Annotated in this window: 99 protein-coding genes (2 of these 99 cut by a window edge); 26 read left to right on the forward strand and 73 right to left on the reverse strand. The window is 75.5% G+C overall.

The genetic code is table 11. The features are described from left to right. Positions 1 to 165: the 3' end of a Cys-tRNA(Pro) deacylase gene (gene ybaK / locus ACOACO_RS13465; protein ID WP_420296784.1), read on the forward strand. The gene continues 345 nt to the left of window position 1, outside the view; the window shows 165 of its 510 coding nt (coding positions 346-510); the start codon falls outside the window, past its left edge; the stop codon is at positions 163 to 165. Here the strand turns inward: ybaK and ACOACO_RS13470 are convergent. The 24 genes from ACOACO_RS13470 to mraZ all read right to left on the reverse strand — a co-directional run bounded on the left by ACOACO_RS13470 (position 149) and on the right by mraZ (position 27,832). Continuing rightward, positions 149 to 1,864, reverse strand: coding sequence for a hypothetical protein (locus ACOACO_RS13470; RefSeq protein ID WP_420296785.1), 1,716 nt, complete (start codon positions 1,862 to 1,864; stop codon positions 149 to 151). The genes ybaK and ACOACO_RS13470 overlap by 17 nt on opposite strands. A gap of 59 nt (positions 1,865 to 1,923) precedes the next feature. Next, the gene (locus ACOACO_RS13475) at positions 1,924 to 2,394 is read right to left on the reverse strand and encodes a hypothetical protein (protein ID WP_420296786.1); all 471 of its coding nucleotides are present in this window, start codon (positions 2,392 to 2,394) and stop codon (positions 1,924 to 1,926) included. Positions 2,395 to 2,488: 94 nt separating this feature from the next. Further along, positions 2,489 to 6,070 (reverse strand): DNA polymerase III subunit alpha, encoded by a 3,582-nt coding sequence (gene dnaE / locus ACOACO_RS13480; RefSeq protein ID WP_420296787.1) that lies wholly within the window; start codon positions 6,068 to 6,070, stop codon positions 2,489 to 2,491. A 166-nt stretch (positions 6,071 to 6,236) separates the two neighbouring features. After that, complete coding sequence (locus tag ACOACO_RS13485) at positions 6,237 to 7,157, reverse strand: RluA family pseudouridine synthase (protein WP_420297238.1); 921 nt, start codon at positions 7,155 to 7,157, stop codon at positions 6,237 to 6,239. An 8-nt stretch (positions 7,158 to 7,165) separates the two neighbouring features. Further along, the gene (gene lspA / locus ACOACO_RS13490) at positions 7,166 to 7,837 is read right to left on the reverse strand and encodes a signal peptidase II (RefSeq protein ID WP_420296788.1); all 672 of its coding nucleotides are present in this window, start codon (positions 7,835 to 7,837) and stop codon (positions 7,166 to 7,168) included. Beyond that, positions 7,810 to 8,250, reverse strand: coding sequence for a TraR/DksA family transcriptional regulator (locus ACOACO_RS13495; RefSeq protein ID WP_420296789.1), 441 nt, complete (start codon positions 8,248 to 8,250; stop codon positions 7,810 to 7,812). The genes lspA and ACOACO_RS13495 overlap by 28 nt, the downstream gene beginning before the upstream one ends. A gap of 189 nt (positions 8,251 to 8,439) precedes the next feature. Beyond that, a complete protein-coding gene (locus ACOACO_RS13500) occupies positions 8,440 to 9,195 on the reverse strand; it encodes a DivIVA domain-containing protein (protein ID WP_420296790.1) in 756 nt (251 codons plus the stop codon). Between the two features lie 94 nt (positions 9,196 to 9,289). Further along, positions 9,290 to 9,592, reverse strand: a complete 303-nt coding sequence (locus ACOACO_RS13505) for a YggT family protein (RefSeq protein WP_420296791.1) — start codon at positions 9,590 to 9,592, stop codon at positions 9,290 to 9,292. Positions 9,593 to 9,601: 9 nt separating this feature from the next. Next, positions 9,602 to 10,147: a cell division protein SepF gene (locus tag ACOACO_RS13510; protein ID WP_420296792.1), complete on the reverse strand. Its 546-nt coding sequence runs from the start codon at positions 10,145 to 10,147 to the stop codon at positions 9,602 to 9,604. 57 nt (positions 10,148 to 10,204) lie between these two features. Then, the gene (locus ACOACO_RS13515) at positions 10,205 to 10,930 is read right to left on the reverse strand and encodes a YggS family pyridoxal phosphate-dependent enzyme (protein ID WP_420296793.1); all 726 of its coding nucleotides are present in this window, start codon (positions 10,928 to 10,930) and stop codon (positions 10,205 to 10,207) included. After that, a complete protein-coding gene (gene pgeF, locus ACOACO_RS13520) occupies positions 10,927 to 11,661 on the reverse strand; it encodes a peptidoglycan editing factor PgeF (protein ID WP_420296794.1) in 735 nt (244 codons plus the stop codon). The genes ACOACO_RS13515 and pgeF overlap by 4 nt, the downstream gene beginning before the upstream one ends. 18 nt (positions 11,662 to 11,679) lie before the next feature. Then, positions 11,680 to 12,945 carry a cell division protein FtsZ gene (ftsZ, locus tag ACOACO_RS13525; protein WP_420296795.1) on the reverse strand — a complete coding sequence of 422 codons (1,266 nt, stop codon included), beginning with the start codon at positions 12,943 to 12,945 and terminating at the stop codon, positions 11,680 to 11,682. A gap of 216 nt (positions 12,946 to 13,161) precedes the next feature. After that, a complete protein-coding gene (locus ACOACO_RS13530) occupies positions 13,162 to 13,878 on the reverse strand; it encodes a cell division protein FtsQ/DivIB (protein ID WP_420296796.1) in 717 nt (238 codons plus the stop codon). Beyond that, positions 13,875 to 15,350 carry a UDP-N-acetylmuramate--L-alanine ligase gene (murC, locus tag ACOACO_RS13535; protein ID WP_420296797.1) on the reverse strand — a complete coding sequence of 492 codons (1,476 nt, stop codon included), beginning with the start codon at positions 15,348 to 15,350 and terminating at the stop codon, positions 13,875 to 13,877. Before murC ends, ACOACO_RS13530 begins: the two co-directional genes overlap by 4 nt. After that, complete coding sequence (gene murG / locus ACOACO_RS13540; RefSeq protein WP_420296798.1) at positions 15,347 to 16,474, reverse strand: undecaprenyldiphospho-muramoylpentapeptide beta-N-acetylglucosaminyltransferase; 1,128 nt, start codon at positions 16,472 to 16,474, stop codon at positions 15,347 to 15,349. The genes murC and murG overlap by 4 nt, the downstream gene beginning before the upstream one ends. A gap of 66 nt (positions 16,475 to 16,540) precedes the next feature. Beyond that, entirely contained in the window at positions 16,541 to 17,791 is a 1,251-nt protein-coding gene (gene ftsW, locus ACOACO_RS13545; RefSeq protein ID WP_420296799.1) for a putative lipid II flippase FtsW, read from the reverse strand. A gap of 20 nt (positions 17,792 to 17,811) precedes the next feature. After that, positions 17,812 to 19,317, reverse strand: a complete 1,506-nt coding sequence (gene murD / locus ACOACO_RS13550; RefSeq protein WP_420296800.1) for a UDP-N-acetylmuramoyl-L-alanine--D-glutamate ligase — start codon at positions 19,315 to 19,317, stop codon at positions 17,812 to 17,814. Continuing rightward, positions 19,314 to 20,390, reverse strand: coding sequence for a phospho-N-acetylmuramoyl-pentapeptide-transferase (gene mraY, locus ACOACO_RS13555; protein WP_420296801.1), 1,077 nt, complete (start codon positions 20,388 to 20,390; stop codon positions 19,314 to 19,316). The genes murD and mraY overlap by 4 nt, the downstream gene beginning before the upstream one ends. Next, positions 20,387 to 21,829 carry a UDP-N-acetylmuramoyl-tripeptide--D-alanyl-D-alanine ligase gene (locus ACOACO_RS13560; RefSeq protein WP_420296802.1) on the reverse strand — a complete coding sequence of 481 codons (1,443 nt, stop codon included), beginning with the start codon at positions 21,827 to 21,829 and terminating at the stop codon, positions 20,387 to 20,389. The genes mraY and ACOACO_RS13560 overlap by 4 nt, the downstream gene beginning before the upstream one ends. Next, a complete protein-coding gene (locus tag ACOACO_RS13565; protein ID WP_420296803.1) occupies positions 21,826 to 23,451 on the reverse strand; it encodes a UDP-N-acetylmuramoyl-L-alanyl-D-glutamate--2,6-diaminopimelate ligase in 1,626 nt (541 codons plus the stop codon). The genes ACOACO_RS13560 and ACOACO_RS13565 overlap by 4 nt, the downstream gene beginning before the upstream one ends. Before the next feature lie 47 nt (positions 23,452 to 23,498). After that, positions 23,499 to 25,268 carry a peptidoglycan D,D-transpeptidase FtsI family protein gene (locus tag ACOACO_RS13570; RefSeq protein ID WP_420296804.1) on the reverse strand — a complete coding sequence of 590 codons (1,770 nt, stop codon included), beginning with the start codon at positions 25,266 to 25,268 and terminating at the stop codon, positions 23,499 to 23,501. A gap of 154 nt (positions 25,269 to 25,422) precedes the next feature. After that, positions 25,423 to 26,034 carry a hypothetical protein gene (locus tag ACOACO_RS13575; RefSeq protein WP_420296805.1) on the reverse strand — a complete coding sequence of 204 codons (612 nt, stop codon included), beginning with the start codon at positions 26,032 to 26,034 and terminating at the stop codon, positions 25,423 to 25,425. Beyond that, positions 26,031 to 27,125 (reverse strand): 16S rRNA (cytosine(1402)-N(4))-methyltransferase RsmH, encoded by a 1,095-nt coding sequence (rsmH, locus tag ACOACO_RS13580; RefSeq protein WP_420296806.1) that lies wholly within the window; start codon positions 27,123 to 27,125, stop codon positions 26,031 to 26,033. The genes ACOACO_RS13575 and rsmH overlap by 4 nt, the downstream gene beginning before the upstream one ends. 278 nt (positions 27,126 to 27,403) lie before the next feature. After that, positions 27,404 to 27,832 carry a division/cell wall cluster transcriptional repressor MraZ gene (gene mraZ, locus ACOACO_RS13585; RefSeq protein WP_277499969.1) on the reverse strand — a complete coding sequence of 143 codons (429 nt, stop codon included), beginning with the start codon at positions 27,830 to 27,832 and terminating at the stop codon, positions 27,404 to 27,406. A gap of 418 nt (positions 27,833 to 28,250) precedes the next feature. Here mraZ and ACOACO_RS13590 point away from each other — a divergent pair, with 418 nt between their 5' ends. From ACOACO_RS13590 to ACOACO_RS13600, 3 genes are read left to right on the forward strand one after another with little or no spacing between them, the layout of a single operon-like run. Beyond that, positions 28,251 to 29,237, forward strand: a complete 987-nt coding sequence (locus ACOACO_RS13590; protein WP_420296807.1) for an AAA family ATPase — start codon at positions 28,251 to 28,253, stop codon at positions 29,235 to 29,237. 10 nt (positions 29,238 to 29,247) lie between these two features. Beyond that, positions 29,248 to 30,609 carry a DUF58 domain-containing protein gene (locus ACOACO_RS13595; protein WP_420296808.1) on the forward strand — a complete coding sequence of 454 codons (1,362 nt, stop codon included), beginning with the start codon at positions 29,248 to 29,250 and terminating at the stop codon, positions 30,607 to 30,609. Next, the gene (locus ACOACO_RS13600) at positions 30,606 to 32,978 is read left to right on the forward strand and encodes a transglutaminaseTgpA domain-containing protein (protein ID WP_420296809.1); all 2,373 of its coding nucleotides are present in this window, start codon (positions 30,606 to 30,608) and stop codon (positions 32,976 to 32,978) included. Before ACOACO_RS13595 ends, ACOACO_RS13600 begins: the two co-directional genes overlap by 4 nt. 129 nt (positions 32,979 to 33,107) lie before the next feature. Here ACOACO_RS13600 and ACOACO_RS13605 read toward each other — a convergent pair whose 3' ends face one another. The 6 genes from ACOACO_RS13605 to ACOACO_RS13630 all read right to left on the reverse strand — a co-directional run bounded on the left by ACOACO_RS13605 (position 33,108) and on the right by ACOACO_RS13630 (position 38,491). Beyond that, complete coding sequence (locus ACOACO_RS13605; protein WP_420296810.1) at positions 33,108 to 33,542, reverse strand: DUF3040 domain-containing protein; 435 nt, start codon at positions 33,540 to 33,542, stop codon at positions 33,108 to 33,110. A 103-nt stretch (positions 33,543 to 33,645) separates the two neighbouring features. Continuing rightward, positions 33,646 to 34,935, reverse strand: a complete 1,290-nt coding sequence (gene dinB / locus ACOACO_RS13610) for a DNA polymerase IV (RefSeq protein ID WP_420296811.1) — start codon at positions 34,933 to 34,935, stop codon at positions 33,646 to 33,648. 24 nt (positions 34,936 to 34,959) lie between these two features. Next, positions 34,960 to 35,700, reverse strand: a complete 741-nt coding sequence (locus tag ACOACO_RS13615) for a methyltransferase domain-containing protein (protein WP_420296812.1) — start codon at positions 35,698 to 35,700, stop codon at positions 34,960 to 34,962. 167 nt (positions 35,701 to 35,867) lie between these two features. Then, a complete protein-coding gene (locus ACOACO_RS13620) occupies positions 35,868 to 37,118 on the reverse strand; it encodes an endonuclease (protein ID WP_420296813.1) in 1,251 nt (416 codons plus the stop codon). 185 nt (positions 37,119 to 37,303) lie between these two features. Beyond that, positions 37,304 to 37,777 carry an SAV_6107 family HEPN domain-containing protein gene (locus ACOACO_RS13625; RefSeq protein WP_420296814.1) on the reverse strand — a complete coding sequence of 158 codons (474 nt, stop codon included), beginning with the start codon at positions 37,775 to 37,777 and terminating at the stop codon, positions 37,304 to 37,306. 153 nt (positions 37,778 to 37,930) lie between these two features. Next, the gene (locus tag ACOACO_RS13630; protein WP_420296815.1) at positions 37,931 to 38,491 is read right to left on the reverse strand and encodes a hypothetical protein; all 561 of its coding nucleotides are present in this window, start codon (positions 38,489 to 38,491) and stop codon (positions 37,931 to 37,933) included. Positions 38,492 to 38,713: 222 nt separating this feature from the next. Here ACOACO_RS13630 and ACOACO_RS13635 point away from each other — a divergent pair, with 222 nt between their 5' ends. Continuing rightward, a complete protein-coding gene (locus tag ACOACO_RS13635; protein ID WP_420296816.1) occupies positions 38,714 to 39,319 on the forward strand; it encodes a GNAT family N-acetyltransferase in 606 nt (201 codons plus the stop codon). Between the two features lie 55 nt (positions 39,320 to 39,374). Continuing rightward, a complete protein-coding gene (locus tag ACOACO_RS13640; protein ID WP_420296817.1) occupies positions 39,375 to 40,691 on the forward strand; it encodes a phytoene desaturase family protein in 1,317 nt (438 codons plus the stop codon). Between the two features lie 31 nt (positions 40,692 to 40,722). On the opposite strand, the gene metF is transcribed toward ACOACO_RS13640, so the two are convergent. Beyond that, the gene (gene metF, locus ACOACO_RS13645; RefSeq protein WP_420296818.1) at positions 40,723 to 41,658 is read right to left on the reverse strand and encodes a methylenetetrahydrofolate reductase [NAD(P)H]; all 936 of its coding nucleotides are present in this window, start codon (positions 41,656 to 41,658) and stop codon (positions 40,723 to 40,725) included. Between the two features lie 123 nt (positions 41,659 to 41,781). Here metF and ACOACO_RS13650 point away from each other — a divergent pair, with 123 nt between their 5' ends. Both ACOACO_RS13650 and ACOACO_RS13655 read left to right on the forward strand, forming a co-directional pair. After that, complete coding sequence (locus ACOACO_RS13650) at positions 41,782 to 43,422, forward strand: ABC-F family ATP-binding cassette domain-containing protein (protein WP_420296819.1); 1,641 nt, start codon at positions 41,782 to 41,784, stop codon at positions 43,420 to 43,422. A gap of 57 nt (positions 43,423 to 43,479) precedes the next feature. Next, complete coding sequence (locus tag ACOACO_RS13655; protein ID WP_420296820.1) at positions 43,480 to 44,583, forward strand: polyprenyl synthetase family protein; 1,104 nt, start codon at positions 43,480 to 43,482, stop codon at positions 44,581 to 44,583. A gap of 48 nt (positions 44,584 to 44,631) precedes the next feature. On the opposite strand, the gene ACOACO_RS13660 is transcribed toward ACOACO_RS13655, so the two are convergent. Next, a complete protein-coding gene (locus ACOACO_RS13660; protein ID WP_420296821.1) occupies positions 44,632 to 45,027 on the reverse strand; it encodes an Rv2175c family DNA-binding protein in 396 nt (131 codons plus the stop codon). Positions 45,028 to 45,165: 138 nt separating this feature from the next. On the opposite strand from ACOACO_RS13660, the gene ACOACO_RS13665 reads away from it, so the two are divergent. The 3 genes from ACOACO_RS13665 (at position 45,166) to ACOACO_RS13675 (ending at position 49,430) form a co-directional block, all read left to right on the forward strand. Further along, a complete protein-coding gene (locus ACOACO_RS13665; protein WP_420296822.1) occupies positions 45,166 to 47,424 on the forward strand; it encodes a PASTA domain-containing protein in 2,259 nt (752 codons plus the stop codon). A gap of 81 nt (positions 47,425 to 47,505) precedes the next feature. Beyond that, entirely contained in the window at positions 47,506 to 48,408 is a 903-nt protein-coding gene (locus ACOACO_RS13670) for a deoxyribonuclease IV (RefSeq protein ID WP_420296823.1), read from the forward strand. Beyond that, the gene (locus ACOACO_RS13675; protein ID WP_420296824.1) at positions 48,405 to 49,430 is read left to right on the forward strand and encodes a discoidin domain-containing protein; all 1,026 of its coding nucleotides are present in this window, start codon (positions 48,405 to 48,407) and stop codon (positions 49,428 to 49,430) included. The genes ACOACO_RS13670 and ACOACO_RS13675 overlap by 4 nt, the downstream gene beginning before the upstream one ends. A gap of 47 nt (positions 49,431 to 49,477) precedes the next feature. Here ACOACO_RS13675 and ACOACO_RS13680 read toward each other — a convergent pair whose 3' ends face one another. The 8 genes from ACOACO_RS13680 to moeZ all read right to left on the reverse strand — a co-directional run bounded on the left by ACOACO_RS13680 (position 49,478) and on the right by moeZ (position 58,011). Continuing rightward, the gene (locus ACOACO_RS13680) at positions 49,478 to 50,512 is read right to left on the reverse strand and encodes a threonine aldolase family protein (RefSeq protein ID WP_420296825.1); all 1,035 of its coding nucleotides are present in this window, start codon (positions 50,510 to 50,512) and stop codon (positions 49,478 to 49,480) included. Next, positions 50,512 to 51,855, reverse strand: a complete 1,344-nt coding sequence (locus tag ACOACO_RS13685) for a class II 3-deoxy-7-phosphoheptulonate synthase (protein ID WP_420296826.1) — start codon at positions 51,853 to 51,855, stop codon at positions 50,512 to 50,514. The genes ACOACO_RS13680 and ACOACO_RS13685 overlap by 1 nt, the downstream gene beginning before the upstream one ends. A 110-nt stretch (positions 51,856 to 51,965) precedes the next feature. Next, positions 51,966 to 53,447, reverse strand: coding sequence for an APC family permease (locus ACOACO_RS13690; protein ID WP_420296827.1), 1,482 nt, complete (start codon positions 53,445 to 53,447; stop codon positions 51,966 to 51,968). Positions 53,448 to 53,594: 147 nt separating this feature from the next. Continuing rightward, positions 53,595 to 54,527 carry a hypothetical protein gene (locus ACOACO_RS13695; RefSeq protein WP_420296828.1) on the reverse strand — a complete coding sequence of 311 codons (933 nt, stop codon included), beginning with the start codon at positions 54,525 to 54,527 and terminating at the stop codon, positions 53,595 to 53,597. Between the two features lie 2 nt (positions 54,528 to 54,529). After that, positions 54,530 to 55,219, reverse strand: coding sequence for a response regulator (locus tag ACOACO_RS13700; RefSeq protein ID WP_420296829.1), 690 nt, complete (start codon positions 55,217 to 55,219; stop codon positions 54,530 to 54,532). Next, positions 55,219 to 55,644 carry an MGMT family protein gene (locus ACOACO_RS13705; RefSeq protein ID WP_420296830.1) on the reverse strand — a complete coding sequence of 142 codons (426 nt, stop codon included), beginning with the start codon at positions 55,642 to 55,644 and terminating at the stop codon, positions 55,219 to 55,221. The genes ACOACO_RS13700 and ACOACO_RS13705 overlap by 1 nt, the downstream gene beginning before the upstream one ends. 107 nt (positions 55,645 to 55,751) lie before the next feature. Further along, complete coding sequence (locus ACOACO_RS13710) at positions 55,752 to 56,636, reverse strand: hypothetical protein (protein ID WP_420296831.1); 885 nt, start codon at positions 56,634 to 56,636, stop codon at positions 55,752 to 55,754. A 148-nt stretch (positions 56,637 to 56,784) separates the two neighbouring features. After that, entirely contained in the window at positions 56,785 to 58,011 is a 1,227-nt protein-coding gene (moeZ, locus tag ACOACO_RS13715) for an adenylyltransferase/sulfurtransferase MoeZ (protein ID WP_420296832.1), read from the reverse strand. A gap of 175 nt (positions 58,012 to 58,186) precedes the next feature. On the opposite strand from moeZ, the gene ACOACO_RS13720 reads away from it, so the two are divergent. Next, a complete protein-coding gene (locus ACOACO_RS13720) occupies positions 58,187 to 58,846 on the forward strand; it encodes a TetR/AcrR family transcriptional regulator (protein WP_420296833.1) in 660 nt (219 codons plus the stop codon). 104 nt (positions 58,847 to 58,950) lie between these two features. Beyond that, positions 58,951 to 59,163 (forward strand): DUF3107 domain-containing protein, encoded by a 213-nt coding sequence (locus tag ACOACO_RS13725; RefSeq protein ID WP_420296834.1) that lies wholly within the window; start codon positions 58,951 to 58,953, stop codon positions 59,161 to 59,163. Here ACOACO_RS13725 and ACOACO_RS13730 read toward each other — a convergent pair. Together ACOACO_RS13730 and ACOACO_RS13735 are read right to left on the reverse strand one after the other, a co-directional pair. Continuing rightward, the gene (locus ACOACO_RS13730) at positions 59,112 to 59,942 is read right to left on the reverse strand and encodes a serine aminopeptidase domain-containing protein (protein ID WP_420296835.1); all 831 of its coding nucleotides are present in this window, start codon (positions 59,940 to 59,942) and stop codon (positions 59,112 to 59,114) included. The two genes, ACOACO_RS13725 and ACOACO_RS13730, sit on opposite strands and share 52 nt — an antisense overlap. Before the next feature lie 32 nt (positions 59,943 to 59,974). Next, positions 59,975 to 60,676, reverse strand: a complete 702-nt coding sequence (locus ACOACO_RS13735) for a ferritin-like fold-containing protein (RefSeq protein WP_420296836.1) — start codon at positions 60,674 to 60,676, stop codon at positions 59,975 to 59,977. A gap of 264 nt (positions 60,677 to 60,940) precedes the next feature. Between ACOACO_RS13735 and ACOACO_RS13740 the strand changes: the two genes are divergently transcribed. Next, positions 60,941 to 62,473 carry a DEAD/DEAH box helicase gene (locus ACOACO_RS13740; protein WP_420296837.1) on the forward strand — a complete coding sequence of 511 codons (1,533 nt, stop codon included), beginning with the start codon at positions 60,941 to 60,943 and terminating at the stop codon, positions 62,471 to 62,473. Positions 62,474 to 62,596: 123 nt separating this feature from the next. On the opposite strand, the gene ACOACO_RS13745 is transcribed toward ACOACO_RS13740, so the two are convergent. Further along, a complete protein-coding gene (locus ACOACO_RS13745) occupies positions 62,597 to 63,376 on the reverse strand; it encodes a ParA family protein (protein WP_420296838.1) in 780 nt (259 codons plus the stop codon). A gap of 67 nt (positions 63,377 to 63,443) precedes the next feature. On the opposite strand from ACOACO_RS13745, the gene ACOACO_RS13750 reads away from it, so the two are divergent. Next, the gene (locus ACOACO_RS13750; protein WP_420296839.1) at positions 63,444 to 64,319 is read left to right on the forward strand and encodes an SDR family NAD(P)-dependent oxidoreductase; all 876 of its coding nucleotides are present in this window, start codon (positions 63,444 to 63,446) and stop codon (positions 64,317 to 64,319) included. A 59-nt stretch (positions 64,320 to 64,378) separates the two neighbouring features. On the opposite strand, the gene ACOACO_RS13755 is transcribed toward ACOACO_RS13750, so the two are convergent. The 3 genes from ACOACO_RS13755 to ACOACO_RS13765 all read right to left on the reverse strand — a co-directional run bounded on the left by ACOACO_RS13755 (position 64,379) and on the right by ACOACO_RS13765 (position 66,579). Beyond that, positions 64,379 to 65,272: a PHP domain-containing protein gene (locus tag ACOACO_RS13755; protein ID WP_420296840.1), complete on the reverse strand. Its 894-nt coding sequence runs from the start codon at positions 65,270 to 65,272 to the stop codon at positions 64,379 to 64,381. A gap of 61 nt (positions 65,273 to 65,333) precedes the next feature. Further along, positions 65,334 to 65,966 carry a DUF6758 family protein gene (locus tag ACOACO_RS13760; protein WP_420296841.1) on the reverse strand — a complete coding sequence of 211 codons (633 nt, stop codon included), beginning with the start codon at positions 65,964 to 65,966 and terminating at the stop codon, positions 65,334 to 65,336. Between the two features lie 46 nt (positions 65,967 to 66,012). Then, entirely contained in the window at positions 66,013 to 66,579 is a 567-nt protein-coding gene (locus ACOACO_RS13765) for a histidine phosphatase family protein (RefSeq protein ID WP_420296842.1), read from the reverse strand. A gap of 63 nt (positions 66,580 to 66,642) precedes the next feature. Here ACOACO_RS13765 and ACOACO_RS13770 point away from each other — a divergent pair, with 63 nt between their 5' ends. Beyond that, entirely contained in the window at positions 66,643 to 68,343 is a 1,701-nt protein-coding gene (locus tag ACOACO_RS13770) for a DUF885 domain-containing protein (protein ID WP_420296843.1), read from the forward strand. Positions 68,344 to 68,419: 76 nt separating this feature from the next. Here the strand turns inward: ACOACO_RS13770 and ACOACO_RS13775 are convergent, their stop codons facing one another. Continuing rightward, on the reverse strand, positions 68,420 to 69,454 hold the full coding sequence (locus tag ACOACO_RS13775; protein ID WP_420296844.1) for a MaoC family dehydratase: 1,035 nt from the start codon (positions 69,452 to 69,454) through the stop codon (positions 68,420 to 68,422). Positions 69,455 to 69,512: 58 nt separating this feature from the next. On the opposite strand from ACOACO_RS13775, the gene ACOACO_RS13780 reads away from it, so the two are divergent. Together ACOACO_RS13780 and ACOACO_RS13785 are read left to right on the forward strand one after the other, a co-directional pair. After that, positions 69,513 to 71,366 carry a serine/threonine-protein kinase gene (locus ACOACO_RS13780; RefSeq protein ID WP_420296845.1) on the forward strand — a complete coding sequence of 618 codons (1,854 nt, stop codon included), beginning with the start codon at positions 69,513 to 69,515 and terminating at the stop codon, positions 71,364 to 71,366. 154 nt (positions 71,367 to 71,520) lie between these two features. After that, positions 71,521 to 73,053 carry a protein kinase domain-containing protein gene (locus ACOACO_RS13785; protein ID WP_420296846.1) on the forward strand — a complete coding sequence of 511 codons (1,533 nt, stop codon included), beginning with the start codon at positions 71,521 to 71,523 and terminating at the stop codon, positions 73,051 to 73,053. A 140-nt stretch (positions 73,054 to 73,193) separates the two neighbouring features. On the opposite strand, the gene ACOACO_RS13790 is transcribed toward ACOACO_RS13785, so the two are convergent. Continuing rightward, a complete protein-coding gene (locus ACOACO_RS13790) occupies positions 73,194 to 74,393 on the reverse strand; it encodes an acyl-CoA dehydrogenase family protein (protein WP_420296847.1) in 1,200 nt (399 codons plus the stop codon). Positions 74,394 to 74,592: 199 nt separating this feature from the next. On the opposite strand from ACOACO_RS13790, the gene ACOACO_RS13795 reads away from it, so the two are divergent. The 4 genes from ACOACO_RS13795 to ACOACO_RS13810 are packed head-to-tail and all read left to right on the forward strand — an operon-like array spanning position 74,593 to position 77,974. Next, positions 74,593 to 75,849 (forward strand): magnesium transporter MgtE N-terminal domain-containing protein, encoded by a 1,257-nt coding sequence (locus ACOACO_RS13795; RefSeq protein WP_420296848.1) that lies wholly within the window; start codon positions 74,593 to 74,595, stop codon positions 75,847 to 75,849. Beyond that, complete coding sequence (locus ACOACO_RS13800; RefSeq protein WP_420296849.1) at positions 75,846 to 76,466, forward strand: DUF1003 domain-containing protein; 621 nt, start codon at positions 75,846 to 75,848, stop codon at positions 76,464 to 76,466. Before ACOACO_RS13795 ends, ACOACO_RS13800 begins: the two co-directional genes overlap by 4 nt. Before the next feature lie 10 nt (positions 76,467 to 76,476). Then, positions 76,477 to 77,640, forward strand: a complete 1,164-nt coding sequence (locus ACOACO_RS13805; RefSeq protein ID WP_420296850.1) for an Mrp/NBP35 family ATP-binding protein — start codon at positions 76,477 to 76,479, stop codon at positions 77,638 to 77,640. Positions 77,641 to 77,644: 4 nt separating this feature from the next. Beyond that, positions 77,645 to 77,974, forward strand: coding sequence for a sec-independent translocase (locus ACOACO_RS13810; RefSeq protein ID WP_420296851.1), 330 nt, complete (start codon positions 77,645 to 77,647; stop codon positions 77,972 to 77,974). 53 nt (positions 77,975 to 78,027) lie between these two features. On the opposite strand, the gene ACOACO_RS13815 is transcribed toward ACOACO_RS13810, so the two are convergent. Next, the gene (locus ACOACO_RS13815) at positions 78,028 to 78,591 is read right to left on the reverse strand and encodes a hypothetical protein (RefSeq protein ID WP_420296852.1); all 564 of its coding nucleotides are present in this window, start codon (positions 78,589 to 78,591) and stop codon (positions 78,028 to 78,030) included. A 113-nt stretch (positions 78,592 to 78,704) separates the two neighbouring features. On the opposite strand from ACOACO_RS13815, the gene ACOACO_RS13820 reads away from it, so the two are divergent. Then, positions 78,705 to 79,478, forward strand: a complete 774-nt coding sequence (locus ACOACO_RS13820; protein WP_420296853.1) for a hypothetical protein — start codon at positions 78,705 to 78,707, stop codon at positions 79,476 to 79,478. Positions 79,479 to 79,489: 11 nt separating this feature from the next. After that, positions 79,490 to 80,059: an Rv3235 family protein gene (locus ACOACO_RS13825; RefSeq protein ID WP_420296854.1), complete on the forward strand. Its 570-nt coding sequence runs from the start codon at positions 79,490 to 79,492 to the stop codon at positions 80,057 to 80,059. Between the two features lie 72 nt (positions 80,060 to 80,131). On the opposite strand, the gene secA is transcribed toward ACOACO_RS13825, so the two are convergent. The 14 genes from secA to ACOACO_RS13895 all read right to left on the reverse strand — a co-directional run bounded on the left by secA (position 80,132) and on the right by ACOACO_RS13895 (position 97,138). After that, positions 80,132 to 82,948, reverse strand: a complete 2,817-nt coding sequence (gene secA, locus ACOACO_RS13830) for a preprotein translocase subunit SecA (protein ID WP_420296855.1) — start codon at positions 82,946 to 82,948, stop codon at positions 80,132 to 80,134. A gap of 74 nt (positions 82,949 to 83,022) precedes the next feature. Beyond that, positions 83,023 to 84,267 (reverse strand): winged helix-turn-helix domain-containing protein, encoded by a 1,245-nt coding sequence (locus tag ACOACO_RS13835; protein ID WP_420296856.1) that lies wholly within the window; start codon positions 84,265 to 84,267, stop codon positions 83,023 to 83,025. Next, positions 84,264 to 84,950, reverse strand: coding sequence for a response regulator (locus ACOACO_RS13840; RefSeq protein ID WP_420296857.1), 687 nt, complete (start codon positions 84,948 to 84,950; stop codon positions 84,264 to 84,266). The genes ACOACO_RS13835 and ACOACO_RS13840 overlap by 4 nt, the downstream gene beginning before the upstream one ends. A gap of 28 nt (positions 84,951 to 84,978) precedes the next feature. Beyond that, the gene (gene hpf, locus ACOACO_RS13845; protein ID WP_420296858.1) at positions 84,979 to 85,665 is read right to left on the reverse strand and encodes a ribosome hibernation-promoting factor, HPF/YfiA family; all 687 of its coding nucleotides are present in this window, start codon (positions 85,663 to 85,665) and stop codon (positions 84,979 to 84,981) included. A 286-nt stretch (positions 85,666 to 85,951) separates the two neighbouring features. Further along, positions 85,952 to 86,815, reverse strand: coding sequence for a ComF family protein (locus tag ACOACO_RS13850; protein ID WP_420296859.1), 864 nt, complete (start codon positions 86,813 to 86,815; stop codon positions 85,952 to 85,954). A 76-nt stretch (positions 86,816 to 86,891) separates the two neighbouring features. Further along, positions 86,892 to 88,769, reverse strand: coding sequence for a hypothetical protein (locus tag ACOACO_RS13855; RefSeq protein WP_420296860.1), 1,878 nt, complete (start codon positions 88,767 to 88,769; stop codon positions 86,892 to 86,894). Next, on the reverse strand, positions 88,766 to 90,295 hold the full coding sequence (gene mtrB / locus ACOACO_RS13860; RefSeq protein ID WP_420296861.1) for an MtrAB system histidine kinase MtrB: 1,530 nt from the start codon (positions 90,293 to 90,295) through the stop codon (positions 88,766 to 88,768). The genes ACOACO_RS13855 and mtrB overlap by 4 nt, the downstream gene beginning before the upstream one ends. A 130-nt stretch (positions 90,296 to 90,425) precedes the next feature. Then, positions 90,426 to 91,133, reverse strand: coding sequence for an MtrAB system response regulator MtrA (gene mtrA / locus ACOACO_RS13865; protein WP_420297239.1), 708 nt, complete (start codon positions 91,131 to 91,133; stop codon positions 90,426 to 90,428). 145 nt (positions 91,134 to 91,278) lie between these two features. Next, positions 91,279 to 92,718 (reverse strand): adenosylhomocysteinase, encoded by a 1,440-nt coding sequence (gene ahcY, locus ACOACO_RS13870; protein ID WP_420296862.1) that lies wholly within the window; start codon positions 92,716 to 92,718, stop codon positions 91,279 to 91,281. An 83-nt stretch (positions 92,719 to 92,801) separates the two neighbouring features. After that, positions 92,802 to 93,785, reverse strand: coding sequence for a DUF808 domain-containing protein (locus tag ACOACO_RS13875; RefSeq protein WP_420296863.1), 984 nt, complete (start codon positions 93,783 to 93,785; stop codon positions 92,802 to 92,804). A 135-nt stretch (positions 93,786 to 93,920) separates the two neighbouring features. Then, complete coding sequence (locus ACOACO_RS13880; protein ID WP_420296864.1) at positions 93,921 to 94,946, reverse strand: SIS domain-containing protein; 1,026 nt, start codon at positions 94,944 to 94,946, stop codon at positions 93,921 to 93,923. 28 nt (positions 94,947 to 94,974) lie between these two features. Then, positions 94,975 to 95,190, reverse strand: a complete 216-nt coding sequence (locus tag ACOACO_RS13885; protein ID WP_420296865.1) for a Trm112 family protein — start codon at positions 95,188 to 95,190, stop codon at positions 94,975 to 94,977. After that, positions 95,187 to 96,563: a phosphomannomutase/phosphoglucomutase gene (locus ACOACO_RS13890; RefSeq protein ID WP_420296866.1), complete on the reverse strand. Its 1,377-nt coding sequence runs from the start codon at positions 96,561 to 96,563 to the stop codon at positions 95,187 to 95,189. Before ACOACO_RS13890 ends, ACOACO_RS13885 begins: the two co-directional genes overlap by 4 nt. A gap of 74 nt (positions 96,564 to 96,637) precedes the next feature. Next, complete coding sequence (locus tag ACOACO_RS13895; protein ID WP_420296867.1) at positions 96,638 to 97,138, reverse strand: DUF3499 domain-containing protein; 501 nt, start codon at positions 97,136 to 97,138, stop codon at positions 96,638 to 96,640. 151 nt (positions 97,139 to 97,289) lie between these two features. Between ACOACO_RS13895 and ACOACO_RS13900 the strand changes: the two genes are divergently transcribed. Next, entirely contained in the window at positions 97,290 to 97,649 is a 360-nt protein-coding gene (locus ACOACO_RS13900) for a metallopeptidase family protein (protein ID WP_420296868.1), read from the forward strand. 31 nt (positions 97,650 to 97,680) lie between these two features. Here the strand turns inward: ACOACO_RS13900 and ACOACO_RS13905 are convergent, their stop codons facing one another. From ACOACO_RS13905 to ACOACO_RS13950, 10 genes are all read right to left on the reverse strand, one after another. Continuing rightward, on the reverse strand, positions 97,681 to 99,243 hold the full coding sequence (locus ACOACO_RS13905; protein WP_420296869.1) for a DUF5719 family protein: 1,563 nt from the start codon (positions 99,241 to 99,243) through the stop codon (positions 97,681 to 97,683). Next, on the reverse strand, positions 99,240 to 102,326 hold the full coding sequence (locus ACOACO_RS13910; protein ID WP_420296870.1) for a glycosyltransferase: 3,087 nt from the start codon (positions 102,324 to 102,326) through the stop codon (positions 99,240 to 99,242). Before ACOACO_RS13910 ends, ACOACO_RS13905 begins: the two co-directional genes overlap by 4 nt. An 85-nt stretch (positions 102,327 to 102,411) precedes the next feature. Further along, the gene (locus tag ACOACO_RS13915) at positions 102,412 to 103,611 is read right to left on the reverse strand and encodes a SpoIIE family protein phosphatase (protein WP_420296871.1); all 1,200 of its coding nucleotides are present in this window, start codon (positions 103,609 to 103,611) and stop codon (positions 102,412 to 102,414) included. Beyond that, positions 103,608 to 104,420, reverse strand: coding sequence for an alpha/beta fold hydrolase (locus ACOACO_RS13920; protein WP_420296872.1), 813 nt, complete (start codon positions 104,418 to 104,420; stop codon positions 103,608 to 103,610). The genes ACOACO_RS13915 and ACOACO_RS13920 overlap by 4 nt, the downstream gene beginning before the upstream one ends. Positions 104,421 to 104,501: 81 nt before the next feature. Further along, positions 104,502 to 107,495 carry a DEAD/DEAH box helicase family protein gene (locus ACOACO_RS13925; RefSeq protein WP_420296873.1) on the reverse strand — a complete coding sequence of 998 codons (2,994 nt, stop codon included), beginning with the start codon at positions 107,493 to 107,495 and terminating at the stop codon, positions 104,502 to 104,504. Next, positions 107,479 to 110,505: a bifunctional [glutamine synthetase] adenylyltransferase/[glutamine synthetase]-adenylyl-L-tyrosine phosphorylase gene (locus ACOACO_RS13930; RefSeq protein ID WP_420296874.1), complete on the reverse strand. Its 3,027-nt coding sequence runs from the start codon at positions 110,503 to 110,505 to the stop codon at positions 107,479 to 107,481. Before ACOACO_RS13930 ends, ACOACO_RS13925 begins: the two co-directional genes overlap by 17 nt. Next, positions 110,506 to 111,270, reverse strand: coding sequence for a type 1 glutamine amidotransferase (locus tag ACOACO_RS13935; protein ID WP_420296875.1), 765 nt, complete (start codon positions 111,268 to 111,270; stop codon positions 110,506 to 110,508). Between the two features lie 17 nt (positions 111,271 to 111,287). Next, complete coding sequence (locus tag ACOACO_RS13940; RefSeq protein ID WP_420296876.1) at positions 111,288 to 112,625, reverse strand: glutamine synthetase family protein; 1,338 nt, start codon at positions 112,623 to 112,625, stop codon at positions 111,288 to 111,290. Between the two features lie 55 nt (positions 112,626 to 112,680). Beyond that, on the reverse strand, positions 112,681 to 114,723 hold the full coding sequence (locus ACOACO_RS13945; protein ID WP_420296877.1) for an NAD(+) synthase: 2,043 nt from the start codon (positions 114,721 to 114,723) through the stop codon (positions 112,681 to 112,683). Between the two features lie 120 nt (positions 114,724 to 114,843). Beyond that, positions 114,844 to 115,125, reverse strand: a complete 282-nt coding sequence (locus tag ACOACO_RS13950; RefSeq protein WP_420296878.1) for a hypothetical protein — start codon at positions 115,123 to 115,125, stop codon at positions 114,844 to 114,846. Between the two features lie 26 nt (positions 115,126 to 115,151). Between ACOACO_RS13950 and ACOACO_RS13955 the strand changes: the two genes are divergently transcribed. After that, positions 115,152 to 115,343 carry the 5' portion of an antibiotic biosynthesis monooxygenase family protein gene (locus ACOACO_RS13955; RefSeq protein ID WP_420296879.1) on the forward strand. 165 nt of this gene lie beyond the right edge of the window, so the window shows 192 of its 357 coding nt (coding positions 1-192); it begins with the start codon at positions 115,152 to 115,154; its stop codon lies off the right edge, out of view.

Consider the following 115,343-nt stretch of genomic DNA (forward strand, 5'->3'; position numbering starts at 1 on the left):
CTCGGCCAGCGGCGGGCCCTGCGCACCGTCGTCGACGCCTCCGCGCTGACCCACGAGACGGTGTACTGCTCCGCGGGCCGCCGCGGCGTCGACGTCGAGCTGCGCCCCGCCGACCTGGTCGCCCTCGCCGGCGCGGTGGTGGCGCCCGTCAGTCGACCGTCGTGATCCGCAGGACGGTGCGGGTCACGTCGTCGTCGACGCGCACCGACAGCCCCAGCGCCGACAGCGGCGCCACGTTGTCGGCCAGCTCCTCGTCGCCCAGCTCGCGCGCGAGGTCCTCGAGCCAGCCGTCACCGGCCTGCAGGTCGAGGAACAGCAGGGCGTGCACGTCGTCGGTCTCGGGCACGACGGCCTCGAAGGCGTCGGTGCCGCCGAGACCGCCCTCCTCCGCGACCTCCGCGACCGCGTCCTCGTCGAAGCCGAGCGCGACGCTCCCGCCGTCGCTGCCCTCGACGGCCACGTCGAGGTCGTCGGGCGCGCCCGTGGCGTCGAGGAACGCGTCCACGACGTCCCGGACCTCGTCGGCGTCGGTGCCCAGCACCTTCGCGGCGAGCGGCAGGTCCTGGGGTCCCTCGGAGCGCTCGAGGGCGTCGAGGTCGGCCCGCTCGCCGTCCACCGCGAAGGCGAAGCCCTCACCGAGCAGCGTGCGCAGGTCGTCGGGCAGCCGCAGCCCGGTCTCGTCCTCGACCGCGGCGATGCCCGCGTCGACGTCGTCCTCCGCGAGGCCGCCGTCGAGCACGTTCGCGAGCAGCGCCTCGTACCAGTAGGGCACCAGGCCGACCGCGATCGCCGCCCCCGTGGTCTCGGGCAGCGACGCCGCCAGGTCGCCCGCGGTGCCGGCGGTGACCGCCGGGCGCTCGCCGTCCTCAGCGCCGAGCCGCGCCTGCGTGGCGCCCACCACCTCGAGCCCCCCGTCGGCGAAGCGCGCGGCGAGCGCGGCGCCCTCGAAGTCCTCCGCCGCGGTGCGGAACGCCTCGCGGTCGGCCTCGCCGATCGCCAGCCCGAGCTCGTCGCCGATCGCGTCGTCGAGCTCGCCGTCGAGGGCCTCGATGACCTGGTCGGCGGCGCCCGGACCCACGAACACGTTGAGGATGCCGGCGCCGCCGGCCGCGTCGGTCCACCGGCCGTAGGCCTCGTCGTCCGCGAGCGACGCCTCCGCCGCCCCGTCGAGCACCCGCTCGGCGGCGTCGGAGGTGTCGCTGATGACGAGCCACGAGCCCTCGGCGGCCCAGCCGAGCTCCTCCTCGCCGCCGCAGTCCGAGATCCGCTCCATGCCCTCCGACGCCGCGGCGGCGTCGGAGACCTCGGCGACGAAGACCACGTCGCCCCCGAGCTCCGGCACGTTCGGGGAGTCCTCGTCGGGCACGACGGCGGTCGCGAAGCGCCCGCCCAGCCACGAGTCGATGTCCTCGTCGAAGTCGAGCTCCTCGCACGGCGTCGCGTCGACGACCTGGTCGAAGAGCGTGCGCCGCACGTCGTCGCGGTCGAGGCCGACCTCGTCGGAGAAGTCGCCGAAGCCGGGGAACCGCTCGAGCACCTCGAGCGCCTCCAGCTTCTGCTGGCCACTCGGGTCGAGGTCCACGCTGACGTACGCCAGCGTGTCGGCCGGCAGCGCCTGCGCCGGCTGGTCGCCGGTCGCGTAGTAGGCCTGGTACGCCGCCGCTCCCCCGCCGACCGCGACCACCGCGAGCACGCCCGCGGCGCCGAGGACCACCGCCCGGCGCGCCCGGCGCCGCTCCCCACGCCGGCGGGGCTGCGACGCCCCCTCCTGCGCGGACGGCGGCAGCTCGTACGGCTGCGGCTGCTGGTCCCCCTGCGGCGGCTGGTACCGCGGCGGCTGCTGGTCCCCCGGTGGCTGCGTCACGTCCGCGTCCCCTCGTCTCGGTGGTGCGGTGGCCCCCTCGCCACCGCCCGGCCAGGAGACTAGTCGCCCCGGCGGGGCCAGAGCAGCAGCACCAGCGCCACGGCGCTCAGCGCGGCGGCCGGCATCGCGGCGTACGCACCCAGGCCCTCCACCTGCAGGTCGATGGCGACCCGGGACCCGTCGGCGCTGCGGGCGGCCACGTCCACCGGGTCCTCGGGGCCGAGCAGGTGGCCGAGCCACGCCGTCAGCACGCCCGCGGCGGCCGCGGCGAGGGCCGTCGTACCCAGGGCGAGCCAGGGGCGCGCGAGGTGGCGCGCGGCGACGACGGCACCGGCCAGGAAGCCGGCGACGGAGGCGACGACCAGGTACGACGCCGTGCCCGTGATGGAGCCCTCGATGCTGCGGGGGTCCCAGTAGAACTCCCCGCCCGAGGCGAACCCCGTGGCCGGGTGCCACCACCAGCTCCACAGCAGCGCGGCGACGACCGCCACCTCGGCGAACAGCCGCACCACCCGCAGGACGTCGGTCACGACCGGGGCCACCGCACCCGTCGGGCCGACGGCACCCGCCGGAGCGGTACGGCGCCTCCGCGCCGGCGCGGAGGTCGGCGGCGGGAGCAGCCGCTCAGCCACGCGACTCGGCCCCGCCGAGGCACCCCGGTCCGAGCAGCTGCTTGAGGTCGGCGAACAGCGCCGGGCTCGGCGTGACGCGCAGCCGGTCGTCGATGCGCAGCAAGGTCGTCGACTGGCGCGTCAGCAGCCGCAGGTGCACCTCCGACATCCCCGGGTGGGTGCCCAGCACGTCGCGCAGCTGGGTCACCACGGTGGGCGTGCAGCGCGTCGAGGGCAGCGTCAGCACCACCGGGCCGCCGGGGCCCTCCGCGAGGTCGGGCAGCGTGACCTCCTGGCCGCGGATCTCCGGCTGCTCCTTGTCCTTCGACAGGGCGCCCGAGACCCGGATGATCGAGTCGGGCACCAGGTGCTGGGCCACCAGCTGGTAGCTGCTGGGGAAGAACAGCACCTCGATGCCGCCCTCGAGGTCCTCGAGGGTGATCGTCGCCCAGGCGTCGCCCTTCTTGGTGATCTTGCGCTGCACCGAGGTGACGAGGCCGCTCACGGTGACGCGGGCGCCGTGCGGGCGCTCCTCGTCGAGCAGCAGCTGGCCGACGGTGCAGTCGGTGCCCTGGGAGAGCACGTGCTCCAGACCGAGCAGCGGGTGGTCGGAGACGTAGAGGCCGAGCATCTCGCGCTCGTGGCCCAGCAGCGTCATCTTGTCCCACTCGTCGATGTCGGGCAGCGCGACGCTCACGCCGAACGACCCGCCGCCGTCGTCCACGTCGTCGAGGCCGCCGAACAGCGAGTCCTGCCCGATGGCCTCGTTCTTCTTGATGTCGACGTACTGGTCGACGGCCATCTCGTGCACCGCGACGAGGGCGCGCCGCTTGTGCTTCATGTCGTCGAAGGCGCCCGCCTTGACCAGCGACTCGATGACCCGCTTGTTGCAGGCGCCGACCGGCACCTTCGCCATGAAGTCGTTGAAGTCGGTGAAGCGGCCCTTCTCCTCGCGCGCGCCGACGATCTGCTCCACCACGTTGGCGCCCACGTTGCGGATCGCGGTGAGGCCGAAGCGGATGTCGGTGCCGACCGGGGTGAAGTTGTGGGCGGACTCGTTGACGTCGGGCGGGAGCACCTGGATGCGCATCCGCCGGCACTCGTTGAGGTAGATGGCCGACTTGTCCTTGTCGTCCTTCACCGAGGTCAGCAGCGCCGCCATGTACTCGGCCGGGTAGTTCGCCTTGAGGTAGGCCGTCCAGTAGGACACCACGCCGTACGCCGCGGAGTGGGCCTTGTTGAAGGCGTAGTCGGAGAACGGGAGCAGGATCTCCCACAGGGCCGTGATGGCCTGCTGGGAGTACCCGCGCTCGAGCATGCCGGCCTGGAACCCGGCGTACTGCTTGTCGAGCTCCTCCTTCTTCTTCTTGCCCATGGCGCGGCGCAGGTTGTCGGCCTGTCCGAGGCTGAAGCCCGCCAGCACCTGGGCGATCTCCATGACCTGCTCCTGGTACACGATCAGGCCGTAGGTCTCGCCGAGCACCGTCTCGAGGGGCTTCTCGAGCTCGGGGTGGATCGGGTCGATGGGCTCGCGGCCGTTCTTGCGCCGCGCGTACTTGTTGTGGGAGTCCGCGCCCATCGGGCCGGGACGGTAGAGCGCGCCGACGGCCGAGATGTCGGCGAACTTGTCGGGCTTCATGCTGCGCAGCAGCGCCCGCATGGGCCCGCCGTCGAGCTGGAACACGCCGAGGGTGTCGCCGCGCGAGAGCAGCTCGTACGTCGCGGGGTCGTCGAACGGCAGGTCCTCGAGCACGACCGTCTCGCCGCGGTTCATCTCGATGTTCTTCAACGCGTCGTCGAGGACCGTGAGGTTGCGCAGCCCCAGGAAGTCCATCTTGACCAGCCCGAGCGACTCGCACATCGGGTAGTCGAACTGCGTGATGATCGCGCCGTCCTGCTCGCGCTTCATGATCGGCACGATGTCGACCAGGGGCTCGCTCGACATGATCACGCCGGCGGCGTGCACGCCCCACTGGCGGATCTGGCCCTCGAGGCCGACCGCCGTCTCGTAGATGGTGCGCACGTCGTGGTCGCTGGCGTGCAGGGCGCGGAACTCGCCGCCGTCGTTGTAGCGCTTGTGGCCCTCGTTGAAGAGCTCCTTGAGCGGCACGCCCTTGCCCATGATGTCGGGCGGCAGCGCCTTGGTGATGCGGTCGGAGACGGCGAAGCCGTAGTCGAGCACGCGCGCGGCGTCCTTGATCGCTTGCTTGGCCTTGATGCGCCCGAAGGTGGCGATGTAGGCCACCCGGTCGCTGCCGTACTTCTCCGAGACGTACTGGATGACCTCGGTGCGCCGACGCTCGTCGAAGTCGATGTCGAAGTCGGGCATCGAGGGACGCTCGGGGTTGAGGAACCGCTCGAAGATGAGGCCGTGCTCCAGGGGGCACAGGTCGGTGATCCGCAGCGCGTACGCCGCGATCGAGCCCGCGCCGGAGCCTCGGCCGGGGCCGACGCGGATGCCGTTGCGCTTCGCCCACTGGATGAAGTCGGCGACCACCAGGAAGTAGCCGCAGTAGCCCTTCGTCGCCACGACGGCGAGCTCCATCTCGACGCGGTCGCGCACCTCGGCGGTCAGCTTCTCGCCGGGGTAGCGGCTCTCGATGCCGCGCCAGACCTCCTTGCGGAACCAGGAGTCCTCGGTCTCGCCGGCCGGAACGTCGGCGCGCGCCATGTAGCCGCCGGTCGACTCGGTGAAGTCGACCGAGCAGCGCTCGGCGATCTCGAGGGTGTTGTCGCAGGCCTCGGGCATGCCGAAGCGGTCGGCCCACAGCTCGCGCATCTCCGCGGCGGACTTGATGTAGTAGCCGCCGCCGTCGAACTTGAGCCGGTTCGGGTCGGCCAGGCGCTTGCCCGACGCGACGCACACGAGGGCGTCGTGCGCCTCGGCGTCACCCGGGTTGTTGTAGTGCGAGTCGTTGGTGGCGACCGGCGGGATGCCGAGCTCCTTGCCCAGGCGCAGCAGGTCGTCGCGCACGCGCTTCTCGATGCTGATGTCGTGGTCCATCAGCTCGAGGAAGAAGTTCTCCTTGCCGAAGATCTCCTGGAACTCGGCCGCCGAGCGGCGCGCCTCGTCGTACTGCCCCAGCCGCAGGCGGGTCTGCACCTCGCCCGAGGGGCACCCGGTGGTGGCGATCAGGCCCTTGCTGTAGGTCTGCAGCAGCTCCCGGTCGGCGCGCGGCTTGTAGTAGTACCCCTCCAGGCTCGAGCGGGAGGACAGCCGGAACAGGTTGTGCATGCCCTCCGTGCTCGACGCCCACATCGTCATGTGGGTGTAGGCGCCGCCGCCCGCGACGTCGTCGCCGCCCTCCTCGGCCGTGCCGCCCTTGCCCCAACGCACCCGGCGACGCTCGCTGCGGTGGGTCTGGGGCGTGAGGTAGGCCTCGATGCCGATGATCGGGTTCACCCCGTGCTTGCGCGCCTTGGACCAGAAGTCGTAGGCGCCGTGCAGGTTCCCGTGGTCGGTCATCGCGATGGCCGGCATGCCGAGCTCCACCACCCGCGAGAACAGCCCGTCGAGCAGTGACGCCCCGTCGAGCATCGAGTACTCCGTGTGGACGTGGAGGTGGACGAACGAGTCGGATGATCCGGCGGCCATGGAGTTCAGCGCGCTCCTCGAGGACGGTGCAGCAGGACAGACGGGTGGTGCGGGCGGTGCGCGGGGAAGGAGGTCAGCCTACGCGACGCGACGTCCGTCATCGTGCCGTCGGGCACCGACGTTCCCGCGTCGCGCACGTCCCCGGCGCCGTCCTGCCCGCGCCCGCTCAGTGGCTGTCGCGCACGACCTCGAGGGCGTGGGCGAGGTCGTCGGGGTAGCCCGAGTCGTACGTCACGTACTCCCCCGAGCCCGGGTGCACGAAGCCGAGCCGCACGGCGTGCAGCCACTGGCGCTCGAGCCCGACGCGGCGCGCCAGCGTCGGGTCCGCGCCGTACGTCAGGTCGCCCACGCAGGGGTGCTTGAGGGCCGACATGTGCACGCGGATCTGGTGGGTGCGACCGGTCTCGAGGTGGACCTGCAGGAGGCTGGCGAACCGGTGGGCCTCGAGGGTCTCGTAGTGGGTCACGCTGGCGCGGCCGTCGGCCATCACGGCGAACTTCCAGTCCGAGCGCGGGTGCCGCCCGATGGGGGCGTCGACGGTGCCGGTGTGCGGGTCGGGGTGGCCCTGGACGAGCGCGTGGTAGGTCTTGTCGACCTCGCGGTTGCGGAAGGCGTTCTTCAGGCGCGAGTACGCCGTCTCCGACTTGCACACCACCATGACGCCCGAGGTGCCGACGTCGAGGCGCTGGACGATGCCCTGGCGCTCGGAGGCCCCGCTCGTGGCGATGCGGAAGCCCGCGCCGACGAGGTGGCCGACGACCGTCGGGCCCCGCCAGCCCGGCGAGGGGTGGACGGCGACGCCGACCGGCTTGTCGATCACGACGATGTCGTCGTCGTCGTGGATGATCCCGATGCCCTCGACGATCTCGGGCACGATCTCGAGCGGGTCGACCAGCGAGGGGATGGTGACCTCCAGCAGCGCACCGGCCACGACGCGGTCGGACTTCGCGACCGAGTCGCCGTCGAGCGCCACGTGACCCTCGGCGATCAGCTCGGCGGCCCGGGAGCGGCTCACGCCGAACATCCGGGCCATGGCGGCGTCGACGCGCTCCCCGGCCATGCCCTCGGGCACGAGCACCACGCGCAGGTCGGCGTTCACCGCGGGCCCTCCGTCGCGGGTCCGTCGGACCCCGGGGCCCCGTCGGCGGGGGCGGCGGCCGAGTCGTCGGCGGGGTCGTCGGCCGGGTCGTCGGCCGGGTCGCGGCGGTCGTCGTCGACGTGGCCGCCGTCGACCTTCACGCCGCGGAAGGCCTGCACGACGATGAGCGCGGCGGCGACGTTGATGCACATGTCGGCGACGTTGAACACGGGCCAGTTGGGCAGGGCGACCATGTCGACGACGTGGCCGTGGAACGGTCCCGGGTCGCGCAGCAGCCGGTCGGTCAGGTTGCCCGTCACGCCCGCCAGCAGCAGGCCGAGCGCGACGGCCCACAGCGCGCTGCCGAGGCGGCGGCTGACGACGAGCACGGCGACGGTCGCGACGATGGCCACGACGGTGAGCACGGGGGTCGCCCCCGTGCCGAGGCCGAAGGCCGCGCCGGGGTTGAACACGAGGCGGAGCACGAGCAGGTCGTCGACCAGCGCGACGGGGCCGTCCACCAGGTGGCGGAGCGCGAGCTCCTTCGTCGTCAGGTCGACGGCGTAGGCCGCGAGGGCCACCAGCAGGAACGCCGTCCAGGTGCGGCGCCGCCGGGACGACGGGGAGGACGGGGGCCGGTCTGGGTCGCCCGAGCCGCGGCTCAGCGACGCTCCTCGCGCTGCTTGCATGACACGCACAGTGTGGCACGCGGGAAAGCCATGACCCGCATCTTGCCGATCGGCCCCCCGCACGAGGCGCACACCCCGAGACGGCCCTCGCCGATGCGTCCGAGCGCCCGCTCCACCTGCTCCAGCGCGGTGCGCTCCGTGCTCACGAGGCTGAGCTCGTGGTCGCGCTCGAACGTCGACGCGCCGAGGTCGGCGGCGTCGGGACCCGCGCCGTCGCCCGCGTCGGCGAACAGGCCGGCGAGCTCCGCCTCCTGGGCCTCGATGCGGGCCCTCAGGGTCGCCGCGTGCTCCTGCAGCTCGGCGACGACCTCGTCGACCTCCGCACGCGTCCAGGGGTCGTCGCCCTCGGCGACCGGCAGCGCGGCCGGGTCGACCTCCCGCAGGCCGGTGTCGCCGGTCATCTCCTCGTTCACCACGTGCTCCTCCGAGTCGGTGTCCGAGGCGACGTGCCGTCGGCGTGCGAGGACCCTAGCCGCCCGGTCCGCACCGCTCAACCGTCCCGGCGAGCCGGCCGCCCCGTCGTACCGACGCGTGGCCCGGGACGACGAACGGCCGGCCACCCCGGGAGGGGTGACCGGCCGTGCGTGCCGCCGACGTGCTGCTCAGGCCTCGTCGTCGCCGAGGATCGAGCGCAGCCGCTTCGGGGCGGCCGAGCTGTCGGCCACGGGCGCGGCGTCGCCGCCACCACCGAGGGCCTCGAGCTGCTGCGTGAAGTAGGTCTTGAGGCGCGAGCGGTACTCCCGCTCGAAGGAGCGCAGGCGCTCCACCTCGCCGTTGAGCTTGTCGCGCTCGCGCTCCAGGTCGCCGAACATCTGCTGGCGACGCTCGGCGGTCTCGGTGTCGAGCATCTGCGAGCGGGTGCGGGCGTCGGCCTCCATGCGGTCGGCCTTGGTCTTGGCCTCGCCCTCGAGACGCTCCGCCTTGGTGCGGGCCTCGCCGATGATGCGGTCGGCCTCGTTCTTGGCGTCGTCGACGAGCTCGTCGGCGTTGCGCGTGGCGATCTCGAGGAGGCGGGCCGCGGCGTTCGACGCCTGCGGGACCGTCTCGACGCGGATCGTCTCGACACCACCGGACGGGGCGGCAGCGGCCACCACCGGGGCGGGCGCCGGAGCGGGAGCGGGAGCAGGCGCGGGGGCCGGCGTCGGCTCGGGCGCCTTCTCGAACACCGGCGCGGGAGCAGGAGCGCCCGACTGCGCGGCGCTGAGCTTGGCGCGCAGGTCCTCGTTCTCCTTCGTGAGACGGGCCAGCTCGGCCTCGACCTCGTCGAGGAACTGGTCGACCTCACCCATGTCGTAGCCCTCGCGGAGCCGGACAGGAGTGAAGCGCTTGTTGCTCACGTCCTCAGGCGTCAGTGGCATGACCACACCCATTCATCTCGTCGGCTTGCAAAACACGTCTCTGCGCAACACTAGCGCCTCAACTCCCCCACGGGTCACTCGACCGTCGCGGAGGTCAGGCGCTCAGCAGCGTCGCACGGTTCACCTGGAGGAGCAGCATGCTCGCCACCAGGACGATCAGGAAGCTGAGGTCCAGCGCCACCCCGCCCAGGCGCAGCGGCGGGATGACCTTGCGCAGCGCCTTGATCGGGGGGTCCGTCACCGAGTAGACGGCCTCGAGGACGACCAGCAGCACGCCCCTGGGCTCCCACGACCGGGCGAAGACCTGCACCCAGTCGACGACGAAGCGGATCCACAGCATGGCGATGAAGACGAACAGGACGCCCTCGACGACCTGCCCGATGATGTTCGCGGTCAACGTGCGGCGTCAGCTCTGGTTGAAGAAGCCGCCGCTGACGATGCGCGCCTTGTCCTCGGCGGCGACCGTCACGTTCGGGGGCGAGAGCAGGAAGACCTTGTTCGTCACGCGCTCGATCGTGCCACGCGTCGCGAAGACCAGGCCGGCGGCGAAGTCCACGAGCCGCTTGGCGTCGCTGTCGTCCATCTCCGAGAGGTTCATGATCACCGGGATGCCGTCGCGGAAGTTCTCGCCCACGGTGCGCGCCTCGTTGTAGGTGCGCGGGTGCAACGTGATGATCCGCGACAGCTCGGCGACCTGGCTGACGGGCGCGGCCGCGACCTGGGCGCGGCGGCGCTCGGCGAGGTCGGCGACGGGGGCCGGGGCGGCCTCGGCCGGACGACGACGCGCCGGGCGCTCCTCGCGCACGTCGGAGTGGTCGCGCTCGTCGCGCGCCTCACGGACGTCGCGCTCGTCCCGCTCGTCGGAGTGACCGTCGATCTCGTCGTACTCGTCGTACCCCGGGTCCTCGAGCAGACCGAGGTACTCGCCGATCTTGCGCATCGCGCCGCTCATGCTGACTTCCTCAGGAGTTGTGGCACACCACGGGGGCGCGCTCGGTTGGATCGGACACTACTGGACACGGGGCCTCGCTCCGAGGACCGCGCTGCCGACACGCACGTGTGTCGCCCCGGCCGCGACGGCCTCCTCGAGGTCGCCGCTCATGCCGGCCGACAGCACCGTCGCGCCGGGGTGGTCGGCCCGCACGCGGCCCGCCTGCTCCGCCAGCCGCGCGAAGGCCGCCGCGGGGTCCTCCCCCAGCGGCGCGACCGCCATGAGACCCGCCAGGCGCAGCCCGTCGGTGCCCGCGAGGGCGTCGCACAGCTCCGCGACCTGCTCCGGCGGGCAGCCCGCGCGGTGCGCGGCCCCGGGCGGGTCGAGGCTCACCTGCACGAGGCAGTCGAGCGGCCCGTCCACGTCCCGCTCGGCCCGTCCCCGGGCCAGCGGGGCGAGCAGCTTGGCCCGGTCGACGGACTCGACGACGTCGGCGTACGCCGCCACCGCCGCCGCCTTGTTGCTCTGCAGGCCGCCGATGAAGTGCCACCTCAGCCCCAGGTCGGCACAGTCGGCCGCCTTGGCGGCGGCCTCCTGGTGGCGGTTCTCGCCGACGTAGCCCACCCCGAGCCCGGCCAGGAGCCGCACGTCGGAGGCGGGGAAGAACTTCGTGACGACGACGAGCTCGACCTCGTCGGTGCGGCCGGCCGCGCGGGTGGCGGAGGCGATCCGCTCGCGCACCGTCGCCAGGCCCGCCGCGAGCTCCGCGCCGCGACCGGTGGGCTCCTCGTCGCCGGTGCTCACGCGACCACCTGCACGAGGCCGGCCAGGCGGCCCGCGGTGGCGCCGTCCCGGCGGTGGGACCACAGGTCGGCGTCCTCCATCGTGCACCTGCCCACCTCGACGACGTCGTCGACGCCCGCGGCGGCGAGCTGCGTCCGGACGGCCGCGCCGAGGTCGAGCGCTGGCGTGCCCCACGACGTCGTGGCCGCTGCGGCCGGGACGACCGCGGCCACCTCGTCGCGCAGGGCGGCGGGCACCTCGTAGCAGCGCCCGCAGACGTGCGGACCCACCCACGCGCGGACCTCGCCCGCCCCGGCGGCGCGCAGGGCGGCCACCGTCGCGGGCACCACGCCCGAGCGCATGCCCTCGCGACCCGCGTGCGCCGCGGCGACGGCACCACCGGCCGGGTCGGCCAGGAGCACCGGGACGCAGTCCGCGACCCGCACGAGCAGGGCGACGCCCGGCTGGGCGGTCACGATGCCGTCGGCCTCCGGGACCTCGGAGGCTCCGCCACCCGTCCCGTCCGCACCGTCGTCGCCGACCGTCACGACGCTCGCGCCGTGCACCTGCCGCATGCCGCGCACGACCCGGGCCCCGAGCTCGGAGCGCACCGACTCCAGGTCGGCCCGCACGTCGCCGACGGCGGCGGCCGGCGGGGTGCCGGGCAGGGAGAGGTTGAACGGGCGCGCGTCGTGGCGGGCCGAGGTGAAGGCCACCTCGACCCGCCCGACGCGCTCACGGAAGACGAACACCGGCTGCGGACGCCCCGCTCACTTCAGGAAGTCGGGCACGTCCAGGTCGTCGTCGAAGTCGACCTGGGGCGCCTGCTGGGCCGGGCGGGGGGCACCGACGGGCACCGACGGGCGCTCGTTCGGCTGGGGCGGCAGCGGACGCTGGTCGGCGCGCTGGGGCTCGGCGGAGTACGCCGGCTGCCGCGGCTGGGCGGGCTGCTGCGGGGCCGGCTGCTGGTGGGCCGGCTGCTGGGGGGCCCGCTGGGCCGGCGCCTGCTGCACGGGCGCCGCCTGCGGCGCCGGGGCGGCCTGCTCGCGGCCGCGGCCGAGCACCGCGCCCTCCTCGCGCTTCTTCGGCACGCCGCCGTCGAAGCCGGCGGCGATGACGGTCACGCGCACCTCGTCGCCGAGGGCGTCGTCGATCGTCGCGCCGAAGATGATGTTGGCCTCGGGGTGCACCGCGTCGGCCACGAGCGCCGCGGCCTCGTTGATCTCGAACAGACCGAGGTCGGAGCCGCCCGAGATCGAGAGCAGCACGCCGTGCGCGCCGTCGATCGAGGCCTCGAGCAGCGGCGAGGACACGGCCATCTCGGCGGCGGCGACCGAGCGGTCGTCGCCCCGGGCGGAGCCGATGCCCATGAGCGCGGAGCCGGCGTTGGCCATCACGGACTTCACGTCCGCGAAGTCCAGGTTGATGAGGCCCGGCGTGGTGATGAGGTCCGTGATGCCGGAGACGCCCTGCAGCAGCACCTGGTCGGCCTGCTTGAAGGCGTCGAGGACCGACACGTTGCGGTCGCTGATCGACAGCAGCCGGTCGTTGGGGATCACGATGAGGGTGTCGACCTCCTCGCGGAGCGCCGCGATGCCCTCCTCCGCCGAGCCCGCGCGGCGGCGGCCCTCGAACATGAAGGGGCGCGTGACGACACCGATGGTCAGCGCGCCGAGCGAGCGGGCGATGCGGGCCACGACGGGCGCGCCGCCCGTGCCGGTGCCGCCCCCCTCGCCGGCCGTCACGAACACCATGTCGGCGCCCTTGATGACCTCCTCGATCTCGTCCGAGTGGTCCTCGGCGGCCCGGGCCCCGACGTCGGGGTTGGCGCCGGCACCGAGGCCGCGCGTCAGCTCGCGGCCGATGTCGAGCTTCACGTCCGCGTCGCTCATGAGGAGCGCCTGCGCGTCGGTGTTGATGGCGATGAACTCGACGCCCTTGAGCCCGACCTCGATCATCCGGTTGACGGCGTTGACGCCGCCGCCGCCGATGCCGACGACCTTGATCACGGCCAGGTAGTTCTGCGCTGCTGCCACGGCGGCCTCGCCTCTCACGTTCGTTGGGTGGACGGTCCCTGCTCGAGGTCTCAACTGTCACCCTCAGGTAGAGGGTTATAGTTATGTCAACCTCGTCGTGCTGACGACAGTAGGGTCGGCGGCACCGAGGATCCGGGAGGCACGCCGCGCGTGTCGCGCGTGTCGGCTCGCGGCGGGCTGGCCGACGGGTTCCGGCGGGGACGGCAGGTGGGCCGGTCAGCGCGTGGTCGGGCGGCTGGGCACGCTGACGTCGTACTCCTCGACCTCGAGCCCCTGGGCCAGCAGCACGTCGAGCACCTCGCCCTTCGCGGCGGACTCCTCCGCGCTCCCCCACACGACGACCGCGCCGTCGCGCAGCTCCAGGGTGATCTCGTCGACCGTCACCGCCGTGATGGTGGCGACCTGCGCCGCCGTCTGCGCCGGCATGGCCCCGACGACGCGGGCGACCTCGCGCACGGCCTCGTCCCCCGCGGCGGGGTCGAGCTGGACGACGGGCACGTCGGGGGGCAGCTCGTCGTACGAGCGGAAGGCGACGCCGTCGGCGTCCACGCCGCGCAGGCTGGTGCCGCGCTCGACGACCGCGACCACCTCGCGCTCCGTCACCGCGATGCGCACCCCGTCGGGCCACGCCCGGGTGACCTCGACCTGGGAGACGGCCGCGAGCGCGTCCACGCGGCGGCTGATCGCGTCCAGGTCGACGCGCGCCAGCGGCCGGCCCTCGGGCACGTCGGCGACGGCGCGCACCTCGTCGACGGTCAGCACCCGCGTGCCGTCCACCTCGACCGTGGCCACGGCGAGCACCGAGGAGAAGAAGACGAGCCACACGAGCGCCGCGGCGGCGGCCAGCACGCTGCCGACCACCGCCACCCACCGCCACGCCGACCAGCGGCGCCGCCAACGTCGGCGCTCGAACAGCAGGCGGGTGTCGCTCACGCCGTCCCCGACGGCGCGCCCGTGCCCGTCCGGAGCAGGTCGAGCACCTGGGGGCCGACGGTCGTGATGCTGCCGGCGCCGAGGGTAAGCACGACGTCGCCGGGACGCGCCCGGCGCACCAGCTCGGCCGCGACGTCGTCGAGGGCGGGCACGAGGGCGACCGCCTCGGCGGGCAGCGGGACCGCGCCCGCCACGAGCGCACCGGTGACGTCGGGGTCCGCCTCCTCCCGCGCGAGGTAGACGTCGGTGACGACGACCTCGTCGGCCGCGCCGAGGGCCTCGCCCATCGCCGTGCCGAAGATGCGCGTGCGCGACACGAGGTGGGGCTGGAAGGCCACGACGACCCGGCCCTCCCCCGCGACCGAGCGGGCGGCCTGGAGGTCGCCGGCGATCTCGACGGGGTGGTGGGCGTAGCTGTCGTAGACGCGCACGCCGGCCACCTCGCCCTTGGCCTCCATCCGCCGCCGGGTGCCGGTGAAGGACCCGAGCCCCGCCCGCAGCGCGTCGGCGTCGTGGCCGAGCAGCAGGCCGGTGGTGAGCGCGAGGGCCGCGTCGAGCACGTAGTGGCGCCCGGGGATGCGCAGCTCGACGGGCCCGACCGGGCCGCTCACCGCCCCGCCCACGAGCCCGGCGGCCGGTCCGTCCGCGGCGGGCACCAGCGTGAAGGTGGAGCGCGTGCCGGCGAACTGCACGTCCTCGACCCGGAGGTCGGCGCCGGCCGACTCGCCCACGCCGACGGCGCGGATGCCGCGGTCGCGGGCCGTGGCCAGCAGCGCCGCCGCGCCCGGGTCGTCGACGCAGGCCACCAGGAGGCCGCCGGGCTCGATGCGGCCGAGGAACTCGTCGAAGGCCGCGCGGTAGGCGGCCTCGCTGCCCCACACGTCGAGGTGGTCGGCCTCGACGTTCGTCACGACCGCCACGTGGGGGGTGTAGACGAGGAACGCGCCGTCGCTCTCGTCGGCCTCGGCCACGAAGAGGTCGCTGCTGCCGTCGTGGGCGTTCGTGCCCGTCTGCGCGAGCTCGCCCCCCACGGCGTACGACGGGTCCGCGCCCGCCGCGACGAGCGCGGTCGTCAGGAGCGAGGTGGTGGTGGTCTTGCCGTGCGTGCCGGCGACCGCCAGGACGCGGCGGTCGGCCATCACGGCGGCGAGGCCCGCGGAGCGGGGCAGCACGCGCAGCCCGCGCTCGTAGGCGGCGACGACCTCCGGGTTGTCCTCGCGCACGGCGGTGGAGACGACGAGCGTGTCGGCGTCGCCGACCTGCTCGGCGGCGTGGCCCACGTGCACCCGCGCCCCCGCGGCGGCGAGCGCGTCGAGCACGGGCGACGGGGCTCCGTCGCTGCCCGACACCGTGACGCCGCGCGCGAGCATGATGCGGGCGATGGCGGACAGGCCGGCACCGCCGATGCCGACGAAGTGCACGGCGCCCAGCCGGTCGACCGGCAGGATCTCGTCGGGGACGGGGACCCTCATCGCTGCCCTCCCCCGGCCGACCCGATACGGCGTCCCGCGCGGCGGCGGGGCGCGGCCGCGGCCTCGGCGACGAGGTCGGCGAGGCGGTCGTCCGCGTCGCGCGGGATGAGCCCGGCGGCCACGGCGCCCATGCGCGCCAGCCGCTCGGGGTCGTTCGCGAGACCCGGCACGGTGGCCGCGATCCACTCCGGCGTCAACGCGCCGTCGGCGACGAGCAGCGCACCGCCGGCGTCGACGACGGGCCGAGCGTTGAGCTCCTGCTCGCCGTTGCCGATGGGCAGCGGCACGAAGACGGCCGGCAGGCCGACGGCGGCCGCCTCGGTGACGCTGGAGGCGCCCGAGCGGCAGAGCACGAGGTCCGCGCTCGCGTAGGCCAGGTCCATCCGCTCGACGAAGTGCTCCACCACGTAGGGCACGCCGTCGACGCGGGCCGGCTCGGCCTCGCCCTTGGGGCCGACGACGTGGAGCACCTGCACGCCGGCGGCGCCCAGGGCGCCCGCCGACGCGGCGACCGACTGGTTGAGCCGGCGCGCGCCCTGGGAGCCGCCCGTCACCAGCAGCACCGGGAGGTCGGGGCGCAGGCCGAAGGTCTCGCGCGCCTCGCCGCGCAGCGCCGCCCGGTCGAGGGTGGAGACCATGCGGCGGATGGGCAGCCCGACGTACGTCGCCCGCGGCAGCGGGGTGTCGGGGAAGCTGACGGCGACCCGGTCGGCGACCCGGGCCCCGACCTTGTTGGCGATGCCGGGCAGCGCGTTCTGCTCGTGCACGACGAGCGGCAGCCGGCGGCGTCGGGCGGCCAGGTAGACGGGCATCGAGACGTAGCCGCCGTAGCCCACCACCACGTCGGGGGCGAAGCGGTCGATGACGGCGCCGGCCTCGCGGACCGCGGCGCGCAGGCGGCCGGGCACCCGGGCGAGGTCCGCGCCGGGGCGTCGCGGCAGCGGCACCGGCGGGATGAGGGCGAGCTCGTGGCCGGCCGCCGGCACCACCCGCGTCTCGAGCCCGCGCGCGGTGCCCACGCACAGCACCTGCGTCGCGGGGTCGCGCCGCAGCAGGGCGTCGGCGGTGGCGAGCAGCGGGGAGGTGTGGCCGGCAGTCCCTCCGCCGGCGAGCAGCACACGCATTCTCAGGGCCTTCCTGGGTCCTCGGGGATCCACCGGTCCCGGTGGACCGGTCGGGAGATCGGTCGTTCAGCGCGCCCGGCGCCGCGCCTCGAGGGCCGCGGCCGCCCCCGGCTCGCGGCGGGCGAACGTGATGAGCAGGCCCAGCGCGACGAGGGAGGGCACCAGTGCGGACCCACCGTAGGAGACGAGCGGGAGCGGGATGCCGATGACCGGGAGCAGGGTGAGCACCATGCCCAGGTTGATCATCGCCTGGCCCAGCAGCCACACGACGATGCCGAAGCCCGCGTAGCGCACGAACGGGTCGGCGGTGGTGCTGGCGACCCGGATCGCGGCGAAGGCGACGGTGAGGAAGAGCGCGAGCACCAGCAGGGTGCCCACCAGGCCCAGCTCCTCGCCGAGCACGGCGAAGATGAAGTCGGTGTGCGCCTCGGGCAGGTCGCCCCACTTCTGCTGGCTGGCCCCGATCCCCTGGCCGAGGAAGCCCCCGGACGAGAGGGCGAACAGGCCGTGGGCGGGCTGCCAGCCGGCGTCGTGGAAGTCGGCGAACGGGTCGAGGAAGTTCGTGATGCGCTTGACCCGCTCCGCGCTCGTCGTCGCCAGGACGACCACCCCGACCGCGACGATCGACAGGGCGAGCGCGAAGAACCGCAGCGGCGCCCCCACGACCCACAGCATCGCCAGCAGGATGGCGAGCAGCACGAGCGCCGTGCCCAGGTCGCGCTGCAGCAGCACCAGCACGATGATGAGGCCGACGACCGGGACGACCGGGACGAGCATGTGGCGCACGCGGTCGAGCACCCGCTCCTTGTTGGCGTAGACGTCCGCGGCCCACAGCACGATCGTCAGCTTCGCGAGCTCCGAGGGCTGGATCTGCACGGGTCCCAGCGCCAGCCAGTTCTTGTTGCCGTTCACCTCGACGCCGAGGCCCGTCTGGGTCAGGGCCAGCAGCACGAGCACGACGGGCAGGGCCAGCCAGGTCGCCCGCCGTACCACCCGCATCGGCAGGCGCGCGACCACGAGCGCGACGACCAGGCCGATCGCCGCCCACATCAGCTGGCGGCGCACGACGCCGTAGGAGTCGCCGGTGAGGCGGTAGGAGTAGACGCTCGAGGCGCTCAGCACCATGACGAGGCCGATGGTGAGCAGCAGCGCCGAGGCGCCGAGCAGCAGGTAGTACGACGTCAGCGGCCGCTCCAGGGAGCGCCGCAGCGGCTCGGTCCAGGCGAACCGCCCGCGGGCGGCCGTGGCCTGCTCCCCCGGGTCGGCGGACGCGCCCGGGCGTCCGCGGCGGACGGGAGGCTCCTGCGTGGTGGTCACCGCGGTCCTCCCTCCCGGCCTCAGCCGCCCTGTGGTCCCTGCCCTGCCGGTCCTGCCTGTCCCGCGTGGCCCGCCTGTCCGCGGCGTCGCACGGCGGCCGCGAACGCGTCGCCCCGCGCGCCGTAGTTGGCGAACATGTCCATGGAGGCGCAGCCGGGGGCCAGCAGCACGGTGTCGCCGGGCTCGGCGATCCGGGCGGCGGCCCCGACGACGGCCTCCATGGGCGCGTCGGTGGAAGTCTCCTGGTCGCCGAGCACGATGAGCGGGACATCCGGCGCGTGTCGCGCGAGCGCGTCCGCGATCACGTCGCGGTCGCGGCCGTAGACCACCGCGCCCCGCAGGCGCGTCCGCACGGCCTGCACGAGGTCGTCGAACCGGGCCCCCTTGGCGAGCCCGCCGGCGACCCACACGACCGGGTCGTAGGCCTGCAGCGAGGACCGCGCCGCGTGCGGGTTCGTGGCCTTGGAGTCGTCCACGTAGCGCACCCCTGCGACCTCGCCGACCTCGGCGATGCGGTGGCCGTCGGGCCGGAACGAGCGCAGCCCGTCGCGCACCGCCTGCTGGGAGACGCCGTGGGCGCGGGCCAGCGCGGCCGCGGCGAGCGCGTTCGCGACGAAGTGCGGCGCGGGCGACGCGAGGTCCGCGATCGTGCAGAGCTCGGCGGCGCTGGTGTCGCGCTCGGTGACGAACGCGCGGTCGGCCAGGATGTCCTCCACCAGGCCGACCATGCCGACGGCCGGCGTGCCGAGGGTGAACCCGATGGCCCGCGCGCCCTCCACCACGTCGGCGTCGCGCACCATCTGCTCGGTGGCGGCGTCGGCGACGTTGTAGACGCACGCCCGCTGGACCTGCTCGTAGATGCGGGCCTTGTCCGCGGCGTACGCCGTCATGTCGGGGTACCAGTCGAGGTGGTCCTCCGCGAGGTTGAGCACGGCGGCCGACTCGGCGCTCATCGAGCGCGTGTAGTGCAGCTGGAAGCTGGAGAGCTCGACGGCGAGCACGTCGTACCCCTCGGGGTCCATCACGGCCTCGACGACCGGGCGGCCGACGTTGCCGACCGCGGCGCTGCGCAGGCCCGCCGCCCGCAGGATGGCGTCGAGCATCTGCACGGTGGTGGTCTTGCCGTTGGTGCCCGTGACGGCGAGCCAGGGCGCCGGGCGCTCGAGGTCCCGCAGGCGCCACGCCAGCTCGACCTCGCCCCAGACCGGTACGCCGCGCGCGGCCGCCTGCGCCAGCAGCGGGGCGTCGGGGCGCCAGCCGGGCGAGGTGACGAGCACGTCGACGTCGTCGGGCAGCGTGCTCGTCGCGCCCTCGCCGAGGTGGACGGTCGCGCCGAGGACCTCGAGGAGCTCCGCCCTCTCGGGACGGTCGCCGGCCGTGGACTCGTCGAGGGCCACGACCTGCGCGCCGAGGTGGTTGAGGGTGTCGGCGGCGGCGAAGCCGGACACCCCGAACCCGGCCACGACGGCCCGCACGCCGTCCCAGGAGTCGGCCCGACCCAGGTCCGCGGGGTCGCGCCGGGTCACAGGTTCGCCACCCACTCCGCGTAGAAGATGCCGGTGCCGGCGGCGACGAAGATGCCGGTGATGATCCAGAAGCGGATCACCACGGTGACCTGCTCCCAGCCCAGCATCTCGAAGTGGTGGTGCAGCGGGGCCATGCGGAACAGGCGCTTGCCCTTCGTGGCCTTGAAGAAGCCCACCTGCAGCATCACCGAGAGGGTCTCCAGCAGGAACAGGCCGCCCAGGATCACCAGGAGCAGCTCGGTGCGCGTGAGGATCGCGAGACCGGCGAGCGCACCGCCGAGGGCCAGCGAGCCGGTGTCGCCCATGAAGATGCGGGCCGGCGACGCGTTCCACCACAGGAAGCCGAAGCAGGCGCCGGTGATGGCGGCCGCGATGATCGCCAGGTCGAGCGGGTCGCGCACCTCGTAGCAGTAGCCGCCGTCCTGGCCGGGCTGGCACAGCTGGTTGAACTGCCAGATGTTCACGAGCGTGTAGGCGCCGAACACCATCGTGGCCGAGCCCGCCGCGAGCCCGTCGAGGCCGTCGGTGAGGTTCATGCCGTTGCTGGTGCCCGCGATGATCAGCCAGATGAAGAGGACCGCGACGATCCACGGCAGGGACAGCCACGCGATGTCGCGCAGGAACGAGACGTTCGTCGAGGCGGGCGTGCGGCCGTTGGCCCCGGACTCCAGCCACGGCGACAGCGCCAGTGCACCGAAGGTGAGCGCGATGACCGTCTGGCCGATCATCTTCGCCTTGCTCCGCAGCCCCAGGCTGCGCTGCTTGTAGATCTTGATGAAGTCGTCGAGGAACCCGACCATGCCGAGCCCGACGAAGAGGAACAGCAGCAGCCACGCCGAGGCGGACGGCGGCGTCCACGTGATCAGCTTCGCCACCAGGTAGCCGAGCACGGCCGCCAGGATGATGACGATGCCGCCCATCGTGGGCGTGCCCCGCTTCGTGTGGTGCGACGTCGGTCCGTCGTCGCGGATCTCCTGGCCGTACCCCTTCGCCGACAGCACGGTGATCGCCACCCGTGTGCCGAGCAGCGAGAGGATGAGGGCCAGCCCACCCCCGAGCAGGATCGCTCTCACGTCGTCGGTCCTTCCTCTCCCGTCACCGGCCCGGCCAGCAGGCCGTCGGCCACCACCTCGAGCGCCGCACCTCGCGACGCCTTGACGAGCACCACGTCGCGGGCCGACACATTCTCGCCCAGCCACCGCAGCGCCTCGTCGCGCGTCGACGTGACGAACGACTCAGGGGCGCCGGGGTCCCGCCGGTCGGCGGTGCCGGCGCCCGGTACCGCACCGGCGACGATCCAGCCGGCCGGGCCGTCGGTCTCGCCGACGGCCAGCACGACGTCCACGCCGCTCGCTGCGGCCAGCGCGCCGAGCGCCCGGTGCTCCGCCTCGGCCCCGTCGCCCAGCTCGCGCATCTCCCCCAGCACCGCGACCGCCCGGCCGCCCGGCCGCTCGGCGGCGATGGCCACCAGCGTCCGGACCGCGGCCGCCATCGAGGCCGGGTTGGCGTTGTAGGCGTCGTTGACCACGACGAGGCCGTCCGCGCGCTCCGTGACCTCCATGCGCCAGCGCGAGCGGCTGCCGGCGCCGTCCAGCGCGGCCACCGCGTCGGTGAAGGGCACGCCGGCGGCCACGGCGAACGCGACGGCGGCCGCCGCGTTGGCGACCTGGTGCGCACCCGAGGCGGCGAGCGACAGCGGGACCCACGTGCCGGCGTACCCCAGCTCGACGCGGGGGCGGCCCAGGGCGTCGAGCCGCAGGTCGCGCCACGCCACGTCCCCGGCCTCGCCGAAGGTCAGCACCGGTGCCTGCGTGCGCGCCGCCATCGCGGCGGTGCGGTGGTCGTCGGCGTTGAGCACGGCGCGTCCGTCGGCGCCGAGCGCCTCGACGATCTCGCCCTTGGCGACGGCGATGTTCTCGACCGAGCCGAACTCGCCCACGTGCGCCGAGCCGACGTTGAGCACGCCGGCCACCCGCGGGGGCGCGATCGTGCAGAGGTAGGCGATGTGGCCGATCCCCCGCGCGCCCATCTCGACGACGAGGAAGCGGGTGTCGGCGTCGGCGCGCAGCACGGTGAGCGGCACGCCCAGCTCGTTGTTGAGGTTGCCGGCCGTCGCCACCGTGGGGCCGGCGGCGGACAGCACCTGCTCCAGGTAGTCCTTGACCCCGGTCTTGCCCTGGCTGCCGGTGACGGCCAGGACGGTCGCGCCGGGCAGGCGGCCCAGGACGGCGTGCGCGAGCCGGCCGAGCGCGACGGCGCCGTCCGGCACCACCACGGCGGGCACCCCGACGGAGCGCTCGGCGAGGACGGCGGCCGCGCCCCCCGCGACCGCGGCCGCGGCGTAGTCGTGCCCGTCGACCCGCTCGCCGGGCAGGGCGACGAACAGGCCGCCGGCCGGCACGGCGCGGCTGTCGAGGGAGGCGGCGCCGGTGACGACGACGTCGGCCGCCCCCGGCGGGTCGACGCGCCCGCCCGTGGCGGCGGCGACCTCGGCGAGCGTGAGCGGGATCATCGGCGCGGCTCCTGGACGTCGGCCTCGGCGAGCAGCGCCGCCACCTCCTGCGCGGCGACGACCCGGTCGTCGAAGGGGTGCACGGTGCCGTCGACCTCCTGGCCGGTCTCGTGGCCCTTGCCGGCCACGACCACGATGTCCCCGGGCGCCGCGAGCCGTACGGCGGCGCGGATGGCCGCGCGCCGGTCGCCGACCTCGAGCACCTCGGCGGTGGACCCGGCCTCCCGCGCACCGGCCAGGACCGCGGCGCGGATGGCCGCGGGGTCCTCGGTGCGGGGGTTGTCGTCGGTCACCACGAGCACGTCGGCCAGCTCGGCGCCGAGGCGGCCCATCACGGGGCGCTTGCCCGTGTCGCGGTCGCCGCCCGCACCCAGCACGAGCACGAGCCGGCCGGCAGTGAGGGGACGGAGGGTGCCCAGCGCGGCCTCGATGGCGTCCGGCTTGTGGGCGTAGTCGACGACGAGGGTGAAGGGCTGGCCGGCGTCGACCCGCTCGAGCCGGCCCGGGACGCCCCCGGACGCGGCGAGGCCCGCGGCCACCCGCTCCGGGTCCTGCCCCGCCTCGACGAGGGCGGCCAGCGCGGCCAGCGCGTTGGCGACGTTGAAGCCGCCCGGCAGCGCCACGGCGGTCTCGACGCGCACCCCGTCCGGGCCCCGCACCGTGAACCGGGAGCCCTCGGCCAGGGCGACGACGTCCTCGACCCACCAGTCGGCGGCGGTCCCCGCCCGCACCGAGAAGGTCCGCACCTCCAGGCCCGCGGCACCGGCCAGGTCGACCAGGCGCCGGCCGTGCTCGTCGTCGACGTTGACGAGGGCGCGCCGGGCGCGCTCGGCGGTGAAGAGGGACGCCTTGGCCGCGAAGTACTCCTCCACGTCCGCGTGGAAGTCGAGGTGGTCGCGCCCCAGGTTGGTGAAGACGGCGACGTCGAACACGACGCCGTCCACGCGGCCCAGCACGAGGGCGTGGCTGGAGACCTCCATCGCGCACACCTCCACCTCGGCCTCGACCATGCGGGCGAACAGGCCGTGCAGGTCGGGCGCCTCGGGGGTGGTGAGCGCGGTCGCGACGTCGGTGCCGCGCACCCGGGTGCCGACGGTGCCGACGACGGCGGCCGGCACCCCGGCGGCCGTCAGCGCCGCCTCCGCGAGGCGGGTGGTCGTGGTCTTGCCCTGCGTGCCGGTGACGGCGACGGTCGACATGCGGGCGGCGGGCTCGCCGTACACCCGCGCGGCGACGCGGCCCAGCACGGAGCGGGGCGTCGGCACGACGAGCACCGGCACCTCCGCTGTCGACGGCGCGGTCGGGGAGGTCAGGGGTACGGCGGAGCGCACCCGCGCGGCGCCGTCGGCGTCGGTGAGCACGGCGACGGCCCCGGCGGCGAACGCCTCGGCGGCGAAGTCGGCGCCGTGCGCGCGGGCGCCCGGCAGCGCGACGTACAGGTCACCGGGCAGCACCCGGCGCGAGCTGAGGGTGACCCCGGTCAGGGCCGGGTCGGCGGCGGGCGCGGCGGCCCCCACCAGGGCCGCGACGTCTGCGAGCGCGACCGGCGCGGTGGTGCGCGGCCGGGCCGCCGCGACGGCGTCGTCGGGTGACGGCGGGGTCGTGGGGGGCGTCGAGGTCATCGGGGCAGCCTAGTGTCCGCGGTCCGGACGCCGGCCGACCGGCCGCGTCACCACTCCACCGGCAGCGTCGAGGCCGGGGCGCCCGTCGGCTCCACGGCGAACTTGCGCAGCACGTGGGACATGATCCGGTTGAAGGCCGGCGCCGCGACGGTGCCGCCGCCACCCGAGGCGGGGTCGTGGACGACCACGTAGACGGTGAAGCGCGGCTGGTCGGCCGGGGCGAAGCCGGCGAACGAGACGCTCGTGCCCTCGTACCCGCCCTCCACCGCACGCTGCGCCGTGCCGGTCTTGCCGGCGACGCGGTACCCGGGGATCTGCGCGGCCTCCGCGACCCCGGCCGCGGGGTCGACGACCCGCTCCATCATCTCGGCCGTCGCCGTGGCGGTCTCCTCGCTGACGACGCGGTGGGTCTCCCGGGCACCGGTGCCGACGGTGCGCCCGTCGTCCGTGGTCGCCGTGCCCTGCACCAGGCTCGGCGAGATGTAGACCCCGCCGTTCGCGATGGCGTTGATCGCGCTCGTCATCTGCACGGCGTTCACGCTCATCGCCTGGCCGAACACGATGCGGTCGTGCTCCATGTCGCTCCAGCCCTCGCCCGCGGGCAGGATGCCGGAGGTCTCGCCGCGCACGCCGATGTCGGTGCGCGAGCCGAGGCCGAAGGAGCGGAAGTACGCGTCGAGCGCCGTGGACGACATGTCGTCGGCCGCGAGCACCGTGCCGATGTTCGAGGACTTGGCGAGGATGCCCGCGAGCGTCAGGCGCAGGGTCTCGTGGTCCCAGTAGTCGCCGATGCGGCGCCCCTGCCGCTCGAGGTACGGCGGCACCTCCACCTGCGTCTCGGGGCTGACGAGGCCGGCGTCGATGAGCGCCGCCATCGTCAGCGCCTTCTGCACCGAGCCGGGCTCGTAGACGTCGCTCAGCGCGCGGGAGCCCAGGTCGGACTCGGGGGCGAGCAGCGGGTTGTTGGCGTCGAAGGTCGGGTAGTCGGCCAGGGCGATGATCTCGCCGGTCAGGGTGTCCTGCACGACGGCGACGCCGGACTCGGCGCGCGCCCCCTCGACGGTGTCGCGCAGCACCTGCTGCGTGTACCACTGCACGTCGCGGTCGATGGTGAGCGTGAGGTCCTGCCCGTCGACCGGGTCGGTCGTGGAGTTCTCGCCCAGCGGGATCCGGTTGCCGCCGCCGACGCGGTAGCGCGCCGAGCCGTCGGTGCCCGCGAGCTGCTCGTCGAAGGTGAGCTCCATGCCGGCCAGCGGGCCGTCGGTGCCCATGAAGCCGAGCACGTTGGCCGCGACCTCGCCCGCCGGGTAGTCCCGCACGGGGTCGATCTCGGTGTAGACGCCCTGGAAGCCGGCCTCGGAGACCTGGTCGACGACCTGCAGCGCGGTCGTGGCCGGCACGCGACGCGCGATGTACTCGTAGCGGCTGTCGTCCTCGCGCAGCTTCTCGAGCGTCGCGAAGTAGTCCGCGCCGAGGCCGTCGGCGAGCAGGCGGGCGATCTCGGCGGCGTCGTCGGCCGTCTGCGACGGGTCGGCGATGACCATGAGTCCGTCGATCGAGGCCGCGAGCGGGTCGCCGTTGCGGTCGAGGATGTCGCCGCGGGCCGCCGGGAGGACGACCTCGCGCGTGCCGCGCTCGGCGGCCATGGCGGCGTACTGCCCGGGGTCCACGGCCTGCAGCTGCACGAGCCGGGCCGCGAACACCGACAGCACGGCCGCGATGACGAGCATGCCCACCCGCATGCGCAGCTGGGAGGAACCGCGGCGCGCACGGCGCAGGGTCGGGGCCGGACGGCGTCCTCGTGCTGGGCTGCTCACGCGTGCTCCGTGGTGTCGTCGGGTCGGGGGCGTCCGCGGGGAGGACGGGGACGGCTTCGACTGTTGTACCGGCTCGCGGGTGCGGGATCCGGAAGCCGCGGCCGTGTCGCCGCGGCGGCCGGGCCGACGCGCGCCGGCCCCGCCCGGCGCGCGGTCAGGGGGTCGTGGTCGCGGCGGGGTCGTCGGTCGTCGGCAGCTGCTGGCCGGTCGCGGCCTCGGCGCCGGGGGCGGTCGCCGTGGCGGGGGTCCCCTGGGCGGCGGTGGGGACGGCGGGGGCGGTGGGGGCCGGCACGTCCCGGATCTGGGCGGGGGGCGCGAGCACTGCCGGCTTCACCGGCTCCGGGGGCGCGACGTCGAGCGCGTCGTCGCGGGAGGCGACCTCGCCCTCCACCACGATGCGGCCGGTGCCGAGGTCGATGACCGCCGGCGGGCCCGCCGGCACCATGCCGAGCGCGGTGGCCTCCTCGCCGAGGCGCTGCGGGTCGCGCAGCTGCTGCAGCTCCTGGGTGAGCGTCTGCTGGCGCGCCTCGAGCACCGTGGCGCGCTCCTCGAGCGCGGCGCCGGTGAAGGCCGCCTGCTGCATCGAGGTGTTGAAGAGGAGCAGGCCGACGATGCCACCGAGCAGCACCGCCGTCACGAGGATGACGAAGGGCACCCGCGGGGCGCGGCGCCGTACGCGCGGCACCACCTGCAGGCGGGCACGCTCGACCGCCGCCTCCGCGAACCGCGGGACCGCGAGCCTCCGCTGCGCTGCCGAGCTGCTCATCGCCGTCCTCCTCCGTGCTCGTCGCCGTGCCGACCCCTGCCGGTCCCGCTGTTCCTGCTGCTGCTGTCCCTGCTCACGGGCCGGTCGGTCCGCGCCTGCGTCCCGGCGGGGCGCACGCGCTCCACGGCCCGCAGCCGCACCGAGGCGGCACGGGGGTTGACGTCGACCTCGGCCTGGTGGGCCTTCTCCGCGCCGCGGGTGACGAGACGCAGCTCGGGCTGCGCCTCCTCGGGAACCACCGGCATGTCGGGCGGGGCCTCGGAGCGGCTGCCGGCGGCGAACGCGCGCTTCACCAGCCGGTCCTCGAGCGAGTGGTAGGACTCGACGACCACGCGCCCGCCGACGCCGATCGCCTCGAGCGCGGCGGGCACCGCGCGGCGCAGCACCGCCAGCTCGTCGTTGACCTCCATGCGCAGCGCCTGGAAGGTCCGCTTGGCCGGGTGTCCGCCCGTGCGGCGGGCAGGGGCGGGGATGGCGTCGTACAGCAGCTCGACGAGCGGCGCCGACGTGGTGAACGGCGTGGTCGCCCGGCGCTGCGCGACGGCCTCGGCGATGCGGCGGGCGAACTTCTCCTCGCCGTAGTCGCGAAGCACCCGGGTCAGCTCGGGCACCTCGTAGGTGTTGAGGACGTCGGCGGCGGTGCGCCCGACCGTCGGGTCCATGCGCATGTCGAGCGGGGCGTCCGTGCGGTAGGCGAACCCGCGGTCGACCTCGTCGAGCTGCAGCGAGGAGACACCGAGGTCGAAGAGGACCGCGGCCGCACCGCCGACCGGCGCGAGGCCGGCCTCCGCGAGCACGTCGGGGATCTCGTCGTAGACGGCGTGCACGGGGGTGAACCGCTCGCCGTACGGCGCGAGCCGGCGCCCGGCGCGGGCCAGCGCCTCGGGGTCGCGGTCGACGCCGAGCACGCGGGCACCGGGGAGACGCTCCAGCACGGCCTCGCTGTGGCCGCCCATGCCGAGCGTGCAGTCGACGAGCACCGCGCCCTCGGTCGCCAGCGCCGGGGCCAGGAGCTCGACGACGCGGTCGAGCAGCACGGGGACGTGCGCGTGGGGAGCCGCTGCGGCGTCCTCGCGTCCCGCGTCCGTCACGACCCTGCTCCTCGACCCTCGCCCGACCCTGCTCCGACCCTGCTGCGGCGGTGCCGCCCTGCCACGGCTGTCGCCGCTCCGTGCGTGGTCCCGGGCCACCGGCCCCGGAAACCGAACGACGTACGGCCAGGTCCCTGCCCGCCTCCGCTGCGCCCTCTGGAACCGGGGAAGTTGCCCCAGAGTGCGTGGAGGCGGGCCCGAGACCTCGCCGTACGTCGCTGTTCTGTTCTGTGGGTGCTGCTGTCCTGCGTCCTGCCAGGTCCTGCTGCGGTGCCGGCCTACGTGCCCGGCACCAGGTCCGCGTCCAGGGCCGAGAACCGCGGCACCTGCTCCGAGGTGTAGGTCGCCCACGCCTCGGGGTTCCAGATCTCCAGCCGGGACATCGCGCCCACGACCACCACGTCACGCTCCAGCGACGCGTACTCGCGCAGCATCGGCGGGATCGTCACGCGGCCCTGCTTGTCGGGGACGTCGTCGAACGCGCCCGCGAAGAGCATGCGGACGTAGTCGCGGGTGGCCTTGTCCATGAGCGATGCGCGCTGGAGCCGTTCGGTCTCTTGGTCGAAGCCCGCCTTGGACCAGACCGAGAGCGAATTCTCCTGGCCTCTGGCCACCACGAGCCCCTCCGCCATCGCGTCCCTGAACTTGGCCGGCAGGAAGATGCGCCCCTTGTCGTCGAGCTTGGGCGTGAAGGTGCCGAAGAACACCGGCCACCTCCGCTCGACGGGCCACACCCACCTGCCCCCTTGCGCTCCACTTTACTCCACTTTCCTCCCCCGTCAACCACTTTCCTCCACCACGCTCCCCCGGGCACCCCCGGAGCGGCCCGAGGCGCTCCCCGGGGCCCGATCCCGCGTCGTACCGCGCCGCCGCGGCCCACGGGACGGCCCGCGCCCCGCCGCGCGGGGCGGTGGAGGGCTGTGGAGGGACCGGGTGGAGGACGGTGGAGCGGCCGGGGAGCGACCGGGTGGAGGACAGTGGAGCGGGCGGGTCTGGAGGGGTGGAGCGGGGCGGAGGGTGCGCCGTGCGGGGGAAGGGGCCACGCCCGTTGGTCGCACGCCCTACCGTTGGACCCACGCGGGCGCGACCGGCCGCGGGCGAGCGGCGAGAACGGGGACCCCAGGGATGACGAGCACTCCGGACCACCAGCGGGGCGACGCGGCGGACCTCCAGACGCTCGCCCGGGTCACGGCCCGCGTGCGGCACAACGTCGAGAAGGTCATCCAGGGCAAGAGCGAGGTCATCACCTCGGCCCTCGTCGTGCTCCTCGCCGAGGGCCACCTCCTGCTCGAGGACGTGCCCGGCGTCGGCAAGACGATGCTGAGCAAGGCGCTGGCGCGCAGCATCGACTGCAGCGTGCGGCGCATCCAGTTCACGCCCGACCTGCTGCCCTCGGACGTCACCGGCGTGTCCGTGTTCAACCAGGACACCCGCGAGTTCGAGTTCCGCCCCGGGGGCGTGTTCGCGAACCTCGTCGTGGGCGACGAGATCAACCGGGCGTCGCCGAAGACGCAGTCGGCGCTGCTCGAGTGCATGGAGGAGCGCCAGGTCACGGTCGACGGCACGTCGTACCAGCTCGAGAGCCCGTTCATGGTGATCGCGACCCAGAACCCCGTCGAGATGGAGGGCACGTACTCCCTGCCCGAGGCGCAGCGCGACCGCTTCATGGCGCGCGTGTCGATGGGCTACCCGGTCGAGGCGGCGGAGCTCGCGATGCTGCAGCACCACGCGGGCCGCGACCCCCTGGCCGACCTCGAGCCGGTCACCGACGCCGCCGAGATCCGCAAGCTCGTCTCGATGGTGGCGCAGGTGTACGTCGCGGAGTCGGTGCAGCGCTACGCCGTGGCCATCACGACGGCCACCCGCCGCTCCCCCGACCTCGAGCTGGGCGCGTCGCCGCGCGCGACCCTCCACCTCGTGCGCGCCGCCAAGGCGCTGGCGGCCGTCAACGGCCGCGAGTTCGTGCTCCCCGACGACGTGGCCAGCCTGACCGGGCCGGTGCTGGCGCACCGGGTGCTCGCGCGCCCCGACGCCGCCGGCGCCCGCCGCTCCTCCGCGGAGGTGCTCGCGCGCCTCGTGGCCGGGGTGCCGGTGCCCGGCCGCGTGGGCTGACGTGGCCGGCGTGGCGGGGCTGTCGGGGTCGCGGGAGCGGCGCGTGCTGGGCGGCCTCACGGTCCGGGGCCGCGCGTTCGTCGCCGCCGGGGTCACCGCCGTCGTCTGCGCCGTCGTGCTCGGCCAGGAGACGCTGGCCGGCGCCGGTGTTCTCGCCGTCGCGCTCCCCCTGGCGAGCCTCGCCGTGGTCCACCTGGGCCGCTTCGACGTCCACCTGTCGCGCTCGGCCGAGCCCTCCCACGTGTCCGTGGGCGGTACGGCGGTCGTGCGCCTCGCCCTCACCACGACCGGCCGGGTGCCCGGACGCACCCTCCTGCTCGACGACCGGGTCCCCTACGCCCTCGGCGCGCGTCCCCGCATGGTGCTGCGCGGCGTCGGCCGGCACTGGCGCGGGGACGTGACCTACGCGGTGCGCTCCGACCTGCGGGGGCACTACGAGACGGGTCCGCTCCTCGCTCGGGCCGAGGACGCCTTCGGGTTGGTCCAGGTGGTGCGTCGCTTCCGTCGCACCACCACCGTCGTCGTGCGCCCCCGCACCGTCCCGCTCCCCGACGTGCCGCTCGGCGGCGGGTCGGGCGCCAGCGGCGACGACCGGCCGCGCGCGTCCGCCACGGGCAGCACGGAGGACGTGATGGTCCGCGAGTACCGCCGCGGCGACGACCTGCGGCGCGTGCACTGGCGCAGCACTGCCCGCACCGGCGAGCTGATGGTGCGCCGCGAGGAGCAGCCGTGGCAGGCCCACACCACCGTGCTGCTCGACAACCGCGCGCGGGCCCACACCGGGGACGGCGCCGCCTCCTCCCTCGAGCACGCGGTCGTCGCGGCCGCCTCGGTGTGCACGCACCTGGCCCGCCGGGGGTACGCCGTCGCGCTGGCCGACGCCGAGGGACGGGTGCTGGCCCGTGCGACCCCCGGCGCCGGCGCGGGCGGCCTGCTCGACACGCTCGCGGGCATCGACGCCGTGGACGTGGCCCACCTGACCGCGCCCGCCTCGGTGACGTCCGCCGACCCGGGCGTGACCGTCGCCGTCCTGGGCCGCCCGCGTCCCGGGGACGACGTCGTGCTGGAGCGCATCGCTCGCGCGAGCTCGTCCGCGCTGGCGCTGCGCCTCGACGTCGACCGCTGGGCGGCCCCGTCCCGGGTCGCCTCCGCCCTCGCCTCCCCGGTCACTTCTCCGGCCGCTCCCCCCTCCGACGCCGCGCTCCCCGCCGGGTCCGATCCCGGGTCCGTCGGCGCTCCCCCGTCCTCGGGCGTGCCCCGGCACGGGTGGCGCACCGCCGTGGCGGGCCCCGCCGACCCGCTGGCCGAGGTCTGGGTCCGGCTGGGCGCCCGCTGGGTGCCGGACCTCGCTGCCGCCGGGGGTGCCCGGTGAGCCCCGCCCTGACCCGTGCCGGGCAGACGCTGGCGCTCGGCGTCCTCGGCGCCGCCACGACGGTGCTCGCCCTCCAGACCTGGCGGGGGCTGACCGACCGCTCCGGCGACCTGGTCGGCCCCGTCCTCCTGCTGGCCGTCGCGCTGCTGGCGAGCGGTACGGCGCTGCGCACCCTGGGCACGCCCCGCCTGCTCGTGGCGCTCGCCCAGGCGGGCGTGGCGACCGTCGTGGTGGTGGCGCAGGTGGCGGGCGGGCCGCCCGTCCCCGCCACGATCGCGCTGTTCCTCGACGAGCTGGCCCAGGCGGCGCAGAACGCCCGGGTCTACCCGGCGCCCGTGCCCGTCGTCGACGGCGGTCTCGCCGCCCTCCTGCTCGTGGGGGCGGCCGTGGCGCTGTGGCTGGCGGACACCGTGGCCCCCACCTTCCGCGGGGCACCGGTCCTGGGCCTGCCGCTGCTCGCGGTGATCAGCCTGCCGGTGACCGTCACCGGGTCGGCCGGGCCGTGGTGGCTGTTCGCGCTCGTCGCCGGCTCCTACCTCGCCCTCGTGGCCGTCCAGGCCGCCCAGGACGTCCGCGGCTGGGGCCGTCCGGTCACCGCGGGACCCGGGGGCCCGGGGTCGGCGAGCGGCCGCCGGGGCGTCCCCGTCGGGGCCGTCGCGGCGGCCGGGGTCGCCACGACGCTGGCGCTCGTCGTGCCCCCGCTGGTGCCGACCCTCGACCTGGGCCTCGTGCCCGAGGGTCGCTTCGGCGGCTCCACCGGCGACGAGATCACCGTCGCCAACCCCGTCACCGACCTGCGGGCGGGGCTGCAGCGCGGCGACGACGTCCCCCTGCTGACCGTGCGCACCGACGGCCCGCGGCCCAGCTACCTGCGGATCAGCGCCCTCACCCGCTTCAACGGGGAGCAGTGGAGCGCCGGCGACCGCGACCTCCCCGACGACCACACCGCCCAGGACCCCGTGCCCGAGCTGCAGGGCGTCTCGAGCGCCATCCCGCGGGAGGAGCACGAGCTCCGGGTGTCGGCGACCGACGACTTCGTCTCGACGTGGCTGCCGGTGCCGGCCGCGATCAGCGCCGTGGACGCCGACGCCGGCTGGAAGTACGACGCCACCACCATGGACTTCATCGCGGCCGAGGACGAGCTCACGACGCGGGGCGAGAGCTGGGAGGTGACCGCCGTCGAGCTGCAGGTCGCCGCGGGCGACCTCGCCGGGGCCGACGCCCCCGCGGGCGACGTGGAGGAGCTGTTCCTCGACGTGCCCGGCGACGTGTCCCCCCGGGTGGGCGAGCTCGCCGCAGAGGTGACGGCGGGGGCGGGCACGCCGTACGAGCGGGCCGTGGCCCTGCAGGAGTACCTGCGCAGCGACGAGTTCACCTACGACCTCGACGCCCGCTCGGGCACCGGCGGCGACGCGCTCGACGAATTTCTCTTCGACACCCGTGTCGGCTACTGCGAGCAGTTCTCGGCGGCCATGGCCCTCATGGCCCGCCAGGTCGGGGTGCCCGCGCGGGTGGCGGTCGGGTTCCTGCACCCCGACCGGATGGACGAGGGGGTGTGGGAGTACAGCGCGCACGACCTGCACGCGTGGCCCGAGCTCTACTTCCGCGGCGCGGGGTGGGTGCGCTTCGAGCCGACCCCCGCGGCCCGCACCGGGGCGGCGCCGGCCTACTCCGAGCCCGACACCCCCGGCTCGACCCCCGACGTGCCGCGCCCCACCAGCGAGCCCAGCGCGTCGGCCCCCGGGGCGCCGACGACCAGCGCGGGTCCTGACGCGTCCCCCGACCTGCCCGACGCGGAGACCGCCCCCGACGCCGCGACCGGCGCCGAGGCGGCGGAGCCGGGCCGCGGCCCGTGGCGGGTGCTCGCGGTGGCGGCCGGGCTGCTGCTGCTCGCCGCCCTGCTCCTGCTCCCCCGCGCCCTGCGCCGTCGGCGCGTGGACCGGCACGCCCGGGACGGCGCCGAGGGTGCGTGGGCGGAGCTGCGGGCCGGGCTGCTCGACCACGGCGTGCCGTGGCCGGTGGGCCTGACCCCGGCGGCGACGACGCGGGCGCTCGTCGCGGACTGGGAGCGGGACCTCGCCGCGGGCGACCGGCCGGGCGCGGCCCTCCCCGACGACGCGCTGCGCGACCTCGAGCACCTCGTCACCGCGGTCGAGCGCGAGCGCTACGCCGCCGGGGTGGCCACGGGCGCCGGCGCCGACCTGGTGGCGGCGGCCCGACGGGTGGTGGCGGCCCGCTGCGCCGGCTCCGGCCGGGTACGGCGCGCCCTCGCCACCTGGCTCCCGGCCTCCGTGCTGCGCCGGGACGCGACCGCGACCCGGGCCGCGACGGCCGAGGACGACGACCGGGCGCGAGCGTCGGTGCGCTGAGGTCCGCCGATCCGGGTCGCGCCGGGGTGCTCCGGGGAGTGGCCGGCGAGGTGCCCCGGAACGACGACGGGCCGTGCGAGGAGTCGCACGGCCCGGTCGGTCCCACGGGCCGGTGGCCCGTGGGGAGTTTCAGTAACCGCCGCCCTCGCGACGGCGGCGCCAGCGCTCCTCGAGCCGCTCCATGAACGACCCGTCGTGACGCTGGTTGCCGCGCTGGCGGCGGGGGCGACGGCCCCCGTCGATGAGGGTGAGGCCGGCGGTCGGGTCGGCCGCCGTCTCGGCGGTCGCCGGCACGGCACGGGCCCGGACGGCCGTCAGGCCGAACACGGCGGAGCCGAGCATGACGAGGAACCCGACGATGCTGACCGGCTCGACCCGCGTCACGACCCCCGTCATGAGGAGCGCGACGCCACCCAGGAACAGGACCCCCGCCACGATCGCGCGCTTGCGCGCGGTCGTGCGCATGCGGCTCCCCTGCAGGGTCGACGCGAACTTCGGATCCTCCGCGAGCAGGGCACGCTCCATCTGCTCCAGCATCCGCAGCTCTTCCTCTGAGAGCGGCACGTTTCCTCCCGTGGCTGCAAGCGACGACGATCGTTGCGTTCCTGCCGGCGACGGACCTCCCGACCAGGACGGTCGGGACGAGACGCGGACGCCACCTGCGATTCTAGGCAGCAGGTGGTGAGCGCGGTAGGCGGACCCGGTGAATTGGTCCACGACCCGCAGCGCCCGCCTCACGGGGACCGGTCGCCGCCCCGCAGGAGGGTGGCCGGGGCGACCACCGAGCGGCCGAAGCGCTCACGCAACCGGTCCACCGCGCGGTCCGCGTCGCCCCACCCGTGCTCGGGCTCGCCGAGGCGCAGCTGCTCCCCCTGCCCGGCGTCCACGAGCTCCGTGACCCGCACCCCGAGGAGGCGCACCGGCCGCGCGTGCCGCGACCGGCCCCGCTCCTGGTCGTGCAGGGCGACGACCGCCTCGTAGCCTCCCGGGTGGTGGTCGTGGGCTCGACGAGGGTGCGGGAGCGGGACACGGTCGTGAAGTCCGGGTAGCGCAGCCGCAGGCCCACGGTGCGCGCCGCCAGGCCGGCGCGCCGCAGCCGGCTCGTGACCTCGACGGTGAGGCGCAGGGCCTCGGCGAGGACGGCGTCGCGGTCGCCCAGGTCGCGCCCCAGGGTGCGGTCGGCCCCGATGGAGCGGGGCCGCTCGCGGCGCACGAACCCCGGCGACGACCGCGCCGTGTCGTCGCCCCGCACGAGGGCGTGGACGTGCCGGCCCGCGGAGTCACCCAGGCGCGAGCGCAGCAGGTCGACCGGGGCCGCGCGGACGTCGCCCACCGTCTCGAGGCCGATCTGGGCCAGCCGCGCCCGCGTGGCGGGCCCCACGCCCCAGAGGTCGCCGACATCGAGGGGGTCCAGCACCTCCCGCACGCGGTCCGGGGCGATGACGGCCACCCCGTCCGGCTTCGCCCGGCGCGACGCCAGCTTGGCCACCGGCCGGGTCGCGGCGATGCCCACGGAGCACGTGATGCGCTGCTCGCGCCAGACCCGCTCGCGCAGCCGGCCCGCGAGCTCGAGCGGGGTCGCCGTACGACGGGCCCCCCGCACGTCGAGGAAGGCCTCCTCCTGCGAGAGGGGCTCCACGTGGGGCGTCACGGACTCGAAGAGGGCGAACACGGCCGTCGAGACCTCGGCGAAGGCGGCGAAGTCGGGCCGCACCACCACGAGGTCGGGGCACAGCCGCCGGGCGCGGGCGGTCGGCATGCCCGCGCCCACGCCGCTGCGGCGGGCGGGGTACGTCGCGCACAGCACGACGCCGCGGTCTCCCCCGCCGGCCACCACGACGGGCGCGCGGCGCAGCTCGGGGTGGTCGCGGAGCACGACGGACGCGTAGAAGGCGTCCATGTCGACGTGGAGGATGCCGCACCCGGCGTCGTCACCGGGCTGCGGCGCCGGCCTCATGCGCGCCCTCGCGCGCGGCGGGGGTCAGCGGCGGGCGAGCAGGTGCAGCTGCGTGGCGAGGGGGCGCAGCTCCTCGCGCGTCGCGACGGCGCGCTCGAGCTCCACCAGCGCCTGCGCCGAGCCGGGCTCGGCGTCGACGAGCGACCCGGGCACGAGGTCGGCGAAGACCCGCACGCCCTGGACGGTCTCGACGTGGAGACCGGCACCGGCGAGGGCCGTCTCGACCTCGGCCAGGGTGAAGCGGCGTCCCGCCCGGCCCTGGGGGGCGTGGGAGTCCAGGAGCTCGCGGGCCGCGCCGAAGTGTCCCGCCATCGCGCGGGCGACGACGGCCGCGAAGCGCTGGGCGACGAGGAGGCTGAGGTGGCCGCCGGGACGCAGGGACGAGGCGATCGCCTCAAGCGCGTCCGCCGGGTCCCCGACGACCTCGAGCACCCCGTGGCAGAGCACGAGGTCGACCGACCCGGGCGGCACGAGGGTGGCGAGGTCGTCGACGTCACCCTGCTGGGCGGTGACGAGGTGGGCCACTCCGGCCTCCCGCGCCCGCCGGTCGAGCGAGGCGAGGGCGTCCGGGCTGGGGTCCACGACCGTGACGCGGTGACCGCGCTCGGCGACCCGCACGGCGAACCCGCCCGTGCCGCCGCCGATGTCGACCACCGCGAGGTCGCCGCGAGCCAGCAGCGGCTCCAGCGCGTCCTGGACGACCGCCGTGCGTGCCGCCGCCCGTCGTTCGCCCGCGCGCTCTCCCACCGACCAGTCCGCCGCCATGGCGCCCACCCTAGAGGAGACGACCCGCTGGGCTCGGGGCCCGCCGCCACCAGGCGGCACCGGCCTGCCATCCCGTCCCACCCCCGCCCGACGACACCCGACCCCGGTCGAACAGGTGTTCGACCGGGGTCAGGTTAGGCCGCGCCCCCGGGTGGCGTCCAGACGCGTCAGCGCCAGATCGCGTCCGCCCAGGCGGGGTTGTCGACGAACGGGTTGCGGTTGCCCTGGAACTGCGTGTGGATGAGGTCGTTGCGCCGACGCTCGAACGCGTCCGGCGGGTCCTCCGCGTTCCAGCGCAGCAGCACCGACAGCCGGCCGACGTTCGGCGCCGAGCCGTTCGCCACCCGGTCGTTGGCCTCGAGGTCGGCGAAGCCGTCGCCGCCCTCGTAGCGGACCGACATGTAGAGGATCATGCGGGCCACGTCGCCCTTCACGGCGTCGCGCGGCTCCCACGAGTCGCCGTCGGCGAAGTTGCCCGGGGCCTCGCGGTTCGCCGTACCCCCCTCGTCGAAGTCGAGGTTGCCGCGCGCGGAGTTCACCGTCACGTCCTCGGGGCGCAGGTGGTGCAGGTCGGTGCCCGGCCCCGCGGCCGTGCCGAAGCCGCCGTGCGACTGGGGCCAGACGTGCTCGCGGTTCCACTGGTCCACCCCGCCGCCGTTGTCGCTCTTCGGCAGGGACAGGCCGCTGTAGAGGGCGACCACGTTGGCGGCGTTGCGCGGGTCCTGGTCGGTGACCTTCAGGGCCTCCCAGACCTGCGAGTAGCTGAGGCGGCGTGCGTCGGCCGAGATGATCTCGTGCAGCTCCCGCTCGAGGGCGGCGCCGGTGAGGCCGGCCGTGCCGTCGTAGTAGCCGCCCGGCACCTCCGTCCCCGGGTCGGGCTCGGGGTCCGGCTCGGGGGCGGTCGCCCCCGCCGGCGCGAAGGCGGTGGCGGAGCGCAGCCCCGGGGCCGAGAAGTACGCCGAGAGCGAGCCGGTGACGTCGACGGCGTCACCGAGGAGGCCGGGGTTGCTCGCGAGCCCCCACTGCGACCGGAACGCCGACGGCACCTGGACGTACAGCATCCGCGACGGGTCGGTCTCCGACGCCGTGTCGGCGAGGGCGAGGGCGTAGTCGTTGGGGAACCGCGACCGGACCACGGTCGAGGTGGACGTCGGCTGGCCCACGACGTACCCGCGCACGGTGGCCGTGGACCCGTCCTGCCGGACGCGGGCATCGGCCACGCGCAGGGGCGTCGCGGACACCGCTGCGACCGTGACCGGGGCCGAGACGGCCGGCGCGGAGACCGCCGCGGCGGAGACCACGGGTGCCGCGGTGCCGGCGGCGGGGCCGGCGAGGAGGGAGGGCGTCAGCGTGGCGCCGAGGCCGAGGGAGAGCACCAAGGCCGCCGCGCGGCGACGCTTCCCGAGAAGACGGTGCATGGAGGGCCTCCGATCGTCGCGGTCCGCACCACGGACCGACGTGGAAGGACCTGCGACCGCACGGGCGCAGGCCGGCCCCGGGTGGACCCCGGAGTCCGGACGGCAGCCTAGGCGGGCCCGACCCCGCTCGGGCGGGCGCGACCACGGACGGCGAGGTGACGATCCGGCGACGGATCGGTGTCGCGTCAGGCGACGACGGTGCGCCCCTCCCCGTCGGTCCAGGCGTGCGGCAGCAGGCCGAGAGCCTGCTCGACGACCGCCAGGAAGCGGTCGGCCTCCTGCACCAGCTCGTCGGCCTGCTCGACCGAGACCGCACGCCGGGAGCCGGCCTGCGCCGCGGCGTACGTCGCCGCCCCGGCGGAGAAGAACGTCGCCCAGTCGGCCAGGTCCGGGGCCGCCTTGACCAGCAGCACCCAGGCGTTGCGCTCCTTGCGGCGCTGCGGGCCCGGCTGGGAACGCGCGGCGATCACCGCGGCGGCGGCGCGCAGGGCGGCGACGTGCGCGAGGGCGTAGCGCGACGCGGGGTCGGTCTCGGTGATCGCCTCCCGCAGGGACGTCGCGGAGCGCGACAGGTAGGTGTGGGCGGCGGGCGGCAGCAGCACCGCCTCGCGGGTGGCGGGCCGCGGGGCCTCGGGACGTCCGTGCTCGGACGTGGCCATCGGTTCCTCCTGGGGGTCGACCGTCACCGGTCGTTCGCCGGCGGGAGCCACGCTAGGGACGACCACCGACAGTTCCGCGGGAGCGGCGTCGACCGGAGGTGCGGGCAGCTCCCCGAGAGGGGCCGAGCGGGGCACCGGAAGGGCCCGGAGGGGTCAGTCCTCGTCGATGACGCGGGCCCAGTGCCCGTTGTGGGCGCTGCGGAAGTAGGCGGCGTGGGCCGGGTGCCACAGCAGCAGCAGCGTCAGGCCGTGGAGCGCGACGGAGACGGCGGTGAGCGCCATGATGACGAGCGGGGCGCCCGGGGCGGTGCCGACGACGAGCTGCACCAGCGCGCTCACCGCCACGACGACGGTCATCGAGTACAGGGCCCAGCGGGCACCGGCGCGCACCATGGCGACGAGCACGAGGGCCAGCAGCACGAAGGTCACGAACAGCGACAGTGCGACGGGGAAGAAGGCCGGCGGCTCGACGGCCGACTCGGTCACCGCGGCGACGGTCTGCTGGGTGGAGGCGGCCCGCGCGGTGATCCAGGCGTCGCGCAGGGTGTCCTGCAGGAAGTAGGTGGCCGCGGTCGCGACCGCCAGCACCACCATCTGCGCCAGCGCGGCGCGCAGGGCCAGCGTCACGGTGGGCGGGACGGGGACGATGCCCCGGGGGTGCGTCGTGGTGGTGCCGTCGCCGGCGCCGCCGGTGGCCTCGTGCTCGACCGTCATGCCGTTCACCACTTCCCCGCTTCCCCTCGTCCGAACCCTCCGGCCCCGTCACGCGTCACGGCCGGGTCGCCGACGGGCCACCCCGATGTTACCGAGACGTCACCGGAGTGGCCCGTCGCGACGTGTGGGCCCCACCACACCCGGCCCGGCCGATACCCGGTTGCGCCGGCCACCGTGCCGCCGGTTCGATGGCGCGTCGCCACCGACCGGAGGAGCCCGACCGTGACCACCTTCCGCCCCGCCACGGGGTCCGACGTCCCCGCGGCGGCGCGCCTGCTCGCCCGGGCGTTCCACGACTACCCCTGGACCCGCTGGTCCGTGCCCGTCGAGGGCTACGCCGAGCGCCTCGAGCACCTGCAGGCCGCCTACCTGGGGCACGCGGTCGCGCACGGCGTCGTGCTCGTCGACGACGACGTGCGCGCGGTGCTCGCCCTGCTCCCGCCCGACACCCCGCCGCCCGCCGCGGAGGTCCAGGACCGCGTCGCGGAGCTGCTCGGCGACCGCCTGCCGGCCGTCGCGGGGGCGGCGCTCCCCTCCCGGCCGGACGGCGCGTGGGACCTCGCCACCCTCGGCGTGGACCCCGCCCACCGCGGGCGCGGCACCGCCACCGCCCTGCTCGCCGCGGGCCTCGCGGTCGTCGACGCCGACCCGGCCGGCGCGGTCGTGGCCCTGGAGACCTCCGACGAGCGCAACGTGCGGCTCTACGAGCGGGTGGGCTTCGCCGTCACCGCCCGCACCGTCGTGCCCGAGGGCCCCCTGGTCGTCTCGATGACCCGCCCCGCACCGGCGGGCACCGACGCGCCCGCGGCGGGACGCCACCTAGGGTGACGCGCGTGACCACCCCCGCCTGCGCCCCGGACGTCCCCCGGCGCGGGGTGCGCCGGTGAGCCGCGTGGTCGTGGTCGGCGGCGGGTACGGCGGGATGGCCGCCGCCGCGCGGCTCGCCAAGCAGGGCCACGAGGTCACCCTCCTCGAGGCGTCCGGCCGGCTCGGCGGGGCGCTCGACCGCGTGGAGCGCGACGCGTTCACCTGGCAGGCCGGCCCGAGCACCATGCTGCTGCCGGCCGTCGCCCGGGACCTGTTCCGCAAGTCGGGGCGACCGCTCGACAAGGAGCTGGAGCTCGAGCACCACCCGGTCGTGCGGGAGCACCGCTTCGCCGACGGGTCGAGCCTCGTGCTGCCGAGCAGCTCGCGGGAGGCGCAGCTCCACGCCGTGGACGCCCTCTCCCCCGGCCTCGGCGAGGCCTGGCTGGCCCACGTGGCGGCGTACGGCGAGACCTGGGAGCTGCTGCGCCGGGAGTACCTCGAGCGCCCGTGGGACCCCGCCCTCGCCGACCGGGCCACGACCGCCCGGCTGCTCCCCCGCGAGACGCTCCACCGCCGGCTGCGCCGCGCGCTGCCCGACCGGCGCCTGCGCGTCGCGGCGGCGTACCCCGCGCTCGCCGAGGGCCACGACCCGCGCCAGGTCCCGGCCTGGGTGGGGCTCACGGCGTACCTCGAGCAGCGGTTCGGGGTGTGGTCGGTGCCGACCGCGGCGGGCGGTACGGCGGCGCTCGCCGACGCGCTCGTCCGGCGGCTGCGCACGCGCAGGGTCGAGGTGGAGCTGGACACCCCCGTGCTCGACGTCGTGGTGCGCGCGGGCCGGGCCGTCGCCGTCACCACCGCCGCCGGCGACGTCGCCGCGGACGTCGTGGTGTGCGCGGTCGACCCGCGGCGGCTGCCCGCGCTCGCACCGCACGTCGCCCGCACCGTCCCGACCCTGCCCGCACCGGCCGCGCACCTGGGGCTGGAGGCCGACGGCCTGCCCGACCTCGTCGCCGAGACCGTGCTGCACGGGAAGGACGCGACGCTCAGCGTCGTGCCGGGCGGCCGGGCGCCCGACGGCGCGCGGGCCTGGACGGTGCGCGGTCGCGGCCGGATCCACGACGACGTCGTCGAGGCGCTGGCCCGCGAGGGCCTCGACCTGCGCAAGCGGGTCGTGCGACGCGTCGACGTCAACCCCCGCGACCAGGTGACGCGGTGGGGCGGGTCCCCCTGGGGCGTGCAGTGGCAGGGCCGCGGCACCGTGCTGGCCCGGCTGGGGCCGCGCACGCCGATCGCGGGCCTCTACGCGGCCGGCGCCCACGCCACCCCCGGCGCCGGTCTGCCGTTCGTCGGGCTCTCGGCCGCCCTCGTCGCCCAGGCGGTCGGCCCGGCCTGAGCGGCCTGACCGGCCTGACCGGCCTCAGGCCTCAGGCCGTGATGCGGAGCGCCCCGAAGATGTCGCGCGTGGCCCGGGAGCGGTTGAGCGTGTAGAAGTGCAGGCCGGGCGCCCCGCCGGCGAGGAGCTCGTCGCACAGCTCGGTGGCGACGTCCACGCCGATGCGGCGCACCTCGGCCGCGTCGGCGGCGCCCTCGAAGCGGCGCAGCACCTCCGGCGGCACCTCGGCCCCGGACAGCTCCGCCATCCGCTTCACCGACGTCAGGTTCGTGATCGGCATGATGCCCGGCAGGATCGGGATGTCGGCACCGGCGGCGCTCGAGCGCTCCACCAGCGCGAAGTAGTCCGACGCACGGAAGAACAGCTGGGTGACGGCGAACTCGGCGCCGGCCGCGGCCTTCGCGGCGAGCACCCGCGCGTCGTCGTCGACCGCCAGCGAGCCCGGGTGCTTCTCGGGGAACGCGGCGACGCCGACGCCGAGGCCGCCCAGCTCGTCGGACAGCGACCGGGCGAGCTCGACCAGCTCGACGGCGTGCTCGAAGCCGCCGGGCGTGGAGGTCCACGGAGCCGTCGGTCCCTCGGCCGGGTCCCCGCGCAGCGCCAGCACGTCGTGCACCCCGGCCGCCGCGTAGGCGCGGAGCACCTCGACGAGCTCCTCGCGGGTGTGGCCGACGCACGTGAGGTGGCCCATCACGCGCAGCGAGGTCTCCCGGGCGATGCGCCCCGTCATCTCGATGGTGCGGTCGCGGGTGGTGCCGCCGGCGCCGTACGTCACGGACACGAAGGTCGGCTGGTAGGGCTGCAGCTCGGTGAGCGCGGCCCACAGCGTCTCCTCCCCCGCGGCGTCCTTCGGCGGGAAGAACTCGAACGAGAAGGAGCGGTCGCCGCGGCGCACCAGCTCGCCGATGCTCGGACGCTCCTCGCGCGCGGGGGCGGGCTGCGGCACGGGCGGCTGCTCGGCGGTCATGGCGCGATCCTAGGTGCACCCCGGCCACCGGACCGGGAGCGTCCGCACGCGGGGACGGGGCCGGGACGGGCGCGGCGACCGGCTGCGTCGTGGCCCGGTCCGGCACGCCCTAGGCTTCGCAGGGTGACGGCGACCCTCGTCGCGAAGGAGCTGGCCGGCGGCCACGGCCATCGCGTGCTCTTCGACTCCCTCGACCTCACCGTGGCGCCCGGCGACGTGGTCGGCGTCGTGGGCGCGAACGGGGCCGGCAAGTCGACGCTGCTGCGGCTCCTGGCCGGCGTCGACGAGCCGATGGGCGGCCACGTCCACCTCGCCCCCTCCGACGCCTTCGTCGGCTGGCTGCCGCAGGAGCACGACCGGGTGCCGGGCGAGACGGTCGCGGCGTACGTCGGGCGCCGTACCGGCGCCACCGCCGCCACCGAGGCGATGGAGGCGGCGGCCGCCGACCTGGGGTCCGACGTGCCGGGCGCCGACGACGCCTACGCCGGGGCGTTCGACCGCTGGATGGCCAGCGGGGCCGCCGACCTCGAGGACCGGCTGCCGGCGGTGCTCGCCGACCTGGGCCTCGACGTGGGCGCCGACGTGCTCATGACGTCGCTGTCCGGCGGTCAGGCGGCGCGGGCGGCGCTCGCCGCGCTGCTGCTGAGCCGCTTCGACCTCCTGCTGCTCGACGAGCCGACCAACGACCTCGACCCCGACGGGCTGGAGCGGCTCGAGACCTTCGTCCGCGGGCTGCGCAGCGGCGTCGTGCTCGTCTCGCACGACCGGGAGTTCCTCGCCCGCTGCGTCACGCGGGTCGTCGAGCTCGACCTCGCCCAGCACCAGGTGGCCGTGTACGACGGGGGCTACGAGGCCTACCTCGACGCGCGGGCCGTCGCGCGCCGCCACGCGCGGGAGGCCTACGAGGAGTACGCGGAGAAGCGCGGCGACCTCGTCGCCCGCTCGCGCACGGTGCGCGAGTGGAGCTCGCAGGGCGTGCGCAACGCGATGCGCAAGAGCCCGGACAACGACAAGGTGCGGCGCCGCGCCCAGACGGAGTCGTCCGAGAAGCAGGCCCAGAAGGTCCGCCAGATGGAGTCGCGGATCGCGCGGCTGAGCGAGGTGGAGGAGCCGCGCAAGGAGTGGGAGCTGCGGTTCGAGATCGCCTCCGCGCCCCGCTCCTCGAGCGTCGTCGCCACCCTCGACGACGCCGTCGTCGCGCGCGACGGGTTCACGCTCGGGCCCGTCTCGCTGCAGGTCGAGGCGGGAGACCGCATCGGCATCACCGGCCCCAACGGCGCCGGCAAGTCCACGCTGCTCTCGCTGCTGCTCGGCCGGCTCGCCCCCGACTCCGGCCGTGCCTCGCAGGGCGTGTCCGTCGCCGTCGGCGAGATCGACCAGGGCCGCACCGGCCTCGCCGACGACCGACCGCTCGGGACGGCCATGGAGCTCGCCCTGCCCGAGTGGACCCCCGCCGACGTCCGCACCCTGCTCGCCAAGTTCGGCCTCAAGGCCGACCAGGTGGCCTCGCTCGTCGGCCGGCTCTCGCCCGGGGAGCGCACGCGGGCGGCGATGGCGCTGCTGCAGGCCCGCGGCGTGAACCTGCTCGTGCTCGACGAGCCCACCAACCACCTCGACCTGCCCGCGATCGAGCAGCTCGAGCAGGCCCTGGCGTCGTACGACGGGGCCCTGCTGCTCGTCTCGCACGACCGTCGCCTGCTCGCGGGCGTCGCCCTCGACCACCACTGGCACGTCGTCGACGGACGCGTCGAGCGGCGGTCGTAGGTCGCGGCCGCCGCCCAGGCGCGGGCGGGGGCCGTCCCACTGGCTAGGCTCGCGGACGTGGGAGCAGACGTGGGCGAGGGGACGACCGGCACCGGCACGACGGGTGGCGACACCCTCGCCGCCCGCGTCGAGGAGGCCCTGACCGTCTTCCTCGACGCCCAGGCCGCCCGGCTGGCCCCCCTGGGCGAGGACGCGGCGCGCCTCGTCGCCGCGGCCCGCACCACCGTCGCCGGCGGCAAGCGGCTCCGCGCCCGCTTCTGCTGGTGGGGCTACCACGCCGTGCACCCCCGCCCGACGCCCGAGCAGCAGGACGCGCTCGTGCGCGCCTGCGCCTCGCTCGAGCTGCTGCACGCGAGCGCGCTGGTGCACGACGACCTCATGGACGCCTCCGACACGCGCCGCGGCCGGCCCGCCACGCACAAGGCCTTCGAGGGCGAGCACCGCGCCGCCGGGTGGGACGGGGACCCCGAGCAGTACGGCGCCGCGGCCGCCATCCTCCTCGGCGACCTGCTGCTCAGCTGGTCCGACGAGCTGCTGCGCCGCTGCGGCCTGCCGTTCACGGCGGTCGGCCCCGCGCTCGAGGTGCTCGACCTGACCCGCACCGAGGTGATCGGCGGCCAGTTCCTCGACGTGTCCGTGCAGGCCCGTGCCGAGGCCGACGCCGACCTCGCGATGACGGTGCTGCGCTACAAGTCGGCGAAGTACTCGATCGAGCGGCCCCTGCACGTCGGAGCCGCGCTGGCCGGGGCCACGCCCGAGCAGCTCGAGGCCCTCACCGGGTTCGGCCTCCCGCTCGGCGAGGCGTTCCAGCTGCGCGACGACCAGCTCGGCGTGTTCGGCGAGCCCGCCACGACCGGCAAGCCCGCCGGCGACGACCTCGTCGAGGGCAAGCGCACGGTCCTCGTCGCGCTCGCGCTGGCCGCGCTGGAGGCCGACGACGCCGCCCTGCTCGACCGCTCCCTGGGTACGCCGCTCGCCCCCGCCGACGTCGACCGGCTGCGCGACCTCGTCGACGGCTCGGGGGCCCGCGCGCAGGTCGAGGAGCGGATCGACGCCCTGACGGACCGGGCCCTCGCGGGGCTCGTCGCCGCCGACCTCGACGCCGACGTCACCGCCGCGCTGGAGCAGCTCGCGGCGGCCGCGACCCGCCGTACCTCCTGAGGCCCGGGAGGCTGCCCGCAGGCCTCCCCGCGGGCCTCCCCGGAGAGGTCAGTGCATCGCCTGCGCGCGGCGCTTGACCTCCGCCCCGCGGTTCTCGACGAGGGCGTCGATCGGGCGACCCGGCAGGTCGAGGTCGGTGTAGAGCCACTCGATGATCTCGCGGTGGTCGTAGCCGTGGTCGCTCAACATCACCACGAGGCCGGGCAGGCCCTTGAGGAGCAGCCCGTCCTGGATGAACGCGGCCGGCACCTGCTGGCCGGCGCCGGGGGCCGGCACCGCGGCCGCCAGCTGGTTGTCGCGGATGAGGGTGCGCACGCGGGACACGGTCACCCCGAGGCGGCGCGCCGCCTCGGCCCAGTCGACCCACTCCTCCACGAGGGTGCCGAGATCCGCCTCGCCCGTCGGCTCGCCGCCCGTGGCCCCTGCCTGCGCACTGCTGTCCATGGGCGCCATGATCCCACCACCGGTCCGGAACACGCCGGGCCGGGCCCGGCACCGGTCGGGCGGGGCCCGCGGTCCGTATCCTGGCGGGAGCCGGCCCCGTCGTGGCACGAGGCCCCCGACCCCGGAGGACGACCACACGTGCTGCCCGACGCCCACCCCACGCCCACCGGCGGCGGACTGGTCGGACGTCTGCTCGACGGGCGCTACCGCGTCGGCCGCCTCGTCGCCCGCGGCGGCATGGCGAGCGTCCACGAGGCCCTCGACGTCCGCCTCGACCGCGTGGTCGCCGTCAAGGTCATGCACCCCGGCCTCGGCGACCCCATCACCGGCAACGACAGCTTCGCCGAGCGCTTCGTGCGCGAGGCCCGGGCCGCGGCGCGGCTCTCGCACCCCAACGTCGTCGCCGTGCACGACCAGGGCACCGACGACGGGATCGTATTCCTCGTCATGGAGCTGGTGCCGGGCCGCACGCTGCGCGACGTCGTGCGCGAGCAGGCCCCGCTGGGCGCCGCCCGGGCGCTCGCCATCCTCGAGCCCGTCGTCGCCGCCGTCGGGGCCGCCCACCGGGCCGGCATCGTCCACCGCGACGTGAAGCCCGAGAACGTGCTCATCGCCGAGGACGGCCGCGTCAAGGTCGCCGACTTCGGGCTGGCCCGCGCCGTCGACGCCGAGACCCACCACACCACCACGGGCGGCGTGCTCATCGGCACCGTCTCCTACCTCGCCCCCGAGCTCGTGGTCGACGGCCGCAGCGACGAGCGCGCCGACGTCTACGCGCTCGGCGTGGTGCTCTACGAGCTGCTGACCGGCGAGAAGCCCCACCAGGGCGAGACGCCCATCCAGGTCGCCTACAAGCACGTGCACGCCGACGTCCCCCCGCCGTCCCGGCTGCAGCCGGGGCTGCCGGCGTACGTCGACGCGCTCGTCGCCCGCGCCACGGCCCGGGACCGCAGCCACCGGCCCGCCGACGCGACCGTTCTGGGCCACCACGTGCGCCGGGTGGCGCAGGCGCTCGCCGAGGGCGTGCGGCGCGACGACGACCTCGTCGCCGACCTCCTCCCCCGCCGCACCGAGGCCGACCGCGGCGAGGACCGCCTCGACACCGAGGAGCTGGAGCGGCTCGAGGGCGCCGGGTTCGTCGACGCCGAGCTCTACCCCGTGCTGGCCCAGGCCTCCGGGGCCACCGGGGCCGCCGGGGCCGCCGGGGCCGCAGCACCGGCCGCCGAGCTGACCAGCCGCCTGCCGGTGCAGCCGACCGCGCGCCGCTCCGTGCTGCCGGGGCGCCGCGCGCCGGTGGCCCCGGAGCAGCCCCCCGACGACCTCGACCCCGACGACCTCGACGACCTCGACGCGCACGAGGACCTCGACGACCTCGAGGGCTCCGACGACGAGGGCCACGAGGGCCACGAGGGCCACGAGGGCCACGGCACGGCGGTGGCGTGGTCGGACGGCTGGGACGAGGACACCCACGCGGCCGCCGCTCCCCGGCGCCGCCGCCGCGCCCCGCTGGTGCTGGCGCTGCTCGTCGTGGTCGCCCTGCTGGCCACCCTGGCGTTCGCGTGGGTGCAGTGGCGCTCCGTGCCCACGCCGTACCTGCTCGAGCTCGACGAGACCACGGCCACCGCGGAGGCGGAGGCCGCCGGCTTCGAGGTGGAGGTCGGCGAGCCGGCGTACTCCGAGACGGTGGCGGCCGGGCGCGTGCTGGCCACCGACCCCGAGGGCGGCGCCGACGCCACCCGCGGGTCCACGATCACCCTGGTGCTGTCGCTGGGGCCGGAGCGCTACACGGTGCCGGGCCTGGAGGGCCGCACCGCCGACGAGGCCCGGGCCGCCCTCGACGACCTCACGCTCGACCTGGTGGAGGGCGAGCCGGCGTACTCCGAGACGGTGCCCGAGGGCAGCGTCGTGGCGACCGACCCGGCCGCCGGCACCGTCGTGCGCCCCGGCACGGACGTGACCGTCGTGCTGAGCGCGGGCCGCCGTCCCATCGAGGTCGAGGACTTCACGGGCCGCTCCGCCGACGAGGCGCAGGGCGCGCTCACCACGGGCGACCCCGCCCTGGAGGGCGACGAGCTGCAGGTGTCGCGCAGCGAGGAGTTCTCCGACACCGTCCCCGCCGGGATGGTCATCCGCCAGGACCCGGCGGGCGGCACCCTGTTCCGGGGCGACACCGTCACCCTCGTCGTGTCGAAGGGACCCGAGCTCGTCACCGTCCCCGACGGGCTGGTGCGGATGCGGGTCGAGGACGCGCGCGCCCAGCTGGAGTCCCTCGGCCTCGTCGTGGAGGAGCGGGCCCTCGGCGGCAGCCTCCCCCAGCTCGGCTTCGTCGCCTGGTCGGACCCGGGCTCCGGCACCCAGCTGCGCCGCGGCAGCACCGTGGTGCTCACCGTCCTGTAGCGGGACGCCCGCCCCGGGTCGCGGCCCGCCCGGCGCCGCCCTGTCGGGTCGCGGCCGGGGCAGCACCTAGAGTGGACCCTCGTGCGCAACCCCGTCGGCACCCACCTCCCCGTGGGCAGGAACCTCCGCGACGGAGCCCTCGCGTCGGCCCTCGAGAGGGGCTGCGAGGCGCTCCAGGTCTTCGTCGGCAACCCCCGCGGCTGGGCGTTGTCGGCCGGTGACGCCCGCATCGACGAGGCGTTCGGCGACGGGTGCCGCGAGGCCGGCGTCCGGGCGTTCGTGCACACGCCGTACCTGGTGAACCTGGGCTCGCCCACCCCCGCCACCTACGAGCGCTCGGTGGCCGTGGTGGAGCACAACCTGGCCCGCGCGGCCCGGATGGGCGCCGAGGGCGTCGTGGTGCACACGGGCTCGTTCGTCGAGGTCGACCCCGACCGGGCGCAGGAGCGGCACGCCGCGGCGCTGCGCCAGGTGCGCGAGGGCCTGCTCCCCGTGCTCGACCGGCTCGGCGACGACGCGCCCGCCCTCCTCCTCGAGCCGACCGCCGGGCAGGGTCGCTCGCTGTGCGCCGGCGTCGACGACCTGCCGGCGTACCTCGACGCCCTCGACCGGCACCCCGGGGTCGGCATCTGCCTCGACACCTGCCACGTCTTCGCCGCCGGCGCGCCCCTCGACGAGCCCGGGGGTGCCACGGCCACCCTCGACCTCCTCGTCGAGCTGGCCGGCGAGGGCCGGCTGCGGCTCGTGCACGCCAACGACTCCCTCGACGTGCGCGGCTCCCTGCGCGACCGCCACGAGAAGATCGGCCAGGGCCACATCGGGGTCGCCGCCTTCGCCGAGCTGTTCGCGCACCCCGCGACCGACGGCGTCCCGTTCGTGCTGGAGACGCCCGGCTCGCGCGACGCCGACGACCCCGACATCCCCCTGCTCAAGAGCCTCCGGGCGGGCGCCGCCGTCACCGACCTGGCGGGGGCGACCCGGTGAGCGCCGACACGACCTGCGGGGCCTGCGGCTCCGCGCAGCGCGAGGGCCGCTTCTGCGCCGCCTGCGGCCACCCCCTGGCCGCCGCGCCGACCGCGGACCGCCCCGCCGCGCCCGGGCCGCAGCGCGTCGTCGACCCGCCGCCCGTGCCGTGGGAGCCGACCGCGTACGCCGGCTCCGGACCCCGCTTCCCGCTGTACGCCGACGAGGTGGCGCCCGGCGCGATCGGGAACGCCCCGACGGGGGCCGCCGGCCCCTCGGCCGCTGCGGGAACGCCGGCCACCGCTCCCGCACGGGAGCGGCGCCGCCGGCGGGGGGCGCTGCTGCCGGCGCTGGTCGTCACGCTCCTCGTGCTGCTCGTCGGGACGGTCGCCGCCGGCGCGTTCCTGCTCACCCGGGACCCCGGGGCCCCGACGGCCGACCGCGGGCCGACCACGCCGGGGCCGGGCGGGGCCGACGGGGCCGACGGGTCCGTCGACAGCGTGGGCGGCACGCCGTCAGCGCCGCTGCGGGTGCCCGACCCGCGCGACCTGTCCCCCCTGGCCCGCGCCGGCGCGACCGACACGGCCGCCGACGGCGTCGGCCTGGACGGCGCCCCGGTGAGCTACCAGCCGGCCAACCTGCTGGACGGCGACGAGGCGACCGCGTGGCGCGTCGCCGGCGACGGCACGGGCGAGACCCTCACCGTCAGCTTCGACGAGGACGTCGTGGTGACCTCCGTCGGCCTCGTCAACGGCTACGCCAAGACCGACGTGGACGCCGACGGCGCACGCGTCGACTGGTACGAGCGCAACCGGGTGGTCACCCGGGTGCGGTGGTCCTTCGACGACGGCCGTCGGGTGGAGCAGACCCTCGAGCGGGACCGCGACCTGCAGCGCCTGTCGGTCCCCGCCACCCGCACGCGCACGGTGCAGGTCGAGATCCTCGCGGTCTCCGGCCACTCCGGTGCCGACCGCACGCCCGTCAGCGAGATCGAGGTGCTGGGCGCCGCGGTCGCCGAGCTGGAGGACCGCCCGACCTCCTGAGCCGAGCCGCCGGCCCGAGCGGCTCCCCGAGCGGCTCCCCCAGCGGCTCAGAGGGTGGCGAGCACCCGGGCCGCGCGCTCGGCGTCAGCGCGGGTGACGTCGAGGTGGGTGACGAGGCGCACCGTGCGGGCGCCGACGGCCGAGACCAGGACCCCCGCCTCGCGGGCGGCGGCCACGTGGGCCGGCGCGTCCGGCACGTCGCGCACGACGATGTTGGTGGCGACGCCCGCGGGGTCGACGCCCCAGGCCTCGGCCAGCAGCCGGGCGTGGGCGTGGTCGTCGGCCAGGCGCTCGACGTGGTGGTCGAGCGCGTGGAGGCCTGCGGCGGCCAGGACGCCGACCTGGCGCATCCCGCCACCCATCCGCTTGCGCCACACGCGGCTCTCCGTGATGGCGTCCGCGGAGCCGACGACGAGCGAGCCGACCGGGGCCCCCAGGCCCTTGGACAGGCACACCGCGGCGACGTCGACGAGCCCGCCGTACGTCGCGAGCGGGACGCCCGTGGCGACGTGGGCGTTGAAGATCCGGGCGCCGTCGAGGTGGACGCCGACGCCGTTCGCGCGCGCGAACGCGGTGAGGGCCTCGATGTCCGCGAGGGGCACGACGGTGCCGCCGGCGAAGTTGTGGGTGTTCTCCACCGCGATCGCGGTGGTCCGCACGAAGAACGGCCCGAGGTCCGGGGCGAACATCGACGCCACCGCGTCGAGGTCGACGCCCCCGGTGGGGTGCGACCAGGTGCGCATCGTCAGCCCGGTGTAGGCGCCGTGGGCGCCGAGCTCGGCGCGTGCCACGTGCGCCTGCGCCTCGCAGAGCACCTCCTGGCCGACCCCGACGACCGTGCGGAGCGCGAGAACGTTCGCCATCGAGCCCGTGGGACAGAACAGCGCGGCCTCGTGGCCGAGCAGCTCGGCCACCCGCTCCTCCAGGCGCCGGACCGTCGGGTCCTCGCCGTACACGTCGTCACCGACCTCCGCCCCGGCCATCGCCCGGCGCATCGCCTCGGTGGGGCGCGTCAGGGTGTCGGAGCGGAGGTCGACGACCGGGCCGTCGGCGGCTCGGTCGGCGACGACGTCGGCGGGCATCAGTCGCGCGGGGTCGCGCGCAGCATCTCCGCGACGAGGAAGGCCAGCTCGAGCGACTGCACGCGGTTGAGGCGCGGGTCGCAGACCGACTCGTAGCGGTTGCCGAGGTCCATCTCGGCCAGCTCCTCGCCGCCGCCGACGCACTCGGTGACGTCGTCACCGGTGAGCTCGACGTGCAGGCCGCCGGGCCAGGTGCCGAGCGCGCGGTGCACGTCGAAGAAGCCCTGGACCTCGTCGATGACGTCCTCGAACGCGCGGGTCTTGTAGCCCGAGCTCGCCGTGAACGTGTTGCCGTGCATCGGGTCGCAGACCCACGCGACCTGCAGGCCGGCGGCCGTGACCTTCTCGACCAGCTCGGGCAGGCCGTCGCGGATCTTCGCGGCACCGAAGCGCGTGATGAAGGTCAGGCGGCCCGGGATGTTCTCCGGGTTGAGCTTGGCGGCCAGCGCGATCGCGTCGTCGGCGCTCGTGGTGGGGCCCAGCTTCACGCCGATCGGGTTCTTGATGTGGCTCAGCAGCTCGACGTGGGCGCCGTCGAGCTGGCGGGTCCGCTCGCCGATCCACACGAAGTGGCCCGACACGTCGTAGGGCTGCTCGGTGCGCGAGTCGATGCGCGTCAGGGCGTGCTCGTACTCCAGCACGAGGGCCTCGTGCGAGGAGTGGAAGTCGACCTTGTGGAACTCGACCGGGTCCGCGCCGATCGCCGACATGAAGTCGAGCGCGCTCTGGATCTCGCCGGCGAGGGCCTCGTAGCGCTGGCCGATGGGCGAGCTGCGCACGAAGTCGGTGTTCCACGTGCTGACCTGCCGCAGGTCGGCGTAGCCGCCCGTGGTGAAGGCGCGCACGAGGTTGAGCGTCGCGGCCGAGGCGTTGTAGACGTCGACGAGGCGCTGGGGGTTCGGCACCCGCGAGGCCTCGGTGAACTCGTAGCCGTTCACCGCGTCACCGCGGTACGCCGGCAGGGTGACGCCGTCACGGGTCTCCTCGTCGGAGGAGCGCGGCTTGGCGTACTGCCCCGCGAGGCGCCCGACCTTCACGACCGGGACCTTGGCGGCGTACGTCAGCACGACCGCCATCTGCAGCAGCACGCGCAGCTTGTTGCGGACGTTCTCCGCGGTCACGCCCGCGAAGGTCTCCGCGCAGTCGCCGCCCTGGAGCAGGAACGCCTCGCCCCGCGCGACCGCGGCCAGCTTGGTCGTCAGGTCGTCGCACTCGCCGGCGAAGACCAGCGGCGGCGCGGTCCGCAGCGTCGTCACGGCGGCCTCGAGCGCGGCCGGGTCCGGGTAGGTCGGCTGCTGCGCCGCGCCGAGGGCGTGGAGGGTGGACAGGTCGGGGATGCTCACCGTCCCAGGGTACGACGGCCCGCACCCGCCGACGGAACCGTCGCGGCAGGCGGACACCCCGTCCGTCCCGGACCGCGGCCCGGGGCCCGCCGGGACCGGCCGGGTGCGGCTCAGTCCTCCAGCTTCTCGATGTCCCGGAACCCGGTGCGCTCCTGGCGCAGCGCGCGGTTGCCGAACCACGTCAGCACCCACAGCCCCACGCCGATGAGCAGGAGGACCCCGCCGATGCGGTACTGGATGAACTGCTCCGGCAGGCGGGCCCAGGGACCGACGAGGTAGGCGCAGGCGATCGCGCCGACGACGGGCAGCGCGGTCGGCACCCGGAAGGCGCCCTCCGGCGTGGGGTCGCGGCGCAGGACCAGGACGCAGACGACCGCGAAGACGGCGAGGAGCAGCAGCGCCGTGGTGCCCCCGAGGGCGCCGACGACGCTCGTGCCGTCCTGGAGGCGGACGTAGGTGATGAGGCCCATGGCCAGCAGCGTCGTGAACACGATCGCGGCCCACGGGGTGCGCCGGCTGGGCAGCACGCGGCCCAGGACCCGCGGGAGCACGCCCTGGCGGGCCATGCCGTAGACGAGGCGGCTCGCCATCAGCATGTTGATGAGGGCGGTGTTGACGACGGCGAACACGGTGAGGAACGGGAAGATCGTGTCGACCGGGATGCCCGGCGCACCGATGCGCACGACGTCGAGCAGGATGCCGGCGTCGGGGTTCTCCGGGTTCGCGATGTCGTCGATCGGGATGACGAGCACCACGGTGATGGCGACGAGGATGTAGAGCAGGACGCAGATCCCCAGGCCGGTCAGCATCATGCGCGGGAAGATGCGCATCGGGTCCTTCGTCTCCTCGACCATGTTGACCGAGTCCTCGAAGCCGACCATCGCGAAGAAGGCGATCGCCGTCGCGACCGTCACGGCCGCGAACAGGTTCTTGTCCGCCTCGCTCTCGAAGATCACGATGCGGCCGAGGTCGCCCTTGCCGCTGGCCGCGGTCCACATGCCGATGCCGATGACGATCGCGAGCGCCACCACGGTGACCATCGTCAGGACGACGTTGAGCTTCACGCTCTCGCCGACGCCGCGCAGGTTGACCAGCCCCAGCACCACGATGATGAGCAGGGCGGTGACGAGCGTGGCCACCGTGCCGGTCGGGACGCCGCCGAAGATGCCGTCGAGGCCCTGCAGGAGGTTCGTCGCGACGAGGCTCGAGGAGGTCGAGGCGCTCGTGATGCCCGAGCACATGACGGTGAACGCGACGATGAACGTCACGAAGTGCATCCCGAAGGCCTTGTGCACGTAGAGCGCCGCCCCCGAGGCCTGGGGGTACTTCGTGACCAGCTCCAGGTACGAGCAGGCCGTCAGCGTGGCGATGGCGAACGCCACGACGAACGGCAGCCACGCGACACCACCGACCTGGCCGGCGACGCTGCCGGTGATGGCGAAGATGCCCGCGCCGACGATGTCGCCGATGATGAAGAGCAGGAGCAGGCCGGGCCCGATCACCCGCTGCAGACCGGGTTCGTCCTGGGTCTCCCCCGCCGTGCCCGTCGCGCCGCCCGTCGTGCCGCCCGTCGTGCTGGTCCGGTCAGCCACGTGCTCCTCCGTCCCCGGCCCGGGGCCGGTCCTCCCGCGGACCGGGGCACCCCTGTGCCCGGTCACCGCGCTGCCACTGTGCTCCTCCGCGCCCGGTGGCGTCCACCGGCGCGCGGGGTCGGGACCCTCGCGACCCCACCCGTCCCGTCATGCGTCGTCCAGCCGGTCGAGGGCGGCCGCGGCCTCCTCGCGCTCGGCGCGCGCCGTCTCGACCGCCTCCTGCTGCTCGGCCCGCGCGTCCTCCGCGTCCGCCAGCTCGTCCTCGGTGCGCGCCTGCTGCTCCTGGGCCTCGGCGAGCAGGGCACGCAGCTCGTCGACGCGGGCCTGGGCCTGCATCCCGCGGGCCTCCAGCTCCTCCACCTCGGCGTCGAGCTCGCCCAGCTCGGCCTCGACCGCGGCCAGGCGCTCCTCGGCAGCGGCCAGGGCCTGCTCCGCCTCCTCCCGCACCCGCGCGGCCGCGTCCGGGTCCGGTACGACGCGCAGCTCCGGCCCGCCTCCCTGGGCGGCCCCGTCGTCGTCCCCGCTCCCGTCGGTCTCCACGGGGGTCGCGACGTGGCCCAGCGCCCCCGGGAGCGCGAGGGCGGCGTCGACGTCGACCGGGTCGAGCCCGGCGGCCTCCAGCGCCCCGGTCAGCAGGCCGGTGCGCACGGCCTCGCCCGCGCCGGCGTCGAGCATGGCCGCCGTGAGCGTGGCCTCGACCTGCTCGGCGACGGACTCGCTCACCCGGGTGCCGAGCTCACGGCCCAGCGCCCGGGCGCGGGTGGTCGTCGTGGCGCTCAGCTGGCGCCGCTGGCGGGTGAACGCACGGAGGTCGTCGGCCGAGAGCGACTCCTGCGCCTCCCGCAGCGCGGCCCCGACCGACAGCAGGTCCTCCACCCGCGCCGGCTCGTGGCGCACCAGCTGGTTCACCAGCCACGCGGCGACCGACGGGCGCCGCAGCGCCTTGACGGCGCGGGAGAGCCCGGCGTCCTCGCCCTTGAGCTCCTTGGCGCGCGCGTCCCGGGCGGCGGTGAAGTCGCCCGGGGCCAGCGCGTAGAGCGCGTCGGCCTCCGCGACGACGGCGTCGGTCGGCTCCCCCACGCTCAGGCGTCCTCGTCGCCGGTGGGGTCGTCGAGGTCCTCCAGGCCCTGCGCGATCGCCCACCGGGTCAGCTCGACCCGGTTGTGCAGCTGCAGCTTGCGCAGCGTGTTCTGCACGTGGTTCTGCACCGTGCGGTGGGAGAGCACCAGGCGTTCCGCGATCTGCTTGTAGGACATGCCCTTCGCGACGAAGCGCAGGATCTCGGTCTCGCGCTCGGTGAGCCGCGGGGCGCCGTCGTCGGGGGCGTCGCCGCCGGAGATGCGCCGGAACTCCCCCAGCACCAGTCCGGCCAGGCCGGGCGTGAAGACCGTGTCGCCGGCGTGGACGCGGCGTACCGCGGTGATCAGCTCCTCCCGCGACGCCGACTTCACGAGGTAGCCGGTGGCGCCCGCCTTCACCGCCGCGAGCACGTCGGCCTGCTCGCCGGAGGCCGACAGGATGAGGACACGTGCCGAGGGGTCGTGGGCCAGGGCCTGCGCGGTCACCTCGACGCCGCTGGGCTCGGGGATCTGCAGGTCGAGCACGACCACCTGGGGCCGCGCGGCCTTGAAGCGGTTGAGCGCCTCGGTGCCGTTCGCGGCCACGGCGACGACCTCGAAGCCGGCGGCGACGAGGTCCCGCTCGACCGCGTCGCGCCACATCGGGTGGTCGTCGACGACCATCACCCTCGTCGCCGGTGCGCTCTGCTCCATCAGTCCCCCTCGCCGTGGTCCACGTCCGGCCCGACCCTAGGGGGACCCGGGTCCGGCTGCCAGAAGGCGGCCGGCACGTCGACGCGCCCCGAGGGGCGCCGCGGGGTGCCCTCGGCGGCGTGCTCGAGCGCAGAGCGGTCCCGGATCTGCGGCGGGTGCGAGCCGTCCGCCCGCACGACCCGCCACCACGGCACACCCCCACCCTCGCGGGCCAGGACCGACCCGACGCGGCGCGGACCGCTGCCCACGACCTCGGCGATGGCGCCGTACGTCGTGACCCGCCCCGGGGGGACGGCCTCCACCACCCGCAGCACGGCCTCGGCGAAGCGCTCGGCGTCGTCCGGCCCGGTGGGCGGGGGGTCGAGGTGGTCCGGGTGGTCGGGGCGGTCCGGGCGGTCGGGGTGCTCCGGGTGCGCGGGGCTCACGGGTCCAGTCTCCCGGGCCGCGGCACGGCGGACGGAGGGGGCCGGCGTGGGCCGACCCCCTCCTCCTGCCCCCTCCGCGAGGGAGCCGCCCGAGATCCCGGAGGCGCTCAGCCGAGCATCCCCCGGAACGGCTCCGTGCCCGGGACGAGCGCGAGCCCGGCGATGCCCGAGTGCTGCTGGGCGTACGCCAGCTCGCGCGACAGGTCGCCCACGCCGTTGGACGCGGGCAGGGGCGCCAGGGCGAGGGTCGACAGCGTCCCCAGCGCGCGGCCCTGCGCGTCGAGGAAGCCGGAGCCCGAGTCGCCCGGCACACCGGGGGTGAGCGTGTAGACGGAGTGCGTCCAGCCGTTCCCACCCTGGCCGAGGGTGAGGCCGACCTTCGGCGAGAGCAGCTCGATCCCGGCGCGCAGGCTCGAGTTGCCGAACGAGTAGACGGTCGAGCCGGCGTCCGCGCCGTCCGTCGCGAGGCCCACCGGCCCGCCGTGGAACGGCACCGACGGGTTGACGTCCGCGGCATCGGCGGCGTCGACCTCGACGAGCGCGAAGTCGTTGTAGGCGCACGTGTCGGCCTCGGTCTCCCCCGTCGCCTCCATGGCCAGCCAGCTCGAGTAGACGAGCGTGCCGCCGCCCACCCGCGTGCCCGCCCCGAGCAGGGAACCGCCCTCGACGAAGTCGACCCGGGTGCCGAGCGGGAGGGAGCCGGCCTCGCAGCCGTCGGTGTCGGTGGCCTCGCCGGTGCCGGCGCAGTGGGCGGCGTACCCGACGTACGTCGAGCCCTCGGCGTCGGTGAAGACGAAGTTGCCCGTGCACTGGCCACCCTCGGTGTACATCTGCACGCCCGGGTGGATGGCGGCGGTGTCGGCGTCGGCCCAGGTCGTGCGGGGCGCGGCGGAGGCGGGCGAGGCGGCGGCGGTGCCGAGCGTGGCGGTGAGCGCGCCGACGGCCAGGACGGCGCCGGCGCGGGCGGGGAGGGAGGTCCGAGAGGGGGTCATGGAGTGACGAACGACACACCCCGCGCACGGGTTACGCCGGGTCGCGCCGGGAGCGCGGCGGCCCGGACGCACCCGGGGCCCGGCGAGCGGTGTGCTCGTCGGGCCCCGGGGTGAGGTCGCTGCCGGCGCTCCGGCCGGCGCGGGTGGCTCAGTACGCCGGCTGGCTCGGGTCGATCTGGTTGACCCAGGCGACCACGCCGCCACCGACGTGGACGGCGTCGTCGTACCCGGCGCCCTTGATGACGGCCAGGGCCTCGGCCGAGCGCACGCCGCTCTTGCAGTGCAGGACGACCTGCGTGCCGGAGTCGACCGACGGGAGGTCGGCCAGCGCGTTGCCGTTGAGGAACTCGCCCTTGGGGATGAGGACGGAGCCCGGGATCTGGTTGATCTCGTACTCGTTGGGCTCGCGGACGTCGACGAGGACGAAGTCGCGGGTGCCCTCCTCGCGCTCCTTGAGCATGTGCTCGAGCTGCACGACCGAGATGGTCGAGCCCGCGGCCGCGTCGGCGGCCTCGTCCGAGACGGCGCCGCAGAACGACTCGTAGTCGATGAGGCCCGTGACGGTCGGGTTGTCGCCGCACAGCGCGCAGTTCGGGTCCTTGCGGACCTTCAGCTTGCGGTACTCCATCTCGAGGGCGTCGTAGATCATCAGCTTGCCCACGATGGGCTCGCCGGCGCCGGTGAGGACCTTGATGGCCTCGTTGACCTGGATCGAGCCGATCGACGCGCAGAGCACGCCGAGCACGCCGCCCTCGGCGCACGACGGCACCATGCCCGGCGGGGGCGGCTCGGGGTAGAGGCAGCGGTAGCAGGGCGCGTCGGCGGAGGTGCCGTCCTCGTCCACCGCGTGGGGCCAGAACACGGAGGCCTGGCCGTCGAAGCGGTAGATCGAGCCCCAGACGTAGGGGATCTTCAGGAAGTACGCCGCGTCGTTGACCATGTAGCGCGTCGCGAAGTTGTCGGTGCCGTCGACGATGAGGTCCCAGCCCTCGAAGACCTGCAGGACGTTGTCGTTGTCGAGGCGCTCCTCGTAGACGACGACCTCGACGAGCGGGTTGATCTCCTGGACCGACTCCTTCGCCGACTGCGCCTTGGGGCGCCCGACGTCGGACTGGCCGTGGATGATCTGGCGCTGCAGGTTCGACTCGTCCACCTCGTCGAACTCGACGATGCCGAGGGTGCCGACACCCGCCGCCGCGAGGTACATCAGCGCAGGGCTGCCGAGACCGCCGGCGCCGATCACCAGCACCTTGGCGTTCTTCAGCCGCTTCTGCCCCGTCATCCCGACGTCGGGGATGATCAGGTGACGGCTGTAGCGGCGGACCTCGTCGACGGTCAGCTCGGCGGCCGGCTCCACGAGTGCAGGGAAGGACAACGGGTTCTCCTCGTCCGGGACGGAGCCCCGCGAGGGGCCTGGTGATCGGCCAACACCGACCGCGCTCCCCATGTTCCCGCCGCCCGCCCCGACCGGCGCGCAGCCGTCCGTCATCCGGACGGTAGGCTCGGGCGCCGCGGCCGTGCCGCAGGGAGATGGAGACGAGGAGAACCACGTGGGCATCGGAGACTTCGCACTCGGCGGGGGCGCACGCCCCCGCGGCGGTCGGCTCCCCCGGAGGGAGCGCCGCGCGCAGCTGCTGGAGTCGGCGCTGGAGGTCTTCGTCGCGCAGGGCTACCACGCCGCGGCGATGGACGACATCGCGGAGCGCGCCGGGGTCTCGAAGCCGGTCCTCTACCAGCACTTCCCGGGCAAGCTCGACCTCTACCTGGCGCTGCTCGACGAGTCCTGCGCCGCCGTGATCGCGCAGTGCCGCGAGGCGCTGGCCTCCACGGGGGACAACAAGCTGCGCGTCGCGGCCGCCATCAAGGCGTTCTACGACTACGTGGCGGCCGAGACGGGCGCCTTCCGGCTCGTGTTCGAGTCCGACCTGACGAGCGAGCCCGCCGTGCGCGCCCAGGTCGAGCGCGTCACCTCCGAGACCGCCGAGCTCGTCGCCGACGTCATCCGCGACGACACCGGCCTGCCCGACGAGGCCGCCCGGCTGCTCGCCGTGTCGCTCGTGGGAATGGCGCAGGTCAGCGCCCGGTTCTGGCTCTCGGAGACCTCCGGGATCACGATCCAGCAGGCCGTCGACCTCGTGTCGGGGCTCGCCTGGCGCGGGATCCGGGGCTACCCCAAGCACGACGAGCAGGACGAGGGCACGCCGGCCTGAGCGGTCGTCGTACCCGGAGCGTCGCAGAGCACCACCCGCACCACCGTCCGACCGACCCGTCCGGGGCCGCCACCGCGGCGCCGGGACCAACCTGCGGAGGAACCATGGAGATCAAGATCGGCGTCCAGCACGCCCCGCGCGAGATCGTCGTCGAGACCAACCTCGAGGCCGACGCCGTCGCCGACCTCGTCCGCGGCGCCGGTGACCTGCTCGAGCTCACCGACACGAAGGGCCGGCGCGTGATCGTGCCGGTCGCCAAGCTCGCCTACGTCGAGATCGGCTCGCCGAGCGTCGGCCAGGTCGGCTTCCGGGGCTGAGCCCCCGCGGGGTGCCCGGTCGCCGCGGCGTCCGGGCGCTCCGCCCCCTCGGCCTCCCACCACGTCACGAGCCGGTCGACCACGGGTCCCGGCGAGCGCACCCAGCGCACGTGGTCGTTGCTGCCGCCCGCGGGCACGTCGCGCGTCCGGTACGTCCAGGACGTGACCCGCGCGTCGTCGTCGGCCCACCGCGTCGCGAGCACGCGGTTGGCCCGCTCGGGCGCCATCCGGTCGCCCTCGAGCGTCACCGACAGCACGGGACCGGCGAGCCCGCGCCGGGTCGGGTACGGCGGGCGGCCCGTCAGCGCCATCCACGCCCACTCGCGCATGAGGGTGCGACCGCCGGGGCCGCCGAAGAGCGGACGCGGGTGGTGCCCCACCACCGCCGTGACGGCCGGGACCAGCGCGGCGAGGGCGACGATGCCCGGCCCGCGTCGCGGGTAGAGCACGTGGTGCGGCAGCGACGCCCCGACGAGGACGACGCCGTCCGCGGGGTCGCGGGTCAGCTGGTGGCCGACCGCCATCTGCCCGCCCATGCTGTGGCCGAGCACGAGGACCGGGCGGCCGGGGTCGGCGGCGCGCCACCGCGCCACGGCGGCGGCCATCTCGTCGATCTCGTCGGCGTAGCCCCAGTCGTTCGACCGGGACGCCCGGACGCCGTCGGCCTCGTGACCGCGGCGCGGCAGGGCCTCGGCCTCCCAGCCCCGGGCGCGGAGCTCCTCGAGGAGCGGGCGGTAGTAGCCCGACCCGATCGCCATCGCCGGCGCGACGAGCACCACCGGCGGGAGCGGCGTACCGGGGGTCGCCCCGGTCAGTGGGCCAGCCCCAGCTTCGTCATGCGGGCGGCGTGCTGCTCCGTCATGCGGGTGAGCATCCGACCGACCGCGGCCAGGTCGAGGCCGGCGTCGGCCACTCCCCCGGCCAGCAGGGCGGAGAGCGCGTCGCGCTCGGCCGCCACGCGCTGGGCCTGCGTGAGCGCCTCGCCCATCAGCCGGCGGCCCCACAGCGCGAGCCGGCCCGCGAGCTGCGGCTGCGTCTCGAAGGCGGCGCGCACCCGGTCGACGACGAACTCCGAGTGCCGGGTGTCGCCCAGCGTCGCGATCACGAGGTCGCGGGTCGCCGGGTCGAGGAACGCGGCGACCTCGCGGTAGAAGTCCGCGGCCAGCCCGTCCCCGACGTACGCCTTGACCAGGCTCTCCCACCAGTCGGCGGGCGCGGTGTGGCGGTGGAAGTCCTCGATGGGGCGCCGGAAGGGCGCCATGGCCTCGAACGGGTCGGCCCCGAGCTCCACGAGGCGCTCCCGCAGCGCGTCGAGCTCGGCGAGCTGGCTGGCCGCCAGGGTCGCGAGCTCGATCTTGTCCTCCAGCGTCGGCGCGAGCTTGGCGTCCTCCGCCAGACGCTCGAACGCGGAGATCTCGCCGTACGCCACGGCGCCCAGCAGGTCCACGACCGCGGCCCGGTACGTCGGGTCCTCGAGCGCGGCGGAAGGGGCGCCGGCGGGGGAATCGCTCATGCGGCGCAGCCTAGGCGATACACTGGGTGGCACCGAGCGCACCCCGCGCCCCCCTGAGCCCCACCCGGACCCCCGGACGGCCGACGCGGGACGCACCCGGTGATCGGCGGGACGTCCCCGCCGGCATGTGCGTGGCAGACCTCTTTCTCCCGCCGCAACCGCAGGCCCTCCGGCGCCGCGGGCGGCGCGCGTCGACGGGTCGGCCACACCGACCTGCTCACGAAAGCGAAGAGGACACTGACCACCACCTTCCGCACGCTCGGCGTGCACCCCGACATCTGCGACTCCCTCGAGCGCGCCGGCATCGTCACCCCGTTCGCCATCCAGGAGATGACCCTCTCGGTCGCCCTGGCCGGCACCGACCTCATCGGCCAGGCCCGCACGGGCACCGGCAAGACCCTCGCCTTCGGCATCCCGGTGCTCCAGCGCTGCGTCGCCGCCGGCGACCCCGGGTACGACGCGCTGCCGGCCGGCAAGCCGCAGGCCCTCGTCGTCGCCCCCACCCGCGAGCTCGCGCTCCAGGTGTCGAACGACCTCAAGCTGGCGGGCACCGACCGCGGCATCCGCGTGCTGACCGTCTACGGCGGCGTCGGCTACGAGCCGCAGCTCGAGGCCCTCGAGACCGGCGTCGACGTCGTCGTCGGCACCCCGGGCCGCCTGCTCGACCTCGCGAACCGCCGCGCCCTCGACCTGTCGCACGTGCGCTCGCTCGTGCTGGACGAGGCCGACGAGATGCTCGACCTGGGCTTCCTGCCCGACGTCGAGAAGCTGCTGTCGAAGACGCCGGACTCGCGCCAGACCATGCTGTTCTCCGCCACGATGCCCTCGGCGATCGTCGCGCTGGCCCGCATGCACATGCGCACCCCGATGAACATCCGCGCGGAGTCGTCGTACGAGAACGCGACCGTGCCCGCCACGGCGCAGTTCGTCTACCAGGCGCACGACCTCGACAAGCCCGAGATCATCGGCCGCATCCTGCAGGCCGACGTCTCCGACAAGGTCATCGTCTTCACCCGCACGAAGCGCCAGGCGCAGCGGGTGGCCGACGACCTCGCGGAGCGCGGCTTCGCCGCCAGCCCCCTGCACGGCGACATGGCGCAGGCCGCGCGCGAGAAGGCGCTGGCCAAGTTCCGCGAGGACAAGCTGCGCGTGCTCGTCGCGACCGACGTCGCCGCCCGCGGCATCGACGTCGCCGGCGTCAGCCACGTCGTCAACTACACGTGCCCCGAGGACGACAAGACCTACGTGCACCGCATCGGCCGCACCGGCCGCGCCGGCGCCACGGGTGTCGCGGTCACGTTCGTCGACTGGGCCGACGTGACGCGCTGGAAGGTCATCAACAAGACGCTCGACCTGCCGTTCGACGAGCCGGTGGAGACGTACTCGACCTCCCCGCACCTCTACACGGACATGGGCATCGCCGAGGGCACCAAGGGCCGCATCGTGCCCGAGAAGCCGCGCGAGCCCCGCGAGCCGTCCTCGCGGGAGCCGCGGGAGCGCCGCCAGGGCGACCGGCCCAGCGGCAACCGCAACCGCACGCGCACCCGGACCCGCAGCGGCCAGCCCGCCGAGGGCGACGCCGCGGCGAGCTCCGAGGCGGGCACGACGGTCACCGTCACCGCTCCGACCGGGGACAACGGCCCGGCGGGCGAGGGTTCCGGCGAGGGTTCCGGCGAGGGTGGCGCCCCGAAGCGTCGCCGTCGTCGCCGCTCCCGCGGCGGTGCCGGTCGCCCGGCCGGCGAGTCGTCGGGCGAGGGCTCGAGCGCCCCGGCGTCCGCCGGGGCCACCGACGCCTGAGCGACGCACCACGCGCTGCTCCCCCGCAGCCGCACGCACCGAGGCCCGGTGCCCGACCACTCGCTGGTCCGGGCACCGGGCCTCGGTGCGTCGCGACCGGTCCGGCCGGCCTGGTGAGGAGGGTCAGCGCGGGCGGGCCGCGCGCTCCACGAGCGCGCCCGCGACGGAGCGGTAGGCCTCGGCGCCCTTCGTGCTGCGGGCGGTGGCGAGGATGGAGCGCCCCCGCGCCGGCGCCTCGGCGAACCGGATGGTCTTGGGGATCGGCGGCTCGAACACGTCGAGCTCGAAGGTCGACGGGATCGACTCGAGCACGGCGCGCGCGTGGGTGGAGCGTCCGTCGTACAGGGTGGGGAGCACGCCCCAGACCTCGAGGCCCCGGTTCGTGAAGCGGCGTACGTCGTGGACGGTGTCGAGCAGCTGCGACACGCCGCGGTGCGACAGCGTCTCGCACTGCAGCGGGATGACGACGCCGTCGGCGGCCGTGAGCGCCGCGACGGTGAGGACACCGAGGGAGGGCGGGCAGTCGAGCAGCACCCAGTCGTGCTCGACCCCGTCGTCGACCAGCTGCTCGAGCACGGCGCGCAGCACCTGCTCGCGACCGGTGCGGGTCAGCAGCTCGGCCTCGGCGCGGGCGAGCTCGATGGTGGCGGGCAGCAGGTCGACGCCGTCCTCGGTGGCGAGGACCGCCTCCTGGGCGGGCAGGCCGCCGGTCAGCACCTGGTGCACCGAGACGTGGAGGTCCTCCGGGTCGATGCCGAGGGAGAAGGTCAGGGAGCCCTGCGGGTCGAGGTCGACGACGAGCACGCGGTGCCCGAGCTCGGCGAGCGCCGCCCCGAGGGAGGCCACGGAGGTCGTCTTGGCGACGCCGCCCTTCTGGTTCGCGATCGCGAGAACGGTGCCCATGGCGCCCCATCATGCACGAGCAGCGGGCCCCCGCCCGGGATGCGGACGGACCCGTCATGATGCGGACATGACCAGCACCTCCCCCTCCGCCGAGGACCCCGCCGAGGACCCCGCCGACGTCACCGGCACCGGCGCCGCGGACCTCGCACCCGCACCCGCTCCCGCACCCCGCCCCGGCACGACGGGGCGCACCGCCGCCGTCGTGACCGGCGGCACCGCCGGCATCGGCCGGGAGTTCGCCGAGCAGCTCGCCGCCCGCGGGCTCGACCTCGTGCTGGTCGCCCGCGACGAGGCCCGGCTCGCGGAGGCCGCGGACCAGCTCGCCCGCCGCCACGGCGTCCACGTCGAGACCCTGGCGGCCGACCTCGCCGACCGCGCGGACGTCGACCGCGTCGCCGCCCGCCTGGCCGACCCCGCCCGGCCCGTGGGGTGGCTCGTCAACAACGCGGGCTTCGGCCTCAAGGAGCGGTTCCTCGACGCCGACGTCGAGGCGGAGCAGGCCATGCTCGACGTGCTCGTGACCGCCGTGCTGCGCCTGACCCACGCGGCGCTGCCGGGGATGGTGGAGCGCGGGGGCGGCACGGTCGTCAACGTCTCGAGCGTCGCCGCGTTCCTCCCCCGCGGCACGTACGGCGCCGCGAAGGCCTGGGTGAACCGCTTCGGTGTCTGGGCAGCGCAGGAGTACGGCCCGCGCGGCGTGCGGGTGACGACGGTCTGCCCCGGCTTCGTGCGCACCGAGTTCCACGGCCGGATGGGCGTCGAGCGGGGCTCGGCCCCGCGGGCGCTGTGGCTGCAGCCGGAGGTCGTGGTGCGCGAGTCGCTGGCCGCGGTCGAGGCGAACCGGGCGCTGGTGGTGCCGACGCGGCGCTATCGCGCGCTCGTGGGCCTCGCCCGCGCCGTGCCGACGCCGGTGCTGCTGCGCTTCCAGCGCCTGGGGCGCTGAGCCCGCTCCCGAACGGGCGCGGAGCGGCCCGCAGAACCGGGGGGGGGGCGGACCAGCCCTCAGACCGGCGCCCGCCCATGCCAGAGCATCGGCGTGCCGGACCGCCCGGCCTCCCGCGCGGCGTCCTCGGCCGCGGCGAGCAGCCGGGCGAGCTCGTCGGGGGCCGTCAGGTTGCACCCGAGGTCGTGGTCGACCTTGCCCGTGCCGTGGTAGTCGCTCGAGCCGGTGACGACGAGGTCGAGCGCCCGCGCGATCCCCCGCAGCTCGGCGCGGGCGGCGACGTCGTGGTCCTGGTGGTCGACCTCGATGCCGACGAGCCCGCGCGAGCGCAGGTGCGCCAGGCCCTCCGCGTCCAGCACGCCGGGGTCGTGCCGGCCCCACGGGTGGGCGACGACGCAGACGCCGCCGGCGGCACGGACGACGTCGAGGACGGCCTCGAGCTCGACCGCGGCGCGGCCGTGGTACGCCGGCCGGCCCGGGCTGAGGTACCGGTCGAACGCCTCGGCGCGGGACGCGACGTACCCCGCCTCCACGAGCGCGTCCGCCACGTGCGGGCGCCCGACGGCCGCGGTGGGACCGGCGACCCGTCGTACCGCCTCGACCGTGAGGTCGACCCCCAGGTCCCGCAGCCGGTCGACCATGCCGGGCACGCGGGCGTCGCGCCCCTCCAGGACGGCGCGCAGCTGGGTGACCAGCGGCGGGTACGCCGGGTCAGGGAGGTAGGCGAGCAGGTGCACGCCGCGGCCCCGAAACCGCGTGCTGACCTCCATGCCCCGCACGAGGGCGACGCCGAGGGCCTCCGCCTCGACGGCGGCGGCCGCCCACCCCGCGCTGGTGTCGTGGTCGGTCACCCCGAGGACGTCGATGCCCGCGGCAGCCGCCGCCCGCACGAGCCCGGCGGGCGTGTCGGTGCCGTCACTGACGCTGGAGTGGGCGTGCAGGTCGATGCGCACCCCCCGACCCTAGGACGCCGGTGCCCACGGGCCGAACCGGGACGCCGGTCGGCCGGCACGCTCACCAGGCGGGGCGCTCACCGCCGAAGGGCAGCTCGACGAGCGGCGGCCCGAGCCCGGACACGTCGCGCAGGATCCAGTCGTCGCGCAGCAGCAGGATCGCCGAGGCGGGCCGCAGCACCAGCCACAACCAGCGCCCGAGCGCCTCGCCGGCCAGCACCGAGCGGTCGAACCGCTCGTCGGCGCCGCTGGTGGAGACCGTCCACAGCGGCACGGCCTGGGTGCCGATCCGCACCCGCACGTCGGGGGTGCCGCGCCCCACCTCCGTACCCGGGTCGGGGGCCGCGGTCCCGGCGCAGCGGGCGCCCAGGCCCACGCCCGGCTCCTCGGCCACGACCAGCACCTCGACGGGCCCGTCCAGGGCGCTGAGCCCGGAGGCGCACGTCAAGGTGGCCGCGGTGCTGTCCTCGTCGGCCCCCACGAGCGCGAAGTCGCTGACCTGCCACCCGGGCCCCAGCGGCCACGGCAGGTACGTCGGGAACGCCGGGGTGCGGCGCAGCTGCTCGGCGAACGCGTCGTAGGTGACCTCGTGCGGGCGCCACAGCGGGGCCGTCGGTCCGTGCGAGCCGCACGCCCAGGTGCCCTGCCACTCCGTGACCGGGGAGGGGCACCGCGGGCATCCTGCGACGAGCATGGGGCCTACGGTGCGGCGCCGGGTCCGACGCCGTCAAGCACCGGGCTCAAGCGTTCCAGCGCAGGAGCACCTGCTGCTCGCGCTCGTGACCGAGCTCGGTGAGGCGGGCGGTGTCGAGGCGCAGCAGCCGACCGTGGTCGGGCGGCAGACCCAGCCAGCGCGCCGCGAGCACGCGCAGCAGGTGGCCGTGCGCCACCAGCAGGACGTCGCGCTCCCGCACGTCGACGCGGGCCAGGACGTCGGCGAGCACCGCGTCGCACCGCGCGCCCACCTGGTCCGGCGTCTCCCCGCCGGGGACCTCGCCGGACCAGACCGTCCAGCCGGGGTGGTCCTCGCGGATCTCGGGCGTCGTGCGTCCCTCGAGGTCGCCGTAGTCCCACTCGACCAACCGCTCGTCGACCTCGGCCGCCCCGAACCCCACGATCTCCGCGGTACGGCGCGCCCGCGCCCGCGGGCTGGTCAGCGCCAGGGCCACGTCGCGCTCCGCCAGGCGCGGCGCGAGGGCGCGGGCCTGCTCCTCGCCCACCGCCGTGAGGGGGAGGTCGGTGACCGACGTGTGCCTCCCGTCGCGGCTCCACTCGGTCTCGCCGTGCCGCACGATCAGGATCGCCATGGCCCCGATCCTCCCCCGGGGCCCGGCGCGGGACGCAGGCGGGCCGGTTGCAAGATGGGGGACATGTCGGACGCACCCTCGACCCCGGTCTCCCCGCCCGCCCCCACCACCCCGCGCGTGCTCGCGGACGCCTACCTGCACGCGGTCGGCGAGCTCGACCCGCTCGTCAGCAGCAGCATCGGCCTGGTCGAGCACGAGGACCGGCTCCCCGACCTCTCCCCCGACGGTGCGGCCGCCCGGGCGGACCTGGCCCGGCGGACCCTGGCGGACCTGACGGCGCTCGAGCGCGACGGGGCGGCGCGAGACGAGCTCGAGGCCCGCTGCGCCCGCCTGCTGCGCGACCGCCTGGGCGTCGAGGTCGAGGCGTTCGAGCGCGGGGAGCACCTGCGCACCGTGCGCAACCTGATGGGCCCCGCCCAGTCCGTGCGCAGCACCTTCGACCTCATGCCGACCGCGACGGAGGAGGACTGGGCGACGATCGCGCGACGGATGGCGCGCGTGCCCGACGCCTACGCGTCGTGGACGGCCGCGCTGGAGGAGGGCCGCCGCCGGGGCCTGCTCGCCGCGCCGCTGCAGGTCGAGACCCTGGTCGGCCAGCTCGACGCCTGGACCGCGGCGCCCGCGTCGTGGTTCCACGGCTTCGTGGCGGGCGGCCCCGAGGCGCTGGGCCCCGAGCTGGGCGCCGCCGCCGACCGGGCGGCCGCCGCGGTCGCGGACCTGCGCGACTACCTCGCCGGCACCTACCTGCCCGCCGCGGCCGGGACCCCCGACGCGGTCGGCGAGGACCGCTACGTCTTCGGCGCCCGCCGCGTCGCGGGCGCCACCATCGACCCGGCCGCCACCTACGCGTGGGGCTGGGAGGAGGTGCGGCGCATCCGGGCGGAGATGGAGGTGCTGGCGGACGAGATCCTCCCCGGCGCCTCGCCGGTGGAGGCCATGCGCCACCTCGACGTGCACGGCCGCGCGGTCGAGGGCGTCGACGAGGTGCGGGACTGGCTGCAGGCGATGATGGACCGCACCATCACCGAGCTCGACGGCACCCACTTCGACATCGCGCCGCCGCTGCGCACCGTGGAGGCGATGATCGCGCCGCCCGGCAGCGCGGCCGCGCCGTACTACACGCGCCCCTCGATCGGCTTCGCCCGCCCGGGCCGCACCTGGCTCCCGACGCTGGGGCGCACGCGCTTCCCGGTCTACGACCTCGTCAGCACCTGGTACCACGAGGGTGTCCCGGGCCACCACCTCCAGCTGGCCCAGTGGGTGCACGTCGCGCCGAGCCTCTCGACGTACCAGACCACGCTGGGGTCCTCCAGCGGCGCCACCGAGGGGTGGGCGCTCTACGCGGAGCGCCTGATGGACGAGCTGGGCTACCTCGACGCCGAGACGCGCATCGGGTACCTCGACGCGCAGGTCATGCGGGCCATCCGGGTGGTCATCGACATCGGCATGCACCTCGGCTACCGCGTCCCGGACGACTCCCCGCTGGCCCCCGGCGAGACCTGGACGCCCGCGCTGGCGCGCGAGTTCTTCGGGATGCACTCGGGGCGCCCCGGGGACTTCATGGACTCCGAGATCGTGCGCTACCTGGGCTGGCCCGGGCAGGCCATCAGCTACAAGCTCGGGGAGCGCGCCTGGCTGGCCGGCCGCGAGGCCGCACGGGCCGCGCACGGCGACGCGTTCGACCTCAAGGCGTGGCACATGGCGGCGCTGTCGCTGGGCGCCCTCGGGCTCGACGACCTCGAGGAGGAGCTGGGCCGGTTGTGAGCCCCCGCGACCCGCGGGGCCCGACGGCCCCGCGGGTGGCTCGGCGGGTGGCTCGGCGGGTGGCTCGGCGGGTGGCTCAGCGGGGGACGAGCGCCCAGTAGTCGAGGTCGAGCAGCACGCCGGGGGCGTACTTGCCGTCCTCGCCGCGCAGCGTCATCGTCTCGTCGCGGCCCTTGGTCGCGACGAGGCGCAGGCGCAGGGCGCCGACGCCCGGCGCGGGGGTCTCGGCGACGTCGAGCACCTCCGACCAGGCGTAGACGGTGTCGCCGGCGAACGCCGGCGCCGTGTGGGCGCCCGCGTTGATGGCGGCGACGAGCTGGGCGTTGGCCAGGCCGTTGAACGACAGGGCCCGGGCCAGGGAGATGACGTGGCCGCCGTACACGAGGCGTCGCCCGTCGGGCCGGGCCTCCGCGTTGAAGTGCACCTTCGCCGTGTTCTGCCACAGGCGGGTCGCCATCATGTGCTCGGCCTCGGACAGGGTGACGCCGTCGACGTGGTCGATGCGCTCCCCCACCTCGTAGTCACCGAGGCGGTGCGGCTCCCCCGCGGCGACCACGTCGTACGACGTGAGGTCGAGCCCGGCGGGGACGACGAGGTCCTCGACCGCGACCGCGTCGGCCAGCTGCGGCACGACGGTCTCGGGGGCCGGCGCCTCGGGGTCGCGCTTGTGCACCATCACCCAGCGGGCCCAGTCGAGGACGACCTCGCCCGCCTGGTCGGTGGCCGTCGAGCGCACCCACACGACGCCGGTGCGGCCGTTGGAGTTCTCCTTGAGGCCGATGACCTCGGAGCGCGTGGCCAGCGTGTCGCCGGGAACCACCGGGCGGTGGAAGCGGCACTCGGCGTACCCGAGGTTCGCGACCGCGTTGAGGGACACGTCCGGCACGGTCTTGCCGAAGGCGACGTGGAAGGCCAGGAGGTCCTCGACCGGCGCGGGCGTCAGGCCGACGGAGGCGGCGAACCGCGCGGAGGACCAGACGGCGAACCGCGTGGGGTAGATCGCGCCGTACAGCGCGCGGTCGCCCTCGGTGATCGTGCGCGGCGTCGCGTGCTCGATCACCTGCCCGACGGTGAAGTCCTCGAAGAAGTTCCCGGGGTTGGTCTTCGGCATGCGGGTCATCATGACCGACGGCACGGCGCCCGGGCCACGAGGGTCGGCGGGGTGCGCGATGATGGGAATCGACGACAGCACGCTGCCGGCACGGGGCGGCGCCGCCGACCGCGCGGTCGGCGGGAGGACGGGGGGACGAGCGGTGGCGCAGTACCCGCAGGTGGGTGAGACGTTCGGGCCGTACCTGGTGACGGGCGTGATCGGCGAGGGCGGCATGGGCGTGGTCTTCGCCGCCCGGCAGGCGGGGCTCGACCGCACGGTCGCCCTCAAGGTGCTCGCGCCGCACCTCGCCCGCCAGGCCGACTACCGGGAGCGGTTCGGGCGGGAGGCCGCGGCGCTGGCCCGGCTGGACTCCCCCCACGTCATCCACGTCTACGACCACGGCGAGATCGACGGCTGCCTCTACCTCGCGACGCAGTACGTCGCGGGCGGCGACCTCGGGCGCATGCTCGCCACGCACGGTGCGCTGCCCCTGCCCGCCGCGGCCACGATCGCCGCGCAGGTGGCCGACGCGCTGGGCGACGCCCACCGCGCCGGGATCCTCCACCGCGACGTGAAGCCCAGCAACATCCTGCTGCGCGCGGGCAGCACCGACCCGTTCTCCTACCTGTGCGACTTCGGCATCGCCCAGGCCGCGGGCAGCGGGCTGACGACCGCCGGCGCGGTCGCCGGCACCATCTCCTACCTCGCGCCCGAGCGCTGCCGCGGCGAGGCCGCCACGCCCGCGGCGGACGTCTACGCCCTCGGCTGCGTGCTGGTGGCCGCGGTGACGGGCCACGCGCCGTACCGCGGCAGCGACGTCGAGGTCGGCGTGCAGCACCTGCAGGCCCCGGTGCCCCAGCTGCCCGGCGACCCGGTCGTGCTCGGGCCGCTCAACGAGGTGCTGCGCCGCAGCCTGGCGAAGGACCCCGCCCACCGGTACGGCGACGCCACCGCGATGCGCGACGCGCTGCGGGAGGTCGCGGCGACCGCGCGCCGCCAGGGGGCGCCGTCGCTGCTGCCACCACCTGCCGCGCCCACCCACCCGAACGGCGCCCTGCCGCCCCTGCCCCCCGGCACCGGTCACGGCACCGGCCACGGGACCGGCCACGGGACCGGCCACGGAACGGGTGGGAGCGCGCCGTTCCCGCTGCCCGCGGGCGCGGCCCCGGGCGGGGCCGGGGGCAGCCGCCGCCGGGCCACCGCGTGGGCGCTGGCCGCCGTGGTGGCGGTCGTGGCGGCGACCGCGGTCACCGTGGGGCTGCTCGTGGCCGGCGACGACGAGCCCGACACCGCCGCGTCGCGGGCGGCCACCTCCAGCACGAGTGCGGACGACACCGGGACGACGGACGCCACCGACGACGCCAGCGACGACGCCACCGACGACGCCACGGACGAGCCCGCCGAGGAGGCGACGGACACCACGGGCGACGACGGCGCGCCCGTCGCGGCGCCGTACCCCGGCGCCACGACCGCCGACCCGGCCACCGGTCCCACGATCGACACCGGGGCGTTCACCTACCGCGTGCCACAGGGGTGGGAGACCCAGGAGGCGTCGGCGCAGTTCACCTCCGTCGTGGTCGACACCTCCCCCGAGGGCACGTTCGCCCACAACGTCAACACGGTCGCGGAGGCGGTGCCGTCCGGCACGACCCTCGGCCAGGTGATGGTGGGCTCGAGCCAGGCGCTCGAGCAGGTCGGCGCCACCGACATCGAGATGGGCGCCGTCGTCGGCATCGACGGCGTGAACGCGGCCTACCAGTCCGCGACCCTGCTGGCGCCGGGCGGCCAGCCCTACGACGTCCACCAGTTCATCACCGTCCGCGACACGACGGTGCACACCATGACGATCAGCCAGGCGGCCGACACGCCCTCGGCGGCCTCGGAGGCCGAGGTGGGCTCGATCATCGCCACCCTGCGCTGGACCCCCTGACCCACGGGGCGCTCCCGCCGTCCCCTGACGCGGTCGGTGCGTTTGACGGGGGCCGCCGTGGGATACGGTCGCCGGGCACGGCCGCGGGCCGACGCGTCCACCCTCCCCGACGCGTGCCCGGGGCGCCGGCACGCAGACGAGCGAAGGAGGCCGCGTGGCGAAGTTCCCCGAAGTGGGCGACCAGTTCGGCTCCTACCGCGTCACCGGCCAGATCGGCCAGGGCGGCATGGGCGTCGTGTACGCCGCGGAGCAGACGGGCCTCGGGCGCACGGTGGCCCTGAAGGTGCTCGCCCCGCAGTACGCCGCCCAGGGCGACTACCAGGAGCGGTTCGTCCGCGAGGCCTCGGTGCTCGCCCGGCTCGACTCCGTCCACATCATCCACATCTACGACCACGGCGAGCAGGACGGCTGCCTGTACATCGCGACGCAGTACGTCACCGGCGGGGACCTCGGCCAGGCCATCAAGCAGGGCGAGGGCATGCCCGTGCGCGAGGCGGCCGAGATCGTCGCCCAGACGGCCGGGGGCCTCCACGACGCCCACAAGGCGGGCGTCATCCACCGCGACGTCAAGCCCAGCAACGTGCTGCTGCGCGACCGCAGCGACGACCTGCACGCCTACCTCTGCGACTTCGGCATCGCCCAGGGCGGCCAGCCCGGGTTGACGGTGGCCGGCTCGGTCGCGGGCACGATGGGCTACATGGCGCCCGAGCGGTGCCGCGGCGAGGCCGCCACCCCCGCGAGCGACATCTACGCGCTGGGCTGCGTGCTGTGGACCGCGCTGGCGGGGCGCCCGCCGTACCAGGGCACCGACGTCGAGGTCGGCCTGGCCCACCTGAGCGAGCCGGTGCCCCAGTTCGTCGAGGGCGACCCGATGGCCCGCATCATCAACGCGGTGCTGCGCCGCTCGATGGCGAAGGACCCGGCGGCCCGCTACCCCGACGCGGCCTCGATGCGCCGTGACCTGCGCACGGTCGTCGACCGCGCCCGCACCCAGCCCGAGCTGCGGCTCGTGCCCGACCTCGGGGAGCCGACCCTGCCGGGTGCCCCGGCGGTCCGGCCCGCCGGACGCATCCCGGGACCCGCGGGCGGCGCGCCCAGCCGCGGCTCGAGCCCGTCGGGCCCGGGCCTGGGCCGGCCCACCGGCACCACCGGACCGGTCGGTCGCACCGGCGCACCTGGCGCCCCTGGCTCGGGGGGCACGGGCGGCACGGGCGGCTCGCGTCCCGCAGCCGGTCTGCCGCCACGCCCGGGCGGCCCCGCTGCTCCCGGCGGCGCTGCGGGCACGCCGTACCGCGGTGACGCCGCGTCGCGCGGCTCGAGCGCGGGCCACCCCGCCCACCGCGGCCCCGTGCCGGGCTCGAGCCCCTCGAACCCCGCCCATCGCGCCACCCCGCAGGGCACCGGCTCGGGGGCACGCCCGCTCCCGCAGCGGCCCGCGGCGCCGTCGAGCGGCTCCAACCCCAGCATCCGTCCGCCGGCCGGGCGCCCCGGTGGGCCCGGTGCGCCGGGGCCGCGTCCTGCTCCCCCGCGCCCGGCCGGTCCGACGGGCCCCGCCGCCCGGAAGGGCGCGTCGCGCCCCTCCGGGTCGACCGGCACCTCGGGCCCGAGCGTGCAGGCCATCGCCGCCGTCGCGATCGCGGCGATCGCCGTGGTCGTGCTGCTCGTCGTCCTCCTCACCGCGGGCTGAGGTCCCTCCCCGGCCCACGGTCGGTGGGCACGCCACGTCGCGCGCAGGCCCCACCCACGACGAGGGCCGCACCACCGTCGTGGTGGTGCGGCCCCCGCCTCGCGCTCCGTGCGGCTGCCGCGTCGTGGGGCGCGCGCCGGTCAGCTCTTGAGCTGGTACTCCTTGAGCATCGAGCGGCCGATGATCATCTTCTGGATGTCGCTGGTGCCCTCGCCGATGAGCATGAACGCGGCCTCGCGGTAGAGCCGCTCGATCTCGTACTCCTTGGAGTAGCCGTAGCCGCCGTGGATGCGGAACGACGCCTCGACGACCTCGTTGCAGTACTCGCTCGCGAGCATCTTGGCCATGCCGGCCTCCACGTCCATGCGCTGACCCGAGTCCTTCAGCCGCGCCGCGCGCACCATCATCGTGTGGGCCGTCTCGACCTTCGTGGCCATCTCGGCGATCCGGAACAGGATCGCCTGGTGCTCGGCGATCGGCTTGCCGAAGGTCTGGCGCTGCTGGGCGTAGGCCGTGCCGAGCTCGAAGGCACGGTTGGCGATGCCGCACGCGCGGGCCGCGACGTTGACGCGGCCGACCTCGACACCGTCCATCATCTGCGCGAAGCCCTTGCCCGGGGCGCCACCCAGCACCTGGTCCGCGGAGATCTCGTGGCCCTCGAGGATCATCTCCGTGGTGTCGATGCCCTTGTAGCCCATCTTGTCGATCTTGCCGGGGATCGTGACGCCCTGGGCGGTCTCACCGAACCCGGCCTCCTTCTCCACCAGGAAGGTCGTCATGTTCTTGTAGACGCTCTCGGCACCCTCGTCGGTCTTCACCAGCACCGCCACCAGCGTGGAGGAGCCACCGTTGGTCAGCCACATCTTCTGCCCGGTGATCGAGTACGACCCGTCCTCGCGCCTGGTCGCCTTCGTGGTGATGGCCGAGACGTCCGAGCCCAGGCCGGGCTCCGACATCGAGAACGCGCCCCGCACCTCACCGGTCGCCATGCGCGGCAGGTACTTCTGCCGCTGCTCCTCGGTGCCGTGCTTCATCAGCAGGTACGCGACGATGAAGTGGGTGTTGATGACACCCGACACGCTCATCCAGCCCCGCGCGATCTCCTCCACGCACAGGGCGTAGGTCAGCAGCGACTCGCCCAGCCCGCCGTACTCCTCGGGGATCATCAGCCCGAACACCCCGAGCTCCTTGAGCCCCTCCACGATCTCCGTGGGGTACTCGTCCGCATGCTCCAGCTCGGTCGCGACCGGGATGATCTTGTCCTCGACGAACTGACGCACGGCCTTGACGATCTCCGTCTGGACATCGGTCAAGCCGTCGGTCTGGCAGAGCCGGGCCATGGTGTTCCTTCCGCACGGGGGCAGGGGCTGGGCGCAGCGTAGTGGCTCGCGCCCCCGGGGAGGTTACCGCTGAGTACGACGCGGGCACAGGCCCCGTCCGCGGGCGGTGCCGACGGGCCGGTCGCGGGCCCCGTGGGAGCGGTCGGCGGGCGCGCGCCGTGCGGCGTCGGGGCCGGTGGCGTAGCGGTAGCGTTGGGCCGTGAGCTCCCCGACCCCGCGCGTGTACGCCGCCCGCCTGCTCGGACTGCCGGTCTTCGACCCGCAGGGCGAACAGGTGGGCAAGGTGCGCGACGTCGTCGTGGTGCTGCGCAGCGACGGGGGTCCCCCGCGCGCGGTCGGCCTCGTCATCGAGGTGTTCGGCCGACGCCGGGTGTTCCTGCCCATGACGCGCGTGCTGGCCATCGAGGCGGACCACGTGGCCACGACGGGCCTGCTGAACGTCCGCCGGTTCGAGCAGCGGCCCACCGAGATCCTCGTGATCGCCCAGATGCTCGACAGCCGCGTGACGCTGCGCCACAGCGGCGTCACCGGGACGGTGTTCGACATCGCGGTCGAGCAGAGCCGCACCCGTGACTGGTTCGTCTCCCGCATCGCCGTGCGCGAGTCCTCGCGCACCTTCCGCCGCCGCGGCCAGACCCACGTCGTGGAGTGGGGCGAGGTCGAGGGACTGGGCCGCCGAGACGACGCGCAGGGCGCGACGCGGCTGCTCACCGCCCTCGGCGAGATGCGCCCCGCGGACGCGGCGCGCACCATCCACGAGCTGCCCCCGGAACGCCGGCGCTCCGTCGTGCTCGCCCTCACCGACGACCGGCTCGCCGTGATCCTCGAGGAGATGTCGGAGGAGGACCAGGTCGAGGTCGTCGACCTGCTCGACTCCGAGCGTGCCGCCGACGTGCTGGAGGAGATGTCGCCCGACGACGCCGCCGACCTCATCGCCGAGCTGCCCGCCGACACCGCCGCGCAGTTGCTGGCCCTCATGGAGCCCGAGGACGCCGCCGACGTGCGCCGGATGATGGCGTACGCCGAGGAGACCGCCGGCGCGATGATGACGCCCGAGCCGGTCATCCTCTCCCCCGACGCCACCGTCGCCGACGCGCTCGCCCACGCCCGCAACGCGGAGATCACGCCCTCCCTGGCGGCCCTGGTGTTCGTGTGCCGCCCGCCCCTGGAGACCCCGACGGGCAAGCTGCTGGGCGCGGCCCACATCCAGCGCCTGCTGCGGGAGCCTCCCTCGAGCCTCGCGGCGTCGGCGATCGACCCCTCGCTCGACCCCATCCGGCCCGACGCCAACATCGACGAGGTCGCGGCCCACCTCGCGACGTACAACCTCGTCGCCGCCCCGGTGACCGACGAGCAGGGCCGCCTGCTCGGGGCCGTCACCGTCGACGACCTCCTCGACCACCTGCTGCCCGAGGACTGGCGCGAGCGCGCGGCGGAGCGGGGTGAGCGCCGGTGAACGCCCGCGGCCAGGGCCGCGACCGCGGACGCCTCGACACCCCGCAGGACGCCCGCCGGCACCTCGTGCGGCGCCCGGCCTACGACTCCGACGCGTTCGGCAGCTTCGCCGAGCAGTTCGCGCGCTTCATGGGCACCGCGCGGTTCCTGCTCTACATGTCGCTGTTCGTCGTCGTGTGGGTCGTGTGGAACGTCGCGACGCCCGACGCCTGGCAGTTCGACCCGTTCCCCTACATCTTCCTCACGCTGATGCTGAGCCTGCAGGCCTCCTACGCCGCGCCGCTGATCCTGCTGGCGCAGAACCGGCAGGAGAACCGCGACAAGGTCGTCGCGGAGCAGGACCGCCGGGCCAACGCCCGCGCCCACGCCGACATGGAGTTCCTCGCCCGCGAGGTGGCCTCGCTGCGCCTCGCGGTCGGCGAGGTCGCGACGCGCGACTTCGTGCGCAGCGAGCTCCGGGCCCTGCTCGCCGAGCTGGGCGACGGCGAGGAGCGCGAGGGCGGGCGGGAGCCCGGACGGGAGGGCGCCCGGGACGCCGGCCGCGAGACGCGCGAGCCGGACTCCGGCCGCTCCCGCGAGGAGGGCACCGACGGCGGTCGCCGCAGGCGCGACGGATAGGCTGGGGGGCATGAGCGCCACCCCGCCGGCAGGCACGCCGAGCGTCGAGCAGGTCACCACCGCCCTCGGCTCCGTCAACGACCCCGAGATCAAGCGACCCATCACCGAGCTCGGCATGGTCGACGACGTGGCGGTCGACCCCGACGGCCAGGTCCGCGTCAAGGTCCTGCTGACGGTCGCCGGCTGCCCGCTGAAGGACACCATCAACCGGGACGTCACGGCCGCCGTCGGCGGGCTCGCCGGCGTCACCGGCGTGTCGGTCGAGCTGGGCGTGATGAACGCCGACCAGCGCGCGAACCTGCAGTCGACGCTGCGCGGCGGCCAGGCCCAGCGCGAGATCCCCTTCGCCCAGCCCGGCTCGCTGACCCGCGTCTTCGCGGTCGCCAGCGGCAAGGGCGGCGTCGGCAAGTCGTCCGTGACGGTGAACCTCGCCCTGGCGATGGCGCAGCAGGGCCTGAAGGTCGGCATCGTCGACGCCGACATCTACGGGCACTCGGTGCCCGCCATGCTGGGCGTCGCCGACGCCCGCCCCACCCAGGTCGACGACCTGATCATGCCGGTCCCGACGCCGTCGGGCGTCTCCGTCATCTCCATCGGCATGCTGAAGCCGCGCCGCGACCAGGTCGTCGCCTGGCGCGGCCCCATGCTCGACCGGGCGCTCGTGCAGATGCTCTCGGACGTCTACTGGGGCGACCTCGACGCCCTCCTGCTCGACCTGCCCCCGGGCACGGGCGACATCGCCATCTCGCTGGGCCAGCACCTGCCGAACGCCGAGGTCCTCGTCGTGACCACCCCGCAGGAGGCGGCCGCCGAGGTCGCCGAGCGCGCCGGCACGATGGCCTCGATGATGCACCAGCGCGTCGTCGGCGTCGTGGAGAACATGAGCTACTTCCTCAGCCCGCAGGGCGAGAAGCTCGAGATCTTCGGCACGGGCGGCGGCGACCGCGTCGCGGCCACGCTGTCCGAGCGGTTCGGGTACGACGTGCGCGTCCTCGGCCGCGTGCCGCTCGACCCGACGCTGCGCGAGGGCGGCGACTCCGGCAAGCCCATCGTCGAGTCGGACCCGACGTCGCCCGCCGCGCAGGAGCTGCTCGAGGTCGCCCGCTCGCTCACCGGTCGGGGCCGCGGCCTCGCCGGCATGCAGCTCGGCCTCACGCCCACCGCGAAGTTCTGATCCGGTGTTCGGCGTCGGGCTGTCCGAGCTGGCGGTCATCGCGCTCGTCGCGATGATCGTGCTCGGCCCGGACAAGCTCCCGGAGGTCGCCCGCCAGGCCGGGCAGATGGTGCGCCAGCTGCGCCGCATGGCGAACACCGCCCGCGACGACCTGCGCACCGAGCTCGGGCCGGAGTACGCCGACCTCGAGCTGCGCGACCTCGACCCGCGCGTCATCGTGCGCAAGCACGTGATGGAGGCGCTGGCCGAGGAGGAGGAGTCGAAGCCCCAGCGCGCGGGCATGCGCCCCCTCGCTCCGGGCGAGCTCCCGCCGTACGACGCCGACGCCACCTGAGCGTCCCCGCACCCGCCGGGCGCCCGACCGGATGATCGGGTGCGGGTGAGCGCCTAGACCGTGCCGCGCTGCTCGCTCTGCACGGCCGCCAGCCCGGCGAAGGGCACGAGGGCGACCTCCGGCGTGCGGCCCCGGACGGGCTCGCCCCGGCCGACCTCGACGAAGTCGGCCCCGACGCGGTGCAGCACCCCCTCCGTGCGCGCGCCCGAGACGGCGTGGAGGACGCAGCGCTCCCCCGCCTCCGCCAGGCGCCGCAGGGCCGAGCCCAGGCCGAGGCGGTGCACCACCGACCACGCCGACTCCGGGCGCGAGCGCTCCGACGCGCCGCGCACCAGCTCGATCGTCCCGGTACGCACCACCCAGTCGCTGCGCGGCGTCTCGACCAGGCACCAGCCGTCCCCGACCCGGCGCAGCCGGCCCGCGACGGCACCGGGTCCCCGCACGTCGAGCACGACCTCGGCCTCCAGCGACGCCATGAGGCGGCTCGCCAGGCTGACCTGGCGGTACTCCGCGCGCGCCCGGTCCGCCACCTCCGCGGCCCGCTCGCGCTCGAACGCGACGGCGGCCTGCTGCTCGAGGTCGTCGAACAGCGCGAAGACCTGCTCCTCCCAGCGCACGAGGTCGAGCCTCGCACCGCCCGACCGCCCCCACAACTGTTGACAACTCGTTGACACCGCCAGCCAGGCGTCCTTAGATGAAGCAAACAGACGCAAACGCAAAGGTTCTCGGGATGTCACACCTCAGCGCAGCGTCGCCCCGACGCGTCCTCGCCGTCTGGGCCGGCGCCACCACCGCCCTCGCGGGCCTGCTCCTCCTCGCCTGGCCGAGCCTCGAGCCGGCCCTGCCGGCCCTCTCCGGCGCCCCGGTGGGGTACGGCGAGCTCCTCACCGCCCTCGCCGCGGCCGTGCTGCTCCTGGCGGCCCCCTGGTGCTGGTGCGTCGTCACGCTGGTGGCGCTCGACGCCCTGCGGGGACGGGAGCGCCGCCGTACCGGGTGCCCGGAGGCGCTGCGCCGCTGGGTGCTCACCGCCTGCGGCGTCGTCGTGCTGTCCGCGGCGGTGGCCCCGGCCGCCCACGCCACGCCCGGCGAGGGCTCGGCCAGCGGGGCGGTGGCCGGCGGCGAGCCCCCGGTGAGCGCACTCCTCGACGGCCTGCCGCTGCCCGACCGCCCGCTCGAGGGCGCCGCGGCCGGCGCGCTGGGCGGCCCGGCCGAGCCCGTCCCGGCTCCCCCGGCGGCCCCCGCTCCCCCGGCTCCCCCGGCCCCACCCGCACCCCCGGCCGTCCCCGCCACCGCCGTCCACGCCGTCGTCCCCGGCGACACGCTCTGGGACCTCGCCGCCGCGACCCTGCCGACGGGCAGCAGCGACGCCCACGTCGCCGCCGCCGTCGTGCGCCTGCACGCCGCCCACCGGGGCGTCGTGGGCCCCGACCCCGACCTGATCCTGCCCGGCCAGCGGCTCGACCTGAGCGCTGCGCTGCCGACCGACCCGCACCGCGCGCCCTGAGGAGGACCGCCATGACCGACCCGACCCGACGTCAGCGCGGCAGCGTGACCGCCCTGCCGGCCCCGCGCCCCGTCGTACCCGTGCGGGCCAGCCTGCAGGGCACCCTCGCCCTCGACCTGGTGCCCGCGATGGACCCGCCTGCGGCCCCGCGGCGTCGTGCCCGCGACGCCGACCACGTCGCGCCGTCGGCGGCCCGCCCCGGCGCCGGGATGCCCGGCGACGCCGACCTGCGCACGCGCCGCGACCTGGAGCGCTGGGCGCACCGCTACGTGCAGGCCGCCGTCGAGATCGCCGGGGGCGACCGCCCCGCGACCCAGCTGCTGCGCTGGACCACGCGACCCGTCTACCTCGACCTCGAGCGCCGCGGCCAGCTCGTGGCGCGGGCCAGCGTGCACCACGGCGCGGGCCGCAGCCGCTCGACGGTGCGCCCGCACGTGCTCAGCGTGCACGTGGGGTTCGTCGGCCCGGGCAGCGCGGAGGTGTGCGCCCACGTGCGGTACGGCGGCCGCTCCCGCGCCGTCGCCGCCCGCTTCGAGCGCGGCGACGAGCGCTGGACCTGCACCGCCCTCGAGTTCGCCTGACCGCCTGGGCACCCAGGGACGCGACGAGCGCCGGGCCCCCGCGGGGACCCGGCGCTCGTCGTCGGTGCTGCGTCAGCCGTTGACGCGGGCGGTGAGCCCCGTGGGGCCGCCCGGCGCGCCGTGGCAGCGCTTGTACTTCTTGCCCGAGCCGCAGGGGCACAGGTCGTTGCGGCCGGCGTCGGCGTACGGGTCGTCCGCCTTCGTGACGGCGTCGCGCTGGACGACGGCGTCGCCGTCCTCCGACGGGGCCGTGTAGGTCAGGCCCTGCGGCTTGCGCGACGGCTCGAGACCCTTGGCCCGGATGATCGGCTGACGCTTGGTCAGCTCGACCGCACCGGCGAGCGCCGGGTCGGTGACGACCTCCGCCTCGGCCTCCGCGGGCGCCTCGGCCGGCGCCTCCTCGACCTGGACGTCGAGGTTGAAGAGGTAGCCGACGGCCTCCTCCTTGATGCCGTCCATCATCGCGCCGAACATGTCGTAGCCCTCGCGCTGGTACTCCACCAGCGGGTCGCGCTGCGAGTACGAGCGCAGGTAGATGCCGTCGCGCAGGTAGTCCATCTCGTACAGGTGCTCGCGCCACTTGCGGTCGAGCACGGTCAGCACGACGCGCCGCTCGAGCTCGCGCATGACCTCGCCGCCGATCTCGGCCTCGCGGGCGTCGTACGCCGCCAGGGCGTCCTTCGCCAGGTCGGCGGCCAGGTCCTCGCGGCTCATGCCGGCGCGGCCGCCGGCCTTCTCGACGAGCTCGTCCGCGTCGAGCGAGACGGGGTAGAGCTGGCGCAGGGCCGTCCACAGCGCCTCGAGGTCCCAGTCCTCCGGGTACTCCTGCGTGGCCGACATGACGTAGCTGGTGACGGTGTCCTCGATGAACCCGCGCACCTGCTCCGAGAGGTCCTCGCCCTCGAGCACCTGGCGGCGCTCGCGGTAGATGACCTCGCGCTGGCGGCTCATCACGTCGTCGTACTTCAGGACGTTCTTGCGGGACTCGAAGTTCTGCGCCTCGACCTGGCCCTGGGCGTTCGCGATCGTCTTCGTGACGCGCTTCGCCTCGATCGGGACGTCGTCGGGCACGCGCATCACCGTCATCACGCGGTCGACCCACTCCGCCTTGAACAGGCGCATGAGCTCGTCCTCGAGCGAGAGGTAGAAGCGCGACTCGCCCGGGTCGCCCTGACGACCGGAACGACCTCGCAGCTGGTTGTCGATGCGGCGCGACTCGTGGCGCTCGGTGCCGATCACGTAGAGGCCGCCGAGCTCGCGGACCTCGTCGTGCTCGTCGGCGACCTGCTTCTTGATCCGCTCCAGCGTCTCGGGCCACGCGGCCTCGTAGGCCTCGTTGTCCTCGACGGGGTCGAGGCCCTTCTTGCGCAGCTCGGCGTCGGCCAGGAACTCCACCGAGCCACCGAGCATGATGTCGGTGCCGCGGCCGGCCATGTTGGTCGCCACCGTGACGGCGCCCTTGTGGCCCGCCTGCGCGACGATCTTGGCCTCGTCGGAGTGGAACTTGGCGTTGAGGACCGAGTGCGGGATGCCGCGCTTCTTCAGCATCGACGACAAGAGCTCGGACTTCTCGACCGAGACGGTGCCGACGAGGATCGGCTGGCCCTTGCGGTGGCGCTCCTCGATGTCCTTGACGACGGCCTCGTACTTCGCCTTCTCCGTGCGGTAGACGAGGTCGGGCTGGTCGATGCGCTTCGGCGGCTTGTTGGTGCGGATCGGCACCACGCCGAGCTCGTAGATCTTGTCGAACTCGGCCGCCTCGGTGAGGGCGGTGCCCGTCATGCCCGAGAGCTTCTCGTACTGGCGGAAGTAGTTCTGCAGCGTGATGGTGGCGAGCGTCTGGTACTCCTCGCGGACCTTCACGCCCTCCTTCGCCTCGATCGACTGGTGGAGGCCGTCGTTGTAGCGGCGCCCCGACAGCATGCGGCCCGTGTGCTCGTCGACGATGAGGACCTCGTCGTTCGCGACGACGTACTCCTTGTCGCGGTGGAAGAGCTCCTTGGCCTTGATCGAGTTGTTGAGGAACGAGATGAGGGGGGTGTTGGCCGCCTCGTACAGGTTCTCGATGCCGAGGTGGTCCTCGACCTTGGTGATGCCGGGCTCGAGCACCGAGATGGTGCGCTTCTTCTCGTCGACCTCGTAGTCGACGTCGCGCTGCAGCTTCTTGACGATGCGCGCGAACTCGCCGTACCACTTCACCTCGTCCTGCGTGGGGCCCGAGATGATGAGCGGCGTGCGGGCCTCGTCGATGAGGATCGAGTCGACCTCGTCGACGATCGCGAAGTTGTGGCCCCGCTGCACGCAGTCGGCGACCGAGGTCGCCATGTTGTCGCGCAGGTAGTCGAAGCCCAGCTCGTTGTTCGTCGCGTAGGTGATGTCGCAGTTGTAGGCCTCGCGGCGCGCCTCGGGACGCATCGACGGCAGGATCACGCCGGTCGTCAGGCCGAGGAAGTGGTGGACGCGGCCCATCCACTCCGCGTGGTACTTCGCGAGGTAGTCGTTGACCGTCACGACGTGGACGCCCTTGCCCGACAGGGCGTTGAGGTACGTCGGGAGGGTGGCGACCAGGGTCTTGCCCTCACCGGTCTTCATCTCGGCGATGTTGCCGAGGTGCAGCGCCGCGCCGCCCATGAGCTGGACGTCGTAGTGGCGCTGGCCGATGACGCGCTTCGCGGCCTCGCGGACCGTCGCGAACGCCTCGGGCATGAGGTCGTCCAGGGTCTCGCCGTTCTCCAGCCGCTTCTTGAAGTCGGCCGTCTGGCCCTGCAGCTCCTCGTCGCTCATCGCGACGTAGTCGTCCTCGATGGAGTTGACTGCGGAGGCGACGGCTTCGAGCTGTCGGATGATCTTGCCCTCGCCGGCTCGCAGCAGCTTGTCGATGATCGCCACGGGATGGAACTCCTGGTCAGGTTGCGGTAGGTCGCTCGCAGGCGTCGCGGGGCGCGACGGACGCGCCCGTCATGCTACCCGCGCCCGCCACCGCGCCCGGCAGCCGCACCGACGACCGCGGCGAGGCCGGGGGCCAGGTCGCCGCGGTCCCCCACCACGACGCGGGCCAGGCCCAGCCAGGCCGCGAGGTCCTCCAGGGTCGCGGCCAGCTGCTCCGCGGTGTCCGCCGGCGCCCCGGGCTCCGCGAACGCGGCGTGCACGAGCAGCCGGCCGGCGCCCGCGTCCGCGGCGCGGTCGGCCTTGAGGTCGACCCGGCCCACCACCCGGTCGCCGAGCAGGAACGGCAGCACGTAGTAGCCGTGCACCCGCTTGTGGGCCGGCACGTAGATCTCGATGCGGTAGTGGAAGTCGAACAGGGCCTCCGCCCGGGGCCGGAACCACACGACGGGGTCGAAGGGGCTCAGCAGGGTGCGGGCGGCGACCCGGCGCGGCAGCACCGCCTCGTGGTGGAGGTACGTCGGTGCCTCCCACCCGCGCACCCGCACGGGCTGGAGCTCCCCCGAGTCGACGAGCTCGGCGACGGCCCGTGCCGTCGGGGCGATCCGCAGGCGGAAGTAGTCGGCGAGGCAGGCGGTGCTGGCCACCCCGTGGCTGCGGGCCGCGCGGCGCACGAGCTCTCGCACCGCGTCCGGCTCGTCCGGCACGGGCGCGGCCAGCACGGCGGCCGGCAGCACCCGCTCGGGCAGGTCGTAGCGCCGCTCGAACGACACCGTCCGCCCGGCCACCGCGAGCTCCCCGGTGCGCATCAGCATCTCCAGCGCCCGCTTGGTGTCCGACCAGTTCCAGCCCCAGTGGTCCTTGCGGCGCGGGGCGCCCTCGTCGATCTCGCGCGACGTCACGGCGCCGCGGTCGGCGACCTCGGCGAGCACGCGTCGTACCAGCTCGGGGCGCTCCACCCCGATGCCCTCGCGCGCGTAGCGCTCCCGCCACGACGCCCGGCGCAGCTCCATGAGCGGCCACAGGTCGACGGGCACGTACGCCGCCTCGTGCGCCCAGTACTCCACGACCCGCCGCGGCGCGCGGGACGCGGCACGGTCGAGCATCCCGATGTCGAAGGCGCCCATGCGGGCGTACAGCGGCATGTAGTGCGCGCGCTGGAGCACGTTGACGGAGTCGATCTGCAGCAGCCCGGTACGGCGCAGCACGCGGTCGAAGGTGCGCAGCGTGGGGGTGGCGTGGCGGCGGTCGGTGAAGCCCTGGGCGGCGAGGGCGACCCGGCGCGCCTGGGCGGCCGACAGCTCGGTGGGGCGGGCGCTCACGGCGGCGGGTCGAGGAGCTTCTCGCGCACCGCGTACATCACGGCCTCCATCCGCGAGTGCAGCTGCAGCTTCTCCAGGATGTTGCGCACGTGGTTCTTGACCGTGTTCTCCGAGATCTCGAGCCGCTTGGCCACCTCGCGGTTGTTGATGCCCGTCGCCACCAGCCGCAGCACCTGGAGCTCGCGCTCGGTCAGCTTGAGGTTGGGCGCCGGGGTCCGCTCCCCCTGCGACATGTGCTTGAACTCGTCGAGCAGCTTCACGGCCATCGACGGGCTGATGAGCGACTGGCCGTCGGCGACGACCCGCACCGCCTGGGCGACCTCGTCGATCGAGGAGTCCTTCAGCAGGTAGCCCGAGGCGCCGCTCTTCACGGCCTCGTACAGGTCGGCCTCCTCGTCGGAGACCGTCAGCATGATGATCTTCGCGGCGGGCACCGCGTCCTTGATGGCCTTGCAGGCCGCGATGCCCGAGCCCTTCGGCATGCGGACGTCGAGGAGGACCACGTCCGGCGTCGTGCTCGTCGCCAGACGCAGGCCCTCCTCGCCGTCACCGGCCTCGCCGACCACCGTGATGCCGCCGTCGACGCCCAGGAGCATCGTCAGCCCCCGGCGGAACAGCTCGTGGTCGTCGACCACCAGCACGCGCACGGGAGCGGGCCCCGAGGCCTGGACGGAGGTGGTCACGCGCGGCATCCTCGCACGGGCAGCAGGCTCAACCCTCGGCGTGCCCCACCGCGACGGCCGCCGGGTCCACCCCGTCGAGGCCGTGGCCCACGTCGAGCGCGATCACGCCGTAGTCGTAGCCGCGGCGGCGGTAGACCACCGACGGCCGGTCGTTCGCCTTGTCGACGAACAGGTAGAAGTCGTGGCCGACCAGCTCCATCTCGTAGAGGGCCTGGTCGAGCGTCATCGGCTCCGCGGGGTGCACCTTCTCGCGCACCACGAGCGGACCGTCACCCTCCACGGTCAGCGGACCCACCTGGTGGCGCTCCGCGCCGGAGGACTCGACCGGCTCCTCCACGGGCTCCGTCACGAGGGGCTCCACCGCCGTGCCGGCCAGCGCCTGGGCGACCGACACGGGCTGGTGGCGACCGCGGTGGATGCGGCGGCGGTCGGACGCCTTCCGCATCTGCGAGGCCATCTTGTCGAGCGCCAGGTCGAGCGCCGCCATCTTGTGGTCGGCCGCGGCCTCCGCGCGCACCACCGGACCCTTGGAGAACGCCGTGAGCTGGACGCGTTCGCACCTCTCCGCCTGACGCGGGTTCTTCTCCGTCGAGACCTCGACCTGCATCCGGATGATGCGGTGGTCGTGCTTCTCGAGGCGGGACAGCTTCTCCTCGACGTGCGAACGGAATCCGTCCGTCACCTCGCAGTGCCGGCCGGTGACCACGATGTCCATGCGGAACCTCCTGGTGGTGGTGTGTCAGTCTCCGGGGCGACCGCCTCGCGGACGCACGCGCGGGCCACCGTCGGCGCCGCGCTCCCGGTCGGTGGACGGGGTCCGTGCGCCCGCACCACGTGCGGGGGCCGTCGGGTCGGCGGCCGCCAGCGGCTCGCCGGTGGGCCGGGGTCGCGCCTGCGGGCAGGCGCGACGTGCCGGGGCGACGCGAGGTCGGACCCGGACGGACTCCATGTAGAGACGTTAGTGGGTGCCCCCACCGCACGGAAGGGAACGCGCCGCCCGATCACCCCCGGGCGGCCACCGGGGCGCCACCGCGCCGTGGTGTGGAGGTCACCGTCGCCGCCGCCAGCACCGGTACGCCGACCGCGGCCAGCGCGCGCGTCGCCTCCACCAGCGTGGAGCCCGTCGTGACGACGTCGTCGCAGACCACCACCCAGGCCCGCGGGTGGCGGCGCTGCGAGCGCGCGAGGCGGGGGCTGGGGCAGTGCATCGTGCCGCGCAGGTTGCGCTGGCGCTCGATCGCGCCCAGCTCCCCCTGGTCCCGGGCCCGGCCCGCGACGAGCAGGTCGACGACCCGGACGTCCCACCCCGCCCGGCGCAGGCGGCCCGCGGCGCCCCGGACGATCGCGCGGAGCGGGTCGTGGCCGCGGCGCCGCGCGGAGCCCGGCCGGGACGGCACGGGGCACAGCAGCAGCCGTCCGGCGGGCGGTCCGGTCGGCACGGGCGGTGCGGGTGGTGCCGGCGGGCCAGGGTCGGGGCCCGCGCCCGGGGCGAGCTCCGACAGCGCCCCGGCGGCCACGGCACCGGCGAGCAGGTCCACCAGCGGGCGGCGCAGGCCCAGCTGGGCGCGTTCCTTGTGACCGACGACGAGGGCCCGCGGGAGGTCGGCGTGGGGCGCCGCCGACCACACCGGTCCGAGGCCGCGGGGCCACGGCCGCACCACGGCCGGGGTGGGAGGGACCTGCAGGCCCGCGCGGCAGGACCGGCAGACCAGCCGCCCCGGGTGCCCGCAGCCGAGGCAGGTGCTGCCGGCCACGAGGTCGACCACGGCGTCGCCGAACCAGCCCGGCCGGTGCCCGGCGGAGGGCTGCGCGGTGAGCGACGGGGCGGGCGGCGGGGCGGGCGGCGGGGCGGGCGGACGGTCCACGTCGCGATCCCACCACCGGCGCGGGGCCCGGGCCACCGGTCGTCGCGCCGCCTGTGGAGGACGAGGGTGCGGCGGGTCAGCCCACGTAGGTCAGCGCGGCGACGTCGGGGACCGCGTCGACGCCGGTGATGCGCTCGCCGTCGTACGCCTCGACGCCCCCGGGGCCGACGAGGAGCAGGTCGCTGCCCGGTGCGCTGGAGGCGACCAGGCGCTGGGCGGTCGTCACCAGGAGGGTGGCCGCGCTGGTGGCGACCGGGGCGCCGTCGACGGGCAGCTGGCGCAGCTCCACGAGGTCGTCCCCGAGGCCCGTCAGCACCACGAGACCCGTCGGCGAGCGCCAGCCCACGTCGCGCACCACGCCGGTGGTGGCCGGGGCCGCGGTGCCGGCGTCCGTCGTGCCGGGATCGGCAGCCCCCTCCCGGCCCAGGTCGAGCACGGCGGTGGCCGGGAGGACGCCCACGACGCCGCCGCGCTCGTCGTACCGCACGCGGGCGACGACGACGCGCTGCTCCCCCGGTTCCCCGACGACGGCCACGAGCCGGGAGCCGTCCCGGGACACGAGCAGCCGGGTGGCGCGCTCGCCGGTGACGCCGGGGACGCTGACCGCCTCGACGCTGCCCTGGTTGACGACGCGCACGCGGGCCCGGTCGCCGCCGTCGAGCACCCAGGTGCGGTCGGCGAAGTCCCACGCCAGCACGGCCTCGCCGGCCGCCGCGACCTCCACGGGCGGGGTGTCCGGCTCGTCCAGCGAGGTGAGCAGCACCCGGTCGCCGGCCTGCCCGGCCACGCGGTCGCCGTACAGGTTCACCGACAAGGTGCGCACGCCCGCGGCCTGCAGCGCCTCCGTGCCCGGCACGGGCTGCACCCGCCGCTCCCGGACGCGCACCACCGCGCCCTCCGGCGTGAGGGCGAAGAGGTCGGGGTCGGCGCCCACCGCGCCGGGTCCGAACCGCTCCCCGGCGCCCACCGCGAAGGAGTCCTCGCCGTCGGGCACCCGCAGCGGAACGCCGTCGACGCTGACCCGCACGCGGGCCACCGACGGCAGCTGCCGCAGGGTCCAGGCCAGCTGGGCGACCATGGCCTCGCTGAGGCCGTCGGCGAACGTGCCCGCCCCGGTGCCCCCGGTGCCCCCGGCGCCCCCGGTGCCCTCCGCGTCGTCCCGGTTCCCGCCGGTCGCGCCGTTCCCGTCGTCCCCGGTCTCCGCGTCCGAGGGCAGCCGCACGTCGGCGACGCCGGTGGCCGAGACCTCGACGGACAGCCCCGGGTGCGCCGCCGCGCCCAGCGCGGTGGTCACCACGCCCTCGCTGCCGGGCGGGGGGCCCTGCAGCAGGGCCGCCACGGTGCGGGCCGGCAGCTGCGAGCCCGCGGGCAGGAACACCGGCGTCGGCACGAGGATGCGGCCCGAGGGGTCGAGGAAGTACAGGTCGACGGGCTGGTAGCGGGCCTCGAACCACGAGCGGGGCACCACGAGGGCGTCGGGGAGCGTCGCGATGCGCCACTCCCCGTCCTCGGGCGCGAGCTCGAACGTCAGCGTCCGCGACGCCGACGCCGGGTCGTCCACCCACTGCCCGCGGGCGTCGAGCTCGGCGACGCCCTCGAGCCGCGTCGTGACGCGCGACCCGCCGGTCGGCCGGCCGAGGTCCTCGTAGACGATCGTGCGGTCCTCCGGCGCCCACGAGCCGGCCGCCTCCTCGGTGAGGAACGAGCGGGCCACGCTGGTCTGGCGCGAGGTCGCCCGCATCGCCCCCAGGAAGTGGGCGACGATCTCGTCGGGCGACTCCCCCGGTGTGGGCCCCGGCGGCACGTAGTCGAGACCCGCCGTGGCCCCCTGCCCCGGCCGCTCCGTCGGCACCGTCACCTCGCCGGAGTCGGGCAGCCGGACGCACCCGGCGGCCAGCACCACGGTCAGCAGCAGCGCGAGCAGCAGGGCGGGGGACGCCGCGACCCGCCTCACCGGGCCGGCTCCGCGTCGGCGGGCAGCAGCGGGATGGGGCTGTGGCTCAGCTGGTCACCGGCCCGGCGCGGCACGGTGAGGCGGAACTGGGACCCGCCGCCCGGCGTGCCCCACGCCTGCAGCCAGCCCCCGTGCAGGTGCGCGTCCTCCAGGGCGATCGACAGGCCCAGGCCGGTGCCGCCCGTCGTGCGGGCGCGCGCGGGGTCGGCGCGCCAGAACCGGTTGAACACCATCGCCGACTCCCCCGGGGCCAGGCCGACGCCGTGGTCGCGCACGGCGATGGCGACGCTGTGGTCGTCGGCGTCGACCGAGACGACGACGTCGCGGGACTCGGCGTGGTCGATGGCGTTGGTGACGAGGTTGCGGACGATGCGCTCGATGCGCCGCGGGTCCACCTCGGCCCGGCACCGGCGGGCGGGCTCCACGACCCGCACGTGCACGCCGGAGCTGAGCGCGAGGCTCGCGGTCTGGTCGACGACGCGGCGGGCCACCTGCCGCAGGTCGACGTCCTCCACCTCCAGGGCGACGGCTCCCGCGTCGTACCGGCTGATCTCCAGCAGCTCGCCCAGGAGGCGCTCGAACCGGTCGAGCTCCACCTGCAGGAGCTCGGCGGCCCGGGCGGTCGGGGCGTCGAAGTCGCCGCGGGCGTCGTGGAGGACGTCGCCGGCCATCCGCACCGTCGTCAGCGGCGTGCGCAGCTCGTGGGACACGTCGGCGACGAACCGGCGCTGGACGCGGCTGAGCTCCTCGAGCTGCTGGATCTGGCGCTGCAGGTTCGACGCCATCTGGTTGAACGACGACGCGAGCCGGCCGAGGTCGTCCTCCCCCGTCACCCGCAGGCGCTCCTGCAGCCGCCCCGAGGCGAGCCGCTCGGCGACACGCCGGGCCATCCGGATGGGTGTGACCACCTGGCGCGCGACCACCCAGGAGACGCCGCCGATGAGCACGACCAGCAGCGCGGCGGCCAGCACCGTCGAGCGGGCCACGAGGGCCAGCGTCTCCTCCTCCTGCGTCAGCGGGAAGAGGAAGTAGAGCGTGTAGGGACCGTCGTCCGCCGGGATGCGCAGCTGGGTGCCGACCACGATCGCCGGGACCGAGGTGGTCCCGCCGCTCTCGTCGGCGACCGGCATCCGCGTCCAGGTCCACGCGAGCTGGCCGTCGGAGAGGAAGTGCTCGCGCAGCGAGGTCGGGATGCTGTCGGCGTCGACGCCCGGGGACGACACCGACCCGACCTCGTCGAGCGGCTGCGTGAGCGCGACGTCGGAGCGCACGAGGAGCACCTCGTAGCCCCGCACCGCGCCCCGCTGGTTGAGCGGCGCCGCGACCTGGTCGAGCTGGGCGGCGACGTCGAAGTCGGAGCCCGACGACGTGAGCAGGCGCTCGCCCGCCTGGGTCGTCTCGTCCTCCGCCTCGGCGGTCGCGGCCTGGACGCGGCTGTCGAGCAGGCCCTCGCGGATCTGCGCGACGAGCAGCCAGCTGACGCCGCCGACCACGAGCCCGGAGAGCAGGACGGTGCTGACCACCACGCGCGCCGCCACCGAGCGCCGCCACACCGTGAGCGCACGCCCCAGGGCGGCGGTGACGTCGCGCCCACGGGGTCGGCGCCGCTCCGGTCTCAGCACGACGCGCTCCGGGCCGGGCCGGGGCGGGCGGGGATCAGGACGGACCGGCCTTGTAGCCGACGCCGCGCACGGTCAGGACGATCTCGGGGCGCTCGGGGTCGTGCTCGACCTTCGAGCGCAGCCGCTGCACGTGCACGTTGACGAGGCGGGTGTCGGCCGCGTGGCGGTAGCCCCACACCTCCTCCAGCAGCACCTCGCGGCTGAAGGCCTGCCACGGCCGGCGGGCCAGGCAGACGAGCAGGTCGAACTCGAGCGGCGTCAGGTTGATCGGCACCCCGGCGCGGGTCACCTGGTGGCCGGCGACGTCGATGGTGAGGTCGCCGATGCCCAGCGTCTCCTGGGCGGGGGCCTCCGCGCGGCGCACCCGGGCGCGGATGCGCGCCACGAGCTCCTTCGGCTTGAACGGCTTCACGACGTAGTCGTCGGCCCCCGACTCGAGGCCCACCACGACGTCGACGGTGTCGCCCTTCGCGGTCAGCATGACGATCGGCACGCCCGACTCGGCGCGCACCTCCTTGCAGACGTCGATGCCGTCCTTGCCCGGCAGCATCAGGTCGAGCAGGAGCACGTCGGGCCGGAACGCGCGGAACGCGTCGAGGGCCTCGTCGCCGCGCAGGCACACCGCCGGCTCGAAGCCCTCCTGGCGCAGCACGATCGTCAGCATCTCGGCCAGGGAGGCGTCGTCGTCGACGACGAGCACCCGGCCGCGGCTGTCCGCCTCGACCGGTGCGCCCGCGGCCACGCCTCGTTCGTTGGTCACGACGACCAGTATGACGGCGCAGGAACGGCGACGGCACCGCCGTACCCGGGTGCTCCGGGACGACGGTGCCGCGCGCGTGCGAGCCGGTGGGGGCTCGGTGGGGGCCCGAGGAGGGCCCCCGGGTGGCTCAGTAGCGGTAGTGCTCCGACTTGTAGGGCCCCGCGGCGTCGACGCCGAGGTACGCCGCCTGGGAGTCGGTGAGCGTGGTCAGCTCGACGCCGAGCGCTGCGAGGTGCAGGCGCGCGACCTCCTCGTCGAGGTGCTTCGGCAGCACGTAGACGCCGACCGGGTACTCCTCCGGCTTGGTGAAGATCTCGATCTGCGCCAGCACCTGGTTGGTGAAGGAGTTCGACATGACGAACGAGGGGTGGCCCGTCGCGTTGCCGAGGTTCATCAGGCGACCCTCGGACAGCACGATGATGGAGCGGCCGCCCTGGTCCTCCGGGAAGGTCCAGACGTCGACCTGCGGCTTCACGTTCTTGCGCTTGACGCCCTCGAGGGACTCCAGGCCGGCCATGTCGATCTCGTTGTCGAAGTGGCCGATGTTGCCCAGGATCGCCTGGTGCTTCATCCTCGCCATCTGCTCGACGGTGACGACGTCCTTGTTGCCGGTCGCCGTGATGATGATGTCGGCGGTGTCGATGACCGAGTCGAGCGCGGAGACCTGGTAGCCGTCCATCGCGGCCTGCAGCGCGCAGATGGGGTCGATCTCGGTGACGATGACGCGGGCGCCCTGGCCGCGCAGCGACTCCGCGCAGCCCTTGCCGACGTCGCCGTACCCGCAGACCACGGCCACCTTGCCGCCGATGAGGACGTCGGTGGCGCGGTTGATGCCGTCGATGAGCGAGTGGCGGCAGCCGTACTTGTTGTCGAACTTCGACTTGGTGACCGAGTCGTTGACGTTGATGGCCGGGAAGAGCAGCGAGCCCTCGCGCATCATGTCGTAGAGGCGCAGGACGCCCGTGGTGGTCTCCTCGGTGACGCCCTTGATCTCGGCGGCGACCTGGGTCCAGCGGTCCTCGCTCTCGGCGAGGGAGGCCTGCAGCACCTCGAAGATGATCCGCTGCTCGGCGCTGGTGGCGGAGGCCGGGTCGGGCGCCTCGCCCTTCTTCTCGGCCTCGACGCCGAGGTGGACGAGCAGGGTGGCGTCGCCACCGTCGTCCAGGATCATGTTGGCCTTCTCGCCGTTCGGCCAGAGGAGGATCTGCTGGGTGCACCACCAGTACTCCTCCAGCGTCTCGCCCTTCCAGGCGAACACGGGGACGCCGGCGGGCTCCTCGACGGTGCCCTCGCGGCCCACGACGATCGCGGCCGCGGCGTGGTCCTGCGTCGAGAAGATGTTGCAGGAGGCCCAGCGGACGTCGGCGCCGAGCGCCGTGAGCGTCTCGATGAGGACGGCGGTCTGCACCGTCATGTGCAGCGAGCCGGCGATCTTCGCGCCGGCGAGCGGCTTCGCGTCGCCGTAGCGCTCGCGCATGGCCATGAGACCGGGCATCTCGTGCTCGGCGAGGGTGATCTCGGTGCGGCCGAAGTCGGCCAGGGAGAGGTCGGCGACCTTGTAGTCCATCGGGTGTCTCCTCGAACGGGTGGAGCCAGGTCTGCGTCGCGCATCTGCGCTCTGTGGGTTCTCCCACGCGGACGCGGTCGAGCCTAGGACGCGTCGGGCGCCGATCCCGAATCCGCGTGGGCCGTGTCACCGCCGTGCTTGCCGCCGCGGCGGGGCACCAGGTGCAGCACGGCGACGACGACCGCGCCGACCACGAGCCCGACCACCGCGGAGGCCGCCGTGTTGGTCAGCCAGCCGCCCACGGCGCCCAGCGCCCCCAGGGCGTGGTGGACGTCCTCCTCGAGGTGGTGCACGAGGCCGTACGGCGCGTGCCAGCCGAGGTCGTCGACCCCGACGAGCAGGATGTGGCCGCCCACCCACAGCATCGCGGCGGTGCCGACGACGGAGATGACGGTCAGCACCTTCGGCATGGCCTTGACCATCCCGTTGCCGATGGTCTGCGCCGCACGCGAGGGGCGCTGCGCGAGACGCAGGCCGACGTCGTCGGTCTTCACGATGAGCGCGACGACGCCGTAGACGAGCGCGGTGATCCCGAGGGCGACCACGACGAGGATCGCGGCGCGGGAGAGGAACGGCTCGTCGCTCACCTCGTTGAGCGAGATCACCATGATCTCGGCCGAGAGGATCAGGTCCGTGCGGATCGCGCCGGCGACGAGCTTGCCCTCGGCGTCCGGGCCCGCCTCGATCACGTCGGCGCCGTGAGCGCCGTGCCCGCTGACCTTCTCCCAGATCTTCTCGGCGCCCTCGTAGCAGAGGAAGGCGCCGCCGGCCATGAGGATCGGCGTCAGCAGCCAGGGCAGGAACTGGCTGAGCAGCAGGGCCGCCGGCAGGATGATCAGCAGCTTGTTGCGCAGCGACCCGACGGCGATGCGCCGCACGATGGGCAGCTCCCGCTCGGCCGCGACGCCCTGCACGTACTGCGGCGTGACGGCGGTGTCGTCGACGACGACCCCGGCCGCCTTCACGCTCGCGCGGCCGGCCGCGGCACCCACGTCGTCGATCGAGGCCGCCGCGAGGCGCGCGAGCGCCGCGACGTCGTCGAGCAGGGCGAAGAGGCCGCCGCTCACCGGCGGGCCCCAGGGAGGAGGGAGGTCGTCGAGGTCGTCACGTCGAGCAGCCTAGTGGGACCCCGGCGTGACCGGTGCCCGTCGGCGCGCGACGCGTCGGGCCACGTCGGGAGGGACGCCCCAGGGCGGGACGCGTCAGGCGGGGACGAGCCCCAGCCCGAGGTACGCCGCGGCGTACCGGCCCTGCAGCAGCAGGGACGAGTAGCGGGCCACCTCTCCCCCGTCGTCGTGGCGCAGCTCGACGACGCGCACGTCGTGGGCGGCCGCCACGGCCCGCAGGTGCCCGGCCTGCTCGCGGACCCGCGGGTCGTCGGAGCCGTCGTCGAGGACGAGGAGGACCGGCCGGCTCGCCCCGCCGTCGCCGTCGAACGGGTCGGCGAAGACGTCGCGTGGGCGCGCCGCCTCGAGCACGGGCAGCAGCTGCTCGGCGTCGCCCGCGAGCGCGGCGCGACCGGAACCGGCCCGGAGCGCCTCGGCCACGCGCCGGGCCGCACGGGCGGCCAGGGGCGTGCCGCCCCACACCAGCGGGACGGCGTCGGCGAGCCCGATGGCCGCCTCCTTCGCCGGGTTGCCGGCGATGTCCCGGTACGGCGAGCAGCGCACCGCGACGTCGTCGAGCGCCACGGCCACCACCTCGGGGTCGGTGCTGCGACCGAGACCGGCACCGGCGAGGAAGTCGAGGGCGACGACGGCCGCGGCCAGGGGGTCGCCGCTGGTGGTGGGCAGCAGCACGACGTCGCGCCCGTTCGCGTGGTCGGCGACGAGCGAGGCGGGCGGGCAGGCCACGAGCACGTCGGCGCCCCGCCGTACCGCCTCGGCCACGGTGCCGGCGGCGGCGACGTCGTCACCGCCCGGGGCGAGCACGACGACGAGGTCGAGGCTGCCCGTCCAGCCCGGCAGGCCGGGGCCGGACCAGGCGACGAGCGGCACGGGGCAGCCGGCCTCGAGCACCGCGCGCAGCAGCCGGGCCTCCGCACCGGCCGCCACGACGGCCCGGGGGCGGGGACGCTCCCGGGCCTCCTGCACGCGACCGTCGACGGCCTCGGCCGCCGCCTGCGCCTCGCGGCGGACCCGCGCACCGGACTCGGCCAGCGCGCGGAGCCGGGCGTCGGCACCCGCCAGCGCCCGCTCGTCGTCCAGCCGGGACTCGTCGAACCACATCGTCGTCACCGCCTCCGGACCGGCCACCTCAGGCCGGGCGGCGCGCCTCGTCGACGAGCAGCACGGGGATGCCGGAGCGGACCGGGTAGACGTAGCCGCAGGCGGTGCAGACCAACGTGCTCTCGTCGGAGGGGCTGCCGAGGTCGGCCGCGGCTCCCCCGGTGGTGTCGACGTCGCGCTCCTCGAGCGTGCCGTGGCACGCGGGGCACACGACGATGCGCAGCAGGGTGGGGTCGACGCTCATCGGCGGATCACCGCCAGGGCCTCGTCGCGGACCCGGGCCATCGTGGCCTCGTCCTTGCCCTCCACGTTGAGGCGCAGCAGCGGCTCGGTGTTGGACGCCCGGACGTTGAACCACCAGTCGGGGGCGTCGAACGTGAGGCCGTCGAGCTCGTCGATCGTGACGTCCGGCTGCTCGCCGAACGTGCGGCGCAGCTCGGCGATCACCGCCGCCTGGTCGGCGACCGTGGAGTTGATCTCGCCGCTCATGGGGTAGCGCTCGTACTCGGCGAGCAGCTGGGACAGCGTGACGTCGGTTCCGGCCAGCGCCGCGAGCGCGTGCAGCGCGGCGAGCATGCCGGAGTCGGCGCGCCAGAAGTCGCGGAAGTAGAAGTGGCCGCTGTGCTCGCCGCCGAAGACCGCGTCGGTCTCGGCCATGGTCGCCTTGATGTAGGAGTGGCCCACCCGGGTGCGGACGGGGGTGCCGCCCTTCTCCGCCACGATCTCCGGCACGGCCTTCGAGGTGATGAGGTTGTGGATCACCTTCGAGCCGGGCACCCGGGCCAGCTCGCGGTCCGCGATGAGGGCGGTGAGCGTCGAGGGCGAGACGGCGCGGCCGTTCTCGTCGACGAGGAAGCAGCGGTCGGCGTCGCCGTCGAAGGCGAGCCCGATGTCGGCCTGCTCGGCCACCACGCGGGCCTGGAGGTCGACGAGGGTCTCCGCGTCGATCGGGTTGGCCTCGTGGTTGGGGAACGTGCCGTCGAGCTCGAAGTACAGGGGCACCATCTCGACCGCGTCGGTGCCGAGGCGCTCGAAGACGGCGGGCGCGGTGAGGCCGGCCATGCCGTTGCCGGCGTCGACGACCACCTTGAGCCGGCGGCCGGTGACGGGCGCGAGGGACAGCAGGTGGGCGGCGTACGCCGCGAGCACGTCGTGCTCCGTGATGCTGCCCGTGCGGGTGGCCGGGGCGGGCTCCTCGCCGGCGACGAGGTCGCGGATCTCGGCCAGGCCCGTGTCGGTGCCGATCGGGACCGCGTTGGCGCGGCACATCTTGATGCCGTTGTACTGCGCCGGGTTGTGGCTGGCGGTGAACATCGCCCCGGCGTGGCCCAGGTGGCCCGACGCGAAGTAGAGCTGGTCGGTGGACGCGAGGCCGATGAGGACGACGTCGGCGCCCTGGTCGGCCGCGCCCTGCGCGAAGGCCCCGGCCATGCCCGGGGACGAGGGCCGCATGTCGTGGCCGACGACGACCGTGGGAGCACCGGTGACCTGCACGAAGGCGGCGCCGACGCGGCGCGCGAACTCCTCGTCGAGCTGGTCGGGCACGGTGCCCCGGACGTCGTACGCCTTGAAGACGGCGGTGAGGTTGGAGGGGTCGAGCGTTCCGCTGGGCGCCATGCCCCGGAGCCTAGCGTCCCGCGCACCGGCGGTACGCCGGAAGCCGGGCGGCAGGCCGGACAGCGGCCCCGGGCTCAGAGCAGGGTGGGGTCGGTGTCGAGCACCCGCAGGTGCCCCCCGCGTCGCGCGGGCGCGCCGTGCCGGGTGGGACGGCCGGGGGCCTCGCGCGGGTCGAGGGGGTCGCGGGGATCGGCCGGCCCCGTCGCCGACGGGGGCGCGGACGGGCGGCGCTCCTGGTCGAACGGCTCGTCGCGGCCCTGCGGGCCGACGACGTGCGGCGGGCGGCTCGGAGCCGGCGCCGGGCGCACCGCGGCCTCGCGCACGGCGTCGGCCAGCGCGAGGAGGTCGTCGTCGGACGGGCCCGAGGCCACCGGCACGTTCGCCAGGCGGAGGACCTCCCAGCCGCGCGGCGCGGAGAGCCGCTCGCTGTGCTGCTCGCACAGGTCGTAGGCGTGGGGCTCCGCCGTCGTCGAGAGCGGCCCCAGCACGGCGGTCTGGTCGGAGTAGACGTAGGTGAGCGTCATCGCCGCGGGACGACCGCAGGCGGTGCGCGAACAACGACGGGCAGACCTCACGGGGCAGGACGGTACTCCGGGCCGCCGACGCACCCGACTAGGCTCGCGGTGGTCGGAGGGAGATTCGGTGGACGAGGCGGCACGACCCGTACGGCGGCGCGACCGGCACGGTCGCGGGGGCCGCGGTCCCCAGGTCGGCACCGTCCCCGGTGTGCGCCGGGCCCGGCCCACGCCCGGCGAGCGCTTCGACGCCGTCGTGCTCGCGGTCGTCTCGGCGGTCGATGCCCCGTGGCACGCGCACCTCGCGGCGCTCGGGGAGCTCGAGTACGCCGTGGAGGAGATGCCGCTCCTGCCCGACGACTGGGACGACGACGTGCCCCTCGGCTCGCTCGTGCGCGCCCGGGCCGGTCAGCCCCACCGCATCGTGCTGTTCCGCCGCCCCCTCGAACGGCGCAGCGAGTCGCGCACCGACCTGGAGGAGCTCGTGCGGCGCGTCGTCGCCGAGCTGCTCGCCGAGCTGCTCGGCACCACGCCGGACACCATCGACCCCGGCTACGACCCGGACGCCTGACCCGGGCGGGTCGCCCGAGCCCGGTCGTGGCTCACGGCCAGGCGCGGCGCACCACGGCGACCAGGTCCTCCGGCACGGCCGGCGCGAGCGCGAGCACGCTGGTGCGGGCGCCGACGGTCACGGCGACCGCCCCGCGCACCGCGCCGTCGGCGGACTCCACGTCCACCCGCGCCGCGCCCGCCGGGACCTCGACGGCGATCGACGCGCCCCGGGCCAGGTCGACGTCCTCGCGCAGCAGCTCCGAGCCGTCCTCCGCGCGGGCCACGACCGTCGTGGGCGTCGCCGCGTCCTCCCCGGTGTCGTCCCCGGCGTCCTTCGACAGCACGAGGCGGGCGGCGCCCGGCTGCGGCGGGAGCAGCGCCGTGCCCGTCGCGAGGGTGGCGGCCGGGACGGCGGCGACCTCGTCGGCCCCCGTGCCCGAGCGCAGGGTGGCGGCGACGTCGCCGGTGGCGACGACCCGCACGCCGAGCGCGCCCCCGGCGCCCTCGGCCAGCCCGTCGGCGACGGCGGCGGTCAGGTCCAGCGTGGCCACCGAGCGGGGCGCGACGACGACGGGCTCGACCCCGGCGGGCCGGTAGCCGCCGTCCGCGCCCAGCAGGTCGACCTCGACCTGCACCTGCGCGTCGGCCGGGTTCGCGACCACGAGGGTGCGGGCCGTGGTCGCGTCGCCGGGCAGCCCGAGGAGCGTCGTGGTCGGGGCGGCGACCGGCTGCAGCGGCGCCCAGGTGGAGCCGCCGGCGGTGCCGTCGAGCGGCCGGGTGGTCTGCAGGGCGCCGAGCGCGAGGCGCCCCCGGGTGACCTCGACCCGCAGGCCGAGCTCGCCGCGGGTCGGGGCCAGGGCACCGAGGTCCAGGCGACGGGTCTCCCCCGCCCCGACGACGACCGAGCGGGCGGCCTCGACGTCGACGGGCCCGGTCTCGCCGAGCACGGTGACGGCCGCGACGGCCGTGCCGGCGTCGGGGTTGGTCAGCTCGAGCACCGACGCGCGGTCGGCGCCGGCACCGAGGCCGACGAACCACCCGCCGGTGTCGGGGGCGCGGCAGGTGCGGCCGGCGCCGCCCGTGCCGTCGTACCGGGCGGCGACCAGCCCGGGGGCGGCCTCGCCGGACGCGCGGACGGTGGTCGCCGCACCGGTCGACGTGGTCGTGACCGCTCCGTCGGCGACGGGGACCTCCTCGCCGTCGAGCTCGACGCCCGCCCCGGCGACGGCGGGGCCGGTGGCGGCGCGCACGGTGCCGGCGTCGGGCACGAGCGCGTCGAGGTCGCCGTCGGTCCCGGCGGCGACCCCGGCGGAGGGGCAGACGAGGGTGGCCGCGGTGCGGACCTGCGTGTCGGGGGCCGTCGCGGGCGGGGTGGGCGCGCCGACGCGCACGGCCGCACCGAGGCCGAGGGCCACGACGGGGAGCACGACGGCGGCGAGCACGACCGGGTCGAGCCGGCGGCGACGCTCGGTCGTGGGGGCCGCGCGGCGGCGGCCCCCCGCCCGGCCGGTGGTCCCGGGGGTCCCGGGGGTCCCGGGGGTCCCGGGGGTCTCGGCGGTCCCGGGGGTCTCGGTGGTCCCGGGGGTCTCGGGGGTCTCGGGGGTCTCGGTCATGCCCGCTCCTCCTCACGTGCGCGGTCGCCCGCGGGTCGGCTGGGGCCCGCCATGACGAGGACGACCAGGACGGCGACGACCTGCAGGGCGAGCAGCAGGCCGCGCAGCAGGTCGGTGCCTGCCGGCGCCACGGCGTCCTGCGCCGGCGGGTCGACGAGCTCCCAGGCCCGGGCGCCGCCCTCGGCGCCGCTCGCCGGCTGGAGGCCGGCCACGGAGTCGAGGGTGGCGCGGATGGCGGGGTCGCCCGGCGCGGCCTGCACGACGTACGCGACGCCTGCGGCCCGCAGCCGGTCCACCGCCTCCTCGGTCGGCTCCGAGACGAGGGTGCGCACGTCGTCGGCGAACGCGGCGTCGGCCGGCGTCAGCGCGGCGACCTCCTCCTCACCTAGGCGCAGGCCGTCCTCGCGACGCACCTCGAAGGTGAGACCGCCGCGCACCGTGCCGTCGAGCACGAGCACGCCGTACGACGGCGACTCCTCCGAGCGCTGCGCCATGTAGGCGGGGATGGCGCTGTCGCGGTCGTCCGCGACGATGTCCGCCCCGGGCCCGACGAACCAGGCGAGCCCCACGACGGGGACCACGGCGAGCACGAGCAGCGGGACGAGGGTGGCCGCCCGTCGTACGGCCCCGCCCGCCCGCGGCAGGGAGGCCGGGAGCCCCTGGGCGCCCAGCACGGCGGCGGCCACCGCCGCCCCGCCGACGACGACGACGACGAAGCCGACGGCGGCCGGGGTCTCGCCCGCGGCCAGGTCGAACGTCGGCAGGGCCAGCACGGCGGCCGGCGCGAGGACGGCGACGGCGACGGCCCAGCAGCCGACGACGGCGATGCGGCTCGCGGGCACCGCGAGGGCGAGCAGCGCGGCACCCAGCAGCAGGTACGCCGGCCACGCGGCCGCCGCCCCCGCGTCGAGGCGCAGCGCCAGCAGGTCGGTTGGCGCGAGCACGTCGTAGGGCAGGCGGCCGGCCTCGCCGACGAGCGCGACGAGGTCGCCGTGGAGGAGGGTCGGCACCAGCCAGGGTGCGAGGAGCACGAGCGGGGTCGCCAGCGCGACGGCGACGGGCGCGACGGTGCCGGACAGCACCGCGCGGTCGCGGAGCGCGCGGGCACCGCCGGCCAGCAGGGCGAACGCGGTCACGACGAGCAGCACCCCGGCGGCGAGCCACCACGCGAACGGGACGAGCGCGACGACGAGGGTCAGCAGCAGTCCCGTGCGCCAGCCGGCCCGCCAGCGGCGCTCCCGCTCGGGGTCGGCGAAGCCGAGGGCCGCGTGGACGCACCACGGCAGCAGGGCCGCCGCCCACACCACCCCGAACCGGCCCTGGGCCCAGGCGCCGGACGTGACGGGCAGGAGTGCGTACGTGAGGGCGCCGACGCCGAGCAGCCAGGGCGAGGTGCCGCGGGGGTCGAGCAACCGGCCGGCGACGCCGAGCAGGCGCCACGCCCCCCACAGCGCGAACGGCACCGACAGCACGAGCAGCAGGGAGACGGTGGCCGCCGGCCCACCGGGGAGCAGCCAGGCGAGCAGGGCCAGGGGCGCGACGTACGGCGGCGCGGGCACCTCGCTACCCGTGCCGATGGGCAGCTGCGAGGCGAGGTGGAGGGTCCACCACGCGCCGGTCGTGCCGGGCACGGGCGCCAGCGCGCCGCCCGAGATCCCGCCGATCGCGGCACGCGCGCCCACCAGGCAGAGCACGACGGCGGCGGTGACCGCCAGCGCGACGGGGCTCGTCACGTAACGCACCAGCCAGCCGCTCTCGGCGGCGAGCTCGTCCTCCTGCGCGGCCGGCACGGCCGCACGGGTGCCGGAGCGGCCCGCGGCGGCCCGCTCCCGCTCGGCGGCCGCCCGGGCGTCGCGGCGCCGGTCGGCGACGTCGGCGGCGTGGGTCGTCAGCGCGCCCACGACCTCCCCCACCGCGTCGAGGCCGTGGCGGTAGGGCAACCACCAGGGCGCCAGCAGCGGTCGCACCTCGGCGTCGGGCACCGTCCGCGTCGTACGACGCGTCGCCCGCGCCCGGCGCAGCTCCCCGGGCCGGCCGCAGACGACCGCCAGCGCGACGAGCTCGTCGAGCGCGGTCGCCGGGCGGCGGGTCAGCAGGAAGCCGAGGGCGCGCAACAGACCGCCGAGCACGAGGCGCAGGTAGGTGGGCACGAAGCGGCGGGTCGAGCAGTTCGCGAGGACGACGCGGAGCAGGGCGCGGCGCTCGGCCTGGTGGACGTGGCGGCCGGCGACGCTGCTGCGACGCAGCCCGCGGTGGCCCGCCTCGGCGTGGAAGACGACGGCCTCGGGGGCCACGACGATCCGGCGCCCCGCGGCGGCCGCGCGCCAGCCCAGGTCGAGGTCGGCGCCCAGCACGGGCAGCGCGGGGTCGAAGCCGCCGAGGTCGTGCAGCAGGGCGGGGCGCACGAGCATGCCGGCGCTGTTGACCGCGAGCACGCGGTGGGAGACGTCGTACTGGCCCTGGTCGTACTCCCCGCGCTCCAGCCCCGTCTCGCGGCGGGCCGTGCCGCTGACCGTCACGCCCACCTCGAGCAGGCGGCGCAGCGAGGGCCACTCGCGCAGCTTCGGACCGACGGCGTCGACGTCGGGGGTGACGGTGGCGCACTCCAGGAGCCGCTGCAGCGCGGTGGGCGCCGGGGCCGCGTCGTCGTGGAGCAGCCAGACCCACTCGACGTCCGCCCCGCCGGCGCCGCTCTCCTGGAGCCGGGCCAGCGCGAGGTCGACGGCCTCGCCGTACGAAGCGGTGGCCGGGGCCTCGAGCACCTGCGCGTGCCCGAACGCGGCGTCGAGGAGCGTGCCGCTGCCGTCGGTGCTGCCGGTGTCGACGGCCAGCGCCCGCCCGGGACGCACGGTCTGGGCGGCGAGGCCCTCGAGGACCGTGGGCAGCCAGGCCGCGCCGTCGTGGGCGACCAGGACGACGGCGACGCGCGAGGCGTCCACCGGGACGATCGGCGCCTCGTCGGGGTGCGCGTCCCGCAGGTCGGCCCAGTGGTCCTCGACCTCGCCCTCCGCGACCCCCGGCCGAGCGGAGGGACCCGTGGCCCAGGGGGCCTCGGGAGGGAGCGGGAGGTCGGCGTCGGTCACGGTCGGCCACCCTACGATCCGACCCCAGCACCCTCCGAAGTCGCGGGTGCGGCGGCGGTCACGGCGCGACGGGGCTCAGGACCGCTCAGGTGGGCGCGAGGGTGACCACGGCGATGTCGTCGGCCGTGACCCCTCCCTGGTACGCCAGCGCGGCGTCGGTGACGGCCGCGGTGATGGCGCCCGCGTCGTGGGCGGCCTCGGCGATCAGCCGGGCGAGGTGCTCCTCGCCGAGCAGCCCGCCCACGCCCTGGGCCTCGGTGACGCCGTCGGTGTAGAAGGTGAGCGTCTCGTCGGTGAGGAGGTGCTCGACCGTGTGGAACTCCGTGCGGTCCATCAGCCCCACCGGCGTGCCGTAGGTCCCGAGCTCCTCGACGCGGCCGTCGGTGGTGCGCAGCAGCGGCGCCGGGTGCCCGGCGAGGGCGAGCCGCAGGTGCCAGTGCCCCGCGCGCCGCTCGAGCCGGGCCAGGACGAGGGTGCAGAAGTGGCCCGTGGGGTCGCGGCGCAGGGCCAGGTCCAGCAGGGTGAGCGCCTGGGCCGGGTCCTCGTGCTGCATCGCCAGTGCTCGCACCGTGTAGCGCACCATCGCGGTGACCGCGGCCGCGGAGGCGCCCTTGCCGCTGACGTCGCCCAGCACGATGCCCCACGTGTCGGCGTCGAGCTGGAACACGTCGTAGAAGTCGCCGCCGACCAGGGTGCCGTCGCCCGCCGGCCGGTAGCTCGCGGCGATGTCGAGGTTCGGCACGGCCGGGGGCGTGGGCGGGACGAACGTGGCCTGGAGGGTCGCGGCGAGGGTGGCGGCGGCCGCGCGGGACGCCTCCGCGGCCCGGGTGGCCCGCAGGAGGTCCGCCTCGTAGCGGCTGCGGTCGCGCAGCTCGAAGACCGCCGCCCGGACGGTGCCGCCACCGTTCTCCGCCTCGTGGTGCACGGCGCTCAGCAGCACCGGCACCCGGGCACCGGCGGGCGTGACGAGCTCGAGGAACACCTCGCGCACCGCACCGGTCTCGCGGAGCATGGGGACGAGATGGGTCTCGATGAGGATCCGGCCACCCACCGAGACCACGTCCCGCAGGGAGCGCCCGGCGAGCGCCCCGGCCGGCTCACCGGCCGGGTCCGTGCCGTCGCAGCCGACGAGGTCGACGAACGCGGCGTTGGCGCGCCGGATGGTGAGGTGCTCGTCGAGGACCAGCTGGGCGCACGGGGACAAGGACCACTCGCCGGAGTCGTCCCAACCGCCGTCGGGTTCCGCCGAGCGCGGCGGATCCGGGGGGTCGAGCGCAGCGCTCACGCAGGCGTCCCCGTGAGGAAGGCCCGGATCGCGTCGGTGGTGGCCGCGGGTGCGGTGAGGTGCGGGCAGTGCCCGACCGTCTCGATGACCTCGTAGACGGAGCCGGCGATCTGCTCGTGGACGAACCGGCCCGCGCTCGGCGGTGCGACCGCGTCGATGGCGGACTGCAGCACGAGGGTGGGGGCGTCCACCCCGGCCAGGTCGGCGCGGTTGTCGCCCCGGAAGGTGACCGTCGCGAACTGGTGGGCGATGTCGGGCCGGGTGCGGCAGAAGCTGCTCTCCAGCTCGGCGGCGGCCGCCGGGTCGCCCCCCTGGCCGCTGCCGGCGACGATGCCGGCCAGCGGGTTCTGCCACCCGAGGTGGTTGTGGTCCATCATCCGCAGCAGGTCGTCGATGTCGGACTCCGAGAACCCGCCCACGTAGCCGTCGTCGTCGACGTACCGCGCGGAGGGGGCGACCAGGACCAGGCGGGAGACGAGCTCCGGCGCCCGCAGCTGGGCCAGGACCCCGATCATCGCGGAGACCGAGTGGCCGACGAACGCGACGTCGGACAGGTCCATCTCGCGCAGCAGGCCCAGGATGTCGTCGACGTACCCGTCGAGCGAGGCGTAGCGCTCGCTGTCGTAGGCGGACATGTCCGACGCGCCCGAGCCCACCAGGTCGAGGAGGACGACCCGGTGGTCGGCGGCGACGGCGGGGGCCACCCGACGCCACATCTGCTGGCCGCAGCCGAACCCGTGCACGAACACCACGGGCGGAGCGTCGAGGGGGCCCGTCACGGAGACGTTCAGCCGGAGCGACAGGGACACGGGGCCGATGCTCGCACAAACGGCCTTCCCGTGCAGTCCCGGCCCCGGACGCGGCCGGACGGGAGCGGGCCCAGCGCCCGGTCAGCCCCAGTGGCGCCGCAGCACCGCGGAGACCCGGAACGGGTCGCTGCCGTGCTGCGCCGCGAGCACGCCGGTGCCCTCGGGCGAGCCCGTCCACAGCGCCCGCGGCTCCCCTCCGGCCCAGTGCGCCCACGCCCGGGCGTAGGCGCCCGCACGGTCGGCGTTGCTGCCGAGCACGGCGGGCACCGGGTGCCACACCTCGCCGTCGTGGTCGACCTCGCCCCGGGCGGCGCGGCGCAGGACCCGCCGGGGGTCTCCCTCGGGCGGCGGCGGACCCAGCACCCGTCGCGCGACGAGGTACCGCGGCCGCTCGACCGGCCCCAGGGCCTCCTCGAGCGCCGTCGCGAAGGTCCGCGAGGCCTCCTCGTCGACGTGCAGCAGGCGCGCCCGGTAGGTGCCGTCGGGATCCACGCTGGCGCGGACGGCGTCGGCACCGGCCGGCACCAGCCCGGCGGCGTGGAGGGCGTCGGCCACGGCCGCCGCCACCTGGTGCACCGCCGGCGCGCTCCGGGCGTGCGCGAGCACCGCCCGCGCGTGGACCTCGCGGCGCCGCGACCGCTCCCGCCGTCGTACGACGTGGTGCCCCACGCCGGCGAGGAGGCCGGCAGCGGCGCCGGCGACGACCCCCGTCTCGCTGCCGGTGACCGCCAGCGCCGCCCCGCCCAGCGTGACCCCGCCGAGGACGAGCCCGGCGCCGGCGTCGCGGCCCAGCGCCACGCGCTCGTCGCTCGCGGCGTCCGCGTCCAGCACCGGGGCCCTCCGCGGCTCAAGGACGAGCACGCCCGCGCCCCCGGGCACGACCGGCAGCACGCCGGCGGGCGCCCCCGGGTGACCCCGCAGCCGGACCGCGGTGCCGACCACGTCGTCGTACGGCTCCCCCACCCGCCACCTCTCCCGCACCCCCGCCCGGTCCGCGGCCCGGACCCGCGCACGGGCGTTGAGGCGGTCGAGGTCTTCGACGGGCGGCGGGCGGTACGGCGAGAGCAGCGGGTCGAGGTGGGCGACCCCGTCGACGACGTCGCCCGCGTCGTCCACGCCGAGGAAGCCGGTGTGCTTGCGCACGAGGCGGTGCCAGTCCGCGTCGCCCTGCGGGTGCTCCGGCGCCAGGCACACCACCGTCCAGCTGACGGCGACCTTGTCGGGCCACGCGGGGTCGGTGCGCAGCGCCCGGCCGCGCACCTGCACGACCGACTGGCTCGTCGTCGCCGCCGTCAGGTCGACGACCCCGGTGACCCGCCGGGCGTCCCAGCCCTCACCGAGCAGGCCCTTGGTGCCGACCAGCACCCGGCCGCCGCCCGCCTCGAACCAGGCGGTCACCTCCCGCACCCAGCGCCGGCTGCGCCACGCGCCGGTCGTGCCGACCAGCCGGGCCAGCGGCGTGCTGCCCGCCTCGGGCGTCCCGTCCTCGACCGGCTCGACCCGCAGCGTCGCCGCCAGGTCGGGGTCGTGGGCCGCGACGTGCGCCGCCAGGCCGGCGAGCGTCCCCGGCGCCCCCGCCACGGTGCGGGCGGTCACCAGCAGCGGACCGAGCGCCGCCGTCACGGGGTCGGCCGCGAGCCGGTCGAGGATCGCCCACGCCGAGCCCGCCCGGCCGTCCACGACGCCGCGCAAGGTCATCGGCACCGTCGCCGTGGCGCTCTCGTGGTCGCAGAGCACCAGCAGCCGCAGGCGGTCGCCGAGCTCGGCGGCCTCGTGGGTGACGATCTCCACCGTCGCCGTGGCCTTGCCCTCGGAGCGGGCGAGCACGCGGTCGACGACGCTGCGGCCCCGCCGTACCCCGTTGCGGGTCCACACCCGGCCCACCGCCGGCAGGGTGCGGCGCACCACCTCCAGCACGCGGGCGTCCTCCGGGTCCTCGCTCGGCACCACGCAGCGACGCAGCCAGTCGTCGAGGAGCAGCACCCAGTCGTCCACGTCCGGCGGCACCCGGTGCTCCTCCCGGGGCCGCGCCCCCTCGGGGAGGTCGAGGAGACCGGCGTGCACCAGGCGCAGGACCGCGTCGGCGAGCCGGGGCTCGGCCAGCGCCAGCCCCGACCACGCCACCCGGCGCTCGGCCCGCGTGGGCTCGACGAAGCGGCGCTCCAGCCACGTGCGGAACGGGGTCGTCCCGAACCCCGGGTCCTCCAGCAGCGAGCGCAGCTCCGCGAAGCGCAGGCCGCCCTCGGCCAGCCAGTCGCGCTCCGCGGCGGTCGGGGTGGTGAACCAGGCGGTCTCGGCGAACGGGGCCAGGTCGCCCTCGCGCACGACGGCCGGGACGCTCGCGGCGTAGGCCACCGGACCGAAGAGGGTGTCGACGACCGCGCCCTGGGCCCGGGAGAGCGTCTCGCGGGGCGTCGCCGTCAGCCCGAGCACGCGGGCGCCGGGTACCCGGTCGAGCAGCGCGACGAGCAGCTCGCCCCACAGGTCGAGCAGGTGGTGGCACTCGTCGAGGACCAGCAGGAGCGGGCCCGCCGAGGCCAGGCGCTCGACGAGGTCGGCGCCGTTGGGGTGCAGCCGGGCCACGAGGTCGTCCCCCGCGTCACCCGGCTCACCCGGCTCACCCGGCTCCCCCGGCTCCCCCGGCTCCTCCGGCTCCCCCGGCTCCCCCGGCTCCCCCGGCTCACCGTCGTCGGAGCGGAAGACGGCGACGGACTGGTAGGTCAGCGCGGTCAGGGCCGTGCCCAGCGACCGGTCGGTGCCCACGTCGAGGCCGAACGCCCGCGCCGCGGCGGCCCACTGCCCCTGGATCGCCGTGTTGGGCGCCAGCACGACCACCCGCTCGGCCTCGCCGGCCGCCAGCGCGTCGCGGGCCACGGCCAGGCCCACCCACGTCTTGCCCGAGCCGGGCGGCAGCACGACCCAGGAGCGGGACGGCACGCCCGCGGCGCGCTTCGCGGCGTCGTCGGCGGCGAGGGCCGCCAGCGCGAGCCGCTGGTGGCGGCGCCAGCCCGCGGACCCCGGCGGTGGAGCGGGCGGGGAGCCGGGCGGGGCGCCGGCGTCAGCCCCAGAAGACACGGTCGACGACCGCCCGCGCGTGCCGCGTGGTGCGGAGGTGGTCGTTGACCATCGCGTCGACCTCACCGGTGGCGTAGCCGAGCACCTCGGCCACCGCGCTCCGCTCGCGCATGTCGCGGGGCAGCTGGTCCGCCGGCTTGCCGCGCACGAGGGTGACCGCGTTGCGCAGCCGGCTCACCAACCGCCACGCCTCGGTGAGGGTCTCGGCGTCCTCGCCGCTCAGCAGCCCCGCCTCGCGCGCGGCGTCCAGCGCCTCGAGGGTGCGCGGCGTGCGCAGGCCCGGCACGCGCCCGGCGTGCTGCATCTGCAGCAGCTGAACGGTCCACTCGATGTCGGCGAGGCCGCCGCGGCCGAGCTTGAGGTGCGTGGCGGGGTCGGCGCCGCGCGGCAGCCGCTCGGTGTCGACGCGCGCCTTGATGCGCCGCACCTCGGCGACCGCGTCCTCGTCGAGCCCGTCGGTGGGGAAGCGCAGGGGGTCGACCAGCTGGTGGAAGCGCGCCCGCAGCCGCTCGTCGCCCACCACGGCGTCGGCCCGCAGCAGCGCCTGGAACTCCCACACCGACGACCAGCGGCGGTAGTACGCGGCGTACGAGTCGAGCGTGCGCACCAGCGGCCCCTGCTTGCCCTCCGGCCGCAGGTCCGCGTCGACCTCCAGGGGCGGGTCGGTGCCCGCCACCCCGAGCTGCTTGCGCAGCTCGCCCACCACCGCCTGGGCGTACGACGACGCCGCGGCCGCGCGGTCGGGGTCGACGTCGCCGTCGGGCCCGGGCAGGGGCTCGTGGACGAACACGACGTCGGCGTCGGAGCCGTAGGAGAGCTCGAACCCGCCGTACCGGCCCATCGCCACGATCGCCATCCGGGTCGGCGGCTCGTCGAGGCCGCGGGTGCGGGCCACGGCACGCATCGTCGCGTCGAGCGTCGCCTCGAGCGTCGCGTCGGTGAGGCGCGAGAGGGCGGCGCCCACGGTGGCGACGTCGGTGATGCCGAGCAGCTCGCCGCAGGAGATGCGGAACAGCTCGCGCCGGCGTACCGCCCGCACGGCACGCACCGCGGCACCCAGGTCGTCGTGGCGCCGCACGCTCGACAGCATCTCGGCGGTGAGGCTCTCGGCGCTCAGCGGCGCGAGGTCCTGCCCGAGGATCCGCACGCCCTCGGGCTCGCGCTGGAGGAGGTCGGTGGCGTAGCGGGACGTGGCGAGCACCCGCGCGAGCCGCTCGGCCACCTCGCCCTCGTCGCGCAGCAGCCGGAGGTACCACGGCGAGGAGCCCAGCGACTCCGAGATGCGGCGGAAGCCGAGCAGGCCGGCGTCGGGGTCGGGGGCGTCGGCGAACCAGGCGAGCAGCACCGGCAGGAGCGTGCGCTGGATGCGGGCGGTGCGCGACAGGCCGGCGGTGAGCGCCTCGAGGTGGCGCAGGGCGGCCGCGGGGTCGAGGTAGCCGAGCGCGGCGAGCCGCTGCTCGGCCGACTCGGGCGAGAGCCGGGCGCTGGCGCCCGGGATGCGCGCGACCGCCTCGAGCAGCGGCCGGTAGAAGATCTTCTCGTGGAGGCGGCGCACCTCGCGGCGGTGGTGGCGCCACTCCTTCTCCAGCTCCACCACGGAGTTGCGGGCGTGGCCCATCGAGCGGCCGAGGCGGCGCAGGTCGGCCTCGTCCTCGGGGACCACGTGGGTGCGGCGCATCTGCCACAGCTGCATGCGGTGCTCCAGCGTGCGCAGGAACGCGTACGCCTCGTGGAGCGCCCGCCCGTCCTCCTGCCCGACGTACCCACCGCGCGTCAGCTCGGCCAACGCGCTCAGCGTGGCCTGGCTGCGGATCCGCTCGTCGCCGCGCCCGTGCACCAGCTGCAGGAGCTGCACGGCGAACTCGACGTCGCGCAGCCCGCCCGAGCCCAGCTTGAGCTGCCGCGCGGCCTCCCGCGACGGGATGTGCTCCAGCACCCGGCGGCGCATGGCCCGCACGTCGGTGACGAAGTTCTCGCGCTCGGCCGCGCGCCACACGAACGTCTGCGCCATCTGCAGGTACGCCGCACCCAGCGCCGCGTCGCCCGCCACCGGGCGGGCCTTGAGCAGGGCCTGGAACTCCCAGGTGCTGGCCCAGCGCTCGTAGTAGCCCTCGTGGCTCGCGAGCGTGCGCGTCAGCGGGCCCTGGCGGCCCTCGGGGCGCAGGTTCGCGTCGACCGGCCAGATGCTGCCCTCGCCGGTGTGGTCGGAGCAGACCTGCATGAGCTGCGAGGCGAGCTTCGTCGCCGCGCGGGCCGCCGCGTCCGGGTCGGCCCCCTCGGCGGGCTCGTGGACGAAGACGACGTCGACGTCGGAGACGTAGTTGAGCTCGTGGCCGCCGCACTTGCCCATCGCGATCACGGCGAGCCGCACGTCCGCGGCCGCCTCCCCCACGCGGGCGCGGGCCACGGCGAGGCCCGCCTCGAGGGTGGCCGAGGCCAGGTCGGACAGCTCGGCGGCCACGTCGTCGACACCCAGGTGGTGGGCGAGGTCGCGCGCCGCGAGGCGGAGCAGCAGGCGCCGGTACTCCACCCGCAGCGCGTCCACCGCCGCCCGGTCCGCGTCGGGGCCGGGCAGGGCGGAGACGGGGTCGACGTCGGCCGGGTCCGCTCCGACCGCGAGCAGCAGGCTCTCGCGCAGTGCCCAGGCGGCCGGCCGCGTGGAGCCCAGGTACGGGTCGGTGAGCTCGCGCCACTGCTCCGGGTGGCGCGCCAGGTGGTCGCCCAGCGCCGTGCTCGCCCCGAGCACGGTGAGCAGCCGCATCGCGGTGCCCTCGTCGTCGGCCAGCGCCTCGAGGAGGGCCTCGGCGCCGCCCTCCACCTCGTGCTCTCCCACCCGCTCCACGAGCTGCACGAGCTGCCCCAGCGCGGTGTCGGGGTCGGCGGTGCGCGCCAGGATCGTGAGCACGGCGGGACCGTGCGCGCCGAGCGTGACGAGCCGGGCCGCGGCCTCGTCGACGTCGGCGAAGCCCGCCCGCAGCAGGGTGGCGCGGCTCGGCGCCCGCTCAGCCACTCAGCCCACCCCCGACGCGGTCGTGAGGGCAGCCGCCGCCCGCTGTGCCGCGAGGTGCGCGAGCGACGCGGCGAGCGGCGCCCACGTGGCCCCGAGCTCGTCGTGCGCGTCGTCGATCGCGGTCAGCACGTCGCGCCCGAGGACGCCCCGGGCCGGGTGCGCCGGCTCCTCCGCGGCCGCCCAGCACTCCACGACGCCGCCGTCGGCCTCGGGGTGCAGCTGCACGCCCCACACCGAGCGAGCGAGCCGGGCGGCCTGCACCCGCGCGCCGGGGCCGGTGGCGAGCATCGTCGCGCCAGCCGGCAGGCGGGTCACGACGTCGTTGTTCCAATGGACGGCCCGCGCCTCGGGCCGCGCGGCCACGACCGGCGCCAGCAGCGGGTCGTCGGCCGCCGCCGCGGTCCACCCCACCGGGGTCAGGCCCCAGGTCTGCCCCTGCGGGTCCCGCGCGACGCTGCCCCCGAGCGCCACGGCCGCGAGCTGGTGGCCGAGGCAGATCCCCAGGGTCGGCACGCCGCGCGACTCCGCGTCGACGACCAGCGCCCGCACCGCGGGGAGCCACGGGGCCACCGCGTCGTCGTACGCCCCCGGGGAGCCGCCCAGCACCAGCAGTCCGTCGACGTCGGCGAGGTCGGCCGGCAGCGGGTCCCCGTCACCGGCGTGGCGCACGTCGAGCGCGCAGCCGGCGTCGGCCAGCCACGTCTCGAAGCGGGCCGGCGGGCAGTCGTCCTGGTGCTGGACGACGAGGAGACGGGCGCGGCTCACGGTGCGGTCCGGTCCGGTCAGATGACCGGCAGCATGCGGTCGCGCTCGAAGGCGGAGACCTGGGTGCGGTACTCCTCCCACTCGGCGCGCTTGTTGCGCAGGAAGAAGTCGTAGACGTGCTCCCCCAGCGCCTCGGCCAGCAGCTCGGACGACTCCGCGATCGTGATGGCCTCCGACAGCGTCTTCGGCAGCGGGTCGATGCCGAGGCTCTTGCGCTCGCGCTCGGTCAGCGACCAGACGTCGTCCTCGGCCTCGCGCGGCAGCTCGTACTCGTTCTCGATGCCCTTCATGCCGGCGGCGAGCACCACGGCGTACGCCAGGTAGGGGTTGCACGCCGGGTCGATCGTGCGCAGCTCGACGCGGGTCGACTGGCTCTTGTTCGGCTTGTACATCGGCACGCGCACCATCGCCGAGCGGTTGTTGTGGCCCCAGCAGATGTACGACGGCGCCTCGCCGCCCCACAGCAGCCGCTTGTAGGAGTTCACCCACTGGTTGGTGACGACCGTGATCTCGCCCGCGTGGCGCATGAGGCCCGCGATGAAGTGGCGGCCGGTGCGGGAGAGCTGGTACTCCGCCCCCGCCTCCCAGAACGCGTTGCGGTCACCCTCGAAGAGCGAGACGTGCGTGTGCATGCCGGAGCCCGGGTGGGAGGTGAACGGCTTGGGCATGAAGGTCGCCCAGATGCCCTGGCTCAGCGCCACCTCGCGGATGACGGTGCGGAACGTCATCACGTTGTCCGCGGTGCTCAGCGCGTCGGCGTAGCGCAGGTCGATCTCCTGCTGCCCCGGCCCGCCCTCGTGGTGGCTGAACTCCACCGAGATGCCCATCGCCTCGAGCATGGTGATGGCCTCGCGACGGAAGTCCGAGCCCATCGACTGCGGCGTGTGGTCGAAGAACCCCGTGCGGTCCACCGGCACCGGGTCGGCGCCGACCTCGGGGATGTCCTTGAGCAGGTAGAACTCGATCTCGGGGTGCGTGTAGAAGGTGAAGCCCTTCTCCGCCGCGGCCGCCAGGTTGCGCTTGAGCACGAACCGGGGGTCCGCGTACGACGGGCTGCCGTCCGGCATCACGACGTCGCAGAACATGCGGGCGGTCGAGGGCCCCGTCGCGCGCCACGGGAGGATCTGGAAGGTCGAGGCGTCGGGCAGCAGGAGCATGTCGGACTCGTAGACCCGCGCGAAGCCCTCGATGGCCGAGCCGTCGAAGCCGATGCCCTCCGAGAAGGCCCCCTCGAGCTCCGCCGGCGCGACGGCGACCGACTTCAGGGACCCGAGCACGTCGGTGAACCAGAGCCGGACGAACCGGACGTCGCGCTCTTCGAGTGCGCGGAGAACGAAGTCTTCCTGCTTGCCCATGGCGCCACCCTAGTGGTCGGTGCGCGCCGGCCCGCGGCTCACCGGATGTTGTCGCTCACGACTCGGTCGGCACCCGCTCCAGGTCGGCCAGCCAGGCCGCGGCGGTCGCGTCCGACGGCATCCGCCAGTCGCCGCGCGGGCTCATCGTGCCGCCCGCCGAGACCTTCGGGCCGTTCGGCAGCGCGGAGCGCTTGAACTGGCTGGCGAAGAACCGGCGGACGAACACGTCGAGCCACCGGCGGATCTCGGCGAGGTCGTACTCGGCTCGGCGGTGCTCCGGGAAGTTCGGCGGCCACTCGCCCGCCTCGCGGTCGCGCCAGGCGTGCCAGGCGAGCAGCGCGATGCGGCTCGGCGACATGCCGTAGCGCAGCACGTGGAAGAGGGTGAAGTCCTGCAGCGCGTAGGGGCCCACGCTGTCCTCGGTGCGCTGGGGCAGCTTGTCCTCGCGGGTGGGGATGAGCTCGGGGGTGATCTCCTGCTCGAGGATCTCGCCGAGCACCTCGTTGGTCTCGTCCTCGAACAGGCCCGCGCCCATCACCCAGCGGATGAGGTGCTGCACCAGGGTCTTCGGCACGCCGGAGTTGACCGTGTAGTGCGACATCTGGTCCCCCACGCCGTACGTGCACCACCCGAGGGCGAGCTCGGAGAGGTCGCCCGTGCCCAGCACGATGCCGCCGCGGTGGTTGGCGAGGCGGAAGAGGTAGTCGGTGCGCAGGCCGGCCTGGACGTTCTCGAACGTGATGTCGAAGACCTCCTCGCCCTGCGCGAAGGGGTGTCCGAGGTCGGTGAGCATCTGGCGCGCGGCGCCGGTGATGTCGATCTCCTCGAACGTGACGCCGAGCGAGCGCGAGAGGCGGGTGGCGTAGGACTTCGTCTGGTCGCCGGTGGCGAAGCCGGGCAGCGTGAAGGCGTGGATGTCGCTGCGCGGGCGGCCGAGGCGGTCCATCGCGCGCGCCGCGACGATCAGCGCGTGCGTCGAGTCGAGACCTCCGCTGACGCCGATGACGATCTTGGGCTGGCCGATCGACTCCAGGCGCCGCTCGAGGCCGGCGACCTGGATGCTGTAGGCCTCGTAGCAGTCCTGCGCGAGGCGCTCGGCGTCGTCGGGCACGAACGGGTAGCGCTCCACCCGGCGCCGCAGACCCACGTCGCCGGTCGGCGGGTCGAGCTCGAACTCGACGAGGCGGAAGGCGCCGTCGCCGAGCACGGCGCGGCGGTTGTCGTCGAACGTGCCCGTGCGCAGGCGCTCGAGGCGGGTCCGGTCCAGGTCGGTGTCGACCACGGTGCGCCGCGGGCCGTCGGGGAACCGCTCGGTCTCCCCCAGCAGCTCGCCGTGCTCGTAGACCATCGTCTGGCCGTCCCACGACAGGTCGGTGGTCGACTCGCCCTGGCCCGCCGCGGCGTACACGTAGGTGCCGAGGCAGCGCGACGACGCAGAACGCGCCAGCAGCTTCCGGTCGTCGGCGCGGCCGACGGTGATGGGGCTGCCGGAGAGGTTGGCGAGCACCGTGGCGCCGGCCAGCGCGGCGTGCGCGCTGGGCGGGACCGGCACCCACATGTCCTCGCAGACCTCGACGTGCAGCACGAGGCCCCGCACGTCGCTCGCCGAGAACAGCAGGTCGGAGCCGATCGGCACCTCCTGGCCGGCGAGCAGCGTGGTGCCCCCGACGTCGTCACCGGGCGCGAACCAGCGGCGCTCGTAGAACTCCCGGTACGTCGGGAGGTAGGACTTCGGCGCCACGCCGAGCACCCGGCCGCGGTGGATGACGATCGCGGTGTTGAGCACGCGGTTGCCGTGGGCCAGCGGCGCGCCGACGACGAGCACCGGCAGCAGGTCCGCCGACGCGGCGACGATCTCCGCGACCGCCTCGAGCGTGGCGTCGAGCAGCACGTCCTGGAGGAACAGGTCCTCCGCCGAGTAGCCCGTGAGGCACAGCTCGGGGAAGACCGCGACGGCCACCGCGTCGTCGTGGCAGGCCCGCGCCTGCTCCAGCACCGCCGCCGCGTTGGCGGCGGGGTCACCCACCACGACGGGCAGCGTCACCGCCGCCACCCGGGCGAACCCCTGCGCGTACACCGAGGACCACTCCACGCTCACACCACCATCCCGGCCGACGGGCCGATCGAGACCAACCGTGCGCTTCGAAGATGCAGGGCCACCGGGTCCCGGTCTGGGCGACCCGGCCGGCCGACCGCCCGGTACCGCAGCAGCGCCTGCCTAACCGTCCTGCCGACCGTGCCGTCCCTCGCGCCGCCCGTTCTCCAGGGCCGCCAGCCGCTGCCGCGCGTCCTCCTGGTCGTAGCCGCGTCGGACCTCCCGGCGCAGGACCACCGCCAGCGGCAGCCAGAAGAACAGCACGACGAAGAGGAACAGACCGACCTGCACCGGCGCCGACACGGGGACGAGCGCGACCGCCACGACGAAGACCACGAGCAACCACAGCGGCGCGGAGTGCACCCGGCCCACGGTGCGGGCGTAGCGCGTCAGCAGGGAGGTCACCCCCGCATCGTGCCACCCTGGCTCCCGTGGCCGCCTTCCCCACCACCACTCCCGAGCCGCCGTACACGGCCGTCGTGTTCACGAGCGTGCGCACCGACGAGGACGACGAGGGGTACGCGGCCGCCGCAGCCCGCATGGACGAGCTCGCCGCGCAGCAGGACGGCTACCTCGGCATCGAGTCCGCCCGCTCGGGTCGCGAGGGGCTGACGGTCTCCTAC

The sequence above is a fragment of the Nocardioides sp. CPCC 205120 genome, from assembly GCF_048654585.1.
In the GTDB taxonomy this organism is placed as follows: Bacteria; Actinomycetota; Actinomycetes; order Propionibacteriales; family Nocardioidaceae; genus Nocardioides.

Excerpts from the sequence above, each read along its gene's own strand:
- ACOACO_RS13885 (WP_420296865.1), bottom strand. The coding sequence starts at position 95,190 with ATGAGCGTCGACCCCACCCTGCTGCGCATCGTCGTGTGCCCCGCGTGC.
- ACOACO_RS13775 (WP_420296844.1), bottom strand. The coding sequence starts at position 69,454 with ATGCCGAAGACCAACCCCGGGAACTTCTTCGAGGACTTCACCGTCGGG.
- ACOACO_RS13880 (WP_420296864.1), bottom strand. The coding sequence starts at position 94,946 with ATGTGGTTCGACGAGTCCCGGCTGGACGACGAGCGGGCGCTGGCGGGT.
- ACOACO_RS13735 (WP_420296836.1), bottom strand. The coding sequence starts at position 60,676 with ATGAGCGATTCCCCCGCCGGCGCCCCTTCCGCCGCGCTCGAGGACCCG.
- murC (WP_420296797.1), bottom strand. The coding sequence starts at position 15,350 with ATGAGGGTCCCCGTCCCCGACGAGATCCTGCCGGTCGACCGGCTGGGC.
- ACOACO_RS13725 (WP_420296834.1), top strand. The coding sequence starts at position 58,951 with ATGGAGATCAAGATCGGCGTCCAGCACGCCCCGCGCGAGATCGTCGTC.
- ACOACO_RS13710 (WP_420296831.1), bottom strand. The coding sequence starts at position 56,636 with ATGACCCCCTCTCGGACCTCCCTCCCCGCCCGCGCCGGCGCCGTCCTG.
- ACOACO_RS13615 (WP_420296812.1), bottom strand. The coding sequence starts at position 35,700 with ATGGCGGCGGACTGGTCGGTGGGAGAGCGCGCGGGCGAACGACGGGCG.
- ACOACO_RS13560 (WP_420296802.1), bottom strand. The coding sequence starts at position 21,829 with ATGATCCCGCTCACGCTCGCCGAGGTCGCCGCCGCCACGGGCGGGCGC.
- ACOACO_RS13630 (WP_420296815.1), bottom strand. The coding sequence starts at position 38,491 with ATGACGGTCGAGCACGAGGCCACCGGCGGCGCCGGCGACGGCACCACC.
- ACOACO_RS13620 (WP_420296813.1), bottom strand. The coding sequence starts at position 37,118 with ATGCACCGTCTTCTCGGGAAGCGTCGCCGCGCGGCGGCCTTGGTGCTC.
- ACOACO_RS13700 (WP_420296829.1), bottom strand. The coding sequence starts at position 55,219 with ATGGAGCAGAGCGCACCGGCGACGAGGGTGATGGTCGTCGACGACCAC.
- ACOACO_RS13905 (WP_420296869.1), bottom strand. The coding sequence starts at position 99,243 with ATGACCGAGACCCCCGAGACCCCCGAGACCCCCGGGACCACCGAGACC.
- ACOACO_RS13575 (WP_420296805.1), bottom strand. The coding sequence starts at position 26,034 with ATGAGCAGCTCGGCAGCGCAGCGGAGGCTCGCGGTCCCGCGGTTCGCG.
- ACOACO_RS13760 (WP_420296841.1), bottom strand. The coding sequence starts at position 65,966 with ATGCTCGTCGCAGGATGCCCGCGGTGCCCCTCCCCGGTCACGGAGTGG.
- ahcY (WP_420296862.1), bottom strand. The coding sequence starts at position 92,718 with ATGGACTACAAGGTCGCCGACCTCTCCCTGGCCGACTTCGGCCGCACC.
- ACOACO_RS13750 (WP_420296839.1), top strand. The coding sequence starts at position 63,444 with ATGACCAGCACCTCCCCCTCCGCCGAGGACCCCGCCGAGGACCCCGCC.
- metF (WP_420296818.1), bottom strand. The coding sequence starts at position 41,658 with ATGACCGCCGAGCAGCCGCCCGTGCCGCAGCCCGCCCCCGCGCGCGAG.
- ACOACO_RS13805 (WP_420296850.1), top strand. The coding sequence starts at position 76,477 with ATGAGCGCCACCCCGCCGGCAGGCACGCCGAGCGTCGAGCAGGTCACC.
- ACOACO_RS13770 (WP_420296843.1), top strand. The coding sequence starts at position 66,643 with ATGTCGGACGCACCCTCGACCCCGGTCTCCCCGCCCGCCCCCACCACC.
- ACOACO_RS13510 (WP_420296792.1), bottom strand. The coding sequence starts at position 10,147 with ATGAGCGGCGCGATGCGCAAGATCGGCGAGTACCTCGGTCTGCTCGAG.
- ACOACO_RS13780 (WP_420296845.1), top strand. The coding sequence starts at position 69,513 with ATGATGGGAATCGACGACAGCACGCTGCCGGCACGGGGCGGCGCCGCC.
- ACOACO_RS13625 (WP_420296814.1), bottom strand. The coding sequence starts at position 37,777 with ATGGCCACGTCCGAGCACGGACGTCCCGAGGCCCCGCGGCCCGCCACC.
- dnaE (WP_420296787.1), bottom strand. The coding sequence starts at position 6,070 with ATGGCCGCCGGATCATCCGACTCGTTCGTCCACCTCCACGTCCACACG.
- ACOACO_RS13680 (WP_420296825.1), bottom strand. The coding sequence starts at position 50,512 with ATGCCCGCCGACGTCGTCGCCGACCGAGCCGCCGACGGCCCGGTCGTC.
- dinB (WP_420296811.1), bottom strand. The coding sequence starts at position 34,935 with ATGAGGCCGGCGCCGCAGCCCGGTGACGACGCCGGGTGCGGCATCCTC.
- ACOACO_RS13790 (WP_420296847.1), bottom strand. The coding sequence starts at position 74,393 with ATGGCCCGGCTCTGCCAGACCGACGGCTTGACCGATGTCCAGACGGAG.
- ACOACO_RS13890 (WP_420296866.1), bottom strand. The coding sequence starts at position 96,563 with ATGGCGCCCAGCGGAACGCTCGACCCCTCCAACCTCACCGCCGTCTTC.
- hpf (WP_420296858.1), bottom strand. The coding sequence starts at position 85,665 with ATGGACATCGTGGTCACCGGCCGGCACTGCGAGGTGACGGACGGATTC.
- murG (WP_420296798.1), bottom strand. The coding sequence starts at position 16,474 with ATGCGTGTGCTGCTCGCCGGCGGAGGGACTGCCGGCCACACCTCCCCG.
- ACOACO_RS13590 (WP_420296807.1), top strand. The coding sequence starts at position 28,251 with ATGACGAGCACTCCGGACCACCAGCGGGGCGACGCGGCGGACCTCCAG.
- ACOACO_RS13825 (WP_420296854.1), top strand. The coding sequence starts at position 79,490 with ATGACCGACCCGACCCGACGTCAGCGCGGCAGCGTGACCGCCCTGCCG.
- ACOACO_RS13565 (WP_420296803.1), bottom strand. The coding sequence starts at position 23,451 with ATGACCTCGACGCCCCCCACGACCCCGCCGTCACCCGACGACGCCGTC.
- ACOACO_RS13940 (WP_420296876.1), bottom strand. The coding sequence starts at position 112,625 with ATGGGCAAGCAGGAAGACTTCGTTCTCCGCGCACTCGAAGAGCGCGAC.
- ACOACO_RS13745 (WP_420296838.1), bottom strand. The coding sequence starts at position 63,376 with ATGGGCACCGTTCTCGCGATCGCGAACCAGAAGGGCGGCGTCGCCAAG.
- ACOACO_RS13500 (WP_420296790.1), bottom strand. The coding sequence starts at position 9,195 with ATGCCACTGACGCCTGAGGACGTGAGCAACAAGCGCTTCACTCCTGTC.
- lspA (WP_420296788.1), bottom strand. The coding sequence starts at position 7,837 with ATGCAAGCAGCGCGAGGAGCGTCGCTGAGCCGCGGCTCGGGCGACCCA.
- ACOACO_RS13660 (WP_420296821.1), bottom strand. The coding sequence starts at position 45,027 with ATGGACAGCAGTGCGCAGGCAGGGGCCACGGGCGGCGAGCCGACGGGC.
- ACOACO_RS13820 (WP_420296853.1), top strand. The coding sequence starts at position 78,705 with ATGTCACACCTCAGCGCAGCGTCGCCCCGACGCGTCCTCGCCGTCTGG.
- ACOACO_RS13765 (WP_420296842.1), bottom strand. The coding sequence starts at position 66,579 with ATGGCGATCCTGATCGTGCGGCACGGCGAGACCGAGTGGAGCCGCGAC.